The sequence below is a fragment of the Paenibacillus sp. GYB003 genome, from assembly GCF_036577625.1.
In the GTDB taxonomy this organism is placed as follows: domain Bacteria; phylum Bacillota; class Bacilli; order Paenibacillales; family NBRC-103111; genus Paenibacillus_AB.
Map to the genome: position 1 here is coordinate 1 of NZ_JARBDC010000003.1, position 115,343 is coordinate 115,343.

94 protein-coding genes and 1 pseudogene (1 of these 95 running past the window's edge) are annotated in these 115,343 nt (G+C 56.5%); 76 read left to right on the forward strand and 19 right to left on the reverse strand.

The genetic code is table 11. The features are described from left to right. The 6 genes from PV407_RS02570 to PV407_RS02595 form a co-directional block, all read right to left on the reverse strand. On the reverse strand, window positions 1-998 hold a 998-nt coding region (locus tag PV407_RS02570), incomplete at its 3' end, for a hypothetical protein (RefSeq protein ID WP_332088301.1). Window positions 999-1,030: 32 nt separating this feature from the next. Beyond that, on the reverse strand, window positions 1,031-3,346 hold the full coding sequence (locus tag PV407_RS02575; RefSeq protein WP_332088302.1) for a hypothetical protein: 2,316 nt from the start codon (window positions 3,344-3,346) through the stop codon (window positions 1,031-1,033). A gap of 13 nt (window positions 3,347-3,359) precedes the next feature. Continuing rightward, complete coding sequence (locus PV407_RS02580) at window positions 3,360-5,552, reverse strand: hypothetical protein (RefSeq protein WP_332088303.1); 2,193 nt, start codon at window positions 5,550-5,552, stop codon at window positions 3,360-3,362. Window positions 5,553-5,608: 56 nt separating this feature from the next. Next, complete coding sequence (locus PV407_RS02585; protein ID WP_332088304.1) at window positions 5,609-6,208, reverse strand: hypothetical protein; 600 nt, start codon at window positions 6,206-6,208, stop codon at window positions 5,609-5,611. A gap of 1 nt (window position 6,209) precedes the next feature. Further along, window positions 6,210-8,045 carry a hypothetical protein gene (locus PV407_RS02590; RefSeq protein WP_332088305.1) on the reverse strand — a complete coding sequence of 612 codons (1,836 nt, stop codon included), beginning with the start codon at window positions 8,043-8,045 and terminating at the stop codon, window positions 6,210-6,212. A 1-nt stretch (window position 8,046) separates the two neighbouring features. Beyond that, on the reverse strand, window positions 8,047-10,248 hold the full coding sequence (locus PV407_RS02595; protein ID WP_332088306.1) for a hypothetical protein: 2,202 nt from the start codon (window positions 10,246-10,248) through the stop codon (window positions 8,047-8,049). Between the two features lie 553 nt (window positions 10,249-10,801). On the opposite strand from PV407_RS02595, the gene PV407_RS02600 reads away from it, so the two are divergent. From PV407_RS02600 to PV407_RS02655, 12 genes are all read left to right on the forward strand, one after another. After that, window positions 10,802-11,491: an FMN-dependent NADH-azoreductase gene (locus tag PV407_RS02600; RefSeq protein ID WP_332088307.1), complete on the forward strand. Its 690-nt coding sequence runs from the start codon at window positions 10,802-10,804 to the stop codon at window positions 11,489-11,491. A 56-nt stretch (window positions 11,492-11,547) separates the two neighbouring features. Next, entirely contained in the window at window positions 11,548-12,033 is a 486-nt protein-coding gene (locus PV407_RS02605; protein WP_332088308.1) for a MarR family winged helix-turn-helix transcriptional regulator, read from the forward strand. Between the two features lie 105 nt (window positions 12,034-12,138). Continuing rightward, window positions 12,139-13,344 carry an ArsA family ATPase gene (locus tag PV407_RS02610; protein ID WP_332088309.1) on the forward strand — a complete coding sequence of 402 codons (1,206 nt, stop codon included), beginning with the start codon at window positions 12,139-12,141 and terminating at the stop codon, window positions 13,342-13,344. Then, window positions 13,341-13,583, forward strand: coding sequence for a hypothetical protein (locus PV407_RS02615; protein WP_332088310.1), 243 nt, complete (start codon window positions 13,341-13,343; stop codon window positions 13,581-13,583). Before PV407_RS02610 ends, PV407_RS02615 begins: the two co-directional genes overlap by 4 nt. 27 nt (window positions 13,584-13,610) lie before the next feature. After that, on the forward strand, window positions 13,611-13,988 hold the full coding sequence (locus tag PV407_RS02620) for a DUF6463 family protein (protein WP_332088311.1): 378 nt from the start codon (window positions 13,611-13,613) through the stop codon (window positions 13,986-13,988). Window positions 13,989-14,177: 189 nt separating this feature from the next. Next, window positions 14,178-14,456: an ATP-binding protein gene (locus PV407_RS02625; RefSeq protein ID WP_332088312.1), complete on the forward strand. Its 279-nt coding sequence runs from the start codon at window positions 14,178-14,180 to the stop codon at window positions 14,454-14,456. 765 nt (window positions 14,457-15,221) lie between these two features. Next, entirely contained in the window at window positions 15,222-15,860 is a 639-nt protein-coding gene (locus PV407_RS02630; RefSeq protein WP_332088313.1) for a GbsR/MarR family transcriptional regulator, read from the forward strand. A 7-nt stretch (window positions 15,861-15,867) separates the two neighbouring features. Then, on the forward strand, window positions 15,868-18,957 hold the full coding sequence (locus PV407_RS02635; RefSeq protein ID WP_332088314.1) for an efflux RND transporter permease subunit: 3,090 nt from the start codon (window positions 15,868-15,870) through the stop codon (window positions 18,955-18,957). A 41-nt stretch (window positions 18,958-18,998) separates the two neighbouring features. After that, window positions 18,999-20,255: an efflux RND transporter periplasmic adaptor subunit gene (locus PV407_RS02640; RefSeq protein WP_332088315.1), complete on the forward strand. Its 1,257-nt coding sequence runs from the start codon at window positions 18,999-19,001 to the stop codon at window positions 20,253-20,255. A gap of 22 nt (window positions 20,256-20,277) precedes the next feature. After that, window positions 20,278-22,002 carry a hypothetical protein gene (locus tag PV407_RS02645; protein WP_332088316.1) on the forward strand — a complete coding sequence of 575 codons (1,725 nt, stop codon included), beginning with the start codon at window positions 20,278-20,280 and terminating at the stop codon, window positions 22,000-22,002. A gap of 136 nt (window positions 22,003-22,138) precedes the next feature. After that, the gene (locus tag PV407_RS02650) at window positions 22,139-23,272 is read left to right on the forward strand and encodes a sensor histidine kinase (protein ID WP_332088317.1); all 1,134 of its coding nucleotides are present in this window, start codon (window positions 22,139-22,141) and stop codon (window positions 23,270-23,272) included. Next, the gene (locus PV407_RS02655; protein ID WP_332088318.1) at window positions 23,269-23,868 is read left to right on the forward strand and encodes a response regulator transcription factor; all 600 of its coding nucleotides are present in this window, start codon (window positions 23,269-23,271) and stop codon (window positions 23,866-23,868) included. The genes PV407_RS02650 and PV407_RS02655 overlap by 4 nt, the downstream gene beginning before the upstream one ends. Before the next feature lie 96 nt (window positions 23,869-23,964). Here PV407_RS02655 and PV407_RS02660 read toward each other — a convergent pair whose 3' ends face one another. Continuing rightward, window positions 23,965-24,405, reverse strand: a complete 441-nt coding sequence (locus PV407_RS02660; protein ID WP_332088319.1) for a MarR family winged helix-turn-helix transcriptional regulator — start codon at window positions 24,403-24,405, stop codon at window positions 23,965-23,967. Window positions 24,406-24,524: 119 nt separating this feature from the next. On the opposite strand from PV407_RS02660, the gene PV407_RS02665 reads away from it, so the two are divergent. The 3 genes from PV407_RS02665 to PV407_RS02675 all read left to right on the forward strand — a co-directional run bounded on the left by PV407_RS02665 (window position 24,525) and on the right by PV407_RS02675 (window position 26,744). Next, a complete protein-coding gene (locus tag PV407_RS02665; protein WP_332088320.1) occupies window positions 24,525-25,115 on the forward strand; it encodes an NAD(P)H-dependent oxidoreductase in 591 nt (196 codons plus the stop codon). 131 nt (window positions 25,116-25,246) lie between these two features. Further along, window positions 25,247-26,377, forward strand: coding sequence for a hypothetical protein (locus tag PV407_RS02670; protein WP_332088321.1), 1,131 nt, complete (start codon window positions 25,247-25,249; stop codon window positions 26,375-26,377). Window positions 26,378-26,441: 64 nt separating this feature from the next. After that, entirely contained in the window at window positions 26,442-26,744 is a 303-nt protein-coding gene (locus PV407_RS02675) for a hypothetical protein (protein WP_332088322.1), read from the forward strand. Between the two features lie 792 nt (window positions 26,745-27,536). On the opposite strand, the gene PV407_RS02680 is transcribed toward PV407_RS02675, so the two are convergent. After that, entirely contained in the window at window positions 27,537-28,733 is a 1,197-nt protein-coding gene (locus PV407_RS02680; RefSeq protein ID WP_332088323.1) for a hypothetical protein, read from the reverse strand. Window positions 28,734-28,963: 230 nt separating this feature from the next. On the opposite strand from PV407_RS02680, the gene PV407_RS02685 reads away from it, so the two are divergent. Beyond that, the gene (locus tag PV407_RS02685; RefSeq protein WP_332088324.1) at window positions 28,964-29,179 is read left to right on the forward strand and encodes a CDGSH iron-sulfur domain-containing protein; all 216 of its coding nucleotides are present in this window, start codon (window positions 28,964-28,966) and stop codon (window positions 29,177-29,179) included. A gap of 185 nt (window positions 29,180-29,364) precedes the next feature. Next, complete coding sequence (locus PV407_RS02690; protein WP_332088325.1) at window positions 29,365-29,913, forward strand: dihydrofolate reductase family protein; 549 nt, start codon at window positions 29,365-29,367, stop codon at window positions 29,911-29,913. A gap of 36 nt (window positions 29,914-29,949) precedes the next feature. Here the strand turns inward: PV407_RS02690 and PV407_RS02695 are convergent, their stop codons facing one another. Continuing rightward, a complete protein-coding gene (locus PV407_RS02695; protein WP_332088326.1) occupies window positions 29,950-30,807 on the reverse strand; it encodes a LysR family transcriptional regulator in 858 nt (285 codons plus the stop codon). Between the two features lie 166 nt (window positions 30,808-30,973). On the opposite strand from PV407_RS02695, the gene PV407_RS02700 reads away from it, so the two are divergent. The 8 genes from PV407_RS02700 to PV407_RS02735 all read left to right on the forward strand — a co-directional run bounded on the left by PV407_RS02700 (window position 30,974) and on the right by PV407_RS02735 (window position 38,716). Beyond that, window positions 30,974-31,315 carry a DMT family transporter gene (locus tag PV407_RS02700; protein ID WP_332088327.1) on the forward strand — a complete coding sequence of 114 codons (342 nt, stop codon included), beginning with the start codon at window positions 30,974-30,976 and terminating at the stop codon, window positions 31,313-31,315. After that, window positions 31,315-31,629: a DMT family transporter gene (locus tag PV407_RS02705; protein ID WP_332088472.1), complete on the forward strand. Its 315-nt coding sequence runs from the start codon at window positions 31,315-31,317 to the stop codon at window positions 31,627-31,629. Before PV407_RS02700 ends, PV407_RS02705 begins: the two co-directional genes overlap by 1 nt. A gap of 479 nt (window positions 31,630-32,108) precedes the next feature. Then, window positions 32,109-32,990 (forward strand): dihydrodipicolinate synthase family protein, encoded by an 882-nt coding sequence (locus PV407_RS02710; protein WP_332088328.1) that lies wholly within the window; start codon window positions 32,109-32,111, stop codon window positions 32,988-32,990. Window positions 32,991-33,311: 321 nt separating this feature from the next. Continuing rightward, a complete protein-coding gene (locus PV407_RS02715; RefSeq protein ID WP_332088473.1) occupies window positions 33,312-34,373 on the forward strand; it encodes a sulfonate ABC transporter substrate-binding protein in 1,062 nt (353 codons plus the stop codon). Between the two features lie 15 nt (window positions 34,374-34,388). Beyond that, entirely contained in the window at window positions 34,389-35,531 is a 1,143-nt protein-coding gene (ssuD, locus tag PV407_RS02720) for an FMNH2-dependent alkanesulfonate monooxygenase (protein ID WP_332088329.1), read from the forward strand. Window positions 35,532-35,548: 17 nt separating this feature from the next. Then, window positions 35,549-36,364: an aliphatic sulfonate ABC transporter permease SsuC gene (gene ssuC, locus PV407_RS02725; protein WP_332088330.1), complete on the forward strand. Its 816-nt coding sequence runs from the start codon at window positions 35,549-35,551 to the stop codon at window positions 36,362-36,364. Further along, a complete protein-coding gene (locus tag PV407_RS02730; protein ID WP_332088331.1) occupies window positions 36,319-37,266 on the forward strand; it encodes an ABC transporter ATP-binding protein in 948 nt (315 codons plus the stop codon). Before ssuC ends, PV407_RS02730 begins: the two co-directional genes overlap by 46 nt. Before the next feature lie 223 nt (window positions 37,267-37,489). After that, window positions 37,490-38,716, forward strand: a complete 1,227-nt coding sequence (locus PV407_RS02735) for an Ig-like domain-containing protein (RefSeq protein ID WP_332088332.1) — start codon at window positions 37,490-37,492, stop codon at window positions 38,714-38,716. A gap of 74 nt (window positions 38,717-38,790) precedes the next feature. On the opposite strand, the gene PV407_RS02740 is transcribed toward PV407_RS02735, so the two are convergent. Further along, window positions 38,791-39,630 (reverse strand): AraC family transcriptional regulator, encoded by an 840-nt coding sequence (locus PV407_RS02740; protein ID WP_332088333.1) that lies wholly within the window; start codon window positions 39,628-39,630, stop codon window positions 38,791-38,793. Between the two features lie 36 nt (window positions 39,631-39,666). Between PV407_RS02740 and PV407_RS02745 the strand changes: the two genes are divergently transcribed. The 4 genes from PV407_RS02745 (at window position 39,667) to PV407_RS02760 (ending at window position 48,093) form a co-directional block, all read left to right on the forward strand. Continuing rightward, on the forward strand, window positions 39,667-39,849 hold the full coding sequence (locus PV407_RS02745) for a hypothetical protein (RefSeq protein WP_332088334.1): 183 nt from the start codon (window positions 39,667-39,669) through the stop codon (window positions 39,847-39,849). Between the two features lie 17 nt (window positions 39,850-39,866). Next, window positions 39,867-41,648, forward strand: coding sequence for a hypothetical protein (locus PV407_RS02750; RefSeq protein ID WP_332088335.1), 1,782 nt, complete (start codon window positions 39,867-39,869; stop codon window positions 41,646-41,648). Between the two features lie 171 nt (window positions 41,649-41,819). Beyond that, complete coding sequence (locus PV407_RS02755) at window positions 41,820-46,736, forward strand: Ig-like domain-containing protein (RefSeq protein WP_332088336.1); 4,917 nt, start codon at window positions 41,820-41,822, stop codon at window positions 46,734-46,736. A 28-nt stretch (window positions 46,737-46,764) separates the two neighbouring features. Further along, window positions 46,765-48,093, forward strand: coding sequence for an ABC transporter substrate-binding protein (locus PV407_RS02760; RefSeq protein WP_332088337.1), 1,329 nt, complete (start codon window positions 46,765-46,767; stop codon window positions 48,091-48,093). Window positions 48,094-48,211: 118 nt separating this feature from the next. Here PV407_RS02760 and PV407_RS02765 read toward each other — a convergent pair whose 3' ends face one another. Continuing rightward, on the reverse strand, window positions 48,212-49,048 hold the full coding sequence (locus PV407_RS02765) for a phytanoyl-CoA dioxygenase family protein (protein ID WP_332088338.1): 837 nt from the start codon (window positions 49,046-49,048) through the stop codon (window positions 48,212-48,214). A 189-nt stretch (window positions 49,049-49,237) separates the two neighbouring features. After that, window positions 49,238-50,242 (reverse strand): LacI family DNA-binding transcriptional regulator, encoded by a 1,005-nt coding sequence (locus tag PV407_RS02770; RefSeq protein WP_332088339.1) that lies wholly within the window; start codon window positions 50,240-50,242, stop codon window positions 49,238-49,240. A gap of 297 nt (window positions 50,243-50,539) precedes the next feature. Between PV407_RS02770 and PV407_RS02775 the strand changes: the two genes are divergently transcribed. The 3 genes from PV407_RS02775 to PV407_RS02785 all read left to right on the forward strand — a co-directional run bounded on the left by PV407_RS02775 (window position 50,540) and on the right by PV407_RS02785 (window position 55,134). Continuing rightward, entirely contained in the window at window positions 50,540-53,848 is a 3,309-nt protein-coding gene (locus PV407_RS02775) for a DUF4838 domain-containing protein (protein ID WP_332088340.1), read from the forward strand. 196 nt (window positions 53,849-54,044) lie between these two features. Continuing rightward, window positions 54,045-54,281: a hypothetical protein gene (locus tag PV407_RS02780; protein WP_332088341.1), complete on the forward strand. Its 237-nt coding sequence runs from the start codon at window positions 54,045-54,047 to the stop codon at window positions 54,279-54,281. A gap of 106 nt (window positions 54,282-54,387) precedes the next feature. Beyond that, a complete protein-coding gene (locus PV407_RS02785) occupies window positions 54,388-55,134 on the forward strand; it encodes a hypothetical protein (protein WP_332088342.1) in 747 nt (248 codons plus the stop codon). 79 nt (window positions 55,135-55,213) lie between these two features. On the opposite strand, the pseudogene PV407_RS02790 reads toward PV407_RS02785, so the two are convergent. Next, window positions 55,214-55,663 (reverse strand): annotated as a pseudogene (locus tag PV407_RS02790) (NAD(P)H oxidoreductase); the annotation flags it as partial. Between PV407_RS02790 and PV407_RS02795 the strand changes: the two are divergent. Further along, complete coding sequence (locus tag PV407_RS02795) at window positions 55,628-55,888, forward strand: winged helix-turn-helix transcriptional regulator (RefSeq protein ID WP_332088475.1); 261 nt, start codon at window positions 55,628-55,630, stop codon at window positions 55,886-55,888. The pseudogene PV407_RS02790 and the gene PV407_RS02795 sit on opposite strands and share 36 nt — an antisense overlap. Window positions 55,889-56,035: 147 nt before the next feature. Here PV407_RS02795 and PV407_RS02800 read toward each other — a convergent pair whose 3' ends face one another. Next, window positions 56,036-56,494: a VOC family protein gene (locus tag PV407_RS02800; RefSeq protein ID WP_332088343.1), complete on the reverse strand. Its 459-nt coding sequence runs from the start codon at window positions 56,492-56,494 to the stop codon at window positions 56,036-56,038. Between the two features lie 192 nt (window positions 56,495-56,686). Between PV407_RS02800 and PV407_RS02805 the strand changes: the two genes are divergently transcribed. The 9 genes from PV407_RS02805 (at window position 56,687) to PV407_RS02845 (ending at window position 67,479) form a co-directional block, all read left to right on the forward strand. Continuing rightward, the gene (locus PV407_RS02805) at window positions 56,687-58,555 is read left to right on the forward strand and encodes a DUF4838 domain-containing protein (RefSeq protein WP_332088344.1); all 1,869 of its coding nucleotides are present in this window, start codon (window positions 56,687-56,689) and stop codon (window positions 58,553-58,555) included. 141 nt (window positions 58,556-58,696) lie between these two features. Then, the gene (gene dapA / locus PV407_RS02810) at window positions 58,697-59,641 is read left to right on the forward strand and encodes a 4-hydroxy-tetrahydrodipicolinate synthase (RefSeq protein WP_332088345.1); all 945 of its coding nucleotides are present in this window, start codon (window positions 58,697-58,699) and stop codon (window positions 59,639-59,641) included. After that, window positions 59,638-60,654: a sialidase family protein gene (locus PV407_RS02815; protein ID WP_332088346.1), complete on the forward strand. Its 1,017-nt coding sequence runs from the start codon at window positions 59,638-59,640 to the stop codon at window positions 60,652-60,654. Before dapA ends, PV407_RS02815 begins: the two co-directional genes overlap by 4 nt. 76 nt (window positions 60,655-60,730) lie before the next feature. Then, window positions 60,731-61,816 carry a GntR family transcriptional regulator gene (locus PV407_RS02820; RefSeq protein ID WP_332088347.1) on the forward strand — a complete coding sequence of 362 codons (1,086 nt, stop codon included), beginning with the start codon at window positions 60,731-60,733 and terminating at the stop codon, window positions 61,814-61,816. Between the two features lie 723 nt (window positions 61,817-62,539). Then, window positions 62,540-63,868, forward strand: a complete 1,329-nt coding sequence (locus tag PV407_RS02825) for a Gfo/Idh/MocA family protein (RefSeq protein WP_332088348.1) — start codon at window positions 62,540-62,542, stop codon at window positions 63,866-63,868. Between the two features lie 40 nt (window positions 63,869-63,908). Continuing rightward, window positions 63,909-65,231, forward strand: coding sequence for an ABC transporter substrate-binding protein (locus tag PV407_RS02830; protein WP_332088349.1), 1,323 nt, complete (start codon window positions 63,909-63,911; stop codon window positions 65,229-65,231). Window positions 65,232-65,358: 127 nt separating this feature from the next. Continuing rightward, window positions 65,359-66,234: an AraC family transcriptional regulator gene (locus PV407_RS02835; RefSeq protein WP_332088350.1), complete on the forward strand. Its 876-nt coding sequence runs from the start codon at window positions 65,359-65,361 to the stop codon at window positions 66,232-66,234. Between the two features lie 92 nt (window positions 66,235-66,326). Beyond that, window positions 66,327-66,821, forward strand: a complete 495-nt coding sequence (locus tag PV407_RS02840) for a shikimate kinase (RefSeq protein WP_332088351.1) — start codon at window positions 66,327-66,329, stop codon at window positions 66,819-66,821. 220 nt (window positions 66,822-67,041) lie between these two features. Continuing rightward, window positions 67,042-67,479, forward strand: coding sequence for a PaaI family thioesterase (locus tag PV407_RS02845; RefSeq protein WP_332088352.1), 438 nt, complete (start codon window positions 67,042-67,044; stop codon window positions 67,477-67,479). Window positions 67,480-67,605: 126 nt separating this feature from the next. Here the strand turns inward: PV407_RS02845 and PV407_RS02850 are convergent, their stop codons facing one another. Beyond that, window positions 67,606-68,463, reverse strand: a complete 858-nt coding sequence (locus tag PV407_RS02850; protein ID WP_332088353.1) for an AraC family transcriptional regulator — start codon at window positions 68,461-68,463, stop codon at window positions 67,606-67,608. A gap of 180 nt (window positions 68,464-68,643) precedes the next feature. On the opposite strand from PV407_RS02850, the gene PV407_RS02855 reads away from it, so the two are divergent. The 18 genes from PV407_RS02855 (at window position 68,644) to PV407_RS02940 (ending at window position 91,819) form a co-directional block, all read left to right on the forward strand. Continuing rightward, complete coding sequence (locus tag PV407_RS02855; RefSeq protein WP_332088354.1) at window positions 68,644-70,005, forward strand: ABC transporter substrate-binding protein; 1,362 nt, start codon at window positions 68,644-68,646, stop codon at window positions 70,003-70,005. Window positions 70,006-70,143: 138 nt separating this feature from the next. Then, window positions 70,144-70,812: a glycosyl hydrolase family 28-related protein gene (locus PV407_RS02860; protein WP_332088355.1), complete on the forward strand. Its 669-nt coding sequence runs from the start codon at window positions 70,144-70,146 to the stop codon at window positions 70,810-70,812. 32 nt (window positions 70,813-70,844) lie between these two features. Beyond that, window positions 70,845-71,063 (forward strand): hypothetical protein, encoded by a 219-nt coding sequence (locus PV407_RS02865; protein ID WP_332088356.1) that lies wholly within the window; start codon window positions 70,845-70,847, stop codon window positions 71,061-71,063. Window positions 71,064-71,281: 218 nt separating this feature from the next. Beyond that, window positions 71,282-72,289, forward strand: a complete 1,008-nt coding sequence (locus PV407_RS02870) for a Gfo/Idh/MocA family protein (protein WP_332088357.1) — start codon at window positions 71,282-71,284, stop codon at window positions 72,287-72,289. Further along, complete coding sequence (locus PV407_RS02875) at window positions 72,286-73,278, forward strand: Gfo/Idh/MocA family protein (protein WP_332088358.1); 993 nt, start codon at window positions 72,286-72,288, stop codon at window positions 73,276-73,278. The genes PV407_RS02870 and PV407_RS02875 overlap by 4 nt, the downstream gene beginning before the upstream one ends. A 196-nt stretch (window positions 73,279-73,474) precedes the next feature. Next, entirely contained in the window at window positions 73,475-74,392 is a 918-nt protein-coding gene (locus tag PV407_RS02880; RefSeq protein ID WP_332088359.1) for a carbohydrate ABC transporter permease, read from the forward strand. A gap of 27 nt (window positions 74,393-74,419) precedes the next feature. Next, complete coding sequence (locus tag PV407_RS02885) at window positions 74,420-75,247, forward strand: carbohydrate ABC transporter permease (protein WP_332088360.1); 828 nt, start codon at window positions 74,420-74,422, stop codon at window positions 75,245-75,247. A gap of 69 nt (window positions 75,248-75,316) precedes the next feature. Further along, the gene (locus PV407_RS02890) at window positions 75,317-77,089 is read left to right on the forward strand and encodes a cache domain-containing sensor histidine kinase (protein ID WP_332088361.1); all 1,773 of its coding nucleotides are present in this window, start codon (window positions 75,317-75,319) and stop codon (window positions 77,087-77,089) included. After that, window positions 77,086-78,699: a response regulator gene (locus PV407_RS02895; RefSeq protein ID WP_332088362.1), complete on the forward strand. Its 1,614-nt coding sequence runs from the start codon at window positions 77,086-77,088 to the stop codon at window positions 78,697-78,699. The genes PV407_RS02890 and PV407_RS02895 overlap by 4 nt, the downstream gene beginning before the upstream one ends. Window positions 78,700-78,907: 208 nt before the next feature. Next, window positions 78,908-80,215 (forward strand): ABC transporter substrate-binding protein, encoded by a 1,308-nt coding sequence (locus PV407_RS02900; protein ID WP_332088363.1) that lies wholly within the window; start codon window positions 78,908-78,910, stop codon window positions 80,213-80,215. Between the two features lie 30 nt (window positions 80,216-80,245). Then, a complete protein-coding gene (locus PV407_RS02905) occupies window positions 80,246-81,259 on the forward strand; it encodes a Gfo/Idh/MocA family protein (RefSeq protein WP_332088364.1) in 1,014 nt (337 codons plus the stop codon). 304 nt (window positions 81,260-81,563) lie between these two features. Next, a complete protein-coding gene (locus PV407_RS02910) occupies window positions 81,564-82,910 on the forward strand; it encodes an ABC transporter substrate-binding protein (protein ID WP_332088365.1) in 1,347 nt (448 codons plus the stop codon). Window positions 82,911-83,100: 190 nt separating this feature from the next. Further along, window positions 83,101-83,790, forward strand: a complete 690-nt coding sequence (locus PV407_RS02915) for a response regulator transcription factor (RefSeq protein WP_442951617.1) — start codon at window positions 83,101-83,103, stop codon at window positions 83,788-83,790. A gap of 32 nt (window positions 83,791-83,822) precedes the next feature. Beyond that, on the forward strand, window positions 83,823-84,908 hold the full coding sequence (locus tag PV407_RS02920) for a sensor histidine kinase (protein WP_332088367.1): 1,086 nt from the start codon (window positions 83,823-83,825) through the stop codon (window positions 84,906-84,908). Between the two features lie 307 nt (window positions 84,909-85,215). Then, entirely contained in the window at window positions 85,216-87,180 is a 1,965-nt protein-coding gene (locus tag PV407_RS02925) for an FAD-dependent oxidoreductase (protein ID WP_332088368.1), read from the forward strand. 132 nt (window positions 87,181-87,312) lie between these two features. Beyond that, entirely contained in the window at window positions 87,313-88,725 is a 1,413-nt protein-coding gene (locus PV407_RS02930) for an ABC transporter substrate-binding protein (RefSeq protein ID WP_332088369.1), read from the forward strand. Between the two features lie 274 nt (window positions 88,726-88,999). Further along, the gene (locus PV407_RS02935; RefSeq protein ID WP_332088370.1) at window positions 89,000-89,413 is read left to right on the forward strand and encodes a hypothetical protein; all 414 of its coding nucleotides are present in this window, start codon (window positions 89,000-89,002) and stop codon (window positions 89,411-89,413) included. A gap of 159 nt (window positions 89,414-89,572) precedes the next feature. Further along, complete coding sequence (locus tag PV407_RS02940; protein ID WP_332088371.1) at window positions 89,573-91,819, forward strand: excinuclease ABC subunit UvrA; 2,247 nt, start codon at window positions 89,573-89,575, stop codon at window positions 91,817-91,819. Between the two features lie 209 nt (window positions 91,820-92,028). Here the strand turns inward: PV407_RS02940 and PV407_RS02945 are convergent, their stop codons facing one another. After that, on the reverse strand, window positions 92,029-93,144 hold the full coding sequence (locus PV407_RS02945; RefSeq protein ID WP_332088372.1) for an AraC family transcriptional regulator: 1,116 nt from the start codon (window positions 93,142-93,144) through the stop codon (window positions 92,029-92,031). 654 nt (window positions 93,145-93,798) lie between these two features. Between PV407_RS02945 and PV407_RS02950 the strand changes: the two genes are divergently transcribed. The 13 genes from PV407_RS02950 to PV407_RS03010 all read left to right on the forward strand — a co-directional run bounded on the left by PV407_RS02950 (window position 93,799) and on the right by PV407_RS03010 (window position 110,225). Then, window positions 93,799-94,818, forward strand: coding sequence for an ABC transporter substrate-binding protein (locus PV407_RS02950; protein WP_332088373.1), 1,020 nt, complete (start codon window positions 93,799-93,801; stop codon window positions 94,816-94,818). Window positions 94,819-94,840: 22 nt separating this feature from the next. After that, window positions 94,841-95,815 (forward strand): FecCD family ABC transporter permease, encoded by a 975-nt coding sequence (locus tag PV407_RS02955; RefSeq protein ID WP_332088476.1) that lies wholly within the window; start codon window positions 94,841-94,843, stop codon window positions 95,813-95,815. A gap of 3 nt (window positions 95,816-95,818) precedes the next feature. Then, window positions 95,819-96,829, forward strand: coding sequence for a FecCD family ABC transporter permease (locus PV407_RS02960; RefSeq protein WP_332088374.1), 1,011 nt, complete (start codon window positions 95,819-95,821; stop codon window positions 96,827-96,829). 324 nt (window positions 96,830-97,153) lie between these two features. Continuing rightward, complete coding sequence (locus PV407_RS02965; RefSeq protein WP_332088375.1) at window positions 97,154-98,347, forward strand: ABC transporter substrate-binding protein; 1,194 nt, start codon at window positions 97,154-97,156, stop codon at window positions 98,345-98,347. A 1,287-nt stretch (window positions 98,348-99,634) separates the two neighbouring features. Further along, window positions 99,635-100,690 carry a FecCD family ABC transporter permease gene (locus PV407_RS02970; RefSeq protein WP_332088376.1) on the forward strand — a complete coding sequence of 352 codons (1,056 nt, stop codon included), beginning with the start codon at window positions 99,635-99,637 and terminating at the stop codon, window positions 100,688-100,690. After that, window positions 100,690-101,727: a FecCD family ABC transporter permease gene (locus tag PV407_RS02975; RefSeq protein ID WP_332088377.1), complete on the forward strand. Its 1,038-nt coding sequence runs from the start codon at window positions 100,690-100,692 to the stop codon at window positions 101,725-101,727. Before PV407_RS02970 ends, PV407_RS02975 begins: the two co-directional genes overlap by 1 nt. Before the next feature lie 154 nt (window positions 101,728-101,881). Then, complete coding sequence (locus tag PV407_RS02980; RefSeq protein WP_332088378.1) at window positions 101,882-102,886, forward strand: iron-hydroxamate ABC transporter substrate-binding protein; 1,005 nt, start codon at window positions 101,882-101,884, stop codon at window positions 102,884-102,886. A gap of 142 nt (window positions 102,887-103,028) precedes the next feature. Beyond that, the gene (locus PV407_RS02985; RefSeq protein ID WP_332088379.1) at window positions 103,029-104,021 is read left to right on the forward strand and encodes an ABC transporter substrate-binding protein; all 993 of its coding nucleotides are present in this window, start codon (window positions 103,029-103,031) and stop codon (window positions 104,019-104,021) included. A gap of 27 nt (window positions 104,022-104,048) precedes the next feature. After that, on the forward strand, window positions 104,049-105,623 hold the full coding sequence (locus PV407_RS02990) for an AraC family transcriptional regulator (RefSeq protein ID WP_332088380.1): 1,575 nt from the start codon (window positions 104,049-104,051) through the stop codon (window positions 105,621-105,623). A gap of 159 nt (window positions 105,624-105,782) precedes the next feature. Continuing rightward, window positions 105,783-106,358 (forward strand): sugar phosphate isomerase/epimerase family protein, encoded by a 576-nt coding sequence (locus PV407_RS02995; protein ID WP_332088381.1) that lies wholly within the window; start codon window positions 105,783-105,785, stop codon window positions 106,356-106,358. A 338-nt stretch (window positions 106,359-106,696) separates the two neighbouring features. Next, window positions 106,697-108,337, forward strand: a complete 1,641-nt coding sequence (locus PV407_RS03000; RefSeq protein ID WP_332088382.1) for a hypothetical protein — start codon at window positions 106,697-106,699, stop codon at window positions 108,335-108,337. Between the two features lie 36 nt (window positions 108,338-108,373). Then, window positions 108,374-109,318: an ABC transporter permease gene (locus PV407_RS03005; RefSeq protein ID WP_332088383.1), complete on the forward strand. Its 945-nt coding sequence runs from the start codon at window positions 108,374-108,376 to the stop codon at window positions 109,316-109,318. A gap of 34 nt (window positions 109,319-109,352) precedes the next feature. Continuing rightward, on the forward strand, window positions 109,353-110,225 hold the full coding sequence (locus PV407_RS03010) for a carbohydrate ABC transporter permease (RefSeq protein WP_332088384.1): 873 nt from the start codon (window positions 109,353-109,355) through the stop codon (window positions 110,223-110,225). Window positions 110,226-110,323: 98 nt separating this feature from the next. On the opposite strand, the gene PV407_RS03015 is transcribed toward PV407_RS03010, so the two are convergent. Next, window positions 110,324-110,923 carry a hypothetical protein gene (locus PV407_RS03015; protein ID WP_332088385.1) on the reverse strand — a complete coding sequence of 200 codons (600 nt, stop codon included), beginning with the start codon at window positions 110,921-110,923 and terminating at the stop codon, window positions 110,324-110,326. A gap of 167 nt (window positions 110,924-111,090) precedes the next feature. Between PV407_RS03015 and PV407_RS03020 the strand changes: the two genes are divergently transcribed. The 3 genes from PV407_RS03020 to PV407_RS03030 all read left to right on the forward strand — a co-directional run bounded on the left by PV407_RS03020 (window position 111,091) and on the right by PV407_RS03030 (window position 114,245). Further along, complete coding sequence (locus PV407_RS03020; RefSeq protein ID WP_332088386.1) at window positions 111,091-111,978, forward strand: TIGR01777 family oxidoreductase; 888 nt, start codon at window positions 111,091-111,093, stop codon at window positions 111,976-111,978. Window positions 111,979-112,278: 300 nt separating this feature from the next. Then, a complete protein-coding gene (locus PV407_RS03025) occupies window positions 112,279-112,947 on the forward strand; it encodes an ArsR/SmtB family transcription factor (RefSeq protein WP_332088387.1) in 669 nt (222 codons plus the stop codon). 17 nt (window positions 112,948-112,964) lie between these two features. Further along, the gene (locus PV407_RS03030; protein WP_332088388.1) at window positions 112,965-114,245 is read left to right on the forward strand and encodes an MFS transporter; all 1,281 of its coding nucleotides are present in this window, start codon (window positions 112,965-112,967) and stop codon (window positions 114,243-114,245) included. Between the two features lie 79 nt (window positions 114,246-114,324). Here PV407_RS03030 and PV407_RS03035 read toward each other — a convergent pair whose 3' ends face one another. After that, a complete protein-coding gene (locus PV407_RS03035; RefSeq protein WP_332088389.1) occupies window positions 114,325-114,942 on the reverse strand; it encodes a zf-HC2 domain-containing protein in 618 nt (205 codons plus the stop codon). Continuing rightward, window positions 114,943-115,343, reverse strand: the 3' portion of a protein-coding gene (locus tag PV407_RS03040; protein ID WP_332088390.1) for an RNA polymerase sigma factor. It continues 79 nt past the right edge of the window; 401 of the gene's 480 nt are visible here — the last part of the coding sequence; its start codon lies beyond the right edge, outside the window — the gene reads right to left on this strand; its stop codon occupies window positions 114,943-114,945.

The window sequence follows — 115,343 nt, forward strand, 5'->3', positions numbered from 1 at the left end:
CCGGTGCCTTGCGTCGGGCTGACGGCGGGCCGGGCGGCCGCGGGTCCGCCAGCAGTCCCGGGGGCAGGCGCGGCGGGCGCCGGTTCGGGACGCGGCGGTACCGGAGTCGCAGGCGGGCGAAGCTCGTTGCCGCGGCGCAGCACCTGATCGAGCGATTCGGGCTGGACGGCGCCGCCGGCGACCTGGCCGGGCGTCAGCGTCGGTTCGAACCACTGCCGCAGCAGGTTCTCCTTGAAGAAGTCCAGCGCCCAGCGCTCCTTCTCCTTCTCGTCCTCCTCGCCCGTAAAGTCGATCACCTTGATGCGAATGGCGCCGTCCTGCACCAGCTTCTCGAACGCCGCGTCGATCCCGGCGCGAACGAAGTAGACCTGGGCTTCCAGTCCTGCGCTCAATTGATTGTATACGCGCTCCAGATCGGCGGTGATTTCGACGTTCAGCGCCGGTCGCATCCCGGTGAACTTGAGATCGTAGATGACGCCCACCGGCTCCGTGCCTTGGGCGAACGCCTTTTCCAAAATCGTGGCGCCCTCCTGGCTGAGGGTCAGGCTGAAGGCCGCGGTATTCTCGCCGTGGAGCGAGGGGACCGACGCGCCCAATATGTGCTCGACGGCGTGAAACGAGCCCGGGCCGGCCGGCCCGGCGGCGGCCGTTCCGCCCGCGCCCTGCACGTTGAGGGCGATGCACTGGACGGTGCCTTCGTCGAAAGGGACGGCGGCGAGCTTGGGCCGCTCCTTGGAGAGGGTCCGCAGCTTGGACAGGATGCGGCGCTCCAAATCGGGATCGAGCCGCAGGTTGACCTCGAACGTCAAAAATCCGCCGCCCTTCGCGCCGGCGGCCACCGCCGCGGGTTTGTACTTGATGAACGTGAAGGCCGCGCGGCCGCTCCGCCGGGCGAGTTGGACCGGGCCGGGCAAATACCAAAATTGGCTGGGGTCGGCATGATCGGGGAAGATCGTGATCCCCTCGATCGTAATCGTTCGGCTGCCCAGTAGTAACATGCGCTTTCCTCCTTCCGTAGTTCGGGGGTCGGCTATTTGAGCGGGACGATTAGCTCGCCTGCGTCGCTCGATTTCCAGTCGACGGTCTTGCTGAGTCCGTTCGCGTAACGACGGACGATCTGGTAACGATACGGCGTCGGGCTGCCAGCGACGAAGTCGTATTCGAAATGAGCGCGGTCGGTTCCGGCTTTGAACGTGTATTCGTCCTCGAAGCTCAGGCCGTGCTCCGCATCCTCGTACCGGGCCTTCACGACGATGTCGCGGAGCTTCTGCCCGGCGAAATCGCCCGACTCCGGCCGGATGGCCACGATTTTGTGGCCCCGCATGTCGTCGCGGAGGGTGATCCGCCTCTGCAGGGTGAACGATTGCGGAATGTCCGCCACCGTCCCGTCTTTGTAGATGACCGTCACCCGGTAGCCGACCGTTCGCCGGTCGGGGTCCTTCAACGCGACGAGGAAGGTTTGAGTCGACGTGGCGGAGCCGTTGAATTCGAACGAGGCCTCCTGGACCACATCGTTCTCCGGGTCTTCGTACGAGACGTCCACGAATGCGCGATCGACCTTCGTCCAGTCGAACACCGGGACGATCTCCAGCGTCCGCTTCTGCGGGAACGGATCGCGGATCGTGAGCCGCTCTTCGTCGGTCTCGACCCAGGGCGTTTCGACATCCCGATGGTCGACGGCCCGATAGATCAGCTTATACCGGAACCGGGTGTGGGCCGGATTCAGGACGAACATGCTCCAGACGGTCTCCGTCACGTCTTCTTTCTTCAACAAATAACTGTCGGCCTGGCGTATCCCGCGCTCCGGATCGGCATATTGAAGCTGCACCTCGACGTGCGAATAGCGCTCCCACGGAAAATTCAAAGCTTGAACCGGGATCGGCACGATGGAGTAAAGCTCGCGCGGATTGATCTCCAAATATTCGCCGGTTTCCGTCACGGCCGGCGATTGCAGCGTCAGCGGCCGTTCGGTGCCGTCCTGGTCCCGGAAGTTTACGGTGTACCGCGCGGTCACGACCTGGCGCATCGCCCCGCCGTCGAGGAGACTGTTCCACTCGACGGCCGCCGTTTTGGCCGCGGCGTCCAGCACCGCGCTCTTCGTCTGACCGCCGTAGTCCAGATGAACGTGGATCGAAGCGATCTGATCCGCGGCGTAATCGGCCCGGGAGATGACTTGAAGCTTTCGCCTCGCGAACCAAGGATCGTCGAGATCGACCGAGAGGACGAAGCGGTTCAGGTCGATACCCGGTTCGCGCAGCACCCGGAACAGTCCGCTCAGGTGGCCTTGCGGGTAAATCGTCTTCTTGACCGTCGTCCGTTCCCGAATATTGAAGTCCAGCCGTTTGCGGTCGATGCGCCGGCGGTCGATCTTGCGGTACGAGAAGCCGACGAGCGCACCCCATCCCCCGGTAACGGCCAGGGCCGACGTCGTTTTGGCCAGGTGCTCGATTTTGTCCCAAGCATCCTCCTTGGGCTCGACCGGGTTCAGGCTCGGCTCGAAAAAAGCGTTGGTGAGCATGTCGCGGACTTCGTCCACCGCTTGGTCGCGGCGGGCCATCAGCTCCGAATCTTCGCCTTCCGGCACGAACGTGTCGACCTCGAGCACAATCGACCGGTTATCGATCAGCTCGTCGACGGCTTTCGTGATCTCGGACTGGTAAAAGATCGAGTCGGTGCCGAACGTCGTGTCGAGATGCTTTTGCACCCGGTCCCAGTCGATGTCGAGCCGAACCGAGTACGCGGGACGCAGCGCCAAGTAGTCGAGCGAGAAGACGACGCCGATCGGGGACATTTCGCCCTGCAGCGCTTTCTTCAGCACCTTGACCCCGTCCTCGGTCAGCCGGCAGGAGAAGGCGGCCTGATTGTCGCCGTAGAGCGCCGGCTTGGCGTGATGGCTGAGCTTGAGCACGAATTTCGGTCCTGCAGCGGCGGGATCCCCGACGGCCGGACCGGCCGGGCCTGTCGGCCCGGGCGGGGCCGGTACCTCCGGCGCGTCGCCGGTCTGTTGATCCAGCAGCATCAGCTTCACCGTGCCGTCGACCAGCGGGACCGGCGCCAGCCGGGGCGAGTCGCGAAGATGTTCCAGCCGTTTAATCTCGTCGCGGATGTCGTTCAGCGCTTCGGGATCGATCCCGAGATTGACGTCGAAGTTGAGGAAGCCGCCGGTCCCGGCCGCGCCGCGAAATTCGACGACTTGAAGCTGCGGGACGGGCACCCCGGCGGCGGCGTCCCGGATTTGCGTCAGCCGGGGCGGTCCGGGCAAATAATACCATTGCAGCGGATCTTCGTGGTCGCGGAACACCGTAACCCGGTTGATGATGTGAAAGGGCGGGGCAAGGTAGAGCATCCGGCTTCACCTCCTAGGCGGGTTTCTCGGGCAGGACGAGCGTCTTTTCCGAAGATTCGGTTTCGGCGATCTTTTTCACCGACCCGTCGGCCATGAAATACGACGCGCTCCAGTCGTAGCTCTTTTTCGTTTTGTCCTTGTAGGGGAAGCTCCATCTAAGCGTGTCGGCCGCGCCTTTTTTGAATACAAGGTCGCCGGACTCGTCAATGCCGTTCGCTTCGTCCTCATAATGGAGCGTAACCTTGATCAGCTTCACCGCTTCGAAATCGACCAGGTCCGGCATGACTTCGATATCCTGATACAGGACGGCGTCGCCCAGCATGATCGTGCCCTGCTCGGCGGCGGTTTCCGCGATTTGCCGCACCGTTCCGTCCCTGAAGCGGATGTTCGCGGAGTAGGTGACCTTGCCGGCCGTTTCGGAGACGACGGGGAACGTCCAATCCTCGAACGTGCTTTCCTTGGTCAACGCGACCGAATGCGTCTGCGTATACGCGTTGGCGTCGTCCCGGTACTTCAAGTCGACGAAAATCGTGTCGATGCGGGTGTCGAAATCGCCGAAGCCGCGGATGTTGACCGTCTTGCTGGCGCTGAACGGGTCGTCGATGAACAGCTTCGGGGATCCGCCGGTTTGCCAGTCGTTCACGAATTCCTTCCCGTCGGCCATGTAATACTTGACCCGGTACCGGTACGGATTGCGCCGCGGCTGGAAAATCACGTGCACCCAACGATGCTCGAGATGGTCTTTATCGAGCTTGAACACCTGCTCGACCGGCCGGATGCCGTTCGCTTCGTCCTCGTACTGCAAGGTGACGAGCGCTTCCTGCACCTGATCGAAGTTCAAGTCGCCCTGGGCGATGTCCACCAGCAGAATGCCCGTATCGCCGACGTTGATGGTCAGATGCTCTTCGTCGCTTTCGATCTCGGCCGATTGGTAGCGCTCCGAGGCGTTCTTGTAGTTGACCTGGTACGAATATTTGTACTTGTAGCTGTCGTTCGCGATATACGTGCTGAACTTGCCGACTTCGTCCGGATTTTTCAGAAGCACCTCTTTCACGCTGTGCTCGGCGCCCTGCTTGTACTCGAGCTTGACCTCGATGCTGTCGAGAGGCAGCTTCTCGAAGTCCGCGTTCGCCCGGGCCGTGACGTTCAGCTGCTTGAAGAACGGATCGTTCAAATCGACGACGCGGGAGAAGTCCGACCATTTGAACGGCTTGCCGTCCCGCCCGACCATGCCGGTGATGTTCGGAAGCGTCCCGCGCGGCGAAGGGTTCCATTCCATGATCGCGCCTTCCTTGTACGTGCGGCGGAAGCTGACCGCTTTGCTGACCACGGTATCGATGTTGACGTTCTCGAGGTCGTGCTCCTTGTACCAGACGCTGGCGGCGTTCGGGTCGACGGGAGGGATGTCGCCCAGAAGCATTTTGGCCACTCCGTCCTCGAGGTTTTTCCACGCCCAATCGCGCACCGCGTTCAGCACTTTCTGGTCGGTGACTCCGCCGGGGTTGATGTCGACGCCCCCGGAATTCGTTTCGGTCATTTTCTCCGTCAACGTTTGGCGGTAGCTGTCTTCGGACCAGAAATGTTCCTCGACGTCGATCGCCTGATGAAACTCCATGAACTTCTCGGCGTTAAACCAAACGGTCGCGGTGATCGCGGGGAGCCGAACCGGCATCCAGATGTCATAGGCGACCTGGACGATCCCGCCCTTGTCCTGAAGCGCCTGCTCCAGCATCGTGGCGCCTTCGGCCGACAGCTCGACGGTGAACGGCGTGATCATTTTGCCGTACAGCGAAGGCGCGCCGGGGCTCGTAATCTTCTCCACGAAGGCGCCGGCGCTGTCCAGCACGGTGATGCTCGCCGAACCGCGCAGGAAGCTCATTTGGCCGATTTTCACCTGGGGCGCCGGCGGCTGCAGGCCCCGATTCCTCCAGTCTTGCTCCTGCCGTTCCTGAAGAATGGCGCGGATTTTGGCCAACTTGTCCTCGGGCACGACGAATTCCACATCGGCGATCAGAAACCCGCCGCCCTTCTTGCCATCCTGCCTGTCGATCGGGAAGCGGTACTTGATGAACTTGAACACGGGCTGTCCGTTATCGTCGATCCGGAACCTGGGCTGGCTCGGCAGCACATAGTACGTCGTCCCGTCCGCATGGTCCCGGTAGACGGTCGATCCTTCGAGCACCTCCGGCTTATCCCACATTAGCATCGCATATTCCTCCTTTAGGGTGATCCTCGCCGAATCCTCGATACGATGTCCGGGATTCAGGAGGGAATGATTCGGATGTGCCCGGTCCCGGTGCTTGCAGGGAACCAGGCGCTTACGTCGGCGACGGCCTCGAAAGGGAGCGGGGCGGCCCCGGTTCGGCGAACGCTTCCCCGATAGGCGACCCGCAGGCAATCCGAAGCGCCGTTCAACGCCCTTGCCGCCTGCCGGGCTTGCTCCGGAGTCAGCGGCGCGTTGAAAACGGCGCTGTAAGGCGGGTATCCGGAGGAGGAAGATTGCTGCAGCTCCGCAAATGCTCCGGGCCCCGACCCGTCGCCGATTTCGAGCGACACCCGCCGGATGTCGGCCGGCTCCGGCTGAAGCCGTATGGCGGCGGGGGACAGCTTCCGCTCCGGGTACCGCCGCGCGATCTCCGCGCGCAGCGCGGCCAGCGCCGGCTCCTCCGCCGACCACTGCGCGCCGAGCTGCAGCCGCGATCCGGCGTCGCCCAGCCAAAGAATCAGCGACGGCCGGCCGGCCGGATCGCGTTCCGGCACGACGGAAGCCGGCCTGTAATAAAACGATTGAGGCTCCGACGGATCCGCATGGCAAAGTAAGTCGCGGAACCGAAAGCCGTCCCCGTTTTGCCTTTCGTTCATATCAATCCCCACCTCGCACAAGGAGACGTTCGAACGGCGACCGTACCGCGGACCAAGGTCCGGCGATGCCGCCGCTATCCGCGTGCCGCCGATAGCGGTAGCCGGCATGAAAAGGGGAGGACGCAAAGTAAGCGAACGTCTTCCGGGGCTGGTCCGGCGTCAACGCGACGACGGCAATCGACTCGGCCGTCTCGGGCCGGTCTTCCGGAAGCAGGTCGACCGCCACCAGCGGCCCGGCGTTCGTCCCGTCGAGCTCGAGGACAATTTCGTGCGTGCCGTACTCCGGGAACATGTGCACCCCGAGCAGCTGCGGTTCGAGGGGGAGCGGTCCCCGCTTCAGCACCCGGTCTCCTTTTCTCGCGCGGAACTCGTATTCGACGGTCGCCTCCGAAGCGTTGACCGGAACGGCGATCGCGGCTTCCGTTCGGGCTTCGTCAAGCTCGAAAGTCAAACTATCCGTCCTCCCGTCCTCGTTCCAGGTGCAGCGGCCGTGAACGGTTGCAAGCTCCAACAGCCTTTTGTCGGCGGCTTGCGGGACGAACCGGACGGGGAAGTCGGCCGGCGTGAGATACAGCCGTTCGCCGACTGCGGCGATTTCTTGCCCGCCCAGCTGGCGAACTTCCCGGGTGCTTGCCAAAATCGCGAACGTGGCGTATGTATATTCCAGCGGTTCCGCCGGCGAGAGCTTGAGCCGGACGGCCGCCGTATCGGACGGAGGAACCAGTTCGGCCGAGGCTGCGATCGCCTGAGGCCGCGACGGCGGACGCGGCGGAGCCCGCAGCGTGACACCGATCGCCGCGACGCCGGGCCGAACGCCCGGAATATTCGCAGTTACGTCGATCTGATGCATGCCGGTGGAAAGCGCGGGTACGACGATCGGCGGCGGGGCGATCGTGTCGATGCCCGCCGTGCGGATGCCCTCGCGGGCGGCATCGAACGGGCGGAAGGACAGGACGAGCGGCCGCCAAGTCTCGAGCGGCCGGGACAAGTCCCATTCCATTCGCCCGGAAACGCCGTCCCCGCCGTCCGCCAGCCCGGGGAGCGCCATATACCCGCGGCCGTCCGCAATCGGAGCGGCCGCGAACGCCCCGAACCGGGCCCGGACCCAATCCGTCAACGTTTCCGCCAATTCCAGCGGGTCGCGGACGTCGTCCGCACCGGCACCCGCACTCGCGTCCCGGCCCCGACCTTCGACCGCGAGGCCGAGCTTCGACAAATCCCCGCCGAACCGGCGTACCAGCTCATCGCGGGCCATCCGGCCGTCCGCATCCAATCCGGCTTTCATCGCGGCGTAAAAGCGCGCCGGGTCGATGCGGACGCGATACGGCAGGCGGGGGGCGATGCCGGTCATTTCCAGTTCGACCTGCGCCCGCAGGGGAAGCGTTTCGTCCTCGAGCAGGCGCTTCAGCAGCAGCGCGCCTTCGGCCGTCACCCGCAGCGACAGGCGAGCGTTCGTAAGGCCGTTCCAAGCCAGCGGAATCGGCAGGGACGCTTCGGGAGGCAATTGTACGCCGTCCGGGGCTTGCAGCCGGAGGCAGCCTCCGGCGAAGATCGCCGGCACGAGCTCGGCTCCGCGATGCCGTTCGCGCAGCAGCACGGAAGCGGGCCCGATCGGAAAGCTCGGGTTCAGACGCAGCTGGAGGATGCCGTAGGGCGAAGGCGGCAGCATCGGATTTTGGCCCCGGTACAGCTGCAGCCTCATATCCGGCAGTCCGTCCGGTCCGGAAGCCAAATCCAGACCGTCCGGCGTGACGACGAACGGCCCCCGACCTTCGAACGGATAGTAGATGCGGGATTCGCTGTACGGAATCGTCTGTTGGAAGTCCGGCCACCTCATCTCAATCTACATCCCCTTGCAGAATATAGAGCAAATCGCCGCTCTTGGCTTTCCATTCCTTCGTCGTTTGTCCGCTAAGCCTTATGGCGCTGACCCTGTACTCATAGACGCCGCTGTTCGCGCGCCGCAGCAGCACATCCGCGATCGGAAACGGCAGCGACGCCTTGACCTCCGGCTGCTCGGGGCTCAACGACACGGTGACGCCGCTGTCCTCTCCGTGCTTCAGCTCGACGACGATTTCGCTCAGCCGTTGTTCCTCCGGCTTGCCCGGGGGGAGGTTGAAGATCGCCGGCAGCGTCTTGACCGTAATGTCCTGCTCGTACTGCGCGGTGAACGGATCCTGAATGGCGTTCCAGATCGCTTCCCGATCGGGAATAACGGCAACGTCGCCCGGACCGGGCAGCACCGTGGCCGAAACCTTTCCTTCGCCCGAATGACCGGGCGCCGGGACCACGGTGAAGACGAGCTCTTCGCCCGAGGCGAGACGCTCGACCGGGAACGCGACGCCTTGGAGCTCGCAAGGAACCTCGGTGCCTTCGCGGTCCAGCCTGGCGTTCAGCCGTCCGATTCGAACCGGGCTTTCGATCAAGTTCCGCAGCGTGACCTGTACGCCGCCGGAAGCCGGATCGGGGGAATACGCATAATCGAACAGTTCTCCGGCAAGATCGTCCATCCGGGCCGTGAACGGGACTTTCTCGGCGACCCGGTGATGCTCGTCGTCCAGATGAACCTCCACTTCGCCCGTCATGAGGAACGATGCGGTCTCCGACCCCATCAGCGCCTCGAATACTTGCTGCAGCTCTTGGAGCGACAACGAAAGCGAGTCGACGATGCCCTCCTTGAGGTTGATCAGCGCTCCCTCGCGAAGCTGAAACGGTCCGGCCCTGTTCGGGAGGGCGAGGCGGAACGACAAACGGCCGGTATCCGCCAGCAGCGGTTGGAAAACGGGCCCCGCGATCCCGTCGGGAAGCGTTCCGCTCACATGGGCTTTCAGCTCTTGGGCGGCCGCCTCCAGCCGATCGGGGGCGACGCAGGGGACGGCCGCATAGTCCAACGTTGCCCGGGACGTACGAAGCGAACCGTCTTCCGACGTGAACTTGGCCGATAGGAACGGCAGGTAGGGCGGTTCGGGCAATCGGGCGAGCTTGAAGGCATCCGGCAAATAATAGAACAAATACCGGCGGCTCGTTTCCTGATAGTAGCTGTGAAAATCGTCGCCGTGGCGAACCTGGTGCCGGATCAAGCCCGGGCCGCCGCTCGCGGGCGCTATGCCGCCGAAGATGTAGCCGTGCAAATGGGCCGGGAAATAGAAAGGGAGCTGAATGTCCAGCACGCGGTCGACGATCCGATAACGCGGTTTCGGCGGCGCGACCGACAAGTCGATGTTTGCGGTTCCTCTTCCCGCGACAACTAGCAAGTCGGGAGACAGTTTAAGTTTGTTGATTTTGCTCGGGTCCTGGAAGGCTCTTGTTGTGCGGATCGAGAGGGGCTGCGGCTTCGGCGGGACCGGGTTCGCGGGACGAACCGGGTAAGGCCGCGGGCCGCCGAGCGGTTTGACGGGGCCGGTTGGAATCGGCAGCGGGTTTTTGTTGGGCGGTTTCGGAAACGACTCCTTCGGCGCGGCTGCCGGAACGGCGACCTGAACGGCGCGGCGGACGATCAAGACCGCATTCGCCTGGGGCTCCGTCAGGGCGGCGTACAATTCGTCGCGCTCGGCCATACTATCGAGCTGCACGGCGGCTTGAATGCCGTCCGGTTGCTCGAGAACGTCGCCGAACGTCAATTCCTTGTGCACCCCGCCCGAGCCGACGAGCACGTATCGCAGAATGACGGTAACCCGGTGCGGCATTGCCGACGCGTCGCGGGCGGCTTGCTCGATTTCTTCGGCCGGGAAACGGAGCAGATGAACGCGCAACGCCCAACCCGGGGCACGTTCTTCGACGGAGACGCGGTATTGCTCTTGTCCGCCGGCCGTCCTCTCCGTGGCAAGCTTGTAGCGGGGCACGTACACTTTGTTCGCCGAATCGGCCGGCTGCTCCAAGAGGATGGCGTCGCTCACCTCCTCCGCCGGACAGACGGGGACGGCCAATTCCTCCCGGGCATAGTCCTTTTGGTTCAGGCGAACCCGGGTCAGGACTTCGGCAATGGCCGGATTGTTAAGGACGCTCGCCTTCGCGAAGGCGGCGTCGAACCGGAACGGCATAGGCGTTCACTCCTCGGCGTTGCGGATGGGTGACGGAAGAGCAACCAGGTGGCGGGATTTGCGGGTTTAACGCGATGGAAGAAGGTCTCGATGAGGCTGGAACCTAATACACGGCTACATCATAGCAAAGATTGTTTTCGCAATAATGGGAAAAAGGAGCCAATTTAACCCCTTCCGCGAGTAGGTCGTTCAGACAAATTTTTCAACCCCGCAACTGCACGATAAGTCGCAAGCTGTCGGAATGTGTAATTTTGCGTTTAATGCCCGTCCGCGGCAACGAACCGGCTTCAAGCGCGATCGCGGCGCATGAGGCGCGGCCGTTTTATGAAGGAATGGGCTCGGTACGCACGGGGGGGAGTTGGCTCCTCTGCATTTGTCACAACATCGATTCGCTCCTTGTCTTAACAGTTGCAGCGAAAACATGAGGGCAGCCGGCTTCAGTCCGATTTCTCGCTGGAACGAAGTCGTCGTCCATGTGGCGCATATCGGCCGTATGAGCTTCATGGAATTCGGCGCAAATCCAAAAACGAAACGATACCGGGAGCGAAACGAAATGGACAAACTGCTCGTCATCCATGCACATCCGAATGCGGACGCCGAATCGTCGGTCAGCCTGCAAGTGCTGCATCACTTTCTTAAAGCCTACGGAAGTCTTCATCCCGAAGGGGCTATCGAACGAATCGATCTGTACCGCGAAGATGTGCCGTGCATCGACTCCGTCTTTTTGAGCGCGCGGAAAAAAATACAAAAGGAAGAGCGGCTGACGGAGGAAGAACAACGGGTAGCCTCCCGTACCGCCGAACTATTGAGGCAGTTCAAGAGCGCGAAAAAGTACGTGATCGCGATGCCGCTGCATAATTTCAACGTTCCGTCGAAACTCAAGGATTACATGGACAACATCCTGATTCCCAGGGAGACCTACGCGTATACCGATCAAGGATCGGTCGGTTTGCTGAAAGACGGCCGGAACGTTCTCGTCATTCAAGCGAGCGACGGGATTTACACGAACAACGATTGGTATACGGAAGTCGAATATTCCCATCAATTTTTGAAATCGATGTTCCGTTTCATGGGGATGGATTACCGTATCATTCGCGCTCAAGGCATATATCGGTTAGGCCGTGAAAAGGTTTTGCAAACAGCGTTCCAAGAAGCGGAAGCGGCCGCGGCGTTCTTTGCCGGAGTCGGTAATGAGGCGGCGTCCGGCACGGCAGCCGGGCTTGCAATTGATACGATATCGTAGTAAAATCAATTCGAAGAATAGTTACCATTTCGTACGTTCAGGAGGTTGGCGGCTTTATGGAGCAGTTATTCGAACTGTTCGTTCGTAACGGCTTGCGGCCGCTAAGCTTGCTCGAAGAGGCGACTGAGCTGGAGCGGCAAATGAACCGCTCCGAGTTGGCCGCCCTGCTTACGATTCAATACCGCGAGGAGCTGACGATGTCCGAGCTGGCCGCCGAGCTTGGAGCTCCGCTCAGTACGGTCACCAGCTTGGCGAAAAGGCTGGTGCGAAAAGGCTGGGTCGAACGGAACCGTTCGGCCGACGACCAGCGCGTTTTTTTGGTCCGTCTGACGGCGGAAGGGGGCGAGCTGGCGATTCGTGCCCGCACGACCATGAACCGGTTGTTCGAGCGGGTTCAGGCGGCGTTGACCGCGGAAGAGCTTCAGCAATTTTTGTCGCTCGCGATCAAGGTCATGAAGGCGCTGCAGACCGGAAAAGAATCGAAGACTCGCGAAGCCGGCGGGAAGGCGAAACGGCTTTCGCGCATTGCGATCGAGGATTGATTCGGTACGGACGGTTTCATACGGCAGACGTTCAAACGTTCCATTGGACGCTGCCGCTGTTTTTCGCCAAATACTACGAAATCGTAATAAATGGAGGGAATGGCGATGCGAATTATCATTTATACGGGAAAAGGCGGCGTCGGCAAAACGAGCGTCGCGGCGGCTACGGCAGTCCGCTTGGCCAAGCACGGGTTGCGGACGATCGTCATGAGTACGGATGCGGCTCACAGCCTGGCCGATTCGCTCGATATGACGCTCGGCGGAGAGCCGGTGCAGGCGGCGGAACGGTTATGGGCACAGGAGGTGGACAGCGTCCGGCAAACCGAGAAGCATTGGGGCGCCGTCCAAAGCTGGCTGACGGGATTCATGGGATGGGCGAAGCTTGACGATTTGGCGACGGAGGAGATGCTCGTTTTTCCAGGGATGGAGGAGCTGTTCAGCCTGATGGAATTGAAGCGGCACGCGATAAGCGGGGAATACGACGCCATCGTGGTCGATTGCGCGCCGACGGGCGAAACGCTGCGACTGCTCAGCTATCCGAGCGTACTCGGATGGTGGGTGAACAAAATATTCCCGTTCGAGCGCAGGCTGGTGAAGCTGGCGCGGCCGGTCGCCAAAGTGGTGGCGGGGGGGCTTGAGCTGCCGGACGACAACGTGATGGGCAGCGTCGAGTCCTTCGTACGCGAGCTTGAGCAGCTCCAGACGTGGATCATGAATCGGGACATCACCTCGGTGCGCATCGTCGTCAATCCGGAGAAGATGGTCATATCCGAAGCGCGTCGGGCCTTTACGCATTTGAACCTGTACGGCTTCAATACCGACGCGATCGTCATCAACCGGTTTTTGCCGCCGGAGGCGAGCGGCAGCTATTGGGCCCAATGGCGGCGGATTCACGACAAGTACGAGGAAGAAATCCGGGACAGCTTCAGCCCGCTTCCGATATTCCGAATTCCGTTGATGGAATCCGAAGTGGTCGGTTTGCCGATGCTGGAGCGGATCGGCGATGCGGCTTTCGACGGAACGGACGTCTACGCCGTGCTGCACTGCGACAACACCCGGACGGTCCGGAAGGAAGGGGGGCGCTATGTGATGGAGCTTGCGCTTCCTTTCGTCGAGAAGGAGCAGCTCCAGCTCCACCAGCGAGGGGAAGAGCTGACCGTCCAGGCCGGCCCCTACAAGCGGAAGCTGCATATGCCGAAGCCGCTGCTCGGTCGCCCGATTGCGAGCGCAAAATTCGCAGACGGCAAATTGATTCTTCGATTCGGAGAACGCGAGCAAGCGAGCGGCGAAGAGGGGGAACTTGGTCGATGAAACGGGATGTGATAATGAAGCTGTTGGAGGCGGGCGGCGCGATACACGAAGCGCTCGCGGAAGCTTGTGCGCCGATGGAAGCGAACCGGCACTTTCGCGCTTCGCGGGCGGAGGCGTTGAAAGGGCTGCGCTCGCTGCTGGACGCCGAAATCGGCAGGCTGGAAAGCCGGGCGGCCGCGAAACCGCAAGAAAAGGCGAGCAAGCGAAGCGTCGGCCGCACGATCGACATAACGGAATGATGACCGAAAGGAATTGGAGGAAACCGCATGAAACCGGACAAAATCATTGGGGGAACGTTGGCCTGGACGGCCGTTCTGCATACGGTCGTGGGACTGTTTTTGTACTGGGAGCCGATCAAGGATATGGCGAAGGTCGGATTGTTCAATTCGGTCGTGCCGCATTCCGATCGGGGCAGCGCCTTTTGGTTTTTCATCTTCGGCGCGATGCTGTGGACGTTTTCCCGGGTAGTCGGCTGGTTTGCGCGAGCCGGGCAGCGCGTCCCGACATTTCTCGGGGTGCACTTAATGGCGCTGTGCTTGGTCGGGGTCTTCTTCGTGCCGCTCTCCGGCTTTTGGCTCGGCATACCGCAAGCCGCAGTTCTGCTGCGCCGAAATGCAGGCGGCCGATTATTGAATTCCCCGTGACGAGCATCCTGGGCAAGCGAAGCTGAAATACCGTGTTTACGTAACGTTCGAATTCAAAAAAGAGCCGCGCCATGGGGGCGTTTCAAGTCACCGGCGAACCGTCGAGCGGTACACCCCGTTTTCCGTACGGCCGTTCTATGGTATTGTGAGGGAAGAGACGGCGACTTGAACGAGGGGGCTTCATAAGCTGTGCCGCAAGCAAAACATACATCGCCGGCGAGCCGGTATCGCTTATTGCTCGTCCTGCTCCTCGGCTTGGCTTGCCTTCTGAGCGCGCGATCGCAGCCGGCTTCTGGCAAACCGCCGCAACGCCGGCAAGCCGAAGGGACGGGGCTCGGGCTTGCGATCAGCAAGGAGATCGTCCGGCATCACGAAGGGGAGATCGGCGTCGACGCCAAGCCGGGCGAAGGCAGCTTTTTCTACTTCACGCTGCCCGTCATTTTCGAACGCGATTTGCGGCACTCCTAGACACGCGGAAGGCAGAGGAGAAAAATCGAATTGGATGAATCAGGGGCTCCATCGCCGGAAACGGCGGTGGGGCTCTTTTGGTTTTGGCTAAGTCGCGCGGTGCATTATATATCGGATTCCGCCCCAGCTGCCGTAAGGCACGAAGATTGACTTTATGTAGCTGGAAATCCTCCCGTTATTTTCATTAGCTGCACCAGATTGGAATGCGTAAGCTGGAAATCCTCCATCTAAATTCGATCAAGGGGCGGGAATACGGAAAATTCGCCCAAAATAACGGGTGTTATTCCATTTATTTTTCCGAAAACGCTGAAACCGATGCATGTAGCGGGAGGAAGTCCCGTTAAATCCCGGGAGCCCCGTCTCTCCGCCATTTCAACGTGACCGAAAAGCTTGTCAAAACTCGGTCCGCGGCTCGGGAGCCGATGGTGCAATCGCGTTGGCCGCGAAGCCGAGGGGGCGCCGCTATGGATCGCAGGGGAAGGGGGGCTACCGGAGGCTGCGATCAGTCGGATTTTCCCCGGCCGGACAAATGCGCGGAGCTTGAGGCGCTGCGTTCCGACACGGCAACGGTTTCAGTTGCCGTCCGGACGTTTTTCCCGGAAAGTTTTTCGTATTTGCAATACATACGCTTGTTCGTCCCTACCGGATTTAAACCGCGCAATATGATACTTATCATGTGCAACTCCTTACGTTTGCTACTTAAACGAGATTTTCCCGCTTACTACAATAAGAGGAAGACATTTGCTTATCGATAAGGAGCCGCCCGTGAGCATTTCGAGATATTCGTTCGCAGATGTGAAGCAAGCTATCGTTCACTGCGCTTCCGCGGAAGCGGAGAAAGTCGGCGGCAGCGCGCTTGCAGGGAAAATTTACGCCTTGCTGCTGTTCGCCCCGGAGCCGTTGTCCCTCCAACAAATCGCGGAACGGCTGCAGGTCAGCAAAGCGGCCGTCAGCATCCAGATTCGTACGATGGCGTTCCAGGGGCTGTGTCGAAAACTTCCGCGGCAAAGCGATCGCCGGGACTATTATGCGCTTCCGGATCCGATCGGCAAAAGCTTTACGCAGAACATGACGGATTTCTGGACGGCGCGTCTGCAAACGCTCCGACAGATGCTGCATGCGCTGTCAACCGTATCCGCTGCCGAAACGGAAGAATCGGAGCGCCGCATTCTGATCGAAAGACTGTCGGAGGTGTCGGCCCTTCTCGAGACGATGCTGTTGTGTCTCGCAGGCATGGCGCACGAAAGGGAAGCGCAGGAACAGACGCTGCGGCGCCACTCGCACCGGGGCGCAACGAGAGCTTTAAGGAGTGATGAATCTTCGAACCGTGCCGAACGCCGATCCGAAAGCGCCCGAAAGCTCGACCTGCATGCAGGTTTGCCAGCCATCGTAACGGAGGAGTAGAGAGATGATGAACAAGTTGACGAGCTTTTCCATGAAAAACGTGGCGGCGGTTTTGATCATCTGCGCGATATTGTTCGGCGCAGGAGGAATATCCGCGGTTTCGTTGAAGCAGGAGACGATGCCGGATATATCGCTGCCGGTGGTGTTTGTGACTACCGTCTATACGGCGCCTCCGCGGGACGTGATGGAGGATGTCAGCAAACCGATCGAGAAAGCGATCGCGGGGGCGGAAGGCGTAAAAAAAATACACTCGACCTCCTCGGACAATTTCTCGATGGTTCAAATCGAGCTGGAGAGCGGTCGGAAGCCGGAGGACGCGAAGCAGGATATCGAAAGCTTGCTCGCGAACGTCAAGCTTCCGCAAAAAGCGGACAAGCCGCAGGTGCTTACGTTCGGCTTCGGCTCCATCCCCGTCTATAATTTGGCCATCAGCGGAAAAAACGGGATGAGCCAGGAAGAGCTGGACCGGATTTTCAACGACATTTTCGAACCGGCGCTCGGTACGGTTAGCGGACTCGATCATGTCGATGCGATCGGCAACCAGGAGGCGCTTCTGAAGCTGAAGCTCGATCTGAACGCCATCCTGAACTACGGCTTGACGCCGAACCAAGTATCCCAGAGCATCCAGGCGTCGATCTTGTCGAGCCCGGCGGGAAGCGTCAAATTTAGCGGAAACAACCAGATGGTCCGGATCGTCAGCGACCTGGACAGCCTGTACAATCTGGAAAATATGAAAATATCGACGGCCGCGGGAGATACGATTCTGCTCAAGCAAATCGCCAAAGTCGAGGCGGTTTCCGAATCGACGTTTTTGTCCAGGCTGAACGGCGAGCCGGCCATCGCGGTGTCGCTGTTCAAAACGAAGGAAGCCAATACCGTTCAGTTTTCCGCCCAAATCGACAAATGGGTCGAGCAGTGGAAGACGGAGTATCCGGACATTACGTTTACGACGATTATGAATCAAGCCGTCGAGGTCAAAAAATCGATCAACGGGATGCTGAAGGAAGGCGCGATAGGCGCGTTTCTGGCCGCGGCGATGATTCTGCTGTTCTTGCGGAACGTTCGAATGACGCTGATCGTGCTCGTCTCCATTCCGTTGTCGGTTTTGATCACGCTGCTGGTCATGTACGGGCTCGACATTACGCTCAACATCATGACGCTCGGCGGATTGACGATCGCGATCGGGCGCGTCGTGGACGACAGCATCGTCGTCATCGAGAACATCTACAGCGAGCTGCAAAAAAGCCAGGAACGCAACGAATCGGTCATCAAGCTGGCGACCGCAAGAGTGGCATCCGCCATTACGTCGTCGACGATTACGACGGTGGGCGTGTTTGCGCCGATCGCGATGGTGGGCGGCATATTGGGAGACATTTTCCGACCGTTCGCCGTAACGCTCGTCGTATCGCTGCTGGCCTCCCTGCTCGTCGCTCTGACCGTTATTCCGATGCTGGCCAAGCTGCTTGTGCTGAAAAGCGGCAACATCAAGCATCACGAGTCGACGGACGGCAAATTCATGCAAATGTACAAACGGATCATCGGCTGGGCGCTCGCCAATCCGAAAAAAACCGTGCTGACGTCGATGCTGCTGCTTGTCGTCACCGTCGGCGGAACGATGCCGTTTCTCGGAAGCGAGTTTATTCCGAAAAGCATGAACGGCAAAGAAATGCAGTTCAACATCAGCATGCAGCGCGAGACGTCGATGGAAACGATGGACGCCAAAGTGAAGGAGATCGAGGCGCTGCTCGCCGAGCAGAAAGATCCGAAAGGCAATCCGGCCTTCACGTACGTCGAATCGATGGTCGGCTACGACAACAGCGACGATCGCGTGCCGTATAAAAGCATCATTTTGGCTTCCTCGTCGGAAGATTCCGATCCCGCTTCTCTCGTGAAAGAGATGGAGGCGAAAATAGCGGAGCTGATGCCGGGCGGCTCCGAAGTGACCGGCAATTTGGCGGCGACCGCCGGCATGGGAACCGGCGAAGATTTCGCCTATTTGCTCAAGGGCGACGACCTGCTCCAGCTGGAAGCGGGAGCGGCGCTGATCAAGGAAAAGATGAAGGAATTCCCCGAGCTGACGGATATTAAAGACAGTCTCAGCGAGAAAAAAACAGAGGTGGAAGTAAAGGTAGATCAGAACAAAGCCCGTTTGTACGGCTTGACCGCGGCCCAGGTGCTGGACAGCGTATCGAGCTGGCTGTCCGAGGTCAAGCTCGGCGAGTACCGTTTCGACAACACCGTCTTCAACGTAACGATCATGCTGGACGACCATTACAAAGATTCGTTGTTGAAGCTGGGGCAATTCCAAATTCGCACTCCGACGAATATGATCGTCAATTTGACCGACGTCGCCCAAGTGCGGCAAACCGACGCGCCGACTGCGATTACGCGGGAAAATCAAGAGCAGTACGTCAAGATCACCGCCTCCATCGACAGCCGGAACAAAGGCGGGGTCAGCAGCAAAGTGAGCCTCGCCCTGAAGGAGGTCGAGCTGCCAAACGGCATTCGCACCGAAACGCAAGGCGTCAACGACGATATCGAGTCGAGCATCCGGCAGATGGTGCTCGCCATGGCGGCGGCCGTCTGCATCGTTTATCTCGTCATGGTGCTCGCCTTCGGCAACGCAAGCGCGCCGTTCGTCATTTTGTTCTCGCTGCCTTTAGCGGCGATCGGCGGATTCCTCGGCCTGTTTTTGACCGCGCAAACGATCAACGTTACGTCTTTGATCGGCTTCCTCATGCTGATCGGAGTCGTCGTGACGAACGCCATCGTGCTGATCGATCGCGTGCAGCAAAACGAAGAAGCCGGGATGGATACGCGGGAGGCGCTTATGGAAGCGGGCATGAGCCGGTTCCGCCCGATCATCATGACGGCGGGAGCGACGATCGTGGCCATGATGCCGATGGCGCTGGGCTTCTCCGAAGGCGCTCTGATATCCAAAGGTCTGTCGGTCGTTGTCATCGGGGGGTTGACGACGTCGACCATTTTGACGCTTGTCGTCGTCCCGGTCATGTACGAGTTGATCGCCAACATGAAGAGCCGTCTGTCGCGCAGCAGGAAAACGAAGCCGAACGTTGCGAGCGGCCATACCGCGTAAATCCGCCAAAGTCACCTGAGCGAAAAAGGAGAACTGTCCGTATGAAACAACCATTCCGAATGGGTACCAAAACCCGTATGGCCGCCGCCGGAGCGCTCCTTCTCGGAGCGTCGCTGCTCGCCTCCGGCTGCGGCGCGACGCCGGAGGCCAAGCCGGCGGCGGCGGAACAATCGCAAGTCAAAACGGTGAAGACGGCGAAAGTCGAAAAAAGAACGATCGACGATCCTATGGAGCACGTCGCGGACGTGGTGCCGTCCACCCGCATGACGGTTGCGACCAAAGCGGGCGGGGAAGTGCTCGAAGTGCTGAAGAAGCGCGGCGATACGGTCGAGAAGGGCGAGCTGTTGTTCCGGATCGATCCGAAGGACGTCTTGCTGCAAAAGGAAAAGGCGCTCGTCTCGATCAGCGGGACGCAGCAGCAGCTGGCCAAGGCGGCGCAAGATTTGGCCGACGGCAAGCGGGATCTTCGGAACGGAATCGCCAAGCTCGAGCAATCGGTTCAGGACGCCGAAAAAAACTACAATAAGATGAGAAACGATTACGATCAAGGGCTTGTATCGAAAATTCAACTGGAGCAGCTCGAAACGCAGCTGAACGGGCTCCGGCTGGATCTGGAAAGCAGCCGCGCCAAATTGAAAACGATGGAGTCGACCAATTCGCTCTCCCAACTGGAGCAAGGGCTGCAAACCGCGCAGCTGTCGTTGGAGGAGATCGACCGCGCGCTGGAAAACCTTGAAGTGCGGGCGCCGGTCGGCGGCGTTTTAACGGATTTTAACGTCGAAGCGGGAATGACGGTCCCGTCGGGGTTTTCGGCGGGTGATATTCAGAGGCTCGATCCCGTTAAGGTGAAAGCGGAATTGACCGAAGATGCCGCCAAGCTGATTCGCGGCAAGCAAGAGCTACGGATCGTCGTTCCGGGTACGGACGAGCGGCTGAAAGGTACGGTCACGTATTTGGCCGACGTGATGAGCGCCCAGACGAAGTCGTATTCCTTGGAGCTGGAAGTTCAAAATCCCGAGCGCAAGCTGAAGCCGGGGATGAAGGTGCAAATTCGTATGAACGAGGAAGCCGATCAAATCGTCGTTACGGTTCCGACTACGAGCGTAGTCCGCGAAGGAGGCGAAACGTTCGTCTACATTCTGAACGGCAACGTCGCGGAAAAGCGGAAGGTGGAGCTGGGACGGCTGAAGGATACGTACCAGGAAGCGATCTCGGGCGTGCAGGAAGGCGAGCAGGTCATCGTTTCCGGCCAAAATCTGTTGAAGGACAAAGAAACCGTACAGCAAGCGAACCCATAACCAACGATGGAGGCGAGTTCTTTTGAAAAAAACGTTTCGGATTACTGTCGCGGCTTCCCTGATCTCGGCCATGCTTGGCGTTCACGGAATGACCGCTTTCGCTTCGGCGGAAGCCGGCGCCGTTGCTGCGACCGCCATGCCGGAAGCGGTATACGCGTTATCCGACCAGCTTCAAGTCGAATTGAAAAGCGTTCTGAATGAACGAACGTCGGCGGGGAACCGGATCGGTACCGTGCTTCGGATTACCAACACCGGCAGCGCCGTGAAGCGTCTGGCGGACTACGAGCTGCTCGTCCGAACGCAGGACGGGGCCGAATATTCGCTGCAGCCGAGCGCCGCCAACGCCAAAGCGGTTCAGCCGAAAACGAGCGCCGAATTGAGCTTTTTGACCTCGATCGATCGAACGGACGGCGTTGACATAATCGAAGTGCTGTTGAAGGAAGTCGATTATTACGTGTATCCGAAAAAGGAAACACTGCTGATATCCATCCCCATCGTCTCCCGGCCATGGAACGGGAGCGAAGGCGCCGTTGCCGTCGATCCGTCGGTATCGCAAGCATGGGGAGCTTCGTTCTCGTTCCCGTCCTTGCGGTCCCCGATCTCCTACAAGCCGGTCGGCATCCGGAAAGAAATGACGGACAAAGGCACGGTGTATGTCGTACAGCTGCTCGCCTCCAACACGGCGGATCATCGCGAGCCCGTTCCCGATTTTGCGATCGACGGCAGAAGCGGGAGCAAGGTGTTTGCGGGAAGCCGGGTCGAGCAAGAACCGATCGCTCTCGAGGCGCAGGAGGAAACCTACATTCATTACGCGATCCCGACCGATACGGACACGGTTTTGACCGGCTTGAACGTGTTGACGACGGAGACGTTCGTGGGCTCGGCGGGAAGCGCGCCGGTCAGCTACAAGGTCGGCCGGCTGCATATCGATTTGTCCGCGGCGTCCGGCGGCTCCGGTTCATACCCGACGTATTCGTTCGGAGACAAAATCGAGCTTGACGCTAAAAATCAATTGATTCACCCCGATCTGAAGCTTTCGCTTGTCGGACTGCCGATCAACGACAATGCGGAGGAAGGCACGAAAACCGTCACGGCCACGTTCCTGCTCACGAACAACGGCGACAGCCCGATCCCGATTCCGGTATTCCAGACCGGCCTGGTCAGCTCCGACGGCTACCGCTACGACGGCAGCAGGCAGTCCGCGGGCGGAACGCCGCTTCTGCCCCAGGAGAGCGTCACGATCAATTACTCGTTCGCCCTGCCCGCCACGGAGACCGGTCAAGGCCTTGTTCTGGAAATCGAGGACGCCGTTACGACGGCGCCTTACAAAACGACGATTGCCGCGATCCGAACGGAAGCCGTTCCTTACGAGCGGCAGGATTCGTTTACGGTCTATCCGTTCAAGCTCAGCGTCAAGAGCAACAGCACGAACTTTATTTTTAATCCGCAAACGTTGGAATACTCTTACGTCGGCAACTACAATATAACGATCGAGCGCGACCCCGGCGTCAGAGTCGACCAATCGTTCCCCGTCCTGCTGTTCGAATTGCATGACGGCTCCGACCGTCTTGTCGCGAGCAGCACAGCTCCGCTGACCGGGATGGGGCGTCTCGTATCGGGAATCAATAAAATCCGGTTTACCGGTACGACGCAAAGCTTCGATTATCCGTTGACCCTGAACATATACGAAGTATTCAAGACGGATAGCGGAGAAAGCAAACGTTTGCTGACGCAAATGGAACAATAAGGCGACAAAGCGGATCGTCGATTGCAGGATCAAGGATGGTCTTATCCCCCGGGTATGACCATCCTTTATTAACATTGACGGGTCGGCATGATATGATTAGTCCAATCACGGGTATCCGGCGAATGACGAGGGATGTATGGAAAAGAGAAAGCATTACATTATTCAGCTGGCTTCGGGACTGCTCCCTTATATATTGGTCGTGTCCTTTATCGTTCCGTTCTATTTCGTCGTTACGGCTCCGACCTCGGAACAGATCACGATCGGCATCGTGCTGCTTCTGCTCTTTTTTGCCATCAACCTGGGGTCTTATCGCGCAAAGGACCGTATTCGCATTGTCCTTACGGTCGTGCAGATCGCAACCTCCGCCGTCATTACGCTCGTGTACGGGTACGTTTACCTGGCGCTGCCCGTCGCCTTTTATATCGGAAATATTAGGGGCAAGCTGCCGTTCGGAATTTTATATTCCTTGCATGCGGTCATTACGTTCCTTGCGATCAATTACGGCTTTCATACAAGAGCGGTTTTTTTCATACTTCAATTTCCGTTCATGATCTTATGTCTGATCGGGGTCGTTCTGATTCCGTTCAATCAATATTCGCAGCAGAAACGCGGCCAGCTTCAGGACCAGCTGGCGGATGCCCATAAACGGATCGCGGATTTGATCAAGCAGGAGGAGCGGGAGCGTATTTCGCGGGATCTCCACGATACGTTAGGCCAAAAGCTGTCGCTGATCGGATTAAAAAGCGAATTGGCCTCCAAATTGATCGAGAAACGGCCGGAGCAAGCGAAAAGCGAAATGAACGACATTCATCATACGGCACGAACCGCGCTCAAGGAAGTGCGCGAGCTTGTGGCGAACATGCGCGGAACGAAAGTGGAGGAAGAGCTCGTACGCGTCAAGCAAATTTGTTCCGCGGCCCATATCCGGTTTACGTTCACGGGAGATCCCGTCCTGCCGAACGTTTCGCCCTATGTCCATAATGTGCTCGGCATGTGCATCAGGGAAGCGGTGAACAATGTCGTCAATCACAGCGGCGCCGACGAATGCTCCGTGCTGATCGAACAATCCGATACGGATACGGTCATTACGATACGGGACAACGGTCAAGGAATTCCGGACGGGCGCAAGGAAGGAAACGGCATCAAGGGCATGCGGGAGCGGATGGAATTCGTAAACGGAAATCTGGAGATCCGCTCCGAGAACGGGACCCGGGTCGTCCTAACGGTTCCGAACGTCATTAAACAATTGGAAAGGGAGAAGGACGTATGATTCGAATCGTCATTGCGGAGGATCAGCGATTGCTTCTCGGCGCTCTTGGCGCACTGCTTGATTTGGAGGACGATCTGGAAGTAGTCGGCAAAGCGAGCAACGGGGTCGAAGCGATCGAGCTGGTCGACCGCCTGAAGCCGGACGTCTGCATTTTGGATATCGAGATGCCGGGCAAGACCGGCCTCGACGTCGCGGAAGAGCTGAAAGGGAAAGGCTGCAAAGTTATCATTTTAACGACGTTCGCCCGTGCCGGCTATTTCGAGAGAGCGGTGAAGGCGGGAGTAAGCGCCTACATGCTGAAGGACAGCCCGATCGAAGAGCTGGCCGCCTCCGTCAGGAGCGTCATGACCGGGAAACGGATTTACGCATCCGAGCTGATCGTCGAGCTCTACAACGAGGAAAACCCTTTGACGGACAGGGAGAAAGAAATATTGCAGAAGCTGGCCGCCGGAAAGACGACGAAGGAAACGGCCAAGGAGCTGTTTTTGACGACGGGCACGGTCCGCAATTATATATCCGGCATTTTGGACAAGCTCGAGGTAAGCAACCGGATTGAAGCGATTACCCTTTCGAAGGAAAAAGGGTGGATGGATTGAAGCCGGGACCCAGATGGTTGTCGTATCGGATCCGCGTATATCGCGGATTTTTTTTTGTCCGCGAACGTTACCGTTTTCCCTATCGATCGAAGCTCGTCAATCGTCGTCCATATCGAACACTTTGGCCTGAAGCACGTCGATGGCGCTGTCGATTTGCGTCAGCTCTTCTTCGGAAGCATGCCTGAGCCGGTGCAGGAAACGGGCTTCGATTCGCGCAAACGCTTCGTTCATCAACGCTTTCCCTTCCTCGGTAAGACGGATGTACTGCTTCCGCCGGTCTTCGGCGACGGTTACCTTCTCGCATAATCGTTTATCGCCCAGCTTTTTCAGCTCCCGGCTTGCGTTCGGCATCGATATATGCAGACAATCGCTGATTTGGCTTAGCGTGACGGGCTCGCTGACGGCTATATATTCCAGAATGCCGTACTGCATCGGGGTTACGGCGTCGGATTTGACGTCTTTGGTCATCTCGTGCGTCGTTTGATGGACGGCGGTCGTGAATGCGACGAATTTTTGGAACAGCGCTTTTCGGTCCAATCGGATCACCTCAACACACACGATAACAAATTAATTATCATAAAACAATTGTCATTTGACAACTAAAAGAAGCATGTGCTACGATTTGCTTATCATTTGATAAGTAAAGGAGCGGCGAGATGAACGTATTGGTCATTTATACGCACCCGAATCATCAAAGCTTGAATTACGCCTTCCTGCAAAAGGTGCTGCAGGGCGGGAGCGAGAATCGCCATATCGCGGAGCTGCAGGTGCTCGATTTATACGAAGCCGGGTTCGATCCGGTACTCGTGTTCAACGAGCGCAAACGGAGAAGGGATATGCACGCCGACCCGCGGCTGGCAGCGTATCGCGAGCAGCTGCTGTGGGCGGACAAGATCGTATTCGTCTATCCGATTTGGTGGGGAAGGCCCCCGGCCATGCTATTGGGATATATCGACCAAATGTTCGCTTCGGGATTTGCCTACAAAGATACGGGCGGATTGCTGCCGGAAGGACTATTGAAAGGAAAGTCGGTCGTCTGCATTTCGACGATGCAGGGGCCGACGCTTTATCCGCTCTTCTGGTTGAATAACGCGCACAAGGTGTTGATGAAGAGAGCTTTGTTCCGGTATGTTGGGATAACGAACGTCAAATTTTTCGAATTCGGCAATATGGAGAGCCGAACGAAAGGCAAGCATGCCGCGAAATTAAACAAAATATACCGGTATTTCAAAACGGTAGCCCGCTAAGGGATGCATCCTGTCCCCCGCGAAATCGTAGTACGTTCGCCCGGCATGCTTTTGCAACATTTCCCGACCGGGGCGCGTCTGAGGGATGTCCACGTTGACAACATCCTTGATAAGGCGGAAGGAGAATTGACATGCCCCACAAAAAGCTGATCGTCCTGATGACGGCGGCAGGATTGCTCGGTTCGACGGCGGCGGCCGGCGCGGAAGACGTGTTGGAGAAAGTAACGGGGATTTTGCACAAAGAAGTGAAAATCGTCGTAAACGGAACGGACACTTCATTGACGCCGGTCTACATCGACGGGAAGGCGTACATACCGGTTCGCGATGCCGCGGCCGATTTGGACTACGAAGTGGTTTACGACGATGCGAACAAAGAGATCGAGCTTCACAAGATCGACAAGGAGGAAGCCGCCGACTTCATGCGCGGAACCGGAGTGATCGTAGACGTCAAGCAGACGGAGAACGGGCAGTATCGGATCGAGCTTCTCGGCAAAGGCTCCAATGCCTGGGTCATCCTGTATGCCGACGAGAAAACCGTAATCGCGGACGAAGCCGGCAATGCCGTTCCCGCTCAAGCGTTGACGGCAGGCACGCAAATCGTCGCGGAATACGGTCCGGTCATGGCGATGAGCTTCCCGGGCCAATCGCATGCCGTTAAAATTACCGTCGGCGCCGAACGCAAGGTGAAGGAGGACGTCATCCAAGCCGTGAAGCGGACGGACGACGGCTGGCAAGTCCAATTCGGCGAAACGAAGGACGGCGTCGCCGTTCCGGCCTTGACGCTCCAAGCGGGCAAGGAAACGAGCGTCCTGACCTCTCAAGGCGAACCGGTCAAATGGGAGGACCTGCAGGCCGGCACCAAAGTCCGCGCCTACTACGGACCGATCGAGACGAAGAGCATTCCGCCGCAAAGCCCGCTGTTTTACCTCGTCGTGCTGACGGACGCCCAAGCCCCGGCTGGCAAAATGTCGCCGGAAGCCGCGCAGGAATACCGCGACCTGGCCTGGCCGAAAGTGTCCGACAATACGTCGCATCTTGTAACCAAGCGGGACGAGGCGCTCGTTCAAATCGTCTCCGCCAAAGATTCGGGCGTCATCGCGTCCACCGACGAACAAAAGAAGCTGCTGGAACAGATTCGAAGCGCGAACGGCAATCTCGTGACCGTCACGTACAACACCGATCAGGACGAGCTGCTCGGGCCTTTGACTGTCGCATTCGATTTCCGGACGAAAGCGTTCGTCGGCTTTTACCCGAGAAAGTAATCCCGCTCGATTGGGAAGCGCCTTGCTCGTCGGCTTGAGCGGGGGTTATTTGGGGGGAGGCCGCTTGGCCAACCGGAATTCCGTTTCGGCGATGGAACGAATCGCAGTATTCTTATCGGCGGAAAAAACGTTGGTTTTTCAAGCTAACGAATCCGGACATCGCTATCTCGCCCAACATGGAAGAAAACGATCCGGTTTGCCGGAAATAGCGATACTGAAGTTCGTAAGCACTTTCATTCCCCCGCATTCGGCTCTGATCACGATGACTCGATTCGTTAGCCGTATGTCCGAAAACCGGAAGGGGCGAATGAATGTCGGAAACAGCTCACAACAAGACAACACGGCTTCGCCGGCGGCTGGAGCCTAATCCCGTTCACACCCGCGCGCCGACGAATCGGTTTGCACGAAAGAAGGACCGCTGGCGCTCTTTTCTCCAGCGGTTTTTCTTAGGTATTAAAGAATTTATTTGATGATCTCGTGTACGCAAAAGTATGCAGCAAGCAGCGCCTTACGTTTCCACGTCCGGCGTATCCTGATCCTGCCGGGCCATCGGAATAAAACCGAACGGGAATACCTCCTGTTCACTCGCTCTCCCATAGGCGCAGTTAAGAGATAACGGGAAAAGCTCCCGATCAAATGGCGCCGAACCGGCGAAAAGCGCGGTATGGGCGAATGTAGCGGGACGTTTTCCCGTTGTTTTGCCCGGAAACGGGAAACGACGGAAAATAGCGGGAGCATTTCCACCCCGCTTCCCGCTCCGCAGCCGTTTCGGCACAACCATTGCACAGAATAGACCGTCCGTCCCGACCTTCGCTTAAGCGCCAAAGCCGGAGCGGTTTTCTGCTGCCGGCGGCGGGACACGGCGATATCGGCTCGGTTGACCTGCGCCGGCGCCGTGCGGCGGCGGGACGGGCCAAAGTTCCAGTGTCCAACGGACATGGAGGCCGCAATTGAGCCTAATAACGGCTTATTTTTTTTCTAACAGACGCAGCTATTTGGCGAAAACCCCCTTTTGGACGGCGGTTTGGTGCAAATAAGCGCAGGTGGTGTCCGTTACGATTGGAGAAACGGCCGATTTTCGCGAAATCAGCGCCGTGGCGTCCGTTACGTTTCGGAAGCCGCCGGTTTTCGCTCATCCTCGTTTTTTTGAATCTGGCCATCAGCCCATCAATTTCTCCAGCAATCGAACGGAAGCATCCGTGAACGGCTCGCATGCCGATTCCGTAAAAGGCGTCGTCCTAAGCTCGTAGCCTCCCAAGCCGTCGCGAAACGCTTCGGCCGTCGGCAGGTAGCCGGTGTAGCCGTTTGCGAGGCTGCTGAACAACGTATAGGCAAAGGGCGATCTCGGCTTGATTTTATCGACATACCCGTTGAAGATTTCTCCGGAAGCCGACAATATGGCCAAATCCCCCATACGAATCGCCATCAGGACAACGTCCAGGTGCGGGCGGTGAAATCCGGTTACGGCGGGCAGTCTCACGTTCGTCCGCATCGCCCTGAGCGGCACGGAGGCTACGGGCTCCATGCGGCGCGTCGCCTCGGCGATATCGCCATGCAGCCGACGTCCGGCTTCGACGACGAACGGATACGTATCCTCCGTCATTCCGCTCGTAGGACCGCACAGCAGCGGGCCGACGTCTCCGGTAAAGCCTTGCAGAAAAAGCGAAACGAACCCGTTCCCGTAGTCGTTTTCGATCGCGTTCATCGCGAGGCCGACCATTTCCGAGCTGATCCGGTTCGCCTTGTTCCACAGCATCGTCGGATGGACCGCGCAATTGACGATGCTCCCGACCGGCTTCCCGTCGATCGATTCGAAGACGAGCACGCGAAGCGTCCTGTCGACCGGCAAGGCGTCGTTCGCTTTCAGAGCGGGTCTTCGGTTCGCCGATATGCTGCAAACTCCGGTGCCGACCCGGAGCCGCACCGGGGCGAGCGAATGCGTCAGTTCGCGTATTTTGTCGCGAATGCGGGTCGTATATTTCTCGCCGAAGTGGACGGGAGCGCTGTGCGTATGCGTCGCATTCACGGACACGCGGTCCTCCGCGATGCCCGCCGCCTCCGCCCATAACCGTCTGGTGCCGGGCGGGAACGTGCTGCCGAACCCGCGATAAAGCCGCGGACGCCCGGACGGGTCGGGCACCTGCACGAAATCTTCGTTCGTCAGGCAGCAATCCGGGCCGACCATGACGCATCGGCTTTCGCCGTCGTCGAATACGGCGATTCTGGCGTACAGCTGATCCAGTATATCCGTTGCCGGATCGGCCGTAAATTGCCGCGGATCGTAGCCCTGCAAGGGCATCGTTTCTTCGGGAGTAATGTTCGCTTTGCCGAACGCGGCCTTCAATGCTGCGGTCAAGTCGTTCACCTCGCGATATAATTTACTAGATTAAATATATAACTGAAACGATGGGATTGTAAATGAAAAAAAATGAAGCTTCATGCTGTCATTTTGGGTTTTTAATACCGATTTTTGAATGATTTATTTAATGAATTATATTCCGGACGTCGGCGTTACAGGACGCCTCGTCTTTTTCGCGCGAACGCCGGATATACTTGTATTGATTATGGTACTTAGGAGGCAAACGGATGGCAGACCAAAGCAAAGTGACGATTAAAGTGAACGACAACGGATCGCTTCGGGTGACGGGCCCGGTCGAACTGGTGGATGCGGAGGGCAACCCGTTCGAGCACAAAGAAACGTTCTCGCTGTGCCGGTGCGGCGGCTCGGGCAACAAGCCGTTCTGCGACGGCACGCACAAGTCGATCGGCTTCCAAAGTGCGCCGAGAGCGAAGCAGGACTAAGAAGCAATTCTTTCGCCAAAAGGAAATTTCCTTTACAGGAAATTTCCTTTTGTGTTATATTCAACTCAGAACTCGTGGACTTCGCCGAGGCGGGGGAGCCCGCACGTGCGGGATAATCGCCGAACGGACAATAAAGATTCGGCATGAAACGATTCCATACGCTGCCAAAACGGGAGGCTATGCAAATGCGAAAAGTGATCGTATCGGAAATGATATCCATCGACGGCTTGATCGAAGCGGAACATGGAGGAATGAATTGGTTCGTACAGGACGCGGAGTTGAACGCGTACGCCATGGAGCTGCTTGAGTCGGTCGATACGATTATTTACGGACGGACTACCTATGAGATCATGGCAAGCTTTTGGCCTTTTGCCCCGGGCGATTTTGCAGCCAGAACAAACCAGCTGAAGAAAATCGTGTTTACGACAACTTTGCGGGAAACTCCTTGGGGCGAATGGGAGCATGCCCGCCCGATTCACGGCGGCATTGCGGAAGAAATAACGAATCTGAAACGGCAACCCGGGAAAGACATGGTCGTGTACGGAAGCGGCAGCGTCGTTCGACAATTGACGAATCTCGGACTGGTTGACGAATATAGGCTGATTGTGAACCCGGTCATTTTGGGCAAAGGCAAAATGCTTTTCGAGAATTTGCACGATCGGATGCCGTTAAAGCTCGTTGATGCGAAAGTTTTTGCTTGCGGCGGAGTCGCGCTGACCTATATTCCCGCTTGACCGTACCGGTCCCATTTTGCCTCGGACCGGACGGAGCTACAGCCCGCGCACCCGGACCATGTCCGCGAAAGCGGCGAACGCCCGTTTCGGCAGCGGATCGTCGCGGCGGACCAGGCTGGCTTCCGCATACCGGAACTCCTCGGGGATCGGGCGAACGGACAGCTTATCGTAAGCGCCGGTCAGCACCGATCTCGGCAGCAGCGTACACGCGAGCCCCGCCTTCACGCTGTTCAGCAGCGTTTCCAGCGACCCGATCTCGATCTTGTTCCGGAACGCAATCCCTTCCCGCTGCAGCCATCGCTCCAGCACGGCCCGGAACGGACAGCCGATCGGCGAGACGGCCCATCGGACTTTCGCCAAATCCGGGTACGGCTCCGACGGGTCGCCGCCGGACAGCAGCACGATTTCGTCCCGCTCCGCATATTCGCGGACGAGCACCGAACTGTCGACGTCTCCCGTTACGAAGGCGCCGTCCAGCCGACGGTCGAGCACTTGCGTCAGCAGCTCCGACGAGGTTCCGGTCACGAGCGAAAGCGAAACGTCGGGATACCGGGATTGAAATTCGGCTATCGCGTTCATGAAATTGCCGCACGTAACGGTTTCGACCACCCCGACGGCGAGCGGACCGCTCGGGAATTCCGTCTCTTTGACCGCATTCGCCGCCTCCTCGGACAGCTTCAGGATCAGAGCCGCATATTCGCGGAATACGGCGCCTTTTTCGGTCAGCTCGACCCCTTTCGGATGCCGGCGGAACAATGACGCGCCAAGCTCGCTTTCCAGCTTGCGGATGCGGGCCGTGACGTTCGACTGGACGTACTCCAGCCGCTCCGCGGCGCCCGAGATGCTGCCTTCCTCCGCGACCGCGGCGAATATTTTCAGATCGGTCAATTCCACCGATATCCCTCCTTCGGCATTGCCGTACATATCTATCGTAAATAATGATACTTCTATCAATATGAATCATTATACGATATGGCGGTTCTCGATTACTATAAAAATCGACGGACGTACTCCGCGATGAGGCATAGGATCCGTACTTTACGGGAAAGAGGGATGTCGGATGAAGAAGGAATGGGGGCTGCTCATGGTCGCCGGCGCATTCGAGGTCGTCTGGGTTTCCGGTCTGAAGCATGCGACCGCGTGGTGGGAATGGCTGATCACGGCGGCTTTGCTTCTGGCCAGCATCAAAGTATTGATCGACTCGGCCGCCAAGCTGCCGGTCGGCACCGTGTACGCCGTATTTACGGGATTGGGGACGGCCGGAACGGCCATTGCGGAAATTGCAGTGTTCGGCGAGCCGGTCGATGCGCTCAAGCTGCTGTTTATCGCGTCGCTGGCCGCCGGCGTCATCGGGTTGAAGCTGCTCTCCGGGGAAAATAAGGCCAAGGAGGGGGAGGCGTGATGGCTTGGATCGCCCTCGTGGCCGCAGGCTTGTGCGAAGTGCTCGGCGTGCTGGCCATCAAGCGGGTTGCGACGTTCCGCGACCTGAAGTCGTATGCGCTGCTTGCCTTCGCCTTCGGGGCAAGCTTTTCGCTGCTTATGCTGGCGATGAGCCGAATCTCGATGGGGACGTCCTACGCGGTGTGGACCGGCATCGGCACGGCGGGCGGCGCCGTGCTCGGAATGTTCGCCTTCGGCGAGCCGAAGGAGTGGAGGCGCATTTGCTGCATCGGTCTCATTGCCGTATCGGCCATCGGACTGAAGATCGTTTCATGAGCGACGAAAGGAAGCGGTTGGGGCGAACGGTTCGACGGTTCGACCGGAACAAGACGCCCCTCTCCTCCTATTCCGGTAGTCCCCGTCTTTCAGGCGGGGATTTCCTTTTTCGTCGATCGCAGATTCGCCGTTTACCGACTCGGACTCGGTTCGACAGAACGGATAAAAACGTATTGACGATCCCGGTTATAACTTGTATGCTATGTTTTAGATAAATATCTTATGGTATGACCACTAAAGGCTGCGGTTTCGACTCGGTGCAAACATCAATATGTCGGTTGAAAAGCAAAATACGGTCTGACCATAATATGTATATGAAATGGGGATGATTCGACAACGCGTGCGGACGAAGAAGGAGTCGCGTCTCATTAGGCGGCGAAGTCGGGCTTACGAAACTGCGCAAGCGAAGACGCGAGCCGGCGACGGACGGCCGCCAAATTAGATGAATCGGCTTGGAGCCGAACAGGGAGAGGACATACATGGGAAAACAAGGCTTTTTTCCGGCACTGGGCACGCCGCTTAACGAGGACGGTCGACTGATCGCAGCCAGTCTGCGGCGTCATGTCGAGGATCAGCTCGATGCGGGCGCGGCGGGACTGCTCGTTATGGGCTCGATGGGGCAGCAGCCCTATATCCGAGGCGGCGAAACGAGGGCGGTCGCCGAAACGGCCGCCGGGGCGGCGAAAGGAAGATGCCCGCTGCTCGTAGGCGTTATGGACAATTCGATCGTGCGGGTCAAGGAACGGATCGATTCGCTCGCGGGACTTGCGATCGACGGCGTTGTCGCCACGACGCCGTATTATTACCCGTTGTCGCAAGGCGATATCGCGAACTTCTTCGCCTCGCTGGCCGCCTATTCGCCGTATCCGGTATATTTGTACGATCTGGCGGTCGTGACCCAGAGCAAAATAACGGTGCAGACGGCGGCGGCCCTGATGAAGGTGCCGAACATCGCCGGCATCAAAACCGGCGACCTGACGACGGCGAGAGCGCTGTCGAGACTGCAGCCGGCCGTCAATCCCGAATTTCGCATCATGTTCAGCGGACTAGACGTATTCGACGCGGCTTACTCCTATGGGATCCGCGACAATTTGGACGGCATGTTCAGCTGCACCGCCGCCCTGACGTCCGCCATGTACAAGGCGTTGGAGGCGGGGGACAACGAATCGGCGGCCAAACGGCTCGACGATATATTGCTGCTGCGGGACACGCTCGCGGAAGTCGGCGTTTTCCCCGGCTTTACTTACGCGATGAACGTGCTCGGATTCGAAGGTACGTTTCATCCCGACTATATGCAGCCGATCGGTCCGGAGCCGCAGGAAAAGGTGCGGGCCTGCATGCAGCGGATCGGCCTGATCTAGGCGTTCAAAAAACCGTGCTGGGTACGATAATGGGCCGCTCTTTGCGGCCCTTTCAGATCGTTATCCTCATTACAAAAAATGCTCAAAATCGTTGACACCTTTTAGGCGGAATGATAGTATCATATCATAAATCTTAGTTAAACGATTCGGTTTTGTTATATATGACGGCGCGACCGGAAAGCCGGAGGCCTCCTTTTCCAAGATGCACATTGCGGTGCATAGGGAAGGAGGCTTTCGCCGTTTTGGGGAACCGATCCGAACACCCATAAGGAGATGAAACGTTTGTCCAAAGTCGTCCTTTCATCCGTCGATTCCGGCAAAATTTCGAAAGCGTCGCGCAGCCGATTTCGGTTCGCTTCGCCGGTTGCCGGTCTGCTCCTCGGACTGTCGCTCCTTCTGTCCGCTTGCGGCGGCGGAGCCGGTTCGCCCGGCGCGGCAGGCAACGCGGGCGCGAACGCGAACGCCGCCGGCGCCAAAAACGGCACGGCGAGCGCCGATACGGCCTCGGCCTCGCAATCCAAAGGCCTCACCTTGCGGATCGGCTATCAGAAGTACGGCACGATCAACATTTTGAAGGCCGACGGCAGGCTCGACAAGAAGCTGGCCGAGCAGGGCGTCAAGATCGAGTGGACGGAATTTCCCGGCGGTCCCCAGCTGCTCGAGGCGCTCAATGTGGGCGGCATCGATATCGGGCACACCGGCGAAGCGCCGCCGATATTCGCCCAGGCCGCGGGAGCGCCGCTCGTTTATTTGGCTCACGAGCCCGCCAGCCCGAAGAGCGAAGGCATCCTCGTGCCGAAAGATTCGAACATCCGGACGGTCGCCGACCTGAAGGGCAAAAAAGTGGCGCTAAACAAAGGCTCCAACGTGCACTACCTGCTCGTGAAGCTGCTCGAGAAGGCCGGCGTGGCCTATTCGGATATCGAAACCGTCTACCTCCCGCCGGCCGACGCCCGCGCCGCCTTCGAGAGCGGCAAGGTCGACGCCTGGGTCATCTGGGACCCGTTTTTCGCCGCCGCCCAGACCGCTACGGGTGCGAAGCTGCTCGCCGACGGCACCGGCGTCGTCGCCAACTACGAATTTTATTTGGCGTCCAGACCGTTCGCCGAGAAATACCCGGACATCGTCAAGACGCTGCTCGACGAGGCGAACCATATCGACGAGTGGGCGAAGCATAATCAGAAGGAGCTGGCGGAGAAGCTGTCGCGGCAGCTCGGCATCGACGTGCCTTCGCTGGAGCTGGCCGCCGGCCGACGACTTTACGGCGTGCAGCCGATCGATCAGGCGGTAATCGACGCGCAGCAGAAGATCGCGGATACGTTCCGCAAGCTGGAGCTGATCCCGAAGAATATTACGATCATCGACGCGATTTTGAAAAAGTAAGGAGGAGCGAGCGACATGAACGTATTCTGGTTTATTCCAACGCACGGCGACGGCCGTTACCTCGGAACCTCGGAGGGGGCGCGCGCCGTGGACGGCGAGTATATGAAGCAGATGGCCGGCGCGGCCGACAGCCTCGGCTTCGACGGCGTGCTGATCCCGACAGGCAGCTCGTGCGAGGACCCGTGGATTACGGCGGCTTCGCTGATCCATTCGACGAAGCGGCTCAAGTTTCTCGTCGCCGTCCGGCCGGGCCTCATGTCCCCGACGCTCGCCGCACGGATGGCGGCCACCTTCGACCGCATTTCCGGCGGCCGCCTGCTCATCAACGTCGTCGCCGGAGGCGATCCGGTGGAGCTGGCGGGCGACGGCCTGTTTCTGGACCACGACTCCCGCTATGAGCTGACCGACGAGTTTCTCGACGTTTGGCGGCGCGAGCTCGCGGGAGAAACGGTCGATCGGTCGGGGAAGCATCTGACCGTCCGCGGCGGCCGAGTGTTGTATCCGGCCGTGCAGAAGCCGTATCCGCCGCTCTGGTTCGGCGGCTCTTCGCCCGCGGCGCAGGAGGTGGCGGCGGATCATTGCGATGTTTATCTGACCTGGGGCGAGCCGCCGCACGAAGTGGAAGAGAAGCTCGCCCAGGTGCGCCGGCTCGCCGAGAGCCGCGGCCGCAGCCTTCGCTTCGGCATCCGTCTGCACGTCATCGTGCGGGAAACGGACGAGGAAGCGTGGAAGGCCGCGGACGAACTAATCAAGCATCTGGATGACGAAACGGTGGCGAACGCGCAGCGGATATTTTCGCGGTTCGATTCCGTGGGCCAGCGCCGGATGTCGCGGCTGCACAAGGGCGACCGCTCGTCGCTGGAGATCAGCCCGAACCTGTGGGCCGGTATCGGCCTCGTTCGGGGCGGCGCCGGCACGGCGCTCGTCGGCAGCCCGCAGACGATCGCCGCGAGGATGAAGGAGTACGAATCGCTCGGCATCGAGACGTTCATTTTCTCCGGATATCCGCATCTGGAGGAAGCGTACCGGGTCGCCGATCTGTTGTTCCCGCATTTGCCGCTCCGGCGGACGGAGGCGAAGGGGCCAAGCTCGATCAGCCCGTTCGGCGAGCTTATCGCCAACCAGGTCATTCCGACGCCGAAAGCGTCCGCGCATTGAAGGGGGCTGAACGTCTTATGACAAGCAACGGAAATGGCGGTTCCCGCTTGCGGCGCACCCGCGATCGCGCCTTGCCGTGGCTCGTGCCGCTTGCGTTTCTGATCGTCTGGCAGCTGTTCGGCAGCCTCGGCTTGATTTCGAACCGGGTGCTGCCGACGCCGACGGACGTATGGCGGGCCGGCTTCCGGCTGGGCGAAAACGGACAGCTGTGGGAGGCGCTGCGGATCAGCACGTGGCGGGCTGTGCTCGGCTTCGCCATCGGCGGAGGCGTCGGCTTCCTGCTTGGCCTTCTGAACGGCGTCTCTTCGCTCGCCGAGAAGCTGACCGACTCGTCGATCCAAATGATCCGCAACGTTCCGCATCTGGCGCTCATTCCGCTCGTCATCGTCTGGTTCGGCATCGGCGAGGACGGCAAAGTGTTCCTCGTCGCGCTCGGGGTATCGTTCCCGATCTATCTCAACACGCTGCACGGCATCCGCTCCGTCGATCCCGGCCTGATCGAAATGGGCGGCGTTTACGGGCTGAGCCGGCCGGAGCTGTACCGCTCCATCATCCTGCCCGGCGCGCTCCCGTCGATTCTGGTCGGCCTTCGGTACGCGCTCGGCATCATGTGGCTGACGCTTATCGTCGCCGAGACGATCTCGTCCAAGGAAGGGATCGGATATATGGCGATGAACGCGAGGGAGTTTTTCCAATTGGACGTCGTCGTCCTGTGCATCGTACTTTATGCGCTGCTCGGCAAGCTGTCCGATTTGATCGCCAAATGGCTGGAAAGGAGATGGCTGCAATGGCATCCGCATTTCCGGAAAACGGCCGTTCCGCAAACCTCCTGAGCGCCTATGCCGAAGAAGCCCCTGCCGCGAGGGAAGCCGTTCGGCAAGCCGGGCGGGAGAGCGAACCGAAAAACGGCCCGAGCCGCTCTACCGTGGAGGAACCCGAACCGCAACCGCACGAAAAAAGTGGCTTCGCCATTCGCGCGGAGCAGCTCGTAAAGCGGTTCGGCGATCAAACGGTGCTCGACCGGCTGGACCTGTCCGTCCGCGAAGGAGAATTTGTCGCCGTCGTCGGCCGAAGCGGCTGCGGCAAAAGCACCCTGCTGCGGCTTATCGCCGGGCTCGACGGCGCAACCGGCGGCACGCTCGCGCGCGGCGGCGGCGCGGCGGACGGCATCGATCCGCAGACGCGCGTCATGTTTCAGGACGCCCGGCTGCTGCCGTGGCGCAGCGTGCTGGACAATGTGAAGCTGGGCGTCTGCGGGCCGGGAAAGCGCGAGGCCGAGCAAAAGGCTTACGAAGCCCTGCGTTTGGTCGGTCTGCAGGATCGGGCGAAGGATTGGCCGTCCGTCCTGTCCGGCGGGCAGCGGCAGCGCGTCGCGCTGGCCCGGGCGCTGGTCGGGGAGCCGCGGCTCCTGTTGTTCGACGAGCCGCTCGGCGCGCTGGACGCGCTGACCCGCATCGAGATGCAGCGGCTGATCGAGCGGCTGTGGCTTCGGCAGCGCTTCACCGCGGTGCTCGTCACTCACGACGTAGCGGAGGCGGTAGCGCTGGCCGACCGCGTCATCCTGATCGAGCGCGGGCGCATCGCGTTCGACGTCGCCGTCACGCTCGCCCGTCCTCGGGAGAAGGACAGCGGCTTCTCCCGTTTCGAGCGCACGATCCTCGATCGCGTGCTGGAGCCGCGGCCGGCGGACGTTTCCGCGAACGAAGCGGCGGCGAAGCCGGCGTTCGATATTTGACGCGATACGCCGAACGTATGACTCACGCATGGTGTCTTTGGACACCGTGCGTTTTTTCGTTTTTTTCAAACTCAAGGACCTCGATTCGAAAAAACAAAAAAAATCGAAAAACGGATCAGTTGCTCGATAGATTACTTCCGGTCGCGGCATCTTTACTTTGGGAGGCGTGCAGGAAGCCTTGTACGGATTTTCCGCACAACCATTCAAAGGAGGAACTATTACCATGAACGAATTTACGAGTCGACTGGATCTGCTGGAACCGCGGGGCAATATTCGCATGACTCCGAACGAGGAAGGCATAGCCATTACTTGTCCCCGCGATGACGGGGCGGTCATGGCGCCGGGCAAATACGCGATTCCGCTAAAAATCGATCTGACCGCCAAGACGGATTCGACCCATATTCGCCTGAAGTACGGCAATGGCGCCGTTATATTGAATTGGGAGCGCAACGAGCAGGAGCTTCGCGTTCACGATCCGGTGGGCGGGAATTACTGCAACGGAGTTGTCGGCAAGGGGAAAATCCCGGTCGACGAATTTGTCGACATCAGCTGGATTGTCGATAAGGACTATATGCTGCTTTTGGTCAACGGGGAAGTCCGATTATTCCGCAAAAATCAGCCCTATATGAAGCCGGTTACCGAAGGCGCGCCTTTCCCGGAGCTGGAGGTTGGGGTAGCTTCCGCCATGGGTTCCGTCGTGACGATAAAGGAGCTGCATGTTTCGCAATGGAACCATGCGGAGCACGATTCGGAGCCGCTGGCTTTCCTTCTTCCCAACAAAGCCTACGTCAAAGAAGGCGAAACGATAACGTTGGAAGGGCGCGTGTTCCCGGATACCGCCGCGAACAAAAAGGTTACATGGGTTTCGGACAGCAAGCATGTCGCGGTCGCGGATCCGGGCGACGGTACAGTCCGGATCGCCGGCGTAGAAAAAGGGACTGCGGAAGTAAGGGGAATTACGGAGGCGGGGCATATCTCTGCCGTTTGTCAAGTGGCGGTTTTGGATCCCGCCATCGTGTATGTGATTGACAAAAGGGAGCCCAAGCAAAAAATGGTCGTAATAAACTCGAATATAGCAGGCTCCGAATTTACGGACTGTTTCGCAGGCGACGTCGTATTGAAGGACATTTCGCTGCCCAACGTCCGGATCCAATACGCGGATTTAAAACAGTGCCGCTTTCAAGATATGAATATGCGTAACGGGAAAATATCCGACGCAAACCTTAGCGGCTTGGAGATCGACGGCGTCAACATCAGCGGAATGAAACTCCGCAATGCCGGCGCGAAGGATGCGCCCGTCGCCTTTGAAAATATAAAAATTCCGAAAAGCACAATTGCAGATTCCGACCTGTCGAACGTCGACATAACGAACTGCAATATAGAAGGTCTCAAAATAAACGGGATTCCGATCGAGGAACTATTGAAAAGCTACGAAACGAATCGAACCTAATGCGAATGTTCAGAGGCTGCCGAAACCGGCGGCCTCGCTTCGTTATTCGTCTCGTCAAGGAACAATCCCCCTACTCAATACGTTTCGCGGTATTTTCTCGGGGACATGCCCGTATGCTTCCGGAAAATGCGACAAAAGTAAGAGAAGTTGGGAAAGCCGATCCGCTCCCCGATTTCCTTAACGGACATGCTGCCCGTTTTCAACAGAAAACAAGCCTCTCTTATCCGGCGCGCGGTAATATGTTCGGAGATTTTGCTCCCGGTCGCTTCGTGAAACAGTCTGGACAGATGATAGGGCGACAGATGGACAAGGGCGGCCAGCTGCTCCAGGCTAAGCTCCTCGTGAAAATGCTGATCGATCCATTTCATAACGCGTTCGGCGTAATGGTCGGACCGCAGGGACGGCGTTTGATTGGCGGTGTGGTCCAGCGTGTTCCATATCCAGCTCAGCGACTGCAGCACGGACTTGACGAAAAACGTCAACTGCTCGGATCTTTCGTCGTACACGTGTTTGCCGAACAAATAGTCCCGGCCGTGTTGAAACAGCTGCTCGAGCATCGGGTGCCGGATCATTTGCACCGGAAGCTTCTCTTTCCACAAGTATTGAAAAAATCGGTGAAAGTGGGGGTAAGGCTGCAGCCGATTTTCCATGTTGTATGGGTCGAATATAAGAACGGTCCGTTCGTAGTCATTCTCCAGAACGGGCTCGACGCGGTGCAGCTGAAAGGGCTGAAACAGCACCAACGTACCGGGGCCGACATGGTGAATCCGATTTTCCAGGACGAGTACAATCGAGCCCGAGAAAATATATAAAAATTCCATTCCGTGATGCATGTGAAACGTATCGAAATGTCCGCGAGTGACCCGATAAATATATTTAAATTGCCGTTGATTCAATTCGTTGAAAAATTTCACGATTCATCCCTCATTTGGGAGAATTGGACGGTACGAATGGAAGCGATGCCGCTTTATTCCATTGTACATGAAACGCTTCCCGCTGCAATCAAAGAGCAAGAAATGAACATTTTACCGCAAGAAAAGAAAACATGGGGAGAGCGCTTTCTGATAACATTTGGGTTGCTCGGAACCGATTTTGTTCCTTATGGAATCGGTTACATATCCGGAGAACCTTGAAAGGGGGGCATCGAATCATGGTAAAGCAATCTTATGCGGTAAACGTTCTGCAGGAGCATTTTGCGAAAACGGCGGGCCGTTACGACTGGGACAGCGGATTAATTCGAGCGAACGGTCCGGGCCATACAAGAGAAGTGTCGAAGCTTGCGCAAACGCACGCCGGCCGAACGTCGGCCGCTTATTATGCGGCGGCCGTCCTGTGCGGTCAAATGGACGAGGCGTTCGGCAGCGAAATTTTGCGGGCGCTGCGCGCCCTGCAAATCGTCGATGAATCGAGCCCGTATAACGGCGCCTTTTTCTGGTACCGCGAGGAAACGCAGGTGAGCGACTCGAACGCGGCGTTTTTTACGCTTATGCCGATCGTATGCGTCGCGTTATGCAGGCCCGAACGCATCCCGTCCGAACATCGGCGGGAAATCGACGATATGATGCGGCAGGCGCTGAATTGGTTCGCGCATGAGACGGAGGACCCGAGCTTATATTACCCGAACAAAATCGTCAGCGACGGCGCCTTGTATGCGGCGATGTCGCAATTGCTGGGCGATCGCGGACATTACGGCAAAGCGGTGCATTTTTTTGAGCGCTGGTGCGCCTATACAACCGCTCGCGGGTGGGGCTGGGGAGAAAACATAAGTCCCGGATATATTCGGATTATTGTGACGGCGCTTCGTTTGGCGTGTATGGCTCTTGGGCCGGAGCAGGCCGGGCTGCGCGCCCGGCTGCGGGCGCACATGGAGACGCTTCTGGCCTATAGCGCGTTCCATGGCGATTACGAGTTCGTCCCGGCGATTCGCAGCTATAATTTTGAAGGCCATACCCGGCAAAACAGCTTGATGCTCCGCCTGATCGGCGCGATCGCCTCCGACGACGAACGGCTGTTCCGCAAGGAAGGTCTGTGGCACTGGGTCAATTTTACGCTTCTGTTCGAGCGGGAGCTGGAAACCCCACCGCAGCCGTTAACGCTCCCCGTACCGCGCCAGCGGAAGGAACGCGTCTTCGACGATTGTTATGCGACAAGCTGGATCGGGCATACCGGACGTTTGGGCAGCCTGAATCGGTTTCCGGTCATACCGGGCTCGTACCAATGGCCGACATGGGGGCTCGCCTGGCAAACGTTCCCGGTCTCCTTCAGCATCGACGACGAGCAAATTTCGTACTTGCGCTGGTTGATTCGCGAAGGCGATCGAGTTCGCTCCCACCCGGCCAAATCGTATGGCGAAAATTACTTGAGTCCGGCCCTGTTCCGCGAATCGTATTATCCGGACATCCGGCTGCGCAGCGCCCAGCACGGGCATGCGCTGGTCGTCGTGCGAAGCATGAGCGGCGTTCATCATCATTTTAGCGAAGCCGCGGACGAGTGGATGATACAACGGTTTGCAGGCAGCGTTTCCACCTATGAGTCGGAATCCGGAGTAAGCTGGATCGTGCTTCATTTCGGAGCGGCGGATGTGGCCGTGGCCGCATTGGGCGGCATCACGTCGGACATGGGCAGGCACGGAGCCATTGAGCCGGAGGTGGAGCAGGAAGGGGATCGGGTAACCATCCGTCAAGTGCTGTATCGCGGCGAAGAAAAATTGCACCATATCGCTCGCCTCGAAACCGGCTGGGCGGTCGTTCATTTGGATCGAAAGCTTGCCGAGTCCGAGCTTCACCAGCGGCTGGACCGGCTTCGCATCGAGGACCGTTCGTTTCGGGACGGGGAAGTGCCGCGCGCTCCGCACGACGAGCTTCGCGAAGTACGTCTGTTCGACGGCGACAACCGGCTCGTCGAGCTGCGGATCGACCCGTACGACCTTTGAAGCCGTTCGTTGGTTGCGACCGCCGATCGCGGAGGGGGGCCTTAGACCCGATCATGGAGGAGGTGAGAGGCGCATGCAAACGAAGCATGCGCTTGAGGTTATCGGTATCCTTGATTTGATTCGCTACCCGCTCTTATTATTCGTTTGTACTCGTTTAGGAGGTGAAGGCGCATGCAATCGATAGGAATACGGCAGCGCGACGGATCGGCCGGCTTGCGCGAAAGATCGCGGCTTCGATTTCGTTATGTTTCGAAGGTTATCGGTATCCTGGGGATCGTTTGCTGCACGGCCGCAGCGGTCGGCTTGGTCGGTATACCGCGCGCGATGGCGGCGAACATGATCGTCAATTCCGGCTTTGAAACCGATTTGACCGGCTGGAATGCGAGCGGAGCGACGATTTCGCGAAGCACGGCGGAGGCCCGTTCCGGCGCGGCGTCGGCGAAGGTCGTGCGTCCGACGAGCTATTCCGGCAATATCGGGCAGTCGGGAATGTCGTTCGAACCGGGAAAAACGTATTATTTTTCCGCGGCCGTCAAACGGGAGGAGGGCTCCGCACAGGTAGCGCTCTATTTGAACCAAAGCGGCGTCAAATGGGGGAGCGCGAACTATCCGATCATGGCCTCCGGCGTCGTGAATACGGAGTGGACGCTGCTGCGCGGGATGAAAACGTTCCCAACCGAATCGACGGCGTCGGGCTTCGGGTATATCTATGACAACGCCCGTCTGTTCGTCCAGCATTCGGTCAGTACCGAGCCTAAAAACGAAGCGGGGCAATATTCCGCCTTTTATGTGGACGACGTGATCGTCGAGCCGGCAACGCCCTGGACCGTATCGATCTCCGGAAGCGCCGAAGCGCAAATACCGCTTGCCGGCAATGCCGCCAATACGTACGGCTATTCGGCGGCGATGACGAATCAGATGGACACGTCGGAGGGGATGGACGGGGAAGCGCTTCACTGGTCGATCGTTGGCGGCCCGGCCGGCGTAACGATTCATCCTTCGACAGGCGTCCTGTCGGTCGGCAGCTCCGCTTCGATCGGTGCCGTAACGATTCGCGCCGAGGCGCAAGCGAACCCGTCCGCTTATGCGCAATATACGGTGACGCTGACGGCGAGTACGCCGGATCCGGAGCCGAAGGCGCCCGTCGCCTCCAACGTCATCGTAAACGGGCAGGCGAAGCCGGGCCGCCTGCTCGCGGCCTCCTACGACTATGTCGACGCAAACGGCGATCTCGAATCGGGATCGTCGACGAGCTGGTATATCGGCGAGACGCAAACGGGCGCGTTTACGGCGATTCCCGGAGCTGCAGGCAAGCAATATACGGTCCAAGCGTCGGATGTCGGCAAATATGTGAAGGTCGGCGTTACTCCTCGAACGACGACGGAACCTTCCGCCGGACCGATCGTTTACAGCGAGCCCGTGCTCGTAAATCTCGGCGCGGCGCCGGTTGCGGAACGGGTGCGCATGACCGGCATGGCATCGGTCGGGAGCGTATTGACGGGCGAGTACGACTATGCCGACAGCGATTCCGATCCGGAATCGGGCACAACGTATCGATGGCTGATCAGCGGCGCGAAGGACGGCCCGTATACGGCGATCGGCGGCGCAGCAAGCAGGACGCTTACGATTACGGCCGACATGCTGGACCGATTCGTCAAGTTTGAAGTGACGCCGGCAGATAGCTACGATACCGGGATTGCTTATTCGAGCGCTTCTTCCGAACGCATCGATTCCGGCCCGGCCTCGGCCTACTATGTCGACCCCGTTAACGGCGACGACGATAACAGCGGCACGCTCGCGCATCCGTTTCGCACGATTCAGCGGGCTCGCGACAAAGTCCGTACGATTGCGAGCGGCATGACCTCCGACATTACGGTTTATCTACGGGAAGGCACCTACGTGCAGCCGTACCAGATCCGCAGCGAGAAGTTGTACAACCGCGATCGGACGGTGAGCGAGACCAGAAGCATCAAGGCAAGCACGCTGACGTTCGATGAACGCGATTCCGGGAGAAACGGATTTTCCGTCATTTATAAGGCTTATCCGGGCGAATCGCCGGTCATTAGCGGCGGGCGCACGATAACCGGCTGGACGCTCCACGACGCCGGCAAAAACATATACAAAGCATACGGCGGAGGCGATCTGGATACGCGCCAGCTGTACGTAAACGGAGTTCGGGCCGTCCGCGCCCGCAGTGCGGGCGGATTAAGCAACGCCACGCACAGCGAAACCGGCCATACGACGACCGACACCTTTTTGGCGGGCTGGGGGAACATTCGGGACATCGAAATGGTTTACAAGCAAAAATGGACCAGCCCGCGCGGCAAGGTCGACTCCATAACGGTAAACAACGGCGTGGCGACGATCGTCATGCAGCAGCCCGGCTGGTATTTTATGCGCAATAAAGGGTCGACGAGCGCGACGGTTCCGTGGTATTACGAAAACGCCTACGAACTGCTGGACGAAGCGGGCGAATGGTATTTGGACCGGATGACCGGATACTTCTACTACAAGCCTCGCGCCGGCGAAGATTTGGCGTCGGCGGAAGTCGTCGCTCCCGAGCTCGAGGAGCTGATGCGGATTCAGGGCGGCAGTCTCGACCATGTCGTCAGCCATTTGACCTTCTCCGGCATTCGCTTCGAATATGCGACATGGCTCAGACCGAGCACCGGCAACGGGCATTCCGATGCGCAGAACAGCCACATCCGGGAAAGCGGCGTTGCCGGAGATAAGCTGATGGACGGCGCCGTTCACGTGCAAAACGCGCATTTTATCACCTTTGAAGGAAACCGCTTCAGCCGTCTCGGCTCGATCGGCTTAAAAACGGATGAAGGCACCCAGGACAGTCTCGTCGTCGGCAACGTGTTTACGGATATATCCGGCAGCGCGGTTTCCGTAGGCGACGTCTCGAACGATCAAAAGGAGACGACGGACCCGCGCAAGCTGAACCGGAACAACGATGTGAAAAACAACCTGATCAACCGTGTCGCCGTCGACTACTTTTCGGCCGCGGCCGTTTCCGCCGGTTATCCGGTCGATATGGATATTGCGCACAACGAGATCGGCGATGTGCCGTATTCCGGACTGCATATCGGCTACGGCTGGGCTACGAGCGCCTCGTCGAATACGCGCAATGTCCGCATACAGAACAACTTGATCCACGACGTCATGCAAAAGCTGAACGACGGCGGCAACATTTATACGCTGGGTACGACCGGCGGCTCGGCGTCGCAGCCGGGCATCGTCTCCGGCAACTATTTGCTCCGCGACCACGACGTCGGTCAAGGCTCGATTTATTTCGACGAAGGCAGCAACTATTGGCATGCGTACGATAACGTCGTGGAAACGACGCCGAATTTCGTGCACATCTGGACGAAAACGATTCACGATATTGCGGTTGACGGCACTTACACGAATACGCCGAAGCTCGTCAATAACGGCACGAACACGACGGTCACCGATACGAAGCTGTACGAAAACGCGGAGTGGCCGTCCGAGGCGTTGACGATCATTACAAATGCCGGCCTGCAGCCGGAATATCGCCGCCTGCGTCCGGCGGAGCCGATTGCCAAGCTGTTTATTCGGGAGATGGATTTGTCGTCCGGCCAGTCGGCCGCGCTTCGGATTGAAGCCGCCCTGACAGCCCGCGGAGCGGCAGTCGATCCGAGCGGGTATTCCATCGCGTTTGCAAGCAGCGATCCTTCGGTTGCGACCGTCAGCGGCGCAGGGATTGTGACCGCGGTCGGTCCGGGCAAGGCGACATTGACCGCGACGGTGAACGGCATTCCGGTGCCGGTTGTCCATGGAATTTATGTGGACGACGAATACGACGGACTAACGGTTACCGGATCGAAGCCCGCCCTGATGCCTCGGCAATCGCTGACGCTCGCCGTGTCGAGCGTAACGAAATACGGAAGAGTCCGTTCGATCGATTCATTGTCGTTTACAAGCTCCGACCCGGGCGTTGCGACCGTTACGGCCGGCGGAACCGTTACGGGCGTTTCGATCGGCAGGGCGGAAGTGAACATAACGGCGATCATCGGCGGCATACCCGAAACTTACGCCTATGAGATCGATGTGAAGCTCGCGCTTACGGAAAATATAATCGGCGAGCCCGAGTTTTGGTATGTAAACGGCACGGCGGAAAAGACGGCCTCCGACGGTCTTGTCACGTTCCGAACGCCGAGCGGAATAGCGATGTTCCAGGGCAGGCAGTATGCCGATGAAACCGTGAAGGTACAGATGACGATCCAGGACACGGCCGGCTGGCATGCGGTCACGTTCCGATCGCAGCAGGACGATCAATCCTACAACGCGCCGACGAACTCGACGTACATGATCGTTTTCAGTCCGACGGCGGTCGAGCTGCATCGCTTCAATAACGGGAACCGCACCGTGCTATACGGCAATTTATCCGGATATACGGCGAAGATCGGGGGCGCTCTGCCAAACGCCTATATGTCCTACGGCAACAATCATCTGGTCGAGTTCGGCGCGATCAACGTGCCGGGCGGCGTACGCATCGTCCTGAACGTCGACGGACATTCGGTGATCGACGCTATCGATTCGTTCAACGGCTATATTACGGATTCCGGCTATGTCGGATTGTATGCGCGGACCGGCTCGATCGCGCTGCGCGACTATAAACCGGAGGCACCGCTTCAGCTCCGTTATACGTCAAAATCGACAAGCTCCGTGGAGCTGGCATGGGATCCGCATCCCGCGAACGTCGGTTCGGTGATCTATACCGTTTACGGAAACGCCGATACGGTTGTCGGCAGCACGTACGGCACGACATGGACCGTTTCCGGACTGCATCCGGCTTCGACCTATACGTTCCGCGTGCATAGTACGAACGGCTTCGGTTACGTTTCCGAGGCGAGCGATCCAATAACCGTAACGACGCTGCCATCGGCTGCAGGAGATCCGCCCGTGCACCGGGGCCGCGATAAACGGGACGACCGTCAAGGAGAGCAGCGGCTGGAGCATACGCCGTCTATTCCCGAGCAAACCGAAAGCGGTTCTTCCCTTCGGGAAGACGCACTGCTTGAGCAAGGCAGCAGAACCGATCCGCCCGGAAACCGATAGACGCAACCAATAAATGGGGGGTATACAAATGAAGACGACATGGATACGATTTGCAAAATGCGCCTCGCTGCTTGCGACGGCCGCGGCTGTGGGCGCTTGCGGCTCCGGCGGCAACTTACCGTCGCCGGGAGGAACGGCGCCGGCCGGAACTTCGAAGGCGCCGGTTGTCGATATGTCCAAGCCGATCAGTCTGACGTTTTTCAATAATGCGTCCAACGAAATATTCGAACAGGAAATCGGCGCGCGCATCAAGGCAAAATACCCGAACGTAACGATTAAAACGGTAGGTAATGGTTTTACGCGATCGAATATGGAAAAGCTGCTCGCAGCCGGCGAACAGATCGATCTGTTCTGGATCGGGTTTCAGGAAAGCATCGCCGATATGAAGGAATTGGGGCTGGCGATGGACTTGTCGGAGTTCATCAAACGCGACGGCTACGATTTATCGCGCTTCGACGACGCCGCGCTGCAAATGGTCAGGGATCAAGCGGACAAAGGAGAAATCTATGCTTTGCCCTGGCAAGTCGGATCGGCCGTCTTGTTTTATAACGTCGACTTGTTTAATAAATTCGGCGTAGCCTACCCGAAGGACGGCATGACATGGAGCGAAACGATCGAGCTGGCGAAAAAAGTGACGCGGAGCGACAACGGCGTGCAGTATCGCGGGCTCGATATCGGGCTGGTTCGCCACTTTTATCAGCAGTATGCGTTGTCACCTTTCGATCCGAAAACCGGAAAGGCAACTTATTTGAGCGATCCGAGATGGAACCGGATCATGCAGTTTGTGAGCGACCTGTATTCGATTCCGGGCAATCGTCCGGACAAAATCGCCGAGGACCGCGCCGGCTTCATGCAGCAAAAAGTAGTCGCCATGCTGCCGTGGTCCGCTTATTTCCAACCGTTTCTGGGCGCGGCCGGATTGAACTTCAACATTGCGGCGCTCCCCGTATTCGACGACGCCAAAAGCCAAGGCGTTTCGCCGGCGGCTTCCATCCTGATGATGAATCCGAAAACGAAATATAAGGACGAAGGCTGGGAAATTTTAAAATTCCTCGCCTCCGACGAAGTCGAGATCGCCAACAGCCGTATCGGCTTTCCGCCGGCCATCAAGCTGCAGGCGGCCAAGGACCAGTTCGGGGCCGACCTGCCCGGAGTCGACAAATTGAATATGAAGGCGGTGTTCCATAACAAATTGACTCCGCAGCCTGTCATAAAAGGGGAATACCATTCGGCGGCGATCAAGCCGTACGTGCCCATGATCCAAAATGTCGGCAGTGCCAAATCCGATATCAACACCGCCCTGCGGGAAGCGCAGGAGGCCGCCGACAAGGCCATTCAAGAGCTGAAGTCCAGATAATCTTTGTACGATGCCGGACGCGTCAGACCGTTGCGGCCGCAAAGAGCCCTGTTCCTTGTCGGTTTCGAACGACGGGGGGCAGGGCTCTTTCGGTCGCCCTTTCGGACAAGTTCGGCCGTCAATGCGCATACGCGGTTTGGGCGGCTCTTCCGCCGAGCCAAAACCGTTTCAGCGGAACCATCGACTCTTCGGGCACATAATATTTGAAGAAATTCGGGCTAATGTCGCCGAGCAGCTGGCGCCGGATCGGATCGGCGCCTTCAAGCAGGGCGGGAGAAGCCCGGTGATAGTCGATCGGCCGGATCCAGATCGGACTGTAGCCGATGAACAGCTGGCGGCGCGTGAAGCCGGAGCGGTTGTGCGAGCCGGCATGCCACAAATTTTGCGGGAAAATGAATACGTCGCCGGGCTTGCCGCATATTTGCATTTCGCCATCCAGCGGCACGTTTACGTCCGTCTGCACCGGATGGAAATCGGGAATCCGGTGGCTGCCCGGAATGATTTTCGTATTGCCGCGGTTCGGCTCCGACATGTCGCTCAAAATGTAGCAAATTTTCACGTAATATTGGGCCGTGAGTCCGCCGACCTTCGGAAATTGCGGATGCGGTCCGTCCTGATGCCAGTTGATGAAGCTGTTCGTCGCGGTTTTGACGTCGTCCGGATTCGGCTTGCGGACGGTGAGATGGGAAATGTGCAGCTGGATGTTATAGCCCATCAGATTGACGATCAGCGGAAGCAGCGACGGATGGTCGATCAGCGACAAGATGGACGGATCGCGCTCCACGCTGTTGTAAACGTTGTACGCCAAAGACTCGGGTTCCTCGGCGATAATGCGATCGATGGCGGCGTTAAGCTCGGCCACCTTGGCATCGGAGAGCGCCCCCCGAAGCAGCAAATAGCCTTCTTCCTCGAATTGCCGGACGAGCGCCGGAATGTCCAGCTTCATGTCGTTCATAGGTTGTACCTCCTGGTTAATTACTCGAGTAAGTTTCGGGCCGAAAAGATGGGAGGGAGGTGACGCCCTCCATCCCGGTCCGCTTTCCATTCCTATTTTACTCGCGTAAACGAACATTTCAAGCTTTATTTTTTCGCTGCCGGAAGCGATCGGTCTAATTTCCGGCCTTAGCCGCCAAAACGAACCGCTTCACGGACGAGCCCGGCCGGTCGATTGCCGAACGACGATCTCGTATTTCTCCGTGAAGCCCGTTAACGGTACGCCTTCGCTCAAATGCGCCAAGATCGCGTCGATCGTCGCATACCCGATCTCCCTCCGGGGATAATGGATCGTCGTCACGGGGGGAGTCGTATGGCTTGCCATCAAAATGTCTTCGCTGGAAGCGATCGAAAGCCGATCCGGGACGGATACGCCCCGATCTCTGCAGGCGGACAGTACGCCGATCGCCATCAGGTCGCTCGCGCAGACGATCGCGGTGAACGGCAGCTCGTCCCCTTCGGCCAACCGGCCGGACATCGCATCGTAGGCCGACTCCAGCGAGCCGAAGTTGCCGCGCAGCAGCCATTCGTCGCGAAATTCGAGTCCGCGCGCGTCCAACGCCATGCGAAAAAAACGGTAGCGGACGTCGAGATGCTTTTCGCGCTCCCGGTTGCCCATGAAGCCGATCCGCTTATGGCCGTGACCGGCGAGATGCCCGACCAGCTCGCGATAGGCCGCCAGCCAGTCGATATCGGCGAACGGCACCGTATCGTGCCGCTCCTCCGGGGTCATGATCGAGAAGAGGGGAACGCCCACCTTGGCGAAATGCTCGACCGTTTCCGGCTTCAGGCTTTGACCGAACGCGATGATCGCATCCGTTCGCCCCATGAAGATCGTTTTGAGATGGTCCTCTTCTTCGGGAGCGTACGTTTGGAAAATCAGGGATTGCCCGTATTGACGCGCCTTCAGCTCCAGTCCGAGAGCGATCCCCGTTTCGAACGAATTGCCGATGTTGTTGAACAGGACGCCGATTTGATTCGTTCGTTTCGTCTTCAGGCTGCGGGCCGTCAAGTTCGGGTTGTACCCGAGCTCCCGGATCGCCTCCAGCACCTTTTGACGGGTCGCCTCCTTCACGACGGCTTTATTGTTAATGACGTAAGACACGACGGCGACGGATACGCCCGCGCGTCTGGCCACATCGTCTCTCGTTACCATTTCCGCATTCTCCTTATCGTTCGGGTACTTTCACGATATCGAGGGGGGACGGCGATGTCAAGCGGCGGACGCTTGCGACGTTTACTCCAGTACATTTTTTTGCCCCGACTGCGAAAAAACGATTGTCAAATGGCCTTCGGGTTGTTTATAGTAAAGTTGTTATTCCGATTTTTACTCGTGTAAATTAAGAAGGGAGGGCTGCAAATCCCGAAATCGAGTGACAGACCGCTTCGATACCCGGAGACAGAAAAGCCGACACGCTAGGAATATCATTTACGGAACGGAGGATGATCGTACATGAAAAAGGGACGATTTTGGCCGCGGGCGATTGCCGTCTCCCTGCTGGCAGCCGCCATCGCCATGCCTGTCGGGCAGCCTGCTCGCGGCGAGGAACGAGCGCCGAAAAATGTAAGCGGTGTCACGGCAGCCGATACGGCCGGCAAGAAGACCGATAAACCCGGCAAACCTGAAAAACCGGACAAGCCCGGTAAGCCGGACAAACCCGGAAAAGGTCCGAAAACCGACGGGCTGCTCGTCGAGAACGGCACCCCTCGCGCAGATATTTTGATTTCGCCGGACGCATCCGACATGGAGCTGTACGCCGCGGAGGAGCTGCAAAAGACGCTGAAGGCGGTCAGCGGAGCGGAGCTGCCGATCTACCGCGGCGATTCCGAAGCCGAATCGACCAGCGTATATTTGCGGCAAAGCGGGCTCGAGCTGCGCAAAAGCGGCAGCTACCCGTTCTCCGTCGACTTCGTCAATAACGCCGGCGTCGCCAAAAACGTCTACGTCGCGGCCGTTCCCGGCAGCCCGTTCGACGTCGCGCTGAACCCGGGCTTCACGCTCGGGCCCAAGCAGGCGGGGAGCGTAACCGGCTCGGTGTATGTGCCGTCCTCGACTCCGGACGGCGTCTACGACGTGCTGCTTCAGCCTTCCGTGAACGGCATTCCCGTCGATCCCGTTGCGCTTGCGATCGATTTGGACCGGAACATGCTGATCAATCCCGGCTTCGAGCTTTCCATCAAGGACGGCTGGTATTCCGCGACGAGCGCGCCGAGCGCGGACGCGCACAGCGGAATCGGCGCGCTGCAATTGAAAAGGGGAAACGTGCGCACGACCCAATCGATCGTGCTGCAGCCGGGAAAAACGTACAAGCTGTCCGCCTGGATGAAAGGCTCCAAGGCCGGAACGGCGCAAATGCAAATCCGGGAAATGGTCGCTCCGAGCACGACGAAAGCGACGTATGCGCAGTCGATCAACGTGACGACGGAGTGGAAGCGCTATGAAATGACGTACGTGCAAAGAGCGGACACGACTTACGAATTCAATTGGCTCGTGTTCTCCCATATCGACAATTCGCAATCGCTCTTGATCGACGACGTTTCGCTCGTAGAGGCGGAAACGGGAGCCGAAAGTCCGTCCGGTCCTCCGCCCGTCGTACCGACCGGTCCGGCCGACGGCCGTCTGCGAATCGTCCTGACGATGATGGACCGGCTGTCCGTCGCTTCGGACGTATACGCCGAATATGCGGGATATTTGAAAGGTTCGGACGGATTCGCGATCCATCGTTCCGGAAGCCGAATCTATATCGCGGGAGACGAGCCGAGGGGCGTTCTGAACGGCGTCTACGACTTCCTCGAGGAAAACGCCGGCGTTTTGTGGACGCGCGCCAAGGAAGCGGGGACGTTATACGAGCCGCAGACTACGATTGCGCTGTCGAAGACGATTTATGCGGAAAAATCGCCCCTGAAGGTGCGCGGCTGGATGACGACCGGCAGCGGAGCAAACGGCGACGGCCACAGCGATTACGCTACCGAAGTGATGATGGCCCGCAACAAAAACAACGCGAAAATGGCGGAGGCCGGAAACCGGCTGCTTTGGAGCCGATTCGCGGAGACGGGGCTGACCCCGGTCATGCTCGGCCACAATCTCGCCTTCTGGCTGCCGAACGACGAATATTTCGCCACGCACCCGGACTATTACAATATGAAGGACGGCCAATACGTGCCGCTCTCGGATTCGACGCAAATCAATTTTTATCACCCCGACGTCCCCGGCGTCATCGCCCGGAAAGCGAAAGATTTGATCGCCCGGACGGGCGTCGACTATATCGGGATCGGCATCAACGACAATTCCAACTTCAACCAGGGCGAGCTCAGCGAGAAGCCGTTCGTTACGGAGGACGGCGTCGTCGTGCAGCCGGACGATCCGGCTTATCGGTCGACCGTGTTTTTCGCCTTCCTGAACAAGGTGGCGCGGGAAGTGAAGGCGGCTTACCCGGACGTCAAAGTGGCCGCTTACGCTTATACGTTTACGGATACGCCGCCGAAGGTGGAGCTCGAGGACAATATCGTGATCGTTTATGCGCCGCTGTACGAGGACGCGAGGGAACCGATCGCCACGACGGACGCAACCAACCCGAACTTCGCGTACAACGAGAAGCTGAAGGCGTGGGCGCAAAAGACGAAAAACATCATCGTTTACAATTATTACGGAAGCTTCCCTTCGAACGCGTACGAACGGCCGATCGCGGAAAAGGTACAGGCGGATATGCGCTATTACCGCGATCTCGGCATTCTCGGCGTACTGCCCGAAGGAACCGTAGATGCGGGCAACGAGGCGTGGGGCGTGAACGCGCTCCAATATTGGCTGTTCAACAAGCTGTTCTGGAATCCGGACGAAGACGTCGAGGCGCTGAAAGCGGAATTTATCGCGAAAGCGTACGGGGAAGCGGCCGAGCCGATGCGACGGTATTACGACTTGATCGAGCAGGGCTGGAATTACGACCGGGCGCAGCAAAGCTGGGCGACGAGCGGGGAGACGCTTGTCCGCCAGTACGTCCTCGTGGCGGGGATTAAGGATCAGGCGCAGCAGGCGCTCGACGAGGCGTACGCTTTGGCGGACGCGCGGGCGAGGGAGCGGATTCGCCCGATCAAGGAAACGTTCGAGCGGATGGTGGCGATCGCCGTCGATTCGGTCAACGTCTCCGCGAACGCCGTGAAGACGACATACACGAAGCAGCAGATCATGAGCTCGCTCGATTTCGGCGTAGGCCCGTGGACGAAGGTCGAGACGCCGGTCACCTATTTCAAGGATATGCTTTCGCGGGAAGTGCCTCCCGTTTTGACAAAAGCGTACTTGCTGTGGGACGATCATTACTTGTACGTCGGGTACGAGAACTTCGATCCGGACGTGTCGAAGATCATCGCCAGCGATACGGCGCCGAACGAATGGTGGCTTAGCGGCAAGGACGACTCGGTGGAAACGTATTTGTCCGACGGCACGAGCGGAAGCAACGCCTATTACGCGTTTATGACGAATCCGAAGGCGCTCAATCTGGATTACAAGGGACCGGAGCAATCCGCGGCCTGGAACGGCGTCTGGGAATCCGCCGCCGAGATCAAGAGCGACCGGTGGAACGTCATTCAGGCGATCCCGTTCAGCACGCTGAACGTTACGCCCGGGACGGACACGACCATAATGGGGCTCCTGTTCCGCAACTATCACCGCGCCGGCCTCGGCCTCGGCTTGTACGGGTGGGCGGGGGGCTCGGTATGGAACCCGGCCGATTTCAAGCCGATCCGACTGGTCGAAGCGTCGCCGTAAGCTTCTAAGTAAATGGAATACGAAATACGGAGAGCGAGCCTGTTCGACGGAATAGGCCGCTATCCGTTTCGAAACGCTCATCGCCGATAAACAAGTATTGCCCAATCATGCTATATTATATATAATATAGTACGATTCGATCCTCTTGATCGACTGCGCTTGCGTGTGGCAGGTCCAAATTCGGAGGTGAGCGGAAGTGAACAAACGGGTCGCGGCCGTAATTACGGAGTACTGGGATATTAGTCACGCGGACGTCATTATTACGAAGATGCTGGACGGGTTCCGGATGGACGGGCGGCTGTACGCTTCGACGATCGACATCGTAAGCTTCTACGTGGACAAATTTCCGCCGAACGATTTAAGCCGCGAAACACGGCATTCCGATCTATGGCACGATTCGCGAAGCGCTGTTGGCCGGTCAAGCCGAATTTAACCTCGACGGCATCATCATAATCGGGGAGCACGGCGATTACCCCGACAATGCAATCGGCCAAACGCTGTACCCTCGTCGTATTTTTTTCGAACAATGCCTTGACGTTATGCTGGAGTTCGATCGAATCGTTCCCGTCTTTACGGACAAAGGCTTCGCCGTCGTAAAGGAAGATATCGAATGGATGTATGACCGGATCAAGCAGCACCGGATTCCTTTCATGTCGAGCTCCGTGGTGCCCTACGCTCCGCAAAGACCCGCCGAAAAGCCGTTTCCGAACGGGACGCCGCTTCGCAAAATGTTCGGATTTTGCTACGGACCCGTCGAACGCTACGTCTATCATACGCTGGAAATGATGCAATCGATAGCGGAAAACCGGGCACGCGGCGAATCCGGCATTCAGAAGGTCCAGGCATTCAAGGACGAAAAAGCGATAGAGCGGCTGCTGTCCGGGGAATGGAGCGGCATTTACCGCACGCTCGGCGGATTTATGAACGTTCGCGACCTCGATGCGTTTCCTTATGAAATCAAAGACCCCGTGTTCGTGGAACTGCATTACAGAGACGGCTTGAAATCGGCTGTGCTTCTGGCGAACCCGGCGGTTTCGACTTTTGTTTCCGCGTATCAGGCCGACGAGCAGGAGTCTCCGGTATGCCGCGAATTCATGCTGCAGGACGGGAAGCCGTATATCCACTTCGGCAGATTGGTGCTGGAAATCGAGAAATTCATGCATACCGGACGGCCGCCCCATCCGGTCGAACGCTCCTTGCTTACGACCGGCGCTCTCGATGCGTGCATGCGTTCGCTGCATGCCGGGGAAGCGGTCGATACGCCTCATCTGCTCGTTCGTTATTGATTTTCAAGGACGCGGCCGCGAAACGGCCTGCGTCCTTTTTGAATTTTTTAGCATTTTCGGACTTCGTTCCGCAAGCCGATCAGTTCCGCAGCAACTGCTTCGACTGCATATCGTTGTCATAATCTAGTCCGAGATGATAAGCTTTCGTCAGGAGCCTATCGAAAATTTCCGGTCTTGAATCCAAAGTGTCGTACAAGATCTCGACCTTGCTGTCGGAGATTCCGCAGTACCCGGACATTCCGACGTTCAGCAGCCGGGAGAGCATCTTATCGTATTGTCTCTTCTCGAAATGTTCTTACGGAGCGGCCGCCAAACCGAGCCACAGCACTCGCTTATGATGCAATTTATTGGAGCCGTACGCAAAACCGTTGTTCCAGACCCGGTCGATATATCCTTTCAGCATGGCGGGAAGACTGTACCACCATATCGGAAAAATATAGGCGAGAGCATCGTGCCGCTTCATTCGTTCGATTTCGGACTCCACCTCGGGCGAATACATTTTGCGATCGGATGTCCAATCGGGCTCATCCTCATACCCGACATTACCCAGAAAATGTTGACCCAGCAGCTTCGGGAGCTGGAGGAGGACGGCATCATCATTCGAACGGTATACAATCAAGTGCCGCCGAAAGTTGTTTACGAAATGAGCGAGTTGGGGAAGTCGTTGAACTCGATATTGGATCAAATGGGCGAGTGGGGCGAGCAATATATCAATCGACGCGAATGGAAGTCCGCCTGCTGTACGCCGAACTGACGGCGAACGTATGCGAGGCGTAGACGCGAATGCATTCGGTTTGAAGAGGCCCGCATTTTTTTGAACTGCAATGGCATCCATGCCATAATATAGAAGCCCGGAATATTTGGACTTCCGGGCTCCCGGCACGCAGAAGACGCCGGAACGTCAACGATCCTTTTGATGTCCTCGAATAGCCGCTTCTTCCGAGGTCATCGTGACAATTTGAAAAACGATACCGAACTTGTCGGCGACAATGGCAACGCCGGGACTAAAATGAGTTTGCTGCAGCGGCATTTCCACCTGACCCTCTTGTTTCAATGCTTCGTAATACCGAATCGCTTTCTCTTTTTCGTCGGTCGTCATACAGATCTGAACCTGGTTGCCGCTTCGATGTGGCCGGCCGGGCAGCCGATCGGCAACCATAACGGTTGCCATGCCGATTTTTAAAACGGCGTGCGCTACCAAATCCCTCCGGTTTGCCGGCAAAGGAGATTCGGGATTTTCCGGCGCGTCTCCGTACGTTTGGCTGAACAAGACGCTCGCATCCAATGCTTCTTTGTAAAACTCGATGGCTTGCTTTGCTTTTCCGTCCATCATGAGGAAGGCCGTCAATTGCACCGTCATCCATATCCAACTCCTTTGTCCCATTTTCCCTGTCCGATTCCCATTGTAGCCGATAATAGTGACAAGTCTTGTCATAAACAATGAATATTATGCGGTTTGCCGAAAAACGGAGGAGGAGAGCGATTGAAAAGAGCCGTCCGGATTGCAGTCGTCGCATGCGTGCTCCTTTTGTCCTGCATCGGAGGCGCTATCTTGTATACCAAATACAATAGCGGCCTGTTTTTGGTATACAAAGGAGAGGCAAGAGCGGTCATCGTCAGGCAAAACGGCGCAATCGGCAAGGAGGCGATCGACGAGCTGCGCGGCCGGGTCCGCAAAGCAACCGGGGTCGACCTGCCCGTCGTCGACGCGGAGCAGCTGGAGAACCGGCATTTGCCCGAAAAGCACGTGCTTGTCCTGATCGGACCGGGACCGCTGACGGAAGAGCTGGGCATACGGGAAAGCGACTTCGAGAAGGAAGCTTACCGGGTAGCCGCGATCGGCAACCGGCTCGTTCTGGCGGGGGCGGATAACGCCGCACTACTTTATGCCGTGAGCTACTTCCTCGACGAGTACATGGGCGTACGCTATTTATGGCCGGGCGAGCTCGGTACGTATGTGCCGAAGCGCGATTCGGTCGAATTGCCCGCAGTCGACGTGACGCGGCGGCCCGAGGCGGAGCAGCGGCGGCTGCGGACCGCCCACACGGGCTCCGAGGTCGAGCGCTGGTTGGGCGTACATATGATGGGAAGCCGCAGCCGGTTTGCCTTCGGCCACGCATTCACGGAATGGTACGACAAATACGGGAACGAGCGTCCGGATTATTTTGCCCGGCCGCCTGCCGGCCAGCAGCAGGTTCGTTCCGACCGGGTCAAGCTCGATCTGAGCAATGAAGCGGTCGACGACGCCATCATCCGCGAATGGCAAGCGGCGGGGGCGCCGGACAATTGGAACGTCACCCCCAATGACGGAAACGGCTTCTGCGTCAGCGCAGGCTGTCTTGCGATGGACGAACCGGCCGGACAGCCGATAGACGCGATCTGGAGAGCCGAAGGCAATTTGACCGCGCGATACGTAAAGTTTTGGAACAGATTGATCGAGAAAATGCGCGGCATCAATCCCAAGGTCACGCTCTCGACATATGCATACAGTTCGTACAAAGAGCCGCCTCATGCCGGATTGAAACTGAGCAAGGGCATAGTCATCGGCTTCGTTCATACGTTCCGGGCGGACGAGCAATGGAAGGGCTGGTACGATACTGGCGCGGAGCTGTTTCTGAGGCCGAACTGGTGGCATTCGGGGGCGATCGCTCCGAATTTGATGCTGCACGCGACCGGCGACTATTTCAAGTACGCCCGGCAAAACGGCATGGTCGGCTTCGACTTCGACAGCATTATGGGATACTGGGGGACGCAGGGGCTCAATTATTACTTGATCGCCCGGCTATCCGCGCGTCCGGAGCTTTCCGTGGACGATGTCATCGCCGAATACGCCTCCGCATTCGGCAAGGCGGGGCCGATGATCCTCGACTATATCCGGTTTTGGGAAACCTTCTCCGAGGAAACGGCCTACAACGTATCCGCCGGCAACGGCGTATCGATCGATCCGAACGGCCGGTTCGAAGCCGTGGTCAAGCAATACGGTCTTCCAAGCTCCCCGCTGAACAGCGGGTGGTACACGCTCCCTTACTTGTACACGGATCCGGTGATGCAAGAGGCTTACGCGATTCTCGACCGAGCGGACCTCGCTGCGGCGAACGAGGAAGACGAAGTGCGGGCGCGAATCGCTTTTCTGCGCGACGGACTCCGCCATCTGGAGCTGACCCGCGAGGTCGTCCGATACGGCTATGAGAAGACGAGGCCGGCCGGGGCGACATTGGAGCGATTCCGCTCTTTAAGCGAGGAGCTGGACCGGTACCGGAAAGCCATATCGCAGCGGCACGTCATCTGGTACGACGTGTTGAAGGCCGAGGAGAAGGAGCGACATATTCCGACCGAGCCGGCACGTACGACCGGATGGGACCGAGCCGGTGCCGGAAGGACGGGCGGCGCGGAGCCGGACGAACCGTTTCGGGGCTTGTGAGCGATCGAAATCTGTAATACAGATGAATGTCGGTATTGAAATCGAGGTTTCGCGTGCTACTATTGTAACTGTGTCATACTGATTTTCGGATTACATATATCTGTAATACAGATTTGTGAGAAAGGGAGTGAATCTGCAATCGTGACCATCGACAAACAAACGTTTAAAAGGATCTATACCGCCCTGTTGACCCCTATGCATGAAAACGGAAATATCGATTTCGATTCCTTGCATCGTCTGGTTCGTCATCAGATCGAGCAAGGAATCGCCGGGTTTTATGCCGCGGGCAGTACGGGGGAAGCGTTTCTGCTGTCCATGCAGGAACGAAAAGACGTGTTGGAGGCGATTATCGGCTCCGCGGCGAAACGGGCGACCGTCATCGCCCATACCGGCAGCATCGGCACGAGGGAGAGCGTCGAGCTTGCCGCGCACGCCGAAACAATCGGTGCGGACGCGGTATCGGCGGTTGTGCCCTTTTATTACAAACCGGACATACAGGAGCTTCTCGCCCATTATCGGGCCATCATGAACGCCGTCCGCATACCGGTTCTGATTTATCATTATCCCGGTGCGACGGGCGTCAGCCCTACCCTTGATTTTTATGAGCAGATAGCTCGCGAGCCCCAATGTTTGGGAGTCAAATTCACGTCGATGAATATGTTCGAAATGGAGCAAATCCGCGCGAGATGCGGCGACGACTTTCTTCTGTTCAACGGGCATGACGAGGTGTATGCCGCCGGAGCGCTTATGGGGGCCGATGGCGCGATCGGCAGTACGTTCAATATGATGCCGAAGCCGTTCCTCGACATGTTCGCGATGCTGTCCGAAAAACGTTGGGAGGAAGCGCGCGGCCTGCAAAGACAGGTGAATGCGGTAATCGGCCATATGCTCCGATTCGAGGTCATTCCGTACGAAAAATATGTGCTTCATTTGCAGGGAGTCATTCGATCTTCCGCCGTCCGGCTGCCCTTGAAGCAATTGAACGAGGCGGAGAAGAAGCGGATCGCGGACTTCTATCAAGCCACTTCCTTATTGCTTCGGCATCGGAACAAAGACGTCGACTCGAAAGAAGGTGCGAAGCGGTGATTCGGCAAAAGGAGCTTTTCACATCCGGGCAGGGAGGGTACCATACTTTCCGCATTCCCGCTTTGCTCGTGACACGGGAAGGAACGGTTCTGGCCTTTTGCGAAGCGCGCAGAAACGGGCAGGGGGACGCCGGGGATATCGATGTCGTTTTGAGAAGGAGCGAAGACGGCGGAGAAACGTGGGGCCCGCTGCAGGTCATTGCCGACGACGGCGCCGACACGATCGGAAATCCGTGTCCCGTCCAGGATCGGGAAACCGGAACGATTTGGCTGATTGTATGCAAAAATGCGGAAGAAGGGCACGAGAAGGACATTCTTGCCGGCCAAGCCGATCGGGAAGTGCTGAAGGTCAAAAGCGACGACGATGGCCGTACCTGGTCCCCGCTCGAGAATATTTCGAAAAGCGTGAAGCATCCCGATTGGAGCTGGTACGCGACGGGACCTGGCCACGGCATCCAGCTTAAAAGCGGCAGGCTGGTCGTACCTTGCAACCATGCGGTATTTCAATCGACGGAGGGCAGATCCGGCCCGTATATTTCCCATATCGTCTACAGCGACGATCACGGGGAAAGCTGGCGGATCGGAGAGGATGTCGGCGAGCACACGAACGAATGCTCGGTCGCGGAACTGCCCGATGAAGCGCTTTACCTCACTATGCGAAGCTATCATGGACAAAACCGAAGGGCGTTTTCCTGGAGCCTCGACGGGGGGATTTCCTGGTCTTCGCCCGAGCTGGACCGAAATTTGATCGATCCGGTCTGTCAGGGGAGCGTCGTCTGTACCGAAGAGGGGATCGTCTTGTTTTCCAACTGCGCCAGCGAGAAAAGGGAAAAGCTGACGCTCAGGTTCAGCGCGGACCGCTGCCAGACCTGGAACGTGCTCGAGGTACTGCATGAAGGGCCGGCGGCCTATTCCGATCTGGCGTTGACCCGAACCGGCGCAATCTTATGCTTGTTTGAATGCGGGGAGAAGAAGCCTTACGAGAAAATCGTTTTGGCCAAGGTGAAAATGTAAACGCAGTTTGCTTACTATCAAGCATTAAAATAAAATGAGTATGACAGATTTCAGAATGAAGGATTGGAGAATCGCTGTGGCCGATCATGGTTTCCGTTACGTCGAGGTGAAGGAAAAGCTGATAGAGGAAATCGGGTCGATGAAGCCTCATGACCGGCTGCCCTCGCGTACCGTTTTGGCCGAAACATACAAGGCGGCCCGGACGACCGTCGAACGGGCGATTTCCGAATTGATCGGCGAAGGCTATCTGTACGCCCGCGACGGAAGCGGTACTTACGTTTCCGAAAAAAGAGACGGTCCGAAACGAAACGGGCCGGTTTCGGTAGGATTGATCATTCCGGATATTATGCACGATACGTATCCCGGAATTTTGCGGGGGGTCGAGGACGTAACCCATCGTCACGACATCAGTCTCGTCGTTTGCAACACCGACAATCAGGCGGACAAACAATCCAACTACATCCAGAAGCTGCTCGAGGCCGGAATCAACGGCATCATCATCGTCCCCGCCATCGCGGGAGCGGTCGATCCGGCTCCGTTTTACAAGCTGCAGGAGCTGAATACGCCGATCGTTTTCTGCAATCGCGGAATTGACGGGATCGAAGCTCCGAAGGTGGTGTCCAACAATTTTTACGGGGCGTATGTCGCCGTCAAGCACTTGATTGAACAAGGCTGCCGCAGCATCGCTTATATTTCGAGGCCGATGTATTCCACATCGTACGAACGGTACCAAGGCTATACGAGCGCTTTGGCCGAAGCCCGAATCCCGGTTCGGGAAGACTATGTCATGTTCGAGCCTACCTTCGAGACAGAGCGTCAAGGGTACGACAGTGTTGACGCGATGTTAAGGAACGGTTTGCGGCCGGACGGGATATTTTGTTTTAACGACGGGATTGCGTTGGGCGCTTACGAGGCTTTGACGCATCATCGTCTGCAGGTGGGCAAAGACGTCAAGCTGGTCGGATACGACAATACGAGCCTTTGCGAACGAATGCCGGTCAAGCTGAGCTCGGTCAAATTTATGACTTACCAGACCGGCAGCCATGCGGCAGAGCTCATGGTCCGGATGCTGGCCGGCGATCCCGTGCGGAACGACAAGCTTATCGTCCTGCAGCCCGAGCTTGTCGTCCGGGACAGTTCCGTAATGCCGCAGCTGCAGTAGACGACGACATCTATTAATGGAGTCCGCCAAGAGTCGCGCACCGTGCGGCTCTTTTTTAATATAAACATACGGATATCATTTCGGGTTCCTTTTGATGATCTCGTGGTATTCGGAGCAGCGCCATTCGTTTCCAAGTCCGGCGTATCCGAATTCTGCCGGGCCGCTGGAATCGAACGAACGGGAAAACCTCCCGATAAATCGCTCTCCTAGTGGCGTCGTTTCGAAATACCGGGAAAAGCTACCGATAAAATGGCGTAGTATCGGCGAAAAACGCGGTTTGGACAAATTTAGCGGGACGTTTTCCAGTTGGTTTGCCCGGAAACGGGAATCGACCTAAATTAGCTGGAACTTTTCCATCACGTTCCCAAAACCGGAGCGGGCTTCCTTATGCCGGCGACGGGACATGGCGATATCGGCTCGTATGACCTGCGTCGGCGTTGTCGGAAGTTGGACGGGGGCGAGCATGGGACGGCGGTTCGAAGCAAATAAGCGCAGGTGGTGTCCGTTACGATTTGGAAACGGCCGATTTTCGCGAAATAAGCGCCGTGGCGTCCGTTACGTTTCGGAAGCCGACGGTTTTCGCTCATCCTCGAAAGACGTCGATAGACGTTTTTTTTATGTTTGCGGCGTTCATCGTAAAAATGGTTAAGAACGCGGTAAAAACCGTCATATCCGAACAGCTGTCATCCGCGGTATTCTCTTCACAGGAGGGGGACGATATCCATGAACCTTACGGATGAAAACGACAAGCAACAAGCGGAGGACCGCAGCGAGCGCCCGGAACAAAGGCCGATCCGTGCCGTCATCGTCGGTGCCGGACATCGCAGCATGCTGTATGCATCGTACTCGGTCTCGCATGCCGATGAGCTGCGCATTGCAGGCGTTGTGGAACCGGACGACGTGCGGCGAAAGGCGGCGATGGACGCTTACAATCTCGCGCCGGAGCGTGGCTATACGTCGATCGAACAATTGATTGCCGGTCCGCGCATAGCCGATGTTGCCTTTAACGGCACGATGGATCATTTGCACGTCGCGACGACGCTGCCTTTGCTGGAAGCCGGATACGACGTCCTGCTGGAGAAACCGATCGGCGTATCCGAGAACGAAGTGCGCGAGCTGCAGGAGACAGCGAACCGTTTGGGGCGCAAGGTGATGATCTGCCACGAATTGCGGTATGCGCCGTTTTATGCGGAAATTCGCAAACGATTGCAACGGGGTGTCATCGGCGAAGTCATCAACATGCAGTTCGCTGAAAACGTAAGCTACCACCACATTGCGAGCGCATATGTGCGCGGCAAGTGGAACAGCGAGAAACGCGGCGGTTCTTCGATGCTGATGGCCAAGTGCTGTCACGACCTGGATTTGATGGTATGGATGAAAGCCGGAGTGAAGCCGCTGCGCGTGTCGAGTATGGGGGGACGGATGCTTTTCCGCGAGGAGCAAAAACCCGAAGGGGCGGGCACGAGATGCCTGGTCGACTGTCCGTTGGTCGATAGCTGCCCCTATTCCGCCAAAACGATGTATCTGGAACGAAACTTGTGGGGGACGTACGTATGGCACGGGATCGAACATTTGGGCGCGAATCCCGCCGAGGAACTGAAGCGGGAATCGCTTCGTACCGACAATCCGTACGGGCGTTGCGTATGGGCGAGCGATAACGATGTCGTCGATCATCAGGCGGTCAACGTCGAATTTGCGGACGGGTGCACGGGAACGTTCAGCTTGAACGGCAATGCCGCCAAATCGTGCCGCCGGCTGCATCTCGTAGGTACGTTGGGCGAAATCGAAGGAATCATGGAAGAAGGCTTCTTCACGATCCGTCATTTCGACTTATCGGCACGTCACGGTTACCGGGAGGAGCGAGTAAGCGTCGATGTGACCGATAACATGCACGGCGGCGGCGATATGCGGCTCGTGGGCGATTTTCTGCGCGTCATCCGGGGAGAGCGGCCTTCCCTTTCCACGACGACGCTGGACGATTCGGTGAACGGTCACTTCGTCGGATTTGCGGCAGATCGTTCGCGTATCGAGCAACGGTGGGTCCGGCTGTAAACAAGGGAATCCGTTTCGAACAAAACAAGGGGGAATGGCCGTGAAGGTATGGAAACAAACGATGGTGATGGGATTGTGCTTGCCGGCAATCGCTCTCTCCGCATGTTCGTCCGGGTCGGATACCGGCGGGGAAAAAGGGGACAAGCCCCCGGCCGCTGCCCAAAATCAAATAAGCGACGAACCCGCCACCCTTACGATCTATTACTACGGCGGCGATTTGACGGATGAAGAATTTGAAACGTATTTCGTGAAGCCGGTCGGCCGGAAATACCCGCACCTGACTTTGAAGCTCGTGCGCAATGCCCCGGGCACCAAGCTGGAAGATTTGATCGCAAGCGGCGCGGCGCCGGATTTGATCTATTCGCCGAAAGGCTATATGGAAGATTTCATCGGCCTGAACATCGTGCAAGATTTGGACGGCTACATTCGCGGACAGAACATGGATCTGGGACGATTCGAGCCCGTCACCGTCGACAGCCTCAAATCTTACGCGCCGAAATACAAAATGGCTGCGCTTCCGTTTTCGTATAACAGCTCCGCGCTGTTTTACAACAAAGATATATTCGACAAATTCGGTGTCGCCTACCCGGTCGACAACATGACGTGGGACGAAGTCATCGAGCTCGGGAAGCGGGTTTCGCGCAAGGACGGCGATACGTTCTATAAAGCGATGTATCCGTCGCAAATCACCCAGTTCGCCTCGCAGCTGGCTGTCGCGTATACCGATCCGAAAACGACGCTGCCCGCTCTGGAAAGCGACAATTGGAAAAAAGCGGCGACCTACTTCAAACGGATATACGATTTGCCCGAAAATCGCGCGACGAAGCTGAACAACTTTTTCGTCGAACGGGATGCGGCCATGTATGCGGGGGTGACGACGTATACGTTCGGTCAGGTCAAAGAGCTGATGAACAAAGGGATTCCGCTCCATTGGGACTTGGTCTCGTACCCGAACTTCCCGGAAACGAAAGGTCGGTCGATGGCGCTCGATTCGCTTGTGCTGATCATGACCTCGACCGGCAAACATAAAGACCAGGTGTTTCGCGTCATGGACGTCGTCACGAGCAACGACAGCCAGCTCGCACTGAGCAAGGTCGGCCGCATGCCTGCGCTGAAAGATCCGAAGCTGAAAGACGCATTCGGCAGCGAAAACCCTGCGCTGCAAGGGAAAAACGTCAAAGCGTTGTTCCTCAATACGCCGCCGATTCAGGAAATGGGGCCGTACGATCTCGAAGTCGCACGATTGCTGAATACGCTTCAGACGAAGCTGATCAACGGCGAAGAGGACGTTAACACGTTTTTGCGCAATGCAAGCGAGCAGGCGAAGCTGAAGATCGCCGAGAAAAAAGCGGCAGGCCGCTGACGCAGCCCGTATTCTTTTGCCCTTTCTTGTGGTAGATTGAATAGATCGCATCATATTTAAGGGCGGCATGCCGTTACTTTGCAATCCGATGCGGCGAATGCGGACGTGCGGCGGGAAGGAGCGGACGATGATCCATGTGAACGAGCGCGCGGAACCGATCCGGTACCAAAGTACATTGCTTGCGATCAAAATCATCGAAGTGAAAAACAATTGGGAACCGGGTTTGCTGAGATGGCACTATCATGAGGAGCTGGAATTCATTTGCGTAAAGAAAGGCTCCGTCGTCTTTTATACGGACGCCCAAAGCTATCGGCTGCACAAGGGCGACGTTCTCCTGATCGGCTCCAACCAGTTGCACGCCAACCAAAGATTCGATTGCGACGAAGCCGTTTATCTCGTGATGCACGTGAAGCTGCCGCCTTTTTTCGAACCGGCGATTACCCCGTACTACTCCTATTTTTCCGAGCAGCTTCGCCCCTTGAGCGAGCTGAACGTCATCTTCCGCCAACAGGACGCCGTCAAACGCCGGGTCGGGCAGATCATGCGGCGCATTCTCAAGGAAATGCAAGCGCAGACGGACGGATTTGAAATCGCTGTCAGTCTGCATGTGAAACAAATTTTGCTTACCCTCTATCGAAACGATGCGTTGCGCGCCGACGTAAGCAAAGGACCGGTTCTATACGCGCTCCGGCCCGTCTTCCAGTATGTCGACCGGCAGCTGTCCGGCAAAATCGATATGAAGGAGGCGTGCAAGCTGTTGAATATGAGCTACAACTATTTCTCGAAGCATTTCAAGGAGGTGATGGGTACGTCGTTTATCGAGTACGTCAACCTCAGACGCATTCGTATGGCCGAACGGCATCTCGCGACGAAAACGGCCAGTATTCACGAAGTGGCTCGTATGGTCGGTCTCGAAAACATCACTCACTTTTATCGGCTGTTCCAGCGGTATAACGGCTGTACGCCGAAGCAGTACGCGACGCGTTTGAAGCGGCGGGGATAGCAGCCGAACCTTCAATTTTAACGAACGCAACCGAGGCGCCCGTGTGGTAAAATAGGGGGAGCGAAACGGTATGATCAAAAGCGAGGAAGCATATGAATATAGTTCTGATCGGAATGTCCGGAGCCGGTAAAAGCACTTTGGGCGTGCTGCTTGCAAAAGCTTTGGGAATGGATTTCGTGGATACCGATATTGTGATCCAGCAGCATGAAGGCAGATTGCTGCAGGAGATCCTTGATAACGACGGTATCGAAGCGTTTATGGATATCGAAGAAAAAATCGTGTCAGGCCTGCAGCTACAAAATTGCACGATCGCCACAGGCGGAAGTGTCGTATATTCGGAAAAGGCTATGCATGTCCTCAAGCAGGGCGGACACATTGTATTTTTACATGTCCCGTTCGAAGAAATTAAAAAGAGACTTACGAACTTAACGACCAGAGGCATTGTCATAAAGAAAGGAAATAATCTACAAGACGTTTACGAGGAAAGAGTTCCCTTATACATGAAGTATAGCGATACGATTCTGGATTGCTCCGATAAAGATATCGAACGTTGTGTCGGAGATATTATTGAGAAACTGCGAAAATGACAAGCCGGCAAATCGGAATCATGTCCGATACGCCGGCGTTTTTTTTATTTATCGGATCATCGAGACGAGTTCGTACGGATACGCCGGTATCTTCTTCGTTCTGGGCGCCGGGATGGTATACTATGGAGTATGGCGCGGATCAGGATCATCCCCATCTAGCGGATGGTCTCGCGCCTATACAAGCAGCGAAAGGCATTGCGGAAAGGAATGGATCGAGGACATGAACGATTTATTTGCGCGGTATCTTCAGGCGGTCGAGACCCGAACGCAGGTTTCGCCCGTGGAACGATTTCTGGGCACGTTTCCCGTCGATGTCGGGGACGGATTTATTACGTTCGAGATGGACGTGAATGAAGCATACTTGAATCCGCAAGGGACGTTAATGGGCGGCATGACAAGCGCATTGGCGGATCTGGCGATGGGCGTTGCGTTTGCCACGACGTTGGAAGAAGGGGAGACGTTTACGACGATCGAACTCAAAGTAAACTTTATGAAGCCGGTTTGGAACGGCACGATTCGGGCCGAAGGCAAAGTGATGAAGCGCGGCAAAACGATCGGTTTGTCGACGTGCGACATATATGACGGCGCGGGGTCTCTGATCGCTTACGGGACGAGCACGTGTATGGCTCTGCGAGGGGAAAAGGCGCAGGGGAGGTAGGCAAGGCCCGAAGCGCCCCCTTTTCGGATGACAACAATGACCGTACTTGGTCCGGCATTGCAAAGTTGCGCTATCCATTCCATTGGTTCAAACGCGGCCATGGAAAATGATCCATATGTCTTGCCTTCATTTATTGGTCCGAAACAGCTTCGGAGATACGCCGACATATTTTTTGAACAACCGGGAGAAATAAAAAACGTCTTTATAACCGAGAGACGCGGCGATTTCCTTCAACGTTTTCCCGGAATTGAGCAATATATTTTTCGCCTCCGCGATTTTGAGCCGGTGAACGTACTCATTTAACGGATAACCGGTATATTTGGATACAGTCCGTTTCAGCGTGGATAACGAAATATGATTGTTTTGACACAGCTTTGCGGCGTCAAACGGACGGTACAGCGATTCCGAAATATCGTACAACAGCTGGATGGCGGCTTCGTTGTTGTCCCCTTTGGCCGCATCCGGCGCGTTGGCCATAAATTCGAACAGCAGCGATTCGAGCAGCAGAGCCGCGCGGTCCGCATTGACGGGAACGCCGCTGTCCATCAGCATGAATATCCGCTCGATTTTACTTTTTTGGGCGTCGTCGATTTCGACCGCTTTCACGGTACCGGGCTCAAAAAGCCACGTATCGAGCCAATCGCGGATGCGGGGGCCTTCGACGGTGAAGTAGTACTCGTCCCAGTAGCCGCCCGGGTCGGGGCCGAAATGAAAAACAGGGCCCGGATAAAACAGGAACAGGCTGTTTTTATTGACCCGCTGCTTCTCCCCGTCATCGACCCGATACGTTCCGGATCCGTCGGAAATGTAAACGATCGCCCACTTGTTGACGAAACGGGCATCCGTTCTGTAATACGTACGTCCAGGCAAATGACCCACATCGAGTATCGTAAGCGACGTATGCTTCAGTTTGCTTTTGTCGACCTTCAGATCGACGATCCGGATCGGTTTCGTGCTGATCCTATAGTCCATGTATCTGGTCAACTTTAACATTCCTTCCATAGCCGGCTGGTGGTAAATTTAGTATACATCCGGCGGATAAAGCTGCATAGCCGGAAAAGCTGCGGGTTTTTCGAAGAACCACGTTCCTTAATAAAGAACGTGCATCGAGACGAAGCACTCAAGCAGCTTGCAGTATCACTATAGGGTAAAGGGGACAGAGCTATGGAACCTATGAAACGGAAGCTGAAGGCCTCATTGTTATTGATGTGCGCCTCCGTTGCTTTAACCGGCTGCGGAGGAGGAGATGCGAAGCGGCAAGGCAGCGAAAAAGCAGCGGATTCAAAATCGGCGGATCCGAAGTCGGGAGCTTTTCAAGCCGATACGACGCCCGTTAAGCTGACTTTGTTTCTGGACATGACGTTCGGACCGGAAGACAACCAGCAAAACTTTATCCTCGAGCCGTTAAAGAAGAAGTACCCCCACATTACGCTCGATATTATCAAACGGGCGAAAGGCTCGTATTTGGAGGATTTGATGGCGCAGGGCAATACGCCGGACATTATATACAATTGGAACGGAGAGCTTCCGACGTACGGGGAGAAGGGGCTGCTATTCGATTTGGAGCCGCTTGCCAAGCAGCTTCAATTCGATTTGGGCCGTTTCGATCCCGCCGCGCTTGAAGCGATTCGCGCTACAACGGGAGGAACGGCTTTGCACGGTCTGCCTTTCGAAAACGGCGGCATGGCGTTATTTTACAATAAAGACTTGTTCGATAAATTCGGCGTCCCTTATCCGAAGGACGGGATCACCTGGGACGATGCGATCGAGCTCGGCAAACGGCTTTCGCGTGTCGATGGAGACAAAACGTACAAAGGGCTCAGCGCCGACGTGGTAGATCGACTGGCTATGTCGCTGTCGCTGCTGCCTGTGGACGGCAAAACCAATCGGGCATCGGTCAACAACGACGGCTGGAAAAGGGCGTTCGACCTGGCCAAAACGATCTGGTCGCTGCCGAACAACAAACCGGACAAGCTGAACGATACCGGTCAAAAATCGTTTTTGGTCGACCAGACGCTCGCCATGGATCCGACCAATAACATTTTATATACGTCGGCGCAATATTTTCATCCGAGCAAGGGTCTGAACTGGGACGTCGCGCAATACCCCAGCTTCAAGGATCAGCCGAATGTGAGCGGGGCTCTCACTCCTTCAACGTTCGCCATTACGAAGACGAGCAAGCATAAAGAGGCGGCGCTGCAAGTTCTCGATGTCGTCACCTCCTACGAAGTGCAGCGGCAAATCGTGCGAGGACAAGGCCGACTTACTTCTTTGAAAGATCCCGAGCTCCAGAAGCAGCTGGGACAAGACGTCGATTATTTGAAGGACAAAAATTTGAAAGCGTTTTTGCTGAGCAAGCCGGCCGCTCCGAAGCAGTATTCGCAATATAATACGAGCAGTAACGTCATCCTGCGGAAAAAATTCGAAGACTATTTCAACGGCAAAGATTTGAATTCGGCATTAAGAGAAGCGGAAGAGGAAATCAACTCGGACATCGAGAAGCAGATGGCGGCAAAAGGGAAATAACGAACGAAGCTGACCGACCGTGAGATGAAATGGGAATGGGGCGAATCGATCGTAACGAATGAGAAGGATTTTGAAGCAGCCCGGCCGGATGAGACGCAGACTCGGAAGAAAATAAGCAGAAGGGGACTTCTTGCCTCCATGGGTGCGGCCGGGGTCACATTGGCCGTCGGCGGAAGATGGCGTTCCGCGGCCGCAACCGAACAACAGGTGCGGCCTGCCGTCTATGGCGGGGTACGGCATGCCGTTTACGGCGTATTCAATGCCGGGGAGCTGGGCGCCGTCGGAAATGGCGTAACCGACGATACGGCGGCCTTGCAGAACGCGATCGACCTATGCGCGGATGGCGGAGGAGGAATCGTATTTATTCCGCCCGGCGTCTATATCATTACGAACACTTTGACGATCCGGACCGGCGTAACGCTGGAAGGCGCCGGAGTAGGGGCATTGGATATCCCTTTGGGGGGCGGACGGATCATCGCCGCTCCGTGGAGAAATAATGCCGCGGCAAGAGGACCGTATCCATGCGGCCAGACGAACAACGTTTATTTTTTGGCCACGGAATTCAGGAGCGTGGACAAATGGCCGAAGTTTAAGCGGCCATCTACCGTCCGATTTACGGACGCCGGTTTTTTCACGCCCCGTTACGCGTTCGACAGTTTCGAACAAATGCCGCAAACGGACGAACGCGACTTTGTGCTCAAGGCGCCCGCCAATCAGAGAGTCAAACTGCAAAACGGCGAAGGAAAAGACGCGTTAGCGGTAACGCCCGGCGCGAACGTGGAGCTGTTCGGAAAGGAGCCTTTATAGCGGAAAGCAAAGACGGCCATGAGCTGCGGGTGATGGGCGATGCCAAGCTCAAGTTGTCGGCGTCGGGAACGGCCGATTTCGCGGGCTCCGTCGTTCCGAAGTCGGATAATGCCGCCGACCTCGGCGCCGCGAACAAACGATGGGCGAACGTCCACGTCGCCGACGGCATCGTCATGACAACCCCGGACGGAACCGTCAAGTATAAAATAAGCATCGATAACGGCGGGCGGCTGATTACGACCCCGCTTTAGCCGAATCGGCCCTTTCCCGAAACCGAGTTATAGAACGAAATGAAGCACCTATGTACAAGGGCTTTTTTTTCGCGAAAAATGACCTGATCCTGGACTCGAATTGACCTCTGTCGTCCCCACGGCCGTCCTATAATGAAGTCGGTACGCTCGATAGAGGCACGGTATGGAATGCCCGGATTCGGATGGATAAAACTGTGGACAGCGAAAGGAATGAAAGCATGAAGATAGCTATCGTCGGTTGCGGCACGATGGGTCAAACGTTCGCCCGTATCGTCGGCGCCATGCCGAATGCCGAACTGGTCGGCATTTATAACCATTCGCCGCATACGGCAAAAGCGTTTGCCGAATCGCTTGGAACGAAATGGTACTCCTCCTATGACGAACTATTGGCGACGAAGCAATTGGAGCTCGTCATCATAACTCTTCCTACGTATTTGCATAAAGCGTATACGATCCGTGCGGCGGCGTACGGGAAACATATCATATGCGAAAAACCGATCGCGTTGAACCCGAAGGATGCCGAGGAAATGCTGCATGCCTGCGACCGGGCGGGTGTCCGTTTATTCGTGGGGCATGTGCTGCGCTTTTTTCCGGAATATATGCATGCGCGCAAGCAGATCACCGAAGGCGCGATAGGGACAATCGGCATTGTCCGCGCCAAACGCGCAAGCCTTCACCCGCCTGCGAACAGTTGGTTCGCCGACAGCGGCAAAAGCGGCGGTGTGATCTTTGACTTGATGATCCATGAAATCGACTTCATCCGCTCGCTGCTGGGCGAGGTTCGATCCGTTTACGCCGCAGGCAAACGGGCTGCGGGGTTTGAATACGCCGCGGTCACGATGCGGTTCGAGAACGGGGCCATCGCCAATGCGGAGGCGGTTTGGGGGCATCCGGCCTCCTTTCATTCGAAGCTGGACATATTCGGAACCGACGGCGTGTTGAGATGCGATAGCCAAAGCAGCAGGCCGCTTGTTCTCCACCGTTCCGATTCCGGTTCCGCGGCCGAAGCGGAGGGGGTCGTTCTTCCGGAGGCGCCTTCCCGGCAAGATCCTTTTGCGTTGGAGATCGAGCATTTCATCGATTGTATCCGCAATCGGAAAGAACCTGTAGTGACGGCCGCGGACGCATGTGAAGCCGTCGCGGTCGCACGGATGGCATCGGAATCCATCGAGACAGGAAAGCCTGTCTATAAGACTCATGAGGCGGATCGGAGGGCGGACGGATGAACCGGTTGAAGCTGGGGATGATCGGCTTTGCCCATCCGCAGGCACGCAATTACTTGGAGCGGCTCCTTGAACGGGACGATGCCGAGATGATCGGGATATACGACACGTGCAAGGAACGCATGGACGCAGTTCAGTCCCGTTACGGCATTCGATCTTTTGCCGATTGCGAAGGACTTCTGGCGGGAGGTATAGACGCGGTTATCGTATGTTCGGAGACGAAAGATCGTGCCGGGTATGTTAAAAAAGCGGCGATGTCGGGAAAGCATGTCCTTTGCGAGAAGCCTCTCGGCCTAACGCTGGCGGAAATGCGGGAGATGCTGGGCGTTTGCGCCGAGAACAAGGTACAATTGATGACTGCGTTTCCGTACCGGTATTTACCTTCCGTACTGGAAACGAAAGCGATCCTGGATAGCGGCAGCTTGGGAACCGTTCTGACGGTTACATGTGCGAGCCGCGTTCAAAGACCGGAGGGCCGGTTGCCGGACCCTTCCATATCCGGCGGCGCAGCCGTCATGGATCAAGGCGTCCCAATCCTGGATTTGCTGAGATGGCTTTTGAATGCGGAGCCGATCGAAGTATATGCGGAGACGGGGCCCTTATTTCTGGAGAACGCCACTATCGATGATGCCGGGATCGTCCATGCGACGTTCGACAATGACGTAAAGGTTTTATTGGATTCAAGCTGGTCCTTGCCCGGATGTTATCCGATCCGGGGAGACCTGTCGATGGAGATCGTCGGAACGAAGGGAGTTCTGGCTCTGGACGCTTTCGCCCAGGTAAGCCGGCTCTATAGCGACCGCAGAGGGAAAGCGGAATGGAGCTATTGGGGGGACCACGGCGAACAAATGCTGATCCACGATTTCGTTCGATCTCTTATGGAGAACAGGGAAGTGCCCATAACCGGGGCGGATGGACTGCGCGCGACTGCCGCCGCTCTGGCCGCTTGCGAATCGGTGAAACGCAAAGCGCCTTGTTCGCCGGAAGCATAAGAAGAATACCGAAGAAGCCCGGAACGAGAGGGCTTCTTTGTTTTTTAGTCCGGGCCTTCGGCGAAAACGAATACGGCCGAAACCGTGTATATTTTTATTACTATTTATAGATTTCTCTCATTTATCGCGTCGCGCGCAACCGGTAACATGATGATTACAAATCGATTCTCTTATTACCGATTCGGGAGTGACGCAGATGGAGCATATACGGCGGATTACGAAATCCGGTGCCGGCACATGGAACAAATGGATAGAGCCTTTATGGGGATACGCATTCATATCGCCTTGGCTGATCGGCTTTTTCCTGTTAACGGTCGGTCCGCTGTCCCAATCCTTTTACTTATCGCTAACCCAGTACAATATGCTGGAGCTTCCCGAATGGGTCGGCTTGGCCAATTACAGGGAGATTGTAACGGACGACGACGAGTTTTGGAAGGCGCTGCAAGTTACTCTGACTTACGTGGCGCTGTCCGTGCCGTTAAAATTAATGTTCGCGCTGCTGGTCGCCCTGCTGCTGTTCCGAGCGATTCGGGGAATGTCGCTGTTCAGGGCGGTCTTTTATTTGCCGTCCTTGATCGGAGGAAGCGTGGCGCTTTCGGCGATCTGGCGGAACTTGTTCGGCATGGACGGGCTGTTGAACCAAATTGCGGGCTTGTTCGGGTTGCAGGGCATCGACTGGATCAATACTCCCGGAACCGCCCTGTATACGCTCGTGCTGCTGGCGGTCTGGCAGTTCGGTTCGTCGATGGTGATCTTCCTGGCGGGACTCAAGCAAATTCCGCGGGATCTGTACGAATCCGCCTCGGTCGACGGAGCGTCGAAGGCACGGGCCTTTTTTGCGATTACGCTGCCGATGCTCACGCCGATTATATTGTTTAACCTGGTCATGCAAATTATCGGGAGCTTTCAAATGTTTACCCAGGCATTTATCGTCACCAAGGGCGGACCGATCAACTCGACGCTCGTGTACGCGCTTTACTTGTATCAGAAAGCTTTTGCGTACTTCAATATGGGCTATGCCAGCGCGCTTGCCTGGATCTTGCTCGCGATCATCGCCTTTTGTACGGTTTTGATTTTCTGGTCGTCCAAAAGATGGGTGCATTATGAAACGTAATGATTCGGCGGAAAGGGGATACCGAGGATGAAACCGGCAGTCGTGTATCGTTACAGCGTTTTGATTCTGAGCAGCTTGGTTATGATTTATCCGGTCTTATGGCTGGTCGGCAACGCGCTGAAGTCGAACGAAGATATTCCGAAAATGCAGCTGTTTCCGAGCGAGCTTCATTGGAGCAATTTTACCGAGGGCTGGACGGCCATTCCGGGCTTCAGTTTCGCGCATTTTTTCTACAATTCTTTCTTTATCGCGGCGCTCTCCGTGATCGGAACGTTGCTGTCCAGCGCACTAGTCGCATACGGATTCGCCCGGCTGCGGTTTCCGCTGCAAAACATGTGGTTCGGCATATTAATGATGACGCTGATGCTCCCGGCGCAGGTTACATTGGTGCCGCAATACATTTTGTTCAAATCGTTCGATTGGGTAGGCACGACGCTGCCGCTTATCGTACCGCATTTTTTGGCGGTCAGCCCGTTTTTTGTGTTTCTGATCGTTCAGTTTATACGCGGCATCCCGAAAGAGTTGGACGAATCCGCCAAAATCGACGGCTGCTCGACGATCGGAATTGCGTTTAAAATCGTGCTGCCGTTATGCACGCCGGCTTTCATTACGACGGCGATATTCAGCTTCATTTGGACCTGGGACGATTTCCTCGGTCAGATGATTTACTTGACCGATACCGCGAAATTTACGGTCCCGCTCGCGCTGCGATTGTTCCTCGACAATACGTCGGCGGTCACCTGGGGACCGATGTATGCGATGGCCTTATTGTCGGTCATTCCGTGCTTCGTCATTTTTCTGATCGCGCAAAAATATTTCGTGGAAGGAATTGCTACGACCGGAATCAAAGGGTAAGCTGTTTACGGCCGGCGCATTCGGCCTTATGCTGTATGTAACAGCTAAGAAGGCAGGTGATGCTTGCGGATGAGGAACCCGTTCAAACGGTTTTCGTTTCAGGCGACGTTTTTTGTTTCATTTCTAGCAATATCCGTACTGCTCATTCTGCTGCTCGGCATGACGAGCTATTACATGACGAATCAGGAAGTGGTGCGTCAAACGATTTCCTCCAGGATGCTGCTGCTGGACGAGATCAACAAGCAGCTCGACGTGCAGCTGCAATCGGTCGAATACGATTCGCTCGCGCTGGCGAGCAATCCGAAGCTGCTCCATTATTTGCAATATCAATATCCCGAGGACTCGTTCGAGCGGATCGGACAAACCGCCGATGTGATCGATCTGCTCAGCCGCCCGAGCTACGTGAAGGAGGGCATCCTTTCCGTTCAATTGTATGCGAAACATACGACAGCAGGCAGCCATATTGCCGGAAGCGGAGTATACGACTACGGCATGGCCGAGAAGGCTTCCTGGTACGACGAAATCAAGGATGCCGACTATAGCTGGATCGGCGCTCATCCGGTCGAAGTGGGCAATTACCCGGCGGAAGACCGGAACGTCGTCAGCTTCGCGAGAAAGGTGCTGTCCGCTGCGGGCAAGGAAGTCGGCATTCTGGTCGTGAACGTGAAATTATCCTCCCTGCAAAAGCTGGCGTTCGGCAGCACGACGGATGCGAGCCGGTTTATTCTTGATACGAATCGGAGACTCATCGCGCAATTTAACGGCGGCTCGCTTCAACCGGTATATTACGATGAAGGAAACGGCGATATTGCGGCCATCATGGACAAGTCCCCGTCCGATCAATATGCGATAGCCCGATTAAAAACGAAATCGCTGATTATTTGGAACAAGCAAACCCGCACGTCTTGGGTGACGATGGACGTCATTCCTTGGGAAACGATTACGAAAGGAAGCCGGAGCATTGCAAGCGTTATTATGATCACGGTCATGCTGTGCATCCTGCTTGCGGTCGCGATGGCCTACTTGTTGTCCGTGCAGTTCGCCGCACCGATCCGCCGGTTGATCCGCGCCATGAATGCGATGAAGGTCGGACGATGGAACGTTCGTATCGTGAACGATTACCGGAACGAGTTCGGTCATCTGAACGATCATTTCAACGAAATGGCCGAACGGATCGAAATGTTGATCGAGCAAGTGACCGAGCAAAACCGGCGCAAACGCGAAGCCGAAATTCAAGTGCTCCAGGAGCAAATCAACCCGCACTTTTTGTACAATACGCTCGATATGATGAACTGGCACGCGATCGAATCCGGCGACCGCGACATGAGCCGCATGCTCGCGCTGCTCGGCAAAATGCTGCGGATCGGGCTGTCGAGCGGAGCTTCTTTTATAAGCGTTCGCAAGGAAATGGAGCATCTGCAATGTTACGTGGAGCTGCAAACGATACGATTCAAACAAACGATCCGGTTCGTTATCCAGGTCCCGGATTCGATGAAACGATACTACATTCCGAAGCTGATCGTCCAGCCGTTCGTGGAGAATAGTCTCATTCACGGGCTGCACGGACGCGCCCGGGGGGCGGTGCGTATTACCGGCTGGGAGGATGAAGCGAGCATTCACTTTAGGATCGAGGATAACGGGCAAGGGATGAAGACGGACAACCCCGCTCCCGGAAAGGAAAATAACGGGATTCGAAATGTGCACGAACGCATTCAACTATACTTCGGGGAAGGCTACGGCGTTCGGCTGTTCAGCAAGCCCGGCGAAGGGACGAGAGTGACGCTCGATTTGCCCAAGCTGGCCGAGGAGCCGTCGCAACGGATCGGGGGGGAGCCGGCATGATCAAAGCGGTCATTGTTGACGACGATATGACGACCTTACAAGGACTTGCGCGTTCGGTGCGGTGGGAACAATTCGGAATCCGTGTAGTCGGAACGGCCATCAACGGAAAAGAGGGGCTCGAACAGATCGAGGCCCATCGGCCCGACATTATATTGACCGATATCTACATGCCGGTCATGAATGGCATCGAGATGCTGAAGGCGCTGCGCGAAGCGGGAAATACGGCGGAAGTGATCATTTTAAGCGGATACGAGGATTTCAAGTATGCCCAGTCCGCGGTAAAGCTCCGCGTCAACGATTATTTGTCGAAGCCGGCGACGCTCGACGACATCGAGCGCGTCCTGAAGGAAGCGGTGGACCAGATTTCCAAGCGGGATGCGGTTGAAAAAGAAGAGAGGGAGCTCCGAGAGCTGCTTGCGTACCATTTGCCGACGACCAAACGGCAATTGCTGAAGGGGCTGCTGGAACCCGGCTTTTGCCAAACCGGCTTTTTTCGCAAAGTGTCGGAATATTTGAAGCTCGATTTCACGGGACAAAGGTACACCGTTGTGCTTATCGAATTTTTCGCAGGCCGCGAGCGGCTCTCGCACCGGCACCGGCCGAACGATCTGGCCTTGTTCGCCTATGCGGTACAAAATATTGTGGAGGAGCTTGCGGCTCGCAAGGACGGCGTATATGTCGCCGATTTTCAGCGCAACTTGCTTTCGATCATCGTGGCGGCGCCTCTGCACCTGAAACAGGAGAGAGCAAGGCGGCAGGCCGTGCAAGTCGCGCAGGAGCTGCTTGATCACGTTCGAGATTTGTTGAAGCTGCAGGTTTGGGCCGCGGTCGGTTCGGTTGCGGAGCAAGTCGGCGATATCCCGAAGTCTTATGCGGCGGCGGTCGATCTGCTCGCAAGCCGCGAGAAATTTTCGGAAAAGCAGCTCCTGCTGCAAGAGGACGTTCGGGAGCTGGCCGCGACCGTACCGCGCCGACCGATCGAAAGCTATCAAGCCGTCGTCGACGCCATGATGCTCGGGCAGGAAGAGCTTGTGGAGACATGCATCGATGAGCTGACGCGCGTTCTTCGGGAGGGAAAAGCCCCCAGCATCAACGATTTGAGGGAATTCGCGATCGATATTGTCGGCATCGTGTCACTCGCCTTGCACGAGCACGGACTGCAGATCGAGCATTTTCGTGCGAACTTTTCCATATACAAGGAGCTGGAGCTCTTTTGCGGCATTTCGGATTTTTCCGGTTGGCTGCGCGATTTGCTTATTCCGATTTGCCGGGCGATGCACGAGCGCAGCTCGCATAAGCACCGCAAAACGATCGATTTCATCAAGCGGTACGTACAGCAGCATTATGCGGAGGATATTACGCTCGACCTCATTGCCGAGAAGGTGTATTTGACACGCAATTATTTAAGCCAAATATTCAAGCAGGAAACCGGCGAAAATTATAACAGCTACTTGACGCGCGTACGAATGGAAAAAGCGAAGGAGCTGCTTTTGACCGGGAACTATAAAGTATTCGAAATCTCGCAAATCGTCGGCTATAAAAACAACGCCTACTTCAGCCAATTATTCAAGAAGCATACCGGCTATTATCCGTCCGAACTGAACAAATAACAAGATCCTGCCGCCGCTTCCGCCGAGAAGCGCTTCTTTTTTTGGTCCCGTCCGCAATCCGTATATTTTTAATATTTATTGTAGATTCGTCTTATTTTAATGAAAATCGGCCGTTTTTTATAATGGGATTGTACGAAAGAAAACCTAGAGGGGGGCATGTTCGATGATGACGCGGAGCCGATCGGCAAGACGGGTGCTCGGTTCATGCATGGCTTTCACTTTATTGGGCGGTTTGATCGCGGGCTGCGTTCCAACGGAAAAGAAAAGCGGCGACCAGCCCGGCGCCGGCCCGAATCCGTCGGAAGCGGGTCAAAACGTGGAACTGCGCTTTGCCTGGTGGGGCAGTCAAGGCAGGCACGACAGAACGCTGAAGGCGATCGAAAAATTCCAGCAGCTTCATCCGAACGTCAAAATCAAGCCGGAGTATACGAGCTTCGACGGCTACTGGGAGAAGCTGTCCACCCAGGTCGCCGGCAACAATGCGCCCGACTTGATGCAGATGAGCATTCTGTACATGAAAGAGTATTCCGACCGGGGAGTGCTCGCCGATCTTGCTCCTTATTCGAACAAAGAGATTCGAATCGACGATTTGAACAAGGAAGTGATCGCCAATCAGGGAACGATCAACGGCAAGCTGACCGGGTTGCCGGTTTCGGACAATGCGTCCGTGCTTATCTACAACAAAGAAATGTATCAGCAGGCCGGCGTAGAGCCGCCGAAGCTGGACATGACCTGGAACGAATATTTCGACAAGGCGCGCGAAATCAAGTCGAAGCTCGGCGGCAAAGTATACGGCGCCTTCGATATGTCGGCGTCGCTGGAAGCGTTTATGTATTATGCATTTTCCGTAGGGGACACGCTCTATAAAGGCAACAGGCTCGGATATAACGATCAGACGTTCCGGAATTGGCTGACCATGTGGGACGATGCCCGAAAGGAAGGGATCGTGCCGACCGCCTCGATGACCGCGTCGTTTTTGCCGCTCGGCAACTTCGATCCGAACAAGGACGCGCTGATGAGAGGAATCGTCCCGATCATCGGCCCTCAATTTACGGCGACGTTCCCGGCGTACGAAAACGTCATGAAGGACAAAATCGACATGGTATCTTTCCCGAAGGACAAGCACAGCGGAAGCGTGCTTCTGCCCGCCATGTTTTTGTCCATGTCGGCCAAATCGAAGCATCCGAAGGAAGCGGCGATGTTTCTGGACTTTTTCCTCAATTCGAAGGAGGCCGCCGACGTGCTAGAAATCGAGCGAGGGCTTCCGGAGAACAAACAAATAATGGACTATTTGGCTCCGCGATTTAACGAACGCGACAAAAAGATGGTCAGGATGCTCGAACACGTCACGAACAACAAACCCGGCATGTACGACGGCGGGCCGAAAGGGGCGGGCGAGGTGTCGAAACTGTTCGAACAGACGGTGCAAAAGCTGCAGTTCGGCAAGGCGTCCGTCGACGATGTCGTCGCCGAATTCCGCAAGGAAGCCGACAAAATTTTCGAGAAAAACAATTAAAGCGCAAGCGGCGAAGGAGGAGCGTCCGGCATGAGCGAACGCCAATTTTCCGTAATCGGCTGCCAGCATGCACATATCGGAATTTTTATAAGCGAAATGCTGGAGATGGGCTACAGCTGCGCCGGGATATACGAAGAGGAGCAAAACGGGCTTTCCCGCGCCTTGTCCGCCAAATACGGAATACCTTTGACGCGCGACAAGGAAGCGTTGCTCGGCGACTCCGTCGTCGTAGTCGGCTGCGCGGCGGTTAACGACGAAAAAATCGACGTCATCGAATTGTGCGAAAGTCGGGGCAAGCATGTGATGGTGGACAAGCCCGCCGCGGTGAACGCGGACGGACTGCGGCGCCTACAGGCGGTTGTCCGGAGAAACGGCATCCAAATCGGCATGCTGCTGACCGAGCGGTTTCATCCGGCCATCTATACGTTAAAGAAACAGATCGAGCGGGGCGCGCTCGGCGAGATCGTGACCGTCGGGATGCGCAAGCCTCATCGCCTCGATGCGGCCTCCCGCCCGGCATGGTTTTTTTCCAAACGGCAGTCCGGCGGCATTCTGATCGACCTGCTTGTCCACGATTTCGACCTTTTGCGCTGGTTGACCGGCAAAGAGATCGAATCGGTCGGCGGATACGTCGGAAAAACGATTATGCCCGAGCAGCCGACCTTTTATAATTCGGCCAGCGTGCAGGTGTCGATGGAGGATTGCATCGTTGCCCAGCTTTACGCCGATTGGCATTCGCCGGTCGGGAGCTGGACCTGGGGCGACGGACGCATATTCGTCACCGGGACGGAAAGCTTCGTAGAGCTCAGACTGCACGGCGACCCGTTGGTCGGACGGGATCCGGTCGTCATACGGTCGACGGACGGCGAGTCCGTCGATATGCTGCCCGCGCTGAAGCCGCCCTGCACGATTACGGAAGATTTCATGAGACGGATCGGCGGAGAGGACGGCATCGTCACGCACGAAGATATCGTCAAGGCGACGGAGGCGACGATCCGGGCCGACAGTCAGGTGACGTACTTGAACCGATATGAAACCGAATGAACGATCGAAAAGCTGCGAATATCGCGGCTTTTTGTTTTTTCGGGAACCGGTTCTCAGAGCCCGAAATCATCAAACCGAACGGGAAAAATAGATAAAGTGCACGAAAGTACAAATTGTTCACTCCAATCAAACGCCGAAACTGTCGTAACCTTCATCCATATGACGCGATGTGCAGTTTCTTTTGCGGGGCGTCTGCCCGTATGATGGTAACGTTTGGGGCGGGCGTCGTCATGCGAACGGGTTCGACCCGTTCGATTGCGCGCAGCATGCCGGTATTCAGAAGAACGGAGGGGGAGCTGTCGAAGTGAGGAAGTTGTACGTACAACTTGTAAAGAAAGCGAGGTCTGCTGTTTTGGTTACAAACAAAGGGTCGATGTTGTTCATGCTGTTGATGGCGGCAGGGAGCCTATTAGCCGGGTGCGGCGGGGGAAAAGAAAGCAAACCGGGTCAAGCCGCGGAGCCTGTCACGATTACTTTCTACTTACCGTACGCGGGGGATACGGAAACGTTCATGGAGCAGTACGGCAACGCGATCGTCAAAAAGTTTCCGCATGTTACATTAAAAACGGTCCAACCCCCGGATACTAACGTGGCGGGTCATCTGGCCAACGTGCTTTCTTCGCAGGAGCCGATTGATATTTTCCTGAACGGCGATACGAATCATTACCGGTACATTACGCCGTTTCATTTCCAGAACGACCTGACGGACATGATCAAGAGCAGGGGCTACGATTTGACCCGTCTCGAGACAAGCACGGCAGAGGCAGTGAAAGCCCTTTCTCCGAACGGCGAAATGTATGCGCTGCCTCTCCGGATGAATGTCATGTCCCTTTTGTACAATAAAGACATTTTCGATAAATTCGCGGTTCCGTATCCAACGGACGGAATGACATGGGACGAAGCGTACGAGCTTGCGAAGCGAGTCACCCGTAAAGAGGGGGAAACGCAGTACAGGGGCTTTATTACCCAATCTTACAGCATCGCTTGGCAAAACCAAATGTCCCTGGGATTTGCCGACCCCAAAACGGATAAACCGTTATTTTATTCCGACGTGCGTTGGGCGCAGTTGGTCCGGAACATCAACCGTTTCTACGAGATTCCGGGCAACGCCTTGGCGGAAGGCAGCTTTAGCGGCATCAACAATTTATTCTATAAAACCAAAGTAGCGGCCATGTATGCCGCCTCGATTCCCGGAACGCCGCAAGATGTGAATTGGGATTTGGTCAGTTTGCCGGAATTTGGCCATCTTCGAGGTGTCGGTTCGCAGGCCTCGCTCACCATGGCTTATATCGTAAGCACGAGCAAGCATAAGGAGCAGGCGTTCGACATCATCGCCTACATGACCAGCGATGAGTATCAAACCGAAATGGCCAAAAAGGCACTGGGGCTTCCGGTAGTCAAGACACAATCGGTCAAAGACGCTTTCGGTCAAGACAACCCGAATCTTGTTGGGAAAAACCTGAAAGCGCTGACCCGAAACAAACCGGCCGCGCCGTTCCAGCAATCGCCTTATCAAGCGATTACGAACAATCAGCTTGAAAAGCTGTGGTACCAGCTCGGCAAAGGCCAGCTCGACATCAATACGGCCTTGCGCACGGCGGATGAAAATGCCGTGAAGGAGATCGAGAAATTGAAAGCATCCGGTCAATAGTCACCGTTACCGGAGGGACAAGCACTTATTTCGTCTCGAAACCGCGAATGATCGCGGTTTTTTTTGTGCCGATATGCACACATGAAATAGCAGCGAATGGGAAAACCGGACGATTTTTGATATAGTTTATAAGCGTGTACGTACGAGTATGCAGGATGTCGATTATCGGTGAGGCGGAGGGTTTGCCATGTTGGGGGGAACGATTCTCCTGGTTGACGACGAGAAGGAAATTACGCAGTTGCTCGAAATTTATTTGAAAAACGAAGGATTTACGCTGCTGACGGCCAACGACGGCCTGGAGGCGTTGGAGCTGCTGAAAACGCATCAGGTCGATTTGATCATTCTCGATGTGATGATGCCGCGCATGGACGGCATTCAGGCTTGCATGAAAATACGCGAGGACAAGCAGATGCCGATCATCATGCTGTCGGCCAAAGGTCAGGAAATCGACAAAATTACCGGCTTAAGCATCGGCGCCGACGATTATGTCGTCAAACCGTTCAGCCCGCTGGAAATGCTGGCCCGGGTCAAATCGCAGCTGCGCCGCTATCGCCAGCTCAACGGCTTGCCCGGGAAGAACGACAACGAAATCGTGATCGACGAGCTCGTCATCAACACGGCGACGCATAAAGTGATCGTGGATCAGGTCGAGGCGCGATTGACCCCGCGCGAATTCGCCATTCTGCACGTATTGGCCCGCAACCGGGGAATCGTGCTGAGCATGGAGCAAATATACGAGGCGGTATGGAACGAGCCGTTCTACGAGTCCAACAATACGGTCATGGTCCACATTCGCAAAATCCGCGAAAAAATCGAGAAAGATCCGAGCGCGCCCCTGTATATCAAAACCGTATGGGGAATCGGCTATACGATCGAATAATCGCGCGGATAAGCGGGATCGGGAGGACGCACATGAAACACAGCTTTATCTATACGATGCGCTGGAAGTTTATCCTCGCCTTCATCCTCAGCATCGCGTCCGCGGCCGCAACCGTGCTGATCGCTTACCGGGTGCTGCTTGTATTGGTGCATGTGGAGCCGTTCACCGTACCCATCAGCTGGGTCGTGAACCGGATCGGATCGACGCCGGTTATGGTCGTAGCCGGAGGCCTTTTGTTTCTCGTCTATTTTTTCATATTCAGCAGCAAAATTCTCGGTTATTTGGAGGAAATTACGCGCGGTCTCCAGGAAATCGCGAAAGGCAATTTGAACTATACGATCGTGACGAAATCGGCGGACGAGCTGGGAACCGTGGCCGAGCATTTCAACCGGATGACGGAAAAACTGCGCAAATCGATCGAGGAAGAACGGAATGCGGAGCGGACGAAAAACGAGCTGATCACCGGGGTTTCCCACGATTTGCGCACGCCGCTTACGTCGGTTCTCGGCTATTTGGAGCTGATTGAGTCCGATCGATACAGCGACGAGGTGGAGCTGCGCTATTACACCCATATCGCCTACGAGAAGACGAAAAACTTGAAGAAGCTGATCGACCGACTGTTCGAATATACGTCGCTTAGCGGAGAAGGCATCGAGCTGCAGCTCAAGAAAGTGAACATTTACGGCTTCCTGAAGCAATTGGCCGAGGAATTCATTCCGCAGCTGTCGAAGGCGGGCATGTCGTGCCGGATGGCGGCGGAAGATGACGGCATGTTCATTCGGGCCGACGGCCATCAGCTCATGCGCGCTTACGAAAACTTGATCTCAAACGCGATCCGCTACGGCGGCAAGGGCAAATATGTCGATATCCGCATCGGCAAGGACGACAACGCCGTCGTGGTGGAGGTCGTCAATTACGGCGAACCGATTGCAGCCAGAGATTTGCCATTCATCTTCGAACGTTTTTATCGCGCCGATCGTTCCCGGACGTCGCAAAACGGCGGAACGGGGCTTGGACTAGCCATCGCCAAAAGCATCGTCGAGCTGCACGGCGGTCAAATTAGCGCCCGAAGCGACCGCAAGGAAACGGTGTTCGAAACGAGGTTCCCGCTTATTTGAGAGGCGAAACGGACTGTCGGCGACGAATGCGATACAGAACTTCCGGAACAAGATAATAATCGCAAAAGGGACTTCATCATCTTTCGGTCGGCCAGCGTGTTCGGGTCGGCCTCTTTGTTTTGGTCGGCGTTCAGAGCTTGTCGCCCAACTCTTAATTTTTTTTAAGGATCCTTTAAGCGGCCCATAAGCGAGCGAAAATGAGGCATTAACTTTTACGCCCTATAATGGGTACGTGCATTAGGATTTGCGGCCCGGCTGCAGGCGAAGGCCGTGTTCCGAAGCATAATCATCATGACGAGGTGTTCCGATGTCGAAAAAATGGCTATTTGCAATGATCATCCTGGTGGTCGCCCTGCTGGGAATCGGGGCCGGCTTGTACAGCTGGCAATTGGGAGAACGGCGTTCCAGCGGTGCATTACCGACCCAATCTGCGCATTCGGCGAACGCCGTCAAGAAGGTGCCGCAGGAAGTCGTATCCGTCGAAGCGCCGAAAGACAGCTACGATCTGGTCGTAGTCGGAACCGATCCGGAAGGAATCGCGGCGGCGGTTTCGGCGGCTCGCAACGGACTGCGTACGCTTCTTGTGGACGGCCGGGGACGCGATGTGTTAGGCGGACTCATGACTGTCGGCTGGCTGAACAGCATCGATATGAACTGGGACCGGACGTCGACTCCGTTGCCGGGGCAGGAGCGGGACTATTTGAACAAAGGCATTTTTACGGAATGGTACAAGAAGACGGAAGGCCATTCTTTCGACGTCGTTACGGCGGCGGACGCTTTCTACAATCTCGTTCGGGCGGAAAGCGGCATCGACCTGTACATGAAGGCCGCCGCCGTCGAGCCGATCGTCAAGCAGGACAACCGGTCGAATACGGTCGAGGGCGTCGTCGTAACGATGGCCGACGGCTCCAAGCAGCGCGTGCAGTCCAAGGCGGTGATCGACGCCACGCAGGATGCGGACATAGCCGCCGCCGCAGGGGCTTCGTTTACGATCGGGCGCGAAGATTTGGGCGACAAAAACTCGCGGATGGCCGTAACCGCCGTGTTTCGCTTGAAGCATATCGACGACAAAGCATGGAAACGGATCGCCAAACGGCTGAACGAGGACGGCGACAGCAATACCGGCGTCGATAAAATGTCCGCCTGGGGCTACGGCAACGAAATGAAAGATTACGAGCCGCTCAACAAGGAACGGACCAAAATGCGCGGTCTCAATATAGGCCGCCAGCTGGACGATACGATTTTGATCAATGCGCTGCAAATTTTCGGAGTCGACGGGTTGAGCGAGGCATCGCGGCGGGAGGGGCTGGAAATCGACAAGCGGGAAATTCCGCACGTCGTCGATTATTTGAAGCAGTTCGAGGAGTTTAAAAACGCCGAGCTGGACGCGATCGCTCCCGAGCTGTACGTGCGCGAGACGAGGCATTTGATCGGCTTGTACCGGCTCAGCGTCATCGATTTGCTGGAAAATGCGGACCAATGGGACCGGATCGCGTTCGGCTCCTATCCCGAGGATATTCAGCGGACGTCGCCGTCCGACAATGGTGCGGTTGTCGTCCATCCGCTCAAGTATGCGGTGCCTTTCCGCAGCATCGTTCCTCTGCATGTGGACGGCCTGCTTGTCGTGGGACGCTCGGCGAGCTACGATACGCTGGCGCACGGCAGCGCGCGCGTCATTCCGCTCGGCATGGCCGAGGGGCAAGCGGCCGGGGCCGCGGTCAAGCTGGCTGTCGAACGGAACATGTCTTTCGCCGACTTGTCGCAATCGAAGCCGCTGATCGCCGAGCTGCAGAAGCGTCTGGTCGATCAAGGCATGGAGCTCGCGCCGTATACGCCGGAGCCGCAGCCGTACATGAAGCATCCGGCGTATGAGGGGCTGAAGATGGCCGTTTATACGGGAATCGCCGTCGGCTCGTACGGCAACGAGGCGTTCAAGCTGGACAACCCGTCCAATGCGCAGCGGATGGTCAATCAAGTGAATCAGATCAGGCGGACGTATAAGACGGCTTTTCAAGGAGACCCTTCCGCCGCATTGAAACAGATCGCCGAGCCGGCCAAGCAGCCGCTTTCCTTGCAGCAGGCAAGCTTGACCATCGCGAAGGGACTCGGCCTGGACGCCGCCGCCGAAACCGCCCGAGCCGAGCTGGAGAGCAGAGGACTGCTGACCAAGGAAACGGTCGCCATGATCCGGGACGAGCGGAAGCTCACCGACGGCGAGGCTTACATGATGCTCAAGGATGCGATCGAGAAGGCGGCGGGAGCGAAGTTTTAACGGTTCTGAAACATTATTTCCTGAAATGGTAAAAGTTTGATTTCTACATATGATCTTGGTAAGCTGAATCTGTAAGTCTATGAATGGTTGAACGAATAGACTAAGAACGCGGAACGAAAGGTGGAGAACCCGTTGAAACGACGGACGACGATCGGGGCGGCGGCTTTGGCCGCGGCGGCCGCCGTGCTGGCCGGCTGCAATGCTGCGGGAGGCGACGAGAAGAAGCTGAAGCAGCTCGGCAAGGACGAGCAGGCGACGATCAAAGTGATGAGCACGGTTGACGAGCGATATTTTTTTCAACTGTACGGGGCGTTGTTTTCGGCCAAATACCCGAATATCGACGTACAGGTGGCATCGACGCAGGGAGCTATTAAGTACGGCCCCGACACCGACTACAACAAAGAATTGTATAGATTTATCGATGAGCAGAAGCCGGACGTTCTGCTGCTGACGCTCGACCAGTACGAAAAATTGGCGGAGGAAGGACGGTTGTACGAGCTCGACTCCGTCATCAAGCAGGACAAGTTCGATTTGAACGGAATACTGCCTTCCGTGATCGAGACGATCAAATCGCGGAGCGGCGCCAGACTGTACGGACTGGCCCCCGGATTCAGCGCGCAAGCGCTGTTCTACAATAAAACGTTGTTCGACAGTCAGGGCGTTCCGCATCCGCAGGACGGAATGACCTGGGAGCAAACCATCGAGCTGGCGAAACGATTCGCGTCGACCGGCAGCGAGGCGAACCGTCCGTACGGACTCAGTCTCAATACGAGGGACAGCGTTTTCCGGTTCATCCTGATGCTCGGCACGACGAAAGGGCTCAGCTATGTCGATCCGACCGGTGCGACGCTGACGTTGAAGAGCGACGGCTGGAAAAGGACGGCTCAGCTGGCGCTGGACGCGTTCAAGTCGAAGGCGATTTACCAATCGGATCAACAATTCCGCAGCGGAACGATGGAAGACTATTACAGGCAGGATCCGTTTATCGGCGGCAAAACGGCGATGACGATCAACGGCACTTATTTTATCGATTCGTTGAAGCAGGCAAAGGCGCTCCTGAAGGAAAGTATGCCGCAATGGGATCTCGTTTCGCTTCCGGCCGATCCGGGCAATCCGGAAAACTTAGCCACGATTTCGGTCAATCAAATTTTCGCGGTTAACGCGCAATCCGCGAACCTGCGTGCGGCGTGGGAATTCGTCAAATACGTGGGCGGCGACGAGTACGCCCGGGTGACTTCGAAATCGCCGGCGATGGGCAGCATGACCTCGCGCATAGCCTATTTGAAAGATCCGGAAGGCCGCAACATCGAGGCGTTTTACAAAGGCAAGAGCGGAATGTCTTCCGCAAGCAAAGCGTTGTCGAACGTGCCGAATAGCTTTATCGGTCAATTGTATCCGATCGCGGAAGCGGAATTCAAAGAAGCGCTGGAAGGGAAAAAGTCGCTCGACGACGCGCTGCAAACGATACAGGACAAAGGACAAGTCGAGCTGACGAAGGCGAAGCAGGCGCAGGAGCAGAGCAAGGAAAGTCAGGAAAGTAAATAGATGGCTCCCGTCGGTCCGACGGGAAGGGAAGGGCTGCCGGTTTGGATCGGCAGCCCTCGCGCCCGCTATCGGATATTGATCGTCAATAACTTTATGTAGGATGGCGGTGAGGACAATAGATCGCAGTCGTTTGCGGAGATTAAGGTTATTTGAATTATTTTGCATCATTATCGCAGGTTTGATATGTATTGTGCTTGCCGAAGTCGCTTTATGGCACTCCCATTCTTCCGTAGTGGTTTTCAGGATCATCGTTATAATGGGGTTTTTACTTACAATGAAAGAAGTTACTCCAGCCCACGGCTGGTCCGTCTATAAGATCGTTCCTTGGCTTAAAGAGCTGAAAGAGTACGAAGGCGAACGGTTCAAGAAGCCGTTGGGAAGACGGACCTCAAAGAAGACATTGCCGATCGTGCTCGGCGTCTTGGTCGCGATTTCCTTCGCGTTTCCGCCGGAACGGGACCCAAGGCATACGACGCTGCTTTTGGGCGATTGGTTGTCCATCATGAGTTGGCTTTTGATTATGGCGATCGTACATTGGCTCGTCTGCAAAATCAAAGTGGACGCCGGGGAGGCGGGGAGATTTAAGGGAGTACCGTCGCTGCTCTATATTCTAGGTTTTTTTTCTCTATTGCCTATCATGCATTATAGAAATTGTTTTGAACAATTCGTCATCCGCTTGATGAGTTAATGTATGGCTTGACATAACGCCAAATGGCAACCTATAATCAAAACGTCACCATTCGGTGTCCAAATAGGAGCGCGACATCCATACGGCTGTACGAACTAATCGGTCTCTTGCGGCGTTTCAACCGATAAGGATTATAATACGAGTCAAGGGAGGTATCTTATGATCCAAGAGTATATAGAAATCCGCGGCGCCCGGGAAAATAACCTGAAAGATGTATCGTTACGCATTCCCAAGCGCAAAATTACCATTTTTACCGGAGTATCCGGATCCGGCAAGTCATCGATCGTATTCGATACGATCGCCTCCGAATCCCAGCGTTTGCTGAACGAAAACTTCAGCATGTTCGTCCGCAATTTTCTGCCGCGTTATCCGCAACCGGATGCAGACGCGATCGAGAACCTGAGCATGGCTGTCGTTGTGGATCAGAAGCGGCTGGGCGGCGGTTCCCATTCCACGATGGGCACGATTACCGATATTTCCCCCATTCTTCGTCTTCTCTTCTCCCGAGTGGGTCAACCTTATGTTGGACAACCGTACATGTTTTCGTTTAACGATCCTCAGGGCATGTGTCCCGAGTGCAACGGGATCGGGCGCCGGCTCGGTGTCGAGATGAGCATGGCGCTCGACATGTCGAAGTCGTTGAATGAAGGGGCAATCCTGCTGCCGGACTACTCGCTGGACGGCTGGGAATGGAACATGATCGTGCAGCCGGGATTTTTCGATCCCGACAAGAAGCTGAGCGATTATTCGAACGAGGAACTGGACCTGCTGCTGTACGGCAAGGCGAGGAAAGTGGAGATGCAGTTCGGCGGGAAAACCATGAATATTACATGGGAAGGCGTCATCGAGAAGTTTACCAACAAGTACATCAAGCGGGATGTGAAGACGATGTCCGAGCGCACGCAACGAGCGGTCGCGCCGTACATCTCCGAGGGTCCCTGCACCAGCTGCCGCGGCGCGAGGCTCAGTCAGGCGGCGCTCGGATGCAGGATCAACGGACTCAATATTGCGGAGATGTCCGCCATGGAGGTCGGGCAGCTCATCCGCGTCATTCGGGAGATTGACGACCCGATCGCCGCGCCGATCGTCAAGTCGCTGACGGAGCGGCTGCAGCATCTGGTCGATATCGGACTTGACTACTTGACGCTGGACCGCGAGACGGATACATTGTCCGGCGGCGAGTCGCAGCGCGTCAAGATGGTGAAGCACCTGAGCGGCAGTCTGGTGGATGTCACCTACATTTTCGATGAGCCCAGCGTCGGCCTGCACCCCCGCGATGTACACCGGTTAAACGGACTGCTTCAGAAGCTGCGCGACAAAGGCAATACCGTGATTGTCGTCGAGCACGATCCCGATGTGATCAAGGTGGCGGATCATATCGTCGACGTCGGGCCGTACGCCGGCAGCCGCGGCGGTACCATCATGTATGAAGGAAGCTATCAAGGCCTGCTGGAGTCGGGAACACTGACAGGCACCCATATGAAGCGGGCGCTCGAGCTGAAGCGCGATTGCAGGCAGCCGTCCGGCAAGCTGTCCATCCAGGACGCTACTTTGCACAATCTGCGGAACGTCAATGTCGATATTCCGACCGGAGTGCTGACCGTAGTTACGGGTGTAGCCGGTTCGGGCAAAAGTACGCTGATCAACGAAATATTCCTCGGCCGGCATCCCGATGCGATCGTCATCGACCAATCGGCTGTAGGAGTGTCGACACGTTCGAATCCCGCAACTTATACGGGCATTATGGACGATGTGCGCAAGGCGTTCGCAGCCGCGAACAAAGTGAACCAAGGCTTGTTCAGCTTTAACTCCAAGGGGGCTTGCGAAAACTGTCAAGGGCTGGGCGTCGTCTATACAGACCTTGCATTTCTCGACAGCGTGAAGCTGCCGTGCGAAGTATGCGGAGGCAGACGGTTCAAGGAAGAGGTGCTCGCGTACAAGCTGAACGGCAAGTCCATTGCGGAAGTGCTGGAGATGACGGTGGAGCAGGCCTTGGAGTTTTTCGAGCTAAAAGAGGTTGTGCGCAAGCTCCAGGCGATGAGTGACGTGGGGCTGAACTATATTACGCTCGGCCAACCGCTCAGCACGCTCTCGGGCGGGGAATGCCAGCGCATCAAGCTGGCCAGCGAGCTGTATAAGAAGGGCAGCATCTACGTGATGGACGAGCCGACGACCGGCCTGCATATGTCGGATATCGGCCATCTTCTGGGGATCATGAACCGACTGGTGGATGCAGGCAATACGGTGATCGTCATCGAGCATAATCTCGAGGTCATCAGCCAAGCGGATTGGATCATCGATATGGGGCCGGACGGAGGAAGCAAAGGCGGCCGGGTCGTGTTCGAGGGCACTCCTGCTCAGATCGTCCATGCGGAGCAGTCGATCACGGGTAAATATTTGATTTGATGTAAGGCGTCAAATCGCTTGACGGCATTCAATGCCCATCAAGCGATTTTTTTTTACGCGTATGCCGGCCGAAACCGATTTCGGGTTTGGCAACAGCATGTATTTTCTAAACAAAAAGGACAGCGCCAAGCCTGGACATCGCGGGAGATCGCGCTAAAGAGTCGGTGCTGCTCCTTTTATCGGGTAGCGTGCAAAAGCGGCAATTGCCTTTACATATTCAGCAGCTCGTCGATGATCCGCATTCTCCCTGTAGTCGACCAGCTCATGCCGAACCAGTTGCCGATGTAACGCACGTTGCCGCTTCTTACCGCTTTCATCGAGTGCCATTCGGCGGAGGCTTGAATGCTCCGATAAACGACTTCATCCTCGGGATCGTAAAAGTGGTTCTGGACCCATAGATGATCGGTGCCCAGATTCGGGTATTTGTCCGGCGAAAACTCCACATTCATCAGATTGGACGGCACGCAGAAGCCGGGCTTCAGGCCCAGCTCGGAGTAGATCAACTCGTTCGTTGGATGTTGGCCGGCTCCTTGAATACGGATCAGCTTATGCACGACCCGCATGATCGTGACCGTCTGGTTGCCGAACCGACGGCTCAAAATCTCTTTGGCCTCGCGAAGCCTGCGCTCCAGCAACCGCATATGGTGGGCGGCCTCCTTTTCTCTCCCGATCAGCTCTGCAAGACGGCGGTTAACCGTCCGCCAATCCATACAATAATCGAGAATGTGCGTAGGGGCGATCCGACTTAGCTGGTTCTTGTACGGAAGATGATAGTGGTCGGCGATGATCAGCTCGGGTTCCGTCTCGCGGATGCGGTTGAGGTGCTTCCCGAGCAGCTCCCGGTGCTCCTCCTCGTTCATCGTTTTCGTCTGGTGGCAGTTGGCGGCATAAACCGGATTCATCCCGAGCGACTGCAGGATTTCGTGAAACCGCAGGCACGAGACGGCGGCCACGCGAATGTCTTTCCGGTTCCTATACATGGTGGGGGAAATCCCGACATGCTTCTTGAACATCCGGCTGAAGTAAAATTCGTTGCCGAAGCCGCTCGCAGCCGATACCTCCTTCACGGAATGCTTTTTCTCCAGAAGCATGTTTTTGGCATGGGCGATCCGAAGGCCGTTCAAATAATCGATCGGCGAAGTCCCCTTCAATCTCTTAAATTCTCGCGAGTAAGAGGTAGGCGTGAATCCGGCGATTTCGGACAACGTCTCCAGCGTCACTTTCCCCTGATAGTGGTTGTGCATATAGTCGATGCTGGGATAAATCCCCTTAACCTGCAGCTGCCGCTTCTCCGCCTCCGGCCGGGGGACGCTATGCCGGATCATGAAGTGAACGAGCTCCTGAAACATCGCATTCCGCACAAAAGCGGAAGTTGCCCCGGCGCGATAAGCGTCATACAGAGATTCTACCCGTTCCAAGGCGACCGCATCGGAATGAAGCGGGACAACGCCCGGAGACAGCGGCCATAGCGAACGGTACGGATCGGAACCGGGCAGGGCGGCATCTCTCGAAATATCGAGTCGGCGAAGAAATAGAATATAGCAGGCGAGGGAATCGGCATGGAGCTCGACATTGATCGGCATGCCGGGTACGAGCAGACAGAACCGGTTCGGCTTCATCGCATCCGACGAATCGCCGCAATGGAGCAAGCCCTCGCCCTGCGTGATATAAAGAAGAGCCGGGGCGGGGAGGGGGCCGAACGATCGGGGCCCGCCTCCCGCATATTGTCGCCGAAAAATAGAGGAGAGCAGCAGTAAGGGAGTCGTTCTCACGATACCTCATCCTTCGAATCATCGATTGATAATCATTCTCAATTATATTCAAATTCCACTTCGTCATCAACATCGAACCGAACAAGATCCGATATGAATTTTGGATAGAATCCGTCATGTACATCCCGAATGTCGAATCCTATAATTAATAATGATTCTCAATATCAACAACATCATGGGGGAATCGACACGACAGGAGGGTATTCCATGACAAGCGTTTTGACCAAACGGCACATTAAACGATCGGCTTCGGGATTTCTTCTAATCCTGCTGCTGATCGTCTCCGCGTGCGGAAGCAAGGACGAGCCTGCCGGACAAGGGGCTTCCCCGACTTCTGCCGCATCGGCAACGATCGGGCAGCCGTCGGCCGGTGCTAGCGGTTCGGCCTCGACAGCTGCGACCAAGAAGATAAAGGATGCGATGGGGGAAATTGCGATTCCCGCCGAACCGAGCCGTATTGTAGTTTTGGATAATGCGGCGCTTGATAACTTGCTCGCGCTGGGCGTTAAGCCTATCGGAGCGGCATCCGTCGCTGCTTTGAACGAGCCGTTTCCTTCTTACCTCAAAGGGACGGAGGGGATCGCCAATATCGGAACGATCGCCCAGCCGAATCTGGAGACGATCGCGAAGCTGAACCCGGATCTGATTATCGGAACGAAGGTGGAGCAAGAAGCGGTTTACGACAAGCTGAAAAAGATTGCGCCGACGGTGTTCATCGAGAACGTCGGCGTGCAGTGGAAAGACAATCTGAAGCTGCATGCGGAGGCTGTCGGGAAAACGGAAGAAGCGGATAAGCTGCTGAAGCAATACGAACAGCGGGTCGAAAAGTTCAAGAAGGAACGGGGGACGAAGCCGTCTCAGGTTGCGCTCCTTCGTCCGCGGCAAGATCATGTACGGGTGTATTTGCCGGAGACGTTCAGCGGGGCTATCGCAAGCGAAGCGGGGTTGACGCGTCCGGCCGCCCAGAACGTCAAAGGAAAACAGCATCTGAGCATTACCGAGGAACAGATCGCCGACCTCGATGCCGATGTCATCCTGTGGTTCGGCCGTGAGAACGAGCTTGCCTACTTTCGTGACAAGATCCGCGGAAACCCGATATGGGGTACGCTCAAAGCGGTGAAAAGCAACCAGGTTCATCAGGTGAGCTCCGATACGTGGTTAAGCGGTCACGGCATACAGTCGGTTAACTTGATGCTGGACGATCTGATACGGATTATGGCTCCATAATGCGGGGGGCGGCGGGTTGAACATGCGGGCGGCAGGACTTGTATTCGGACTTCTCCTCCTTTCATTATGCTTGTTGGGCAGCATCGCTCTCGGCAAGACGGCCGTTCCGCCGTCGGTCGTCGCGGACGCCCTTACCGCTTTCGATAGCGAGTCGCGCGAGCATCTGCTTATTCGTACGGTTCGTCTGCCCCGGGCGCTGATCGCGCTGATGGTCGGCGCGTCCCTGGCCATGGCCGGAGCCGTCATGCAGGCGATTACGCGCAACCCGCTCGCAGGACCGGAGCTGTTCGGCGTGAGCCAAGGCGCGGCGTTGCTCGTTGTGCTGCATATTTTCGTATTGGGCGGCGTCTCCGCCGGCGGGCATATCGGGTATGCCTTCCTGGGAGCGGGACTGGCGGGCGCAGCCGTATATGTTCTGGGCGCGATAGGCGGGGGGCTGACCCCGATCAAGCTGATCCTGGCGGGATCGGTCGTCAATCTGCTATTCGCGTCGCTTACCCAAGGAATTCTCGTCTTCGACGAGCAGTCGCTGGATACGATGCGCTTCTGGCTGGCCGGCTCGTTGACCGGGCGGAATATCGAGCTCTTTATTCAAGTGCTTCCATTCATGTCGTTAGGGATCATAGGGACACTCGCGATAAGCAAGCAAATCAATGTCATCAGTTTAGGCGAGGATACGGCTCTCAGTCTCGGATTGCGGACGGGCTGGGTCAAGGCGGCCGCCCTCTTGGCGGTCGTGTTCCTCGCGGGCTCGTCCGTGGCCATCGCCGGTCCGATCGGCTTCATCGGGCTCGCCGTGCCGCATATCGTCCGTTCATTAGTCGGACCGGATTATCGCTGGGTAATTCCTTACTCCGCCGTTATGGGCGCCGTTCTGCTGCTGCTGGCGGATATTGCGGCCCGTTTCGTCGTACCGGCGCAGGAAGTGCCGGCCGGTATCGTAACGGCTCTGCTGGGCGCGCCGTTCCTTATTTATCTTGCCCAAAGGAGAAACTAGCCGATGACGTCTTTCGGTTATGCGTCGCTTTATCGTTCAACGCCGGTCGTTCTGTCCGCTTTAGTCGTATGCAATCTGATCGTGCTTTTGCTCCATCTTGTGCTGGGCGATTATCCGATCCCGGTAGGGGATGCGCTGCGCGCGGCGACCGGCGGGGGCGATCCGCAATACGGGTTTGTCGTTCATACGCTGCGCCTGCCGCGCGCGCTTGTCGCTTTGTTGGCTGGAGCAAGCTTGGCGCTGTCCGGCGTGCTGCTGCAAGGCATTACCCGCAATCCGCTCGCGGCACCCGGTGTCGTTGGCCTGAATGCGGGAGCTTCCTTGACGGCCGTTGCCGCCATCATCGTGTTTCCTTCCATACCGGTGGCCCTGTTGCCCGTCGCCGCTTTCGCCGGCGCTTTGTCGGCCGGCACCTTGTCCTATGTTCTGGCATGGCGGCGCGGGCTGTCCCCGGTTCGGCTGCTGCTCGTCGGCGTCGGCATATCCGCTTCGGCCGGCGCGATCGTAACGTTCTTGCTTACGATCGGGAAAATCAACGATGCCAAGACGGCCGTCGTCTGGATGACCGGCAGCGTGTACGGCCGCAGCTGGGAGCATTTCTGGCCCCTTCTGCCGTGGCTGCTTGCGCTGCTGCCGCTCTCGCTGCTGCTCGCGAAGCAGCTTGATTTGCTTCAGCTGGGAGACGACATGGCGAGAGGTCTTGGAAGCCGATTGGAGCTGAGCCGCGGCATTCTCCTCTTGATCGGCATCAGCTTGGCCGGTTCGGCTGTCGCGATGGCGGGCACGATCGGCTTCGTCGGCTTAATGGCCCCGCACATGTCGAGATATTTGATTGGTGCGGGATCCCGCCGTTTGATTCCCGCGGCCGCATTGATGGGCGGGCTCATCGTGATGCTGGCCGACTTGTTCGGCAGAATCATGCTGAGACCGATCGAGATTCCTTGCGGAATCCTGATCGCGATCGTAGGCGCCCCGTACATGCTGTACTTGCTGTACAAGAAACGCCACAGGTGAATCGCCGGATCCGAATCCCGTCTATTTTTTCAATTTAAGCGCAGGCTCCTCAAAATGGTTTGTCGCCCAAAGAATTTGGGATTGTGAGCTTTACTCCAGCTTGGTACAATGATGGTAAACATTGGTGCATGAAACCGTTTCATTTACGCGGCTCGCCCTCGAATCATCTTCAAGCAAAAACAGTTTGAAGGAGTGTGAAGCTTATTGAACCCTTTCGCAGCAGCTGGCGCGCTTGTTCTTGCCGCGAGCGCGATAACCGGATGTTCCTTGGGAGCGGACAAACCAAGCTCAAACGTTTCGGGAACGAAAGAAATCACTATTGTCATGCAGGACGGGAACAAAAACCGTACGACTCCGTTCGAGAATAGCGCCAAGCGGTTTGAAGAAGCGAATCCGGGGGTTAAAGTAACCGTAGAGAAGCTCGACGCGACAAAAAGCTTCAGAACGGCCCTTTTGGAAAGAGCCCAAAGCAATAAACCGATCGATCTCGTCTATGCCGGTTACGACTCGGTATTGGTCGAGCAATTCGCTTATGCCGACCTGCTGCCGATGTTTAAATCGCATAAAATGACGACGGACGACCTGTACGAGAAGCTCGTTGAAATGTCGACTGTAAAAGGAAAGCTGATCGGCATCCCGCTGAACCCGTTTCCGCTCGCCGTATTTTACAACAAGGAATGGTTTGACAAAGCCGGAATGCCTTATCCCGGGAAAGAATGGACCTGGGATCAGTTTTTGAATCAGTCGATCAAGCTGCAGGCGGCCAATCGGGTCGAGGGGAAAGAACGTTACGGGAGCATCGTTCCGCTGGATCTGCAGATGTTCGAGTCGATCGCGCAGAGCACCGGACAAAGCGTTGTGGCGCCCGACGGCAATCAGGTAAGCGGTTATATGAATAGCAAGCCTATCGCGGAGGCGTTCGCCAAGCTGCTGAATTATATGAATACGAGCAAAGCAAGCAAAGGCGTTTCCGCTGCGGGAAACCCGGTTTATGCCGAAATGCGTGCTTTTTCCGCGGGCATGGGCGTTTCTGCAGCCAATATGTTCTACCCTTTGGAATCGAATCAAACAACGGCGGGAAAGTTCGGCATTGCCGCACTGCCTTTCTGGGAGAAGAAAACAAAGGCCAATGCGGTTTATTATAGCATGCTGTCCCTAGCGGAAAGCTCCAAGCAGAAGGAGCTGGCTTGGAAATTCGTCAAAGATGCGATTTTAAATCCGGACAGTCCGTTTCAGAAGGAGTGGGGGAAGACGGAAATGCTGACCGTGAAATCGGCCGCAGCCAAATCGGGGCAGCACAGCATGCCGGGAATGGATGTCTTGATCGAAGAATTGAATTATGCCGTCAAGCCGATCGTCTATCGGAACGCGGCTCTAGGCAAGACACGAATGACGGATACAAGCATTTTGACTGCGACGACGGAGGCTGAAGTCATGGCAGCCTTATCGGCTCTGGCCGAGGAGATCGACAAACAGCTGAAGGATGACCAATCCTCATCGGCGAAAAAACAGCTCTAAAAAAATCCCCGTCCAGCCGTCTTCGGCCGACGGGGATTTTTAGTGAACCGGAAAGGAAATAGGGAGGACGGAACATTTACGCGTCGCCTTTGAAGTCGTATTGTGGCCCTAAGATCGAATCAAGACAACGCGACTCGCCGACGGTTGGAGCCTAATCCCCGTTCCCTTTCCATGATCAAGCGCATCGGTTTGCACCCAAAGAATCGTCCGAACGTTTTTCCTGGACGGTCTTTCTATCTCATGGTTCGGATGATTGAAATGTACGCTGTAGGATGCAGCAAGTAGCACCTTTTGTTTCCGCGCCCGACGCATCCGAATCCTGCCGGGCCGCTGGAATAAAACCGAACGGTAAAATCTCCTGTTAACTCGCTCTCGAATAGGCGTCGTGTCGAAATACCGGGAGAAGCTCCAGTTATAATGGCGCCGAATCGGCGAAATGCACAGAATGGACGAATGTAGCGGGACGTTTTCCCGTTGTTTTGCCCGGATACGGGAAACGACCGAAATTAGCGGGAACATTTCCATCTCGATTCCCGCTCCGCTGCTGTTGCGGCACAACCTTTGCACACAATAGATCGTCCGTCCCGACCTTCGCTAAAGCGCCAAAGCCGGAGCGGGCTTCCTGCCGCCGGCGGCGGGACACGGCGATATCGACCCGTATGACCCAACCCCGGCGTCGTCGGGAGTTGGAGCGGGGGGCGAGCATGGGGCGGAGTCGGGACGGGCCCAAGTTCCAAGTATTTAACGGACATGGCGGCCGCTATCGAGCCTCATTTCGGCTTCTTTTTTTTGTAACGGACACAGCTATTTAGTGAAAAACCCCCTTTTGGACGGCGGTTCGGAGCAAATAGGCGCAGGTGGTGTCCGTTACGATTGGAAAGCGGCCGATTTTCGCGAAATAACCGCCGTGGCGTCCGTTACGTTTCGGAAGCCGATTGTTTCGCATATCCTCGAAATACGTCGATAGATGGACGTTTTTTTTGAATCGATAAAGAATGCACGACGGATGCACATCATCGAAAAGGCTTCGATCGGAAGCTTATTTTATTTAGCCTTACTGAAGAAAGCTTTTCACATACAAAATATGGACGGAAGAGCGTCTTTTTGCTACAATCATTTAATGATAATGATATTCATTATCATTTATAGAGGTGCAACTTGCATCCGACCCTACGCAAAGATGGAGGATTGAGAATGAACGGGACCCTTGGCAATGGGACAATCCATGTACAGGGCTCGAGGTTATCGAGTCGATCTTGAAAACGGGAAAGTAGAGGAGAACGAACTATGTCGACGACATTCGGGACGACGAATGCGGCAACCGGGCAATCGACACCGAAACTGCGAACGCGGCCGCTCGCCGCTGCATTCATTTTGCTTGGAGGCATTGCCGCTTTAATCGTCGGAATTGCTCTTTCGGTTTCCTTCGGTGCCGCGGACATTGCGCTAACCACTGTATGGGAGGCGGTGTTCCGCTTTAATCCGGAGTCGACCCAGCACCAGATCGTACAGGAACTGCGTCTGCCGCGCGTGCTGGCCGGCATGATGGTCGGGGCGAGCTTTGCGGTCGCTGGCGCACTGATGCAGGGAATGACCCGCAATCCGATGGCGGATTCCGGGCTGCTCGGCCTCAACGCCGGGGCGGGCTTTATGATGGCGCTATGCTTTGCTTTTTTCCCTGGACTTCCGTTTATGTACTTGATTCTGTATTCGTTTGTGGGTGCCGGGATCGGCGCCGGCCTTGTGTACGGCATCGGCTCGCTTGCCAAAGGCGGGTTGACGCCGGTACGCCTCGTGCTCGCCGGCGCTGCGGTTAGCGCCCTGCTTACGGCGCTTAGCGAAGGCATTGCGCTCCATTTCCGCATCGGTCAGGATTTGGCGTTTTGGTACGCGGGAGGCATGGCCGGGACAAAATGGATTCAGCTTGACATGATGCTCCCGTGGGTCGCAGGCGCGCTCCTGGCCGCGATGATGCTCTCCCGGTCCATTACGACGCTAAGTCTTGGAGAAGACGTTGCGGTCGGGCTCGGACAGCGGACGGGGATGATCAAGCTGGCCGGAACGGCGATTGTCCTCGTTTTGGCCGGATCTGCCGTTGCCGTTGTCGGCGCCGTCGGATTCGTCGGGCTTCTCATTCCGCATTTGACACGATTTCTGGTCGGGGTCGACTACCGCTGGATCATTCCGTGCTCGGCCGTACTCGGCAGTCTGCTAGTCGTGTTCGCGGATCTCGGAGCGAGAATGGTCAACCCTCCGTATGAGACGCCGGTCGGGGCGATCATCGCCTTGCTCGGGGTGCCGTTTTTTCTCTACTTGGCGCGCAGAGAGCGGAGGGAGCTGTAATGGAAACGGTATCGAACGCTTCCGTTCACCACCGGCAAAGACGAAACCGGGGGATTGTCGTTATGGCCGTTCTGGCCGCGCTCATTGTCGTTTCGTTTGTCATCAGCATGAATACCGGCTACATTCGCCTGTCTCCTCTTGATGTGACGAAGACGCTCTTCGGCATGGGCACGCAAAAACAATCGCTTATTTTGTTCGAGTTTCGTTTGCCCCGGATCGTCATTTCCGTTCTTGTCGGCGCCGGACTCTCCGTTGCGGGCTGTATTCTGCAAGGCGTAACCCGCAACGCGCTTGCCGATCCGGGCATTCTCGGCATCAACGCCGGCGCGGGACTAATGGTGATGCTGTTCATTTCTTTTTATCCGGCGAGTACAGCGGCACCTGTTTTTTTTCTTCCGCTGCTCGCTCTCGTCGGCGCCGGATTGACGGCACTTTTGATCTATATGCTCGCTTACAAAAGGCATGAAGGGATCCCGCCGACCAGACTGGTGCTGAACGGGATTGCGGTAGCGGCCGGCATCGGTGCGGCGATGATCGTCCTGACGCTGCGGCTCGATCCGGACAAGTACCAGTTCGTGGCGACGTGGCTGGCCGGAAGCATATGGGGCAGCAACTGGAAATTTGTGCTGGCGCTGCTTCCGTGGACGGCCGTACTTCTTCCGTTCGTTTTCCGGAAGGCGCGCGTCTTGAACGTGCTGAACCTTGGCGAACAGACGGCAACCGGACTCGGCGCTGCGGTGGGGAAGGAACGGCTTCTGCTGCTTGCCGCAGCGGTAGGACTCGCGGGATCCGCCGTTGCGGTGAGCGGCGGCATCGGCTTCGTCGGATTGATCGGTCCGCATCTGGCCCGCCGGCTGGTCGGTCCGAAGCACGAGCTTTTGCTCCCCGCATCGGCGCTTGCAGGCGGCTTGCTGCTGATCGCGGCCGATACGATCGGACGTTCGATTTTGCAGCCTTCGGAAATTCCGACCGGCATTGTCGTCGCGGTAATCGGCGCTCCGTATTTCTTGTATTTGCTGGCGCGTTCGAAGAGCTGATGTTGTCGACATATTTCCGAGCAGGGCGTCACGGGAAGGGCTGGCGGTGTCGATGGCAGACTGCATCAGACGCAATTCGGCTCGCAGCGTGAAGGATGTACGATCTACGCATGGAAGGATCCAAATTCTATCTCGACAGTGGAGGTTCATAACAATGAAAAACAATCGACTGCATCGATTCGGCATCCTCTTTTTGATTTTGCCGCTGCTCACGGTTTTGTCCGCTTGCGGCCAAGGTTCCGACAGGCCGAACGCATCCGACCCGTCTTCGGCGTCGTCCCAGAATTCATCCGGTAAAAACGTTGCCGCAAATGCGAACGAAACGATCACCTATCGTGCTGCCAATGGAGAGGTGACCGTACCGAAGCATCCGAAGCGCGTCGTCGAGCTGACGAACAGCTACGTGGGTCATTTGCTGACGCTTGGAATCAAACCCGTCGGCGTAAAGCAGCAGGCTTTGGACAATCCTTACTTCAAAGGGAAATTGGACGGCGTCGAAAATCTCGGCGACGGGCAATCGATCGAAAAAATATTGCAGCTGCAACCGGATCTGATTCTTGTTCTTTCCATCGCCGAACCGGCTTTTCTTGAAAAACTGAGCAAAATTGCTCCGACGGTAGCCATCGAGTACGGCAAATTGCCGGTTCGGGAGCAATTGACGGAATTCGGGAAAATGACGGGGGAGGAAGACAAAGCCAAGGCGTGGATTGCGAAATGGGACAAAAAAATAGCGGATTACGGTCCGAAAGTGAAAGCCGCGGTAGGAGACGGCACGGTGTCCGTTCTTCAACCGTATGCCAAAGGCATTTATGCGTTCGGGCATAACTTTGCGAGGGGCGGAGAGATCATCTACGGGGAGTTTCAATTGAAGGCGCCTCCGGCCGTACGGAAGGAAGCGATCGACAGCGGCAAAGGATGGGCAAGCTTGTCATTGGAAAAAACGCCGGATTTTGCCGGCGAGTATATTTTCACGAGTCCATGGACCGGGGACGACGCCGATCCGGAGGTGGTGTACGGGAGCAGCATTTGGAAAAACCTGCCCGCCGTCAAAAACAATCGCGTATTTACGCTTGACCGCAACGGCTCCCTGTTTAACGATCCTGTTTCCCTGGAAGGGCAGCTCGAGTTCATCGTCGAAAGCCTGACCCGAACGAAATAGGCCGGACGCCATGCGAAGACCTCCGCCAGCTTTTCAAAAAAAGTCCAAACAGGCTTCAAAAATAGTCATTGTTGGTTAACCGAAACTCACGTAAAATGGTCCCTGTAATGATAATCATTCTCATTGTAGGGGAGAGTCTCGCATGGATATTCCGAAGAAACGATCACTTTTGACTCTGCTGTTGGCTGTGCTGTTCGCGCTGGGGCTGACGGCCTGCGGCACGGGCAGGGAAGAGGCCGCGAACGGGGCAACCGGCGGCGGCGCGGAGAAGGAGACGCCTCCTTCGAGTCGTATGTATACCGACGCTTTGGGCCGCAAGGTCGAGATTCCGTCTGAACCGAAGCGAATCGCGGCTCATTTCTATGCGCCGGAAATGGTGTCGCTGAACAGCAGGATGGTAGGCACAAACTTTGCCAACGCCCGGTTGGTGCTGAAAGAGGAGCAACTGAAAGGAGTCGAGGATATCGGCGGCCAAGGGTCGTCTCCCAGTCTGGAAAAAGTGCTCGCCCTGGCCCCCGACTTGATTATCGTGCCCGATTTCCTGGATGCGGCCGCGCTGGAGGCACTGTCGAAAATCGCTCCGACCGTGACGATGCCTTACAGCGGCGATGTATTCAGCCGGATCAAGGCGTTGGGCGACATGATCGGCAAGCAAGACGAAGCCGCCGCTTGGATCAAGCGTTATAAAGACAAGGCGGAGCAAAAGAAAAAGGAAATTGCCCCGATCGTCGAAAAGGGTCAAACCGCATCCGCGTTTGTCGTTTTTCAAGATAAACAGCTGTATGTGTACGGGCCGCAGCGGCTTGGGCCTATCATGTACGATGCGCTCGGCTTCAAGGCGCCGGAAGCGGTGAACCGTCTGTTTGCCGCAAAAGAGAATGAAAATAAGCTGTGGGTAACGATTTCCATGGAGAAATTGCCGGAGCTGGCGGGCGATCATATTTTTCTGGTCACGCAGGACGCCAACGATGCTTCCCGGAAAGGCGTGGAGGAATTGATACAAAATTCCGTCTGGAAAAATTTGCCCGCCGTCAAAAACGGACAAGCCTATGTCGTGAGCAACCGCTGGGCCTTTAACGATTCGGTTACGCTGGAGTGGCTTTTGGACGAAATGCCCAAAGTATTGAAGCCGTAAATCAGGAGAAATCGGAGCTCTTCGAAGATGATGCACGAGCAATCAGGATTATCCTTCCATTCGATCCCTATCTTGTCCCTGCTGGATATCCGCCAATCGGTCATCGCCGACGGGAATATTCCGCAAAAAAGTCGAAGCGAACATTATTCCATATGGTGGTTCAAGCAGTGTCGCGCGAATCTGGAGGTAGACGGAGCGGCGCATCTTGTCGGTCCTGACGGCTGCGCGCTGGTCCCTCCGCGCTCGGCTGTCGGCGTGCTGCCTGCCGACCCGGGTTCCGAAAAGCCGGAAGCGTTCGAGATGGTGTTCATGGCCAACGAGGCGGCCGCGTCGCTGATCGGGAGCAACGCGGCGGTCTTTTCCGCCGGTGCGGAATCCGTTTCCGGCATAGTCGCCGTTCTGGATCTATGGGGCGCGGCCGGCGGGCTTGCGCCGCTTCGGCTTCAGATACGGTTTCAGGAGCTGGTGCTGCTGCTGCTCGAACAACGGGACAGGAGCTCCAAAACCGGCGCGGAGCGGGAGGTGGAGGAAACGATTCATTACTTGAGCCGCGAATATTCGAAAGATATCCGAATCGAGAAGCTCGCGGAGCAAACGGCGCTGAGCCGCTGGAAGTATAACGACATGTTCAAGACGTTGACCGGCAAAACACCGGTACAATTTTTGACCGAATTGCGAATCGACCGGGCCAAGCAGCTGCTCGTCGGCTCCGATCAACGCTTGAAGGAAATTGCCGAGCAGACCGGCTTCGGAGACGAATATTACTTCAGCAGACGATTCAAGCAATACGTTGGCGTGTCTCCGACCCAGTTCGTCCGTATGCAGTCCCGGGAAATGCGGATTTGCTGCTTGCATTCGCTCGGCGATCTGCTGCCTCTTGGCGTCGTACCCGTAGGCTCAGACCGGTATCGGGCCGAGCTTTATGGCGAAGAGGCACGGGGCGTCCAATCGCTCGACGAGCCGGTGGACATGGAGAAGCTGTACGCCCTGCAGCCCGACCTGATCGTCTGTCCCAGTTATATGCCGAAACAGCAATATGACCGCTTGGCCGCAGTCGCCCCTACCGCGCTGCTCGACTGGCAGGACGACATTTATACGCGCCTGTTCAAGCTGGGCCGACTGCTCGGCAGGAGCTATAAGGCCAAAGCGTGGATCGAATCGTATCGGAACAAAGCGCAAAACATACGCCGACAGCTTAAGCCTTATGTGCGGGAAGGGGAAAGCGCCGCGGCTTTTGTCTATCATCGCAAAGGGCTTTACGTCTACGGAGGGCATAATTTTGGCCACACCTTATATGAAGGACTCGGTTTTGTCCCTCCGGATCGGATCAGTACGTTCATGACCAAGAAGAAGTCGCTAAAGTGGAAAAAAATCGCGCTTGAGGACCTTCCCCTCTACTCGGGAGACCGGGTATTCATGGCCGTCGAGAATAAAGACAGGAACAGCCGACAATTTATGGATATTATTCAAAGCGAAGCCTGGAACAGCCTCCCGGCCGTCGGAAATGAGCGGTCATACATCGTAGAACATCGCTGGGGCCTTTATGATGCGCTGACTTTGGAGCGTCATCTGGATGAAATGCTGCCGCTGCTGACTCCTTGATCGCCGGTTTGGGATTCGATTCGGATTACGAGCGGGGATACGTTTTGTTATTCGGGGAAAATCCCTCGGAATCAGTGCGCCGGGCTTTTCGGGCAAGCTTGCAATCCTGTACAATAAGGAATGACGCGATCGGATCTAAGATTCGCGAATCCCGGGAGGATGCTGCTCGATTACGGAGATTTGACGTCGGCGGACGGGAGCCGCACCGCCGCGGACCTCGCGCTGGCGAAGCGTTGGATCGATGTCGCGGCCGCATGCGGCGCCAAACAGATCCGCATCATCGCCGGCGAGGCGCCGCCGACGGATGAAGCTGCGCTCCGACGTTCCGCATCGGCGCTCGGCGAGCTGGCCGCTTACGGGAACGCCCGCAGCGTACGCGTCGTCACCGAAAATTTCAAGCCGCTGACCTCGACAGGCGCAAGCTCCTTGCGGCTGCTGGAGCTGACCGGCGGGGAGGTCGGCTTCATTACCGACTTCGGCAACTACCGGGGGGCCACGAAGTACGGGGACATCGCCCTGATGTCGCCGCGCAGCGTATCCGTGCACGACAAGGCGAACTTCGACGAGGCGGGAATGCCGGATGAGGCGGAATTCCGCCGCTGTCTGGACGCTTCGCGGAAGTCGGGATTCGACGGCGCGTACGTCCTCATCTACGACGGCCCGGGCGACATGTGGGAAGGGCTGGAGAGGGTCAAGCGAATCGTGGAGCCGTACGCGAAGCTCCCGGAGGCATGAGTTGAACTCTTATAGCCGCCAATCCACTCGTTGGCGGTTTTTTAGCGTTTCGCAGGATGTATTCGATCCCGTCGGAGCACCGAGTGTCGAATCTGTCATATAAATAATAAGAAATGTACATTGTTTCGTGTCAATACATGATATCCTTTTATTGTAATCGCTTTCTAAAATGTGATCGAAAGGATGTGCAGCCCACGATGACGAAATTCGACCGGCCAAAGGCGGGGCGAGCTTCAACCATGTAAAAGGGTATCGTACGACCGAGGTTTCCGTATTCGCCTTCGCTACAATGTAAGCGCTTTAATAATGTGAGCAAAACATTAGGAGGTCGAATCAGCATGCGAAATACGAGAACAAAATGGGGCGCCGCTCTGACAACCACTGTATTGGCGGCAGGCCTGATCATCTCCGGATGCTCGTCCGGCTCAACTTCCCCCGGCACTTCCGACGGTTCGACGAAGCAGAACGAAGCGCGCGTTAAAATGACGATGTTTTACAACGAGGCAGGCATTGCGACTCCGCAAGGAGTGGACCGGAGCAACAATCCGCTTATCAAGCTTGTTGAGGATTATGCCAACGTCGATCTGGAATTCGATATCCCGATCTACGCGGAGTATACGACCAAGCATAATCTGATCCTCTCCTCCGGGAAGCTTCCCGACATTTTTCATTCCACGATTCCCGACGAAGCGTTCAAGGCCGGCCGCGCCGGCGCCTTCATTGACCTTAAGCCCTACTACGACAAATCGCCCCTGCTGCAGAAAGTCGTGACTCCGGCGATGATGGAGCTCGGCAAAGATCCGATCAGCGGCAAATATTACCGTATCCCGATGGCGTACGACAAAGGCCCGCAAGGCGCAGGCATTCTCGCCCGATACGACCTGATCCAGAAATACAACGCCGGCAAATGGCCGGGCACCGTTCAAGAGTGGGTCGAGCTGTTGAAAAAAATCAAGAAAGCGGAGCCGGACTCCATTCCGATGACATTCCGGGTCATCGGGGACAACATGTTCGCCTATGGAGGCGGCACGATTTTCGGCCTGTACGGCGCGTCGCCATACGGCTACCGGATTCAAGGCGGCAAAGTCGTTCCGAACGTTACGCTGCCCGAATTTAAAGAAGCGGTCCTGGTGATGCGCGATCTGTACGCGGAGGGCATTCTGGATAAAGAATTTGCGACGACCGACAGCACCAAGTACTTCCAAAAGCTGGCCGAGAAAAACGTTCTGTGGCAATGGAACACGATGGATCAAATATTGCCGTATCAAGTGTCATTGACGCTGCCGACGGCTACGGGCAATCAGAAATCGCAAGTCTGGGGTGTCGCGCCTCCGTTGACCTCCTATCCGTCCGTGCTCAAGGATCGAAAATATGCCATAGCCGGGCTTGGTATGCCGATCACGGCCCACGGCTTGTATATTCCGGCAAGCAACAAAAATCCGGACCGCGCTTTCAAAGTCATCGAAGGCTTTGCGCAAGAGCAGCTGCGGGACAAAATTTTCTGGGGCGACGAGAACGATACGTATACGATGAAGGACGGCAAACGCGCGGCGATTCCGGACAAAATGAGCGCCCAGGAGCACGCCTGGAAACGGCAATATGCTTTCCTTTTCGGCTACACCGACGGGCAGGACGCGCAAAACGCCAATTTCGAAGCGAAGCTGGGCAAAGACTTGTTTGCCTCGATCCAAAGCGGGATGAAAACAATTCAGAAGGAAGCCGAACAAATCGGGCTTGAGACCATCGTAGGGTACTCCGAGCCGGAAGAAGTGCTCAAGAAAAATGCGGAAATCATGCAGGCGATCAACAAGTTTACGACGGAAGCGATCATGGGTCGAATCTCCATGCAGGAGCTGGACGCCGCCATTGCGGATTGGGAAAGAAAATACCGTGCGCTGAAATACGATCCGCTGCAAAAGTACCTGGACGCCAACAAAGAGAAGCTCATCAAGGACGGCTACAAAAAAGCGGGCTGGTAAGCGCGATAACGCCAAGGATCCGGGAGGTGCCGGCCAATGCAGGACATTGCGGCGGTTCAGAAAGCGGCGGTTCGATCGAAAGGAGGCAGGATGCGGCCCAGGTCGCTCCTGTCCCTGTATCTGTTGTTCGCGCCGACGGCCATCTTGCTGTTCGTCTTCAACTATATTCCGATGTACGGCATCATCATTTCCTTCCAGGACTATTCGGTGTTCAAGGGCATTTTGCATAGCGACTGGGTCGGCTTCAAGCATTACGAGTATTTCCTGAAGGACGACAAGTTCTGGTCCATCATGAAGAACACGCTGATCATCAATTTCTACGACATTTTGTTCGGGTTCACGGCCCCTATCCTTTTTGCCCTGCTCGCGAACGAGTTGTATCAAAAAACGTTCAAGCGCGTCATGCAGACCGTCTCCTATTTGCCGCACTTTCTCTCCTGGATCGTCGTGGCGGGGATTTTCAACCAAGTGCTGTCGCCGACGACGGGAATCGTCAACGTCTTTATCGGCTGGTTCGGCTTCGAGCCTCATTACTTCATGACCGACCCCAACATGTTTCGGGGGATTCTCGTTTTTGCGGATATTTGGAAAAGCGTAGGCTGGTCGGCCATTTTATACTTCGCGGTGATCGCGGGCATCGACCATTCCTTGTACGAAGCAGCGTGGATCGACGGCGCCAACCGCTGGAAGCAGACCCTGTATATCACGATTCCGCATATGATGCCGATGATCGTCCTGCTGTTCCTGCTCAAAATCGCCAGCATCTTCGGAATCGGCTTCGAGCGCGTGTTTCTGATGCAGAACCCGCTCGTCTACGAAGTATCGGACGTCATCAGCACGTACGTCTACCGCACCGGGGTCGAGTCGTCGCAATACAGCTTCACGACGGCCATCAGCTTCGCGCAAAGCGTCCTCGGCTTCATCCTGCTCGTGACCTCGAACTGGGTGTCGAAACGATGGATGGGGCTGGGCATGTACTGATCGGCCGCAGACTAAAGGAGGTGGCGTGACCCTCATGCACTACAGGAGCCCGGGACGAATCATCTTCCAGACTTTCAATTATACGTTTTTCACCTTGTTCTCCATCTCGATTCTGGTGCCGTTCATCAACGCGCTGGCCATCTCGCTCAGCAGCTACTCGGCGATTATCCAGAACAAGGTGAGCTTGTGGCCGGTCGAATTCCAGCTCGACTCGTACATCAAGCTGGCGGGCAACTACACCTTTCTGCGTTCCGCGGCGAATACGGTGGTGCTGACGATCGTGCAGACGATCCTCAGCGTCATCCTTTCGCTGAGCGCGGCGTATGCGATTTCGCACAAATTTTTCAAGGGCAAAAAGATCGCGATGACGTATATCCTGATCACGATGTTCTTCAGCGGAGGCTTGATCCCTTCGTACTTGCTGGTGAACAGCCTGGGAATCAACAACACGTACTGGGCGATCATCCTGCCCGGACTCGTCAGCCCTTTCTACATCATCGTCTATAAAAACGTGATGGATCAGCTGCACAAGGAAATTTTGGAATCGGCGGAAATCGACGGCGCGGGCGAGTTTTCCTTGCTGTTCAAAATCGTCCTGCCGCTTGTTCTGCCGATGACGATGGCCTTCGTCATTTTCAGCGCGGTCGCCTACTGGAACGAATGGTTCAGCGTGCTCCTCTACATCAAGGACAAGTCCATGTGGACGCTGCAATACCAGCTGCGGGGCATTCTGGCGTTCGCCCGGCTCGAGGATACGACCGTGAATCCTCCCGGCGAGCAGATCATCCATCCGGACAACTTGAAGATGGCTGCGCTTATGCTGACGACGCTGCCGATCATTTGCATTTATCCGTTCCTGCAAAAATATTTCATTCACGGCCAATTCGTCGGGGCGGTGAAAGGATAACGAGGCGCGGTATATGAATCGGGGCCGGCCGATCCGAAAACTTTAAAAGTCGCCGACTTCGTGTAAGGCGAGGTCGGCGGCTTTTTTTGCCGGCTTGCTCAAGAGGAGAAGTCGTTGCGGCCGTGCAGCCATCGCTCGAATTCGTCGGGCGTACGCACATGGTTGTCTAGGACGGCGGTATAAATATCGAAGCTTTTCACTTGCTTCCCATACTCGGCTCGTGCCGCCCAAACCGTTTTAATGCGTAAAATAGCGACAATCGCTGCCGGAGTAAGACGTTCGGGCATCGTGCGAAGATGCTGCAGATCGGGCTGTTTTTCGGGCTCGTCTACGAACCAAATGTCCAGCTCCCATTTATCGCCGCTCCCGGACTCGTACGTCATGCCAACAAAATAACCGTCGGGGTAGGCCGGATCCGTGTTCCATTTGCCCGTATCGTTAATGAATTTCAAATCCCGAACTTGAGGATTGGACATCAAATGCGAAGCGATCTCGGCTATTGCGGCGATATTCAGCTTGGAGCAAACGACCGTCATATCGAGGTCCCTCCAAGCCATTAACCCAAGCGCCGCACTCCCGACTTTTACGGGTGTGCCGGCTCTGGCCAGCAATTGGTCAAGGCGCAGCTCTTCCGCAATCGCAGCCGCTTCGGCTTGCAGCTGCAGTTGGCGGGCAAGCAGCTCGTCTTGCTCTATCATTTTTCGCTCCTCCCTTGTAATATCCGTTTTTTGGCATTAGTACAGTATAACGAATAAGCGGCCGTGTTGTCCATGAATGTTTGCGGTCCTATGAAAGATAGAACTATTGGATGTTCCGAAAGGAGGATATGATAAGAAAAACGGCACGAGGGACGGGGGCTATAAACTTGAACAAGAGAATCGTTTTGGCTGGCGGTACGGGCTTTATCGGAAACTATTTGAGGAATCAATTTGCGGCCCAAGGCTACGAAGTAAAGGTCATCTCCAGGAAGCCCGGAAATGTGGCTTGGAGCGATCCTCATGCAATCGCCGAAGCGCTGGAGGGGGCGGAATCATTAATCAATTTGGCGGGGAAGTCCGTGGACTGCAGATATCATAATAAAAATAAGGATGAAATATTAAAATCCCGGACGGAGACGACATCTTTGCTTGGGAAAGCGATGCTTTTATGCGACAATCCGCCCCCGCTTTGGATCAACGCCAGTACGGCAACCATTTATCGACATGCGGAAGATCGACCTATGACGGAAGAGAACGGGGAAATCGGTTCGGGTTTTTCTGTTGATGTGGCAAAAGCATGGGAGAACGCTTTCTTCTCATTCACGCTTCCGAAAACGAGGCAGGCGGCATTGCGAATAGCGATAGTTTTGGGGAAAGACGGCGGAGTCATGGTCCCGTATAAGCATTTGATTGCGTTCGGACTTGGAGGCGCGCAAGGGCCGGGGAACCAGATGTTTAGTTGGATCCATGTGGACGATTTGTTCCGAATTATCCGGTTCATCATGGAGCATGAAGATATAAGCGGAGTAATCAATTGCGCGTCGCCTCATCCCGTACCGAATCGCGAATTCATGAAGCGGCTGCGTTCGGTATTGAACAAAAGGGTCGGTTTTCCATCCCCGAGGTGGTTATTGGAAATCGGCGCTTTTGTAATCCGAACCGAAACGGAACTCATTCTTAAAAGCCGGTGGGTGATCCCGGAGAGACTTCAGAAGCACGGGTTTGCTTTTCGATTTAACCACATTCACGACGCCCTTCAAGACATTTGCAAGTAGAGGCAGCGATCGACTCGGGAACAACGAAAAGCCGCCCAAACCATAAGGCGGCTCTTGAATGCTCCGAGGAAAGATTTGCGTTGATGAAGTCGACGACGCGACATTGATTCTTTTTACATAATCCGTAACACTCGACCATCCTCACTCCTATTAGCCCCGTATGGAATCGATTCTCCTTAAAAATGATTACGTAATCGAGTGTATCGCAGGAAATAGGGATTGACACGGATAGGCCATGGATTCTACAATCGACTTATTCAACAATTCAATTGAATAATATAAGTTGAGGTGCATTCAGCCATGGTTCCACCCGACAGCACATGGAAAGACCGTCTGTACGAGCAATTCGCGCGCATCGGGAAAAGCTTGTCCAGCCCGAAACGGCTGGAGCTCCTCGACGTGCTGGCGCAAGGGCCGAAGTCTGTGGATGCCTTGGCCAGAGGAACCGGCATGAGCTTGGCCAACGTATCGCAGCATTTGCAAACGCTGCTCGAGGCGAGATTGGTCCGATTCACGAAAAAGGGCACGTACGCCATCTATGAGCTTGCGGACCCGTCCGTCGCCGAGTTTATGCTCTGTCTGCATCGGTTGGGCGAGAAGCAGCTGGCCGACATTCAAACCATCAAGTCCGAATTGCTGCGGCATTATGCCGACATGGAGCCGATCTCGCTGGAAGCTTTGAAGGCGCGGATGGAAAAAGGCGACGTCCTGCTGCTCGACGTCAGGCCGAGGGAAGAATACGAGGCCGGCCATATCCCCGGCGCCGTTTCCGTTCCGATCGAAGAGCTGAAGCGGCATTTGTCCTCGCTGCCGGCCGACAAAGAGATCGTCGCCTATTGCCGCGGCCCTTATTGTTTGATGTCGGCCATGGCCGTGGATATGCTGCACAAGGCCGGGCACGCCGCCTTTCGACTGGAAGAAGGAGTGTACGAATGGCGGCGATTCGAGGCCGGGGGCGGCAACATTTGAGAAGGGGGGGCGAATCCATGTCGCAGGAACCATACTCCGAGGAAAAGCTCGGCCGTCTGTACAAACGGACGCTGCTGGTCGTCGTCATCGCCCAAATTTTCGGCGGAGCGGGGCTGGCCGCCGGCGTGACGGTCGGTGCGCTTCTCGTTCAAGACATGACGGGTACGGAACGCTGGGCGGGCATTCCGTCCGCGTTGATCACGCTCGGCTCCGCCGCGGCCGCATTACTTGTTGGACGACTTTCCCAACGTTACGGGCGTCGTTTCGGGCTTGTGGCCGGGTTCGGCGCCGGAGGTCTCGGCGCGATCGGAATCGCCGTGGCGGCCGTAGAGCACCACCTGCCGCTCTTTTTCGCATCGCTGCTGCTGTACGGCGCAGGTACGGCGACGAACCTGCAAACGCGGTATGCCGGAACGGATTTGGCCAAGCCCGATCAGCGGGCGAAAGCGGTCAGCATGGCGCTGGTGTCGACGACGTTCGGCGCCGTCGCAGGTCCGAACCTGGTCGAAACGACAGGCGGTCTCGCTTCGTCGTTCGGCATGCCCGCCTTGGCCGGCCCGTTTCTGCTGGCAGCGGCCGCCTTTATCGTTTCGGGTCTCGTGCTTGCCGTATTTCTCCGGCCGGATCCGCTCGTCGCGGCAAAGGCGGCGGCGGCCGCGCGGAATTCGGAGAAAAGCGGCTCTTTCGGAGCGAAATCGGGCGAAATCGCGTTCGACAGACGGGGGATCGTTGTCGGAGCGGCCGTCATGATATTAACCCAAATCGTCATGGTCGCCATCATGACGATGACTCCCGTTCACATGAAGCATCACGGCCACGGACTCGCCGATGTGGGAGCCGTCATCGGCATCCATATCGGTGCGATGTACCTTCCGTCGCTTGTAACCGGCTATCTGGTCGACAAGCTCGGCCGTACGGCGATGTCGATCGCTTCCGGCGCCACCCTGCTTGCGGCCGGCCTTTGCGCAGCCGCAGCCCCAGACGATTCGCTGCCGATGCTGATCGTCGCACTCGCCCTGCTGGGCCTCGGCTGGAACTTCGGCCTGATCAGCGGCACGGCGCTCATCGTCGATGCGACGCGCCCGGAAGTCCGGGCGAAGACGCAAGGCTCCGTCGATGTGCTGATCGCGTTGGCCGGGGCGTCGGGCGGAGCCCTTTCCGGCATGGTCGTCGCGCAATCGAGCTACGCCGCATTGTCGTTTGCCGGAGGAGTATTGTCCTTGCTGCTCATCCCGGTAGTCATCTGGTCGCGGAGCGGCCGCAAGTCGCCAAAGGCTTCCGCCGACCTGCCGTCCTGACCGGACATACGATCGCCGACCGCACTTATTACGGTGCGGTCGGCGATTTATTTCGTATCGGTATCGCGATGCGATGCGGTTAAGGCTGCGGCTTGTCGTAGTTATCCGACGTAAACACGATGTCGTCGTTTCCTAACCGCAGCACGACTTTATGATCGAGCTCGGTAAAGCTTTTAATCGGGCTGCCGAACATAAACGATTTATTGTCGGCTTCCAAGATCGGCGAAGGCAGCACTTGGTAAGGTTTTACTAGGAAGCCGACAACCGGTCTGACGCCCGAGCTGTTTTTTTCGCCGTAAATCGGTTCCGTTCTTACCAACAATGCCTTGTCGTTCGTAAGTTCCAAATCGATACGCCAATCGTCGCCCACCACATAAGTCGTAAAGACAAGGTCCTCTTTGCTGACGGGGGAGCCTATGGCCAGAAAATAAGTCAGCGATGCAAAAATGAGCACGATTACCGCAAATCCCGCCAGCATTTTTTTGACCGTTTTTTTCCTTACTTTTTTCAGGAAGTCAATTTCCTTTTTATCGGTTTGGGAAGCGGCGTTCTCGATTGGAACGGACAGCTTCGCATGTAGCGTTCGGCATGCATCGCACTCCTGCAGGTGTCGATCGATGTCGGTTTCGGTTTCCGCGCTGACCAATCCGTCTATGTAGTGCGGGAGCAGATCTTGAACAATATGGCATTTGGTCATTTACAACACCTCCATAAGCTTTTGTTTGGCCCGGTAGAAAGTGACTCGTACCCAGCTTTCGCTTTTGCCGAGTATTTCGCCTATTTCGGCGAACGAGAATTCGCCGGATATTCGCATATGTACGATTTCCCGCATAGGTTCGCTCAAACGGTGAATGGCTCTATACAAGTCCATCTTGCTGCTCTGAAACAAGGCGGCTTCCTCCGGCGACCTGTTCGGCGAAGGGATATTCGCGTGCAGCTCATGGCTTGCATACTTTTTCTTTTTTTGAAGCTCCTGATACCAGATGTGCTTGGCGATCTGGCAAAGCCAAACGCTGATTTTGCAGGAGCCGTTATACGTATGAATCGAATATACGGCGCGGTAAAAGGTTTCCTCCGTCAATTCCTCGGCCGTATCTT

Bases quoted from the DNA above. Each gene is read 5' to 3' on its own strand.
- PV407_RS02685 (WP_332088324.1), top strand. From the start codon at position 28,964: ATGGCAGACCAAAGCAAAGTGACGATTAAAGTGAACGACAACGGATCG.
- PV407_RS02765 (WP_332088338.1), bottom strand. From the start codon at position 49,048: ATGAACGACATGAAGCTGGACATTCCGGCGCTCGTCCGGCAATTCGAG.
- PV407_RS02755 (WP_332088336.1), top strand. From the start codon at position 41,820: ATGCAATCGATAGGAATACGGCAGCGCGACGGATCGGCCGGCTTGCGC.
- PV407_RS02950 (WP_332088373.1), top strand. From the start codon at position 93,799: ATGACAAGCGTTTTGACCAAACGGCACATTAAACGATCGGCTTCGGGA.
- PV407_RS02705 (WP_332088472.1), top strand. From the start codon at position 31,315: ATGGCTTGGATCGCCCTCGTGGCCGCAGGCTTGTGCGAAGTGCTCGGC.
- PV407_RS02615 (WP_332088310.1), top strand. From the start codon at position 13,341: ATGAAACGGGATGTGATAATGAAGCTGTTGGAGGCGGGCGGCGCGATA.
- PV407_RS02845 (WP_332088352.1), top strand. From the start codon at position 67,042: ATGAACGATTTATTTGCGCGGTATCTTCAGGCGGTCGAGACCCGAACG.
- PV407_RS03035 (WP_332088389.1), bottom strand. From the start codon at position 114,942: ATGACCAAATGCCATATTGTTCAAGATCTGCTCCCGCACTACATAGAC.
- PV407_RS02700 (WP_332088327.1), top strand. From the start codon at position 30,974: ATGAAGAAGGAATGGGGGCTGCTCATGGTCGCCGGCGCATTCGAGGTC.
- PV407_RS02605 (WP_332088308.1), top strand. From the start codon at position 11,548: ATGGAGCAGTTATTCGAACTGTTCGTTCGTAACGGCTTGCGGCCGCTA.
- PV407_RS02835 (WP_332088350.1), top strand. From the start codon at position 65,359: ATGATCCATGTGAACGAGCGCGCGGAACCGATCCGGTACCAAAGTACA.
- PV407_RS02890 (WP_332088361.1), top strand. From the start codon at position 75,317: ATGAGGAACCCGTTCAAACGGTTTTCGTTTCAGGCGACGTTTTTTGTT.
- PV407_RS02580 (WP_332088303.1), bottom strand. From the start codon at position 5,552: ATGCTAATGTGGGATAAGCCGGAGGTGCTCGAAGGATCGACCGTCTAC.
- PV407_RS02970 (WP_332088376.1), top strand. From the start codon at position 99,635: ATGTCGACGACATTCGGGACGACGAATGCGGCAACCGGGCAATCGACA.
- PV407_RS02955 (WP_332088476.1), top strand. From the start codon at position 94,841: ATGCGGGCGGCAGGACTTGTATTCGGACTTCTCCTCCTTTCATTATGC.
- PV407_RS02595 (WP_332088306.1), bottom strand. From the start codon at position 10,248: ATGCCGTTCCGGTTCGACGCCGCCTTCGCGAAGGCGAGCGTCCTTAAC.
- PV407_RS02885 (WP_332088360.1), top strand. From the start codon at position 74,420: ATGAAACCGGCAGTCGTGTATCGTTACAGCGTTTTGATTCTGAGCAGC.
- PV407_RS02610 (WP_332088309.1), top strand. From the start codon at position 12,139: ATGCGAATTATCATTTATACGGGAAAAGGCGGCGTCGGCAAAACGAGC.
- PV407_RS02800 (WP_332088343.1), bottom strand. From the start codon at position 56,494: ATGACGGTGCAATTGACGGCCTTCCTCATGATGGACGGAAAAGCAAAG.
- PV407_RS02880 (WP_332088359.1), top strand. From the start codon at position 73,475: ATGGAGCATATACGGCGGATTACGAAATCCGGTGCCGGCACATGGAAC.
- PV407_RS02975 (WP_332088377.1), top strand. From the start codon at position 100,690: ATGGAAACGGTATCGAACGCTTCCGTTCACCACCGGCAAAGACGAAAC.
- PV407_RS02770 (WP_332088339.1), bottom strand. From the start codon at position 50,242: ATGGTAACGAGAGACGATGTGGCCAGACGCGCGGGCGTATCCGTCGCC.
- PV407_RS02965 (WP_332088375.1), top strand. From the start codon at position 97,154: ATGCAGGACGGGAACAAAAACCGTACGACTCCGTTCGAGAATAGCGCC.
- PV407_RS02840 (WP_332088351.1), top strand. From the start codon at position 66,327: ATGAATATAGTTCTGATCGGAATGTCCGGAGCCGGTAAAAGCACTTTG.
- PV407_RS02925 (WP_332088368.1), top strand. From the start codon at position 85,216: ATGTCGAAAAAATGGCTATTTGCAATGATCATCCTGGTGGTCGCCCTG.
- PV407_RS02635 (WP_332088314.1), top strand. From the start codon at position 15,868: ATGAACAAGTTGACGAGCTTTTCCATGAAAAACGTGGCGGCGGTTTTG.
- PV407_RS02775 (WP_332088340.1), top strand. From the start codon at position 50,540: ATGAAAAAGGGACGATTTTGGCCGCGGGCGATTGCCGTCTCCCTGCTG.
- PV407_RS03025 (WP_332088387.1), top strand. From the start codon at position 112,279: ATGGTTCCACCCGACAGCACATGGAAAGACCGTCTGTACGAGCAATTC.
- PV407_RS02985 (WP_332088379.1), top strand. From the start codon at position 103,029: ATGGATATTCCGAAGAAACGATCACTTTTGACTCTGCTGTTGGCTGTG.
- PV407_RS02935 (WP_332088370.1), top strand. From the start codon at position 89,000: ATGAAAGAAGTTACTCCAGCCCACGGCTGGTCCGTCTATAAGATCGTT.
- PV407_RS02990 (WP_332088380.1), top strand. From the start codon at position 104,049: ATGATGCACGAGCAATCAGGATTATCCTTCCATTCGATCCCTATCTTG.
- PV407_RS03030 (WP_332088388.1), top strand. From the start codon at position 112,965: ATGTCGCAGGAACCATACTCCGAGGAAAAGCTCGGCCGTCTGTACAAA.
- PV407_RS03015 (WP_332088385.1), bottom strand. From the start codon at position 110,923: ATGATAGAGCAAGACGAGCTGCTTGCCCGCCAACTGCAGCTGCAAGCC.
- PV407_RS02735 (WP_332088332.1), top strand. From the start codon at position 37,490: ATGAACGAATTTACGAGTCGACTGGATCTGCTGGAACCGCGGGGCAAT.
- PV407_RS02745 (WP_332088334.1), top strand. From the start codon at position 39,667: ATGGAAGCGATGCCGCTTTATTCCATTGTACATGAAACGCTTCCCGCT.
- PV407_RS02945 (WP_332088372.1), bottom strand. From the start codon at position 93,144: ATGATCCGGCATAGCGTCCCCCGGCCGGAGGCGGAGAAGCGGCAGCTG.
- PV407_RS02995 (WP_332088381.1), top strand. From the start codon at position 105,783: ATGCTGCTCGATTACGGAGATTTGACGTCGGCGGACGGGAGCCGCACC.
- PV407_RS02690 (WP_332088325.1), top strand. From the start codon at position 29,365: ATGCGAAAAGTGATCGTATCGGAAATGATATCCATCGACGGCTTGATC.
- ssuC (WP_332088330.1), top strand. From the start codon at position 35,549: ATGACAAGCAACGGAAATGGCGGTTCCCGCTTGCGGCGCACCCGCGAT.
- PV407_RS02590 (WP_332088305.1), bottom strand. From the start codon at position 8,045: ATGAGGTGGCCGGACTTCCAACAGACGATTCCGTACAGCGAATCCCGC.
- PV407_RS02655 (WP_332088318.1), top strand. From the start codon at position 23,269: ATGATTCGAATCGTCATTGCGGAGGATCAGCGATTGCTTCTCGGCGCT.
- PV407_RS02825 (WP_332088348.1), top strand. From the start codon at position 62,540: ATGAACCTTACGGATGAAAACGACAAGCAACAAGCGGAGGACCGCAGC.
- PV407_RS02670 (WP_332088321.1), top strand. From the start codon at position 25,247: ATGCCCCACAAAAAGCTGATCGTCCTGATGACGGCGGCAGGATTGCTC.
- PV407_RS02640 (WP_332088315.1), top strand. From the start codon at position 18,999: ATGAAACAACCATTCCGAATGGGTACCAAAACCCGTATGGCCGCCGCC.
- PV407_RS02860 (WP_332088355.1), top strand. From the start codon at position 70,144: ATGGGTGCGGCCGGGGTCACATTGGCCGTCGGCGGAAGATGGCGTTCC.
- PV407_RS02920 (WP_332088367.1), top strand. From the start codon at position 83,823: ATGAAACACAGCTTTATCTATACGATGCGCTGGAAGTTTATCCTCGCC.
- PV407_RS03005 (WP_332088383.1), top strand. From the start codon at position 108,374: ATGCAGGACATTGCGGCGGTTCAGAAAGCGGCGGTTCGATCGAAAGGA.
- PV407_RS02665 (WP_332088320.1), top strand. From the start codon at position 24,525: ATGAACGTATTGGTCATTTATACGCACCCGAATCATCAAAGCTTGAAT.
- PV407_RS02900 (WP_332088363.1), top strand. From the start codon at position 78,908: ATGGCTTTCACTTTATTGGGCGGTTTGATCGCGGGCTGCGTTCCAACG.
- PV407_RS02710 (WP_332088328.1), top strand. From the start codon at position 32,109: ATGGGAAAACAAGGCTTTTTTCCGGCACTGGGCACGCCGCTTAACGAG.
- PV407_RS02905 (WP_332088364.1), top strand. From the start codon at position 80,246: ATGAGCGAACGCCAATTTTCCGTAATCGGCTGCCAGCATGCACATATC.
- PV407_RS02600 (WP_332088307.1), top strand. From the start codon at position 10,802: ATGGACAAACTGCTCGTCATCCATGCACATCCGAATGCGGACGCCGAA.
- PV407_RS03010 (WP_332088384.1), top strand. From the start codon at position 109,353: ATGCACTACAGGAGCCCGGGACGAATCATCTTCCAGACTTTCAATTAT.
- PV407_RS02895 (WP_332088362.1), top strand. From the start codon at position 77,086: ATGATCAAAGCGGTCATTGTTGACGACGATATGACGACCTTACAAGGA.
- PV407_RS02875 (WP_332088358.1), top strand. From the start codon at position 72,286: ATGAACCGGTTGAAGCTGGGGATGATCGGCTTTGCCCATCCGCAGGCA.
- PV407_RS02730 (WP_332088331.1), top strand. From the start codon at position 36,319: ATGGCATCCGCATTTCCGGAAAACGGCCGTTCCGCAAACCTCCTGAGC.
- PV407_RS02575 (WP_332088302.1), bottom strand. From the start codon at position 3,346: ATGCTCTACCTTGCCCCGCCCTTTCACATCATCAACCGGGTTACGGTG.
- PV407_RS02870 (WP_332088357.1), top strand. From the start codon at position 71,282: ATGAAGATAGCTATCGTCGGTTGCGGCACGATGGGTCAAACGTTCGCC.
- PV407_RS02620 (WP_332088311.1), top strand. From the start codon at position 13,611: ATGAAACCGGACAAAATCATTGGGGGAACGTTGGCCTGGACGGCCGTT.
- PV407_RS02785 (WP_332088342.1), top strand. From the start codon at position 54,388: ATGCTGGAGTTCGATCGAATCGTTCCCGTCTTTACGGACAAAGGCTTC.
- PV407_RS02865 (WP_332088356.1), top strand. From the start codon at position 70,845: ATGGGCGATGCCAAGCTCAAGTTGTCGGCGTCGGGAACGGCCGATTTC.
- PV407_RS02855 (WP_332088354.1), top strand. From the start codon at position 68,644: ATGGAACCTATGAAACGGAAGCTGAAGGCCTCATTGTTATTGATGTGC.
- PV407_RS02940 (WP_332088371.1), top strand. From the start codon at position 89,573: ATGATCCAAGAGTATATAGAAATCCGCGGCGCCCGGGAAAATAACCTG.
- PV407_RS02750 (WP_332088335.1), top strand. From the start codon at position 39,867: ATGGTAAAGCAATCTTATGCGGTAAACGTTCTGCAGGAGCATTTTGCG.
- PV407_RS02980 (WP_332088378.1), top strand. From the start codon at position 101,882: ATGAAAAACAATCGACTGCATCGATTCGGCATCCTCTTTTTGATTTTG.
- PV407_RS02760 (WP_332088337.1), top strand. From the start codon at position 46,765: ATGAAGACGACATGGATACGATTTGCAAAATGCGCCTCGCTGCTTGCG.
- PV407_RS02960 (WP_332088374.1), top strand. From the start codon at position 95,819: ATGACGTCTTTCGGTTATGCGTCGCTTTATCGTTCAACGCCGGTCGTT.
- PV407_RS02650 (WP_332088317.1), top strand. From the start codon at position 22,139: ATGGAAAAGAGAAAGCATTACATTATTCAGCTGGCTTCGGGACTGCTC.
- PV407_RS03000 (WP_332088382.1), top strand. From the start codon at position 106,697: ATGCGAAATACGAGAACAAAATGGGGCGCCGCTCTGACAACCACTGTA.
- ssuD (WP_332088329.1), top strand. From the start codon at position 34,389: ATGAACGTATTCTGGTTTATTCCAACGCACGGCGACGGCCGTTACCTC.
- PV407_RS02585 (WP_332088304.1), bottom strand. From the start codon at position 6,208: ATGAACGAAAGGCAAAACGGGGACGGCTTTCGGTTCCGCGACTTACTT.